The sequence below is a fragment of the Nitratireductor alexandrii genome, from assembly GCF_004000215.1.
Taxonomy (GTDB): Bacteria; Pseudomonadota; Alphaproteobacteria; order Rhizobiales; family Rhizobiaceae; genus Mangrovimarina; species Mangrovimarina alexandrii.
In genome coordinates this window covers 228741-343453 of record NZ_RBVY01000002.1, presented here as the reverse complement: position 1 = coordinate 343453, position 114713 = coordinate 228741, and the positions used below count along the sequence as shown (strand labels likewise).

Here is a 114713-nt window from a genome sequence, read left to right as displayed (position 1 = left end):
GCGTGCTTTCGCATGCGGGCCCCGACGCGCTGTCGGTGACGACCAATCTCAACATCAATTTCGTGCGCAAGGCGCCGGCCGGCCCGATCGACGGCCATTGCCGCATCATCAAGCTGGGCCGGAACCTGATGGTGTTCGAGGTCGACATGAAGGCAGGCGCGGACGGGCTGACGGTGGCGCACGCCACCGGCACCTATTCGATCCCGCCGAAACGGGACGGTTGACGAACCCCGAACACCGCCACCGAGCCCTAACGAGGCGTCCTCGCCCCCGTTCAACGCTGAGAATAATGTGGTATTTTAATACCGTATTTTTAACCTATTGATTTTACTGTTATAATTTTGAAGGCCGTTGTTGAAATCCCTTGACCGGATCGTTTGCGGCGTTTATGGGAACGCGCGGTCACATCGAGGATCTGTCGACGCGACCCGTTTTGCCGGCCGGCCTTGGCCTGCCCGGCAATCGAAGCAACAAGAAACGCCTTCGCCAGCGAAGGTCATTTTGGAAACCGGAACCATGAAAACATTTTCGCAGAAGCCTGCGGACGTGACCAAGAAGTGGGTGCTGATCGACGCCGAAGGTCTCGTCGTCGGCCGCCTCGCCTCGATCGTCGCCAACCGCCTGCGCGGCAAACACAAGCCGAGCTTCACCCCGCATGTCGACGACGGCGACAACGTCATCGTCATCAATGCCGACAAGGTGGCGCTGACCGGCCGCAAATATACCGACAAGACCTATTACTGGCACACCGGCCATCCCGGCGGCATCAAGGAGCGCACCGCGCGCCAGTTGCTCGAGGGCCGCTTTCCCGAGCGTGTCATCGAAAAGGCCGTCGAACGCATGATCCCGCGCGGCCCGCTCGGCCGTCGCCAGATGAAGAACCTGCGCGTCTATGCCGGCACCGACCATCCGCATGTCGCCCAGCAGCCGGAGACGCTCGACGTCGCCGCGCTCAACCGCAAGAACAAGAGGGCCTGATATGGCTGAGCTCAACTCGCTCGAAGAACTCGGCGCCGCCACCGGCGCTGTCGCCACGACGGAAGAGCCGCAAGCGCCGGTTCACGTCCAGAAGCTCGACGACCAGGGCCGCGCCTATGCCACCGGCAAGCGCAAGGACGCGATCGCGCGCGTCTGGGTCAAGCCGGGTTCCGGCAAGATCACGGTCAACGACAAGGACTTCGACAAATATTTCGCGCGCCCGGTGCTGCAGATGATCCTGCGCCAGCCGATCGTCGCCACCAACCGCGACGGCCAGTACGACATCGTCGCCACCGTTACCGGCGGCGGGCTTTCGGGCCAGGCCGGCGCGGTTCGCCACGGCATCTCCAAGGCGCTGACCCATTATGAGCCGACGCTGCGCGGTACGCTCAAGAAGGGCGGCTTCCTGACCCGCGACAGCCGCGTGGTCGAGCGCAAGAAATACGGCAAGCGCAAGGCCCGCCGGTCGTTCCAGTTCTCGAAGCGCTGATCTTCGCAACTGGTTTCAGATGCAAAAGCGGGCCTTCGGGTCCGCTTTTTTGTTGCGCCGACGTTACCGAGCCACGATAGCTTGCTTCGACATCAGCAAGGAGCCCGCCATGCCCGCATCCTCGATCGACCATGCTTTCACAGCCCGCTCCAACCGGGGTGCGGCCGGCGATCCGACCTATGCCGGGGCGCTGTCGTTCATGCGCCGCCGCTACACGAAAAACCTCAAGGGCGCCGACGCGGTGGTGTGGGGCATCCCCTTCGACGCCGCCGTCACCAACCGCCCCGGCGCGCGCTTCGGCCCGCAGGCGATCCGGCGCGCGGCGGCGATCTTCGACAACGACCCGCAATATCCGTTTGCGCGCGACCTGTTCGCCGAACTGGCCGTGATCGACTACGGCGACTGCCTGCTCGACAACGGCAATCATCAAAAAACCCCGGCCACGATCGAGCGCGAGGCGAAAAAGCTGCTCAAGTCCGGTGCGTTCCTGCTTTCGCTGGGCGGCGACCATTTCGTCACCTGGCCGCTCTTGAAGGCACACGCCGCGCAACACGGACCGCTCGCGCTGGTTCAGTTCGATGCGCATCAGGATACCTGGTTCGACGACGGCAAGCGCATCGATCACGGCTCCTTCGTCGGCCGCGCAGTGCGCGACGGCGTGATCGATCCCGAGCGCTCAATCCAGATCGGCATCCGCACCCACGCGCCGCAGGATTGCGGCATCCGGATTCTTTACGGCCACGAGATCGACGAAATGCGCGCCGACGAGATCGCCTATCAGATCGCCGAGCGCACCGGCGGACGCAAGGTCTACATCACCTTCGACATCGACTGCCTGGATCCGGCCTACGCGCCCGGCACCGGCACGCCGGTTGCGGGCGGCCCCTCCTCCGCCAAGATGCTGTCGGTGTTACGCCAGCTCGGCCAGCTCGACATCGTCGGCGCCGACATCGTGGAGGTCTCGCCGCCCTACGACCATGCCGACATCACCGCGATCGCCGGGGCGACGGTGGCCCAGCATTATCTGGGACTGCTGGCCGAACGAAAGGCGCGGGAACAAGCATAGGCACAGCCGGTACAACGCCCCGGCCCTGATCCGGCGCGCGAGGGCGTTGATGCGCTGAGTCAAACGCCTCGGCCGTTGAATCAAACGATCGCGGCAAGCCATTGATGGCAGATTCCTTTTTGAGCTAGAGAAGGCCATGAAACCGAAAATCTTCATCGACGGTGAACACGGCACGACGGGTCTACAGATCCGTACGCGGCTGTCCGGCCGCGCCGACCTCGACATGCTCTCGATTCCCGAGGCCGAGCGGCGCAACCGCGACTTGCGCGCGGCGATGCTGAAGGACGCCGACATCGCCATCTTGTGCCTGCCGGACGACGCGGCGCGGGAATCGGTCGCCATGCTGGACGGCGTCAACTCGACGCGCATCATCGACACCTCGACCGCGCACCGCACGCATCCCGACTGGGCTTACGGCTTCGCCGAAATGACCGCCGGCCAGGGTGAGAAAATCGCCAAGGCACGGCTGGTCGCCAATCCGGGCTGCTATCCGACCGGCGCGATCTCGCTGCTGCGTCCCCTGGCCGAGACCGGCATCCTGCCCGGGGACTATCCGGTCACGGTCAACGCAGTGTCAGGCTATTCGGGCGGCGGCAAGCAGATGATCGCGCAGATGGAGGACGAGGCCCATCCCGAGCACATCGCAGCCCCCCATTTCCTCTACGGGCTGACCCTGGCGCACAAGCATGTGCCGGAGATGCAGGCGCACGGACTTCTCACCCGCGCGCCGATCTTTTCGCCGAGCGTCGGTCGTTTCGCCCAGGGCATGATCGTGCAGGTGCCGCTGCATCTTACCGATCTTTCCGGGGCGCCGCAGCTTGGCGACATCCATGCCGCGCTGGACGCCCATTATGCCGGACAGTCGATCGTGGAGGTGGTGCCCTTGGCCGAAAGCGCCGGCCTCGCGCGTCTCGACCCGACCGCGCTCAACGGCACGGACGACATGCGGCTTTACGTCTTCGGGACCGAGGGCAAAGGTCAGGCCAATCTGGTCGCCGTGCTCGACAATCTCGGCAAGGGCGCCTCGGGCGCTGCCGTGCAGAACATGACGCTGATGCTCGGCGCGGCATGACGGAGCGTCGATCGCGCTGAGGCCGGCGGTCCAATCCGCCGTGCGCCTCAGTTCCTGAGTTCGACTTCCGTCTCGCGCGGATAACTGCCCCTGGTGCCGCGCCAGTGGGCAGCGGCGAAGCCGAGCACGACCAAAGCGGCGGCCTGGTGCCACAAGGCCCAGCCGAGCGGCACCTGCAGGAGCAGCGTTATGATGCCGATGGCGGCCTGGGCCAGAACCAGAAGGAAAAGCAGAACGGTGCGGCGCGCATGGGTCGTGCCGGCTTCGGCCCGCAGGGTGGCGATCATGTGCCAGAGCGCGGCCAGGAACACGATGTAGGCGCCCAGGCGGTGCACGAACTGAACCGTCTTGGGGTTTTCGAAAAAATTGGCGATCGCGGGCGATTGCACGAACAGGCCGCCGGGAATCAGGCTGCCGTCCATCAGCGGCCATGTGTTGTAGGCGAGGCCGGCATCAAGGCCGGCGACGAGACCGCCCAGATAGATCTGCACCATGACCAGAACCACCAACCAGCCAGCCCAGCGCCGCGTGGCGCGACCGGACGGCGCCTGGGAATGCGGCGCCAGCCCGCGCGCCACAACCATGGTGGCGGCAAAGATCAGACAGGCAAGCGTCAGGTGGGTCGCCAGCCGGTACTGGCTGACGCTGGTGCGCTCGACGAGCCCGGAAGCGACCATCCACCAGCCGATCGCCCCCTGCAGCCCCCCAAGCGCAAGCAGGCCGAGGAGTTTCGGCTTGACGCGCCGTTCGAGGCGGCCGCCAACCCAGAAATAGATCAGTGGCAGGGCGAAGACGAAACCGACGCCGCGGGCAAGCAGCCGGTGAGCCCATTCCCACCAGAAGATCACCTTGAACTCGGCAAGGCTCATGCCCTTGTTGATCTGCTGGTATTGCGGGATCTGCCGGTATTTTTCGAACTCTTCGCGCCATTCGGCGGCATTGAGCGGCGGGATGACGCCGTGGATCGGCTTCCATTCGGTGATCGACAGGCCCGAACCGGTAAGCCGGGTCGCGCCGCCGACCACGACCAGCGCAAACAGCACTACGAGTACGACATAGAGCCAGGCCCGCACCTGGGCGCGGTCGCGGTCGAGCTTGGCGAGGGCACCGTGAAGCGGCGTCTGCGCGATGGCGGTCATGGGCACCGGTTCCCTGCTGCGTCGATGACGGCGAACAGGTGGACCAATTGCCCCGCGCTGGCAAGCATGCCCCACGCGGCAAGCCGTCGCGCCGGACGTTTCCCGGGCCGCCGGGATTGCACCGGCCGGCGCGAAGGCGCAATAAGCGCGCCAGAAGAGGAAGACCGATGCCCGTGCGAGTGAAAAAACTGATCGGCACCGTGCTGCTGGTGGCGCTGGTGGTGATTTACGCGCTGCTGGCCACCGCGATCGCCACCGCGCGGCTGGCCGAATCCGGCGCGCTGGTGCATCTCGCCTATTTTCTGTTCACTGGCCTGTTGTGGATCCTGCCCGCGATGGCGATCATCAAATGGATGGTCGGGCCGCCGAAATCGCGACCCTAGGACGGTTCACAGGGTCACGACCCGGCGGCCGCGATTGGCGATCGGCGTGGTGATGCCCGACAGCATGGTGCGCACATGCGCCACGCGCTGATAGCGCCCGTTGATCGAGATGCGCGGCAGCGAGTGAAGGTGACGGGCGTGCTCGGTTTGCACCATGCCGTGGCGCGTGGTGACGGCCGAGGCGTAGCCGGCCTCCCGCGCCAGCGCGACCTCGCGTGCGCCGACCGCAGAGACATAGCCGTAGGGATAGGCCATGTGCCGGGGACGCGCCCCGAGCTCGATCTCCAGAATGCCCCCGGCATCGACGATCTCGCGGCGGGCCTTGTCTTCGTCGAGCCGCCGCAGATTGTAATGATGCACGGTATGCGAACCGATCGTGACCAGCGGATGGGCGGCCGCGGCGCGGATCTCGTCCCAGTTCATCAGCGTTTCCCGGTTCGGCCCCTCGGGATCGACCCCGGCCGCGAGCGCCAGATCGCGGATGACCGCGCGCTGGTGTTCCTCCGGCACCTCGCGCGTCAGATAATCGTGAATGGCGTTGTTGGCGTTCAGCTTGCCGGCCGGGGTGGAACAGTCGAGCGCCACCTTGCCGCTCGCCGTCGACAGATAGACCGTGTCGCGGCACGACACGATCCGTTCCAGAACGTCCCACCACAACAGCGCCCGGCCCTCGATCAGTGCGGGCGCGACATAGATCGTGATCGGCGCTTCGTGCTTTTCCAGCACCGGAAGTGCCTCCTGCACGTTGTCGCGATAGGCATCGTCTGCGGTGACGGTGACGAAAGGCTCGCCGCTTGCGCGCGAAGCCAGCCGATCGACCGCCTCGTCCATCGTCACGAACCGGTAGCCGAGACGGCCCACCTCGGCCAGAAGTGCGTCGAGGAAATGCGGCGAAACCGTCAGATGGCGGTTGGCGCCGATCACCTCGCCCGTCGCCTCCGTGACCCGATGCAGCATCAAAATGGCACCGACACCGCGATAGAAACCGCCGGCAATGGGCCCCAGGAGGCTGAAGCGCGCCACGTTCAGGGCCAGTTTGCGCAGCAATTCCCCCCTGTCGATCATTCCTTCACCATTGTCGGTTAGGTTCGGCGCATCGGCCGAAAGGCCCGTTCGGCCCTGTTACCGTTCGAGGTCTACACCCGAAGGTTAAAGGTATGGTTGACGCAAGGAGCCCCGTGACGACGCGAACGGCACCGCAGACGCACCGCCACGCCACGCAAGCGGGCCGCGCAGCTTATTCCGGCCGCGATGTCCTGCAGGCGACCTGTCTGCAGGGCGAGGCCGCGCTGACGGCCTATGCCGCCCTGTGCCGCGATTGCGTCTTCGCGCCCGCCCAGAGCGCGCAATGGGTCGCGTGCTGGGCCCGGCACTGCAACGCCGACATCGTCGTCGCGACTTTGTCGCGCCGGCACCGACCGGTCTTCGCCGTGGCGCTGGAAGTCGTGGCGCACGGCTCCGCCAAGATGGCCTGCCTCGTCGGCGGCACCCATGCCAACGGCAATTTTTCGCCCGTTGTGCCGGCCGCGGCCGCCGACATAGGCCCGGGCGACATCAAAACCCTCATCCGGTCGATCCGGGCCGCGCGGCCCGATATCGACCTGCTCGTCTTCGAACGCCTGATCAGCGTGTTTCGCGGCAGCCCGAACCCGTTAAGTCGTCTTGGCGGCGCGCAAAGCCCCAATCCGGCGCTGGCCGTCGATCTCACCGGCGGATTCGAGGCGGTGTTGGCTCGTGCCAGCGGCAAGCGCAAACGCAAGAAACACCGCTCGCAAACCCGCAAGTTCGAGGCGGCCGGCGGGTTTCGCCGCCTGCGCGCCGAAAACCGGCTCGAGAGCGAACGCCTGCTCGATGCGTTTTTCGCCATGAAGGCCGAGCGTTTCGCCACCATGGGTATCAAGAACGTCTTTGACGGGACACCGGTCCAGGACTTCTTCCGCGAGCTGTTCGGATCCGAGGCACACAAGGCCGCCCCCGCCTTTGTGCTGCACGGGCTTGAAGTCGGCGGCCTGCTGCGCGCGGTGACGGGTTCGAGCATCAGCGCCGACAGCGTCATTTGCGAGTTCGGAGCGATCGCCGGCGACGAACTCGCCTTCGCCAGTCCGGGCGAGTTCCTGTTTTTCGACAATATCCGCGAGGCATGCGAGCAGGGTCTGGCGATCTACGATTTCAGCGTCGGCGACGAAACCTACAAGCGGTTGTGGTGCGATATCGAGACCCACCACGTCGACATCGTCCTCCCGCTAACGCTCAAGGGTCGCGCAAGCGCTCTGTCGCGCCGCACCGCCGCGCTGGTAAAGCGACGGGTGAAAGCCACCCCTCTTCTTTGGGAGGCCGTCAAGCGGGCGCGCCGGGCAACACGCGGCAGCCGCGAAACCTGATTTCGCCGGTTCGATCAGGCCGCGGACCGACGGCCCGGCTCCGGCGCGTAAGGCGGAACATACCCCACCGGAGTGACGAGCATGGCGTCGGAGAAGCCGCTGGAGTGCAGATCGGTGGTGGTGGTGGAAATCGCCTCGTCGTCTTCCTCGATCACGGAGACGAAAACCTCGCTCGCCCCGTCGATCAGCCGGCCGATGCCGGCCGCGTCCGCCGGTCCGCATTCCACGATCACCATGTCGTAGGCGGTGGTCAGCGATTCCATGATGATCGGCAGGCGGTCCGCCGCCCGCATGGCAAGGGCGGGATCGGCAGTGCCGCTTGGGATCACATGGCACTCCGAATAGTGGTCGGGATGGATGACGTCGGTGAACTGCGCCTTCGAGCACAACAGGTCGGTTATCCCCGGCAGCCGCGCGCTCTCCAGCATCGGAAACGATGCCGCGCCGGTTTCCGTCAGGTCGAGCAACAGCGCACGCAATCCGGCGTCGGCCACCTCGCGCGCGACCATCACGGCCGACGCCGCCCCCTCGTCGCCTTCCGGAGAGATGAACAGGGCCCGCGACGCGCCCCCTGCGATGAGCTTTTCCGCTGCCGCCTCGATGGTGATCTGGCCACGGGTGAAAACCGGCATCGGCGCGGCGGCCGCCGCCTCGACGCCGGTGTCGTCTTCGACAAGATTTTCGTCGGCATCGGCCTGTTCGACTTCGGCGCGCGCGGCCACCTCGGTGGCGGCCTGCCGCCGGGCGGTTTCGGCTTCGGCCTCGTCGGCTTGGTCGCGCGGCATGACGACATTTGACGGCACACCGTCATAACGCTGCGCGGGACGCAGCGCGCGACCGCTGAACAGTTCCGCAAGCAGGGTCGCGACTGCCATCAGGATGAGTGCGGCGGCGAATGCCGCACCGGAGATCGGCAGCACTTTGGGGAAATAGGGTTCGCCCGGCACGGTGGCGCGCGAGAAGATGCGGGCATCGGCTGGCAGGTAGTTGCGGTCCTTGCGCGAGAGCGCCTCGCGGTAGCGCGACAGGTAGGATTCCAGCAGATCGCGCTGTGCGGCCGCCTCGCGCTCCAGGGCGCGCAATTCGACTTCCTGCTCACCCACGCGGGCGGATTCGGCCTTGAGCTTGTTGAGCTCGGCGACCAATTCGCGCTCGCGCAAACGCGCGGATTCGGCCTCGGTTTCCAGGCTGGACTGGATTTTTTGGGCCTCCGCGCGGAGCTGGCGGTCGAGGTCGGCCAATTGCGAGCGCAGCGCGCGAATGCGCGGATGATTGTCGAGCAGGCTGGCCGACAGGTCGGCGATATCGGCCTTGAGTTGAACCTGGTTCTCGCGAAGGCGCTGGATCAGCGGCGAGGCCAGCACGTCGGGAAGAGCGTCGATCGAAGCGCCCTGCGAAAGCGCCTCGCGCATCGAACGCGCCGTCGCTTCGGTCGAGGCGCGGTTGGCGCGCACGCGCGACAATTCGCTGGACAGCTCCGAAAGCTGCTGGGTGGCAAGCATGGAATTGTTGCCCCCGACAAGCAGGTCGGACTGGGCGCGGAAATTGGCGACCTTGCTTTCCGCCTCCTTCACCTTGGCGCGCAGATCGGCGATTTCCGGCTCCAGCCATTCGGTTGCGTCGGCATTGGATTGCTGCTTGGCATCACGCTGCAGCTGGATATAGGCGTCGGCGATCGCATTGGGCACGGCAGCGGCCAGTTCGCGGTCCTCGGAGGAGAACTCGACGACGATGACGCGCGAGCTTTCCACACGATAGATATTGAGCTTTTCGCGAAAAACCTTGAGCACGCGCTCCTCTGGCGGCAGCGCGACGGGATCGCCGCGCAGCCCGGTCAGGATCATCAGCCTGTCGACGAGCGATACCTGGCCGTCGGCTTCGAACTCGGGCAGCGCCGCCAGGTCGAGCTGACGGGCGACCTTCGTGAGAATGTCGGTGGAGGAAATCACCTCCACCTGGCTGGTCACGCCCTGTTCGTCGAGGATGGGATCGGCGTCGCGCTGGGTTTCGGGCCGGGTGAACACCGATTCCCGCGTCTCAATCAAAATGCGGGTTTCTGCCTTGTAGTGGCGGGTGGCCATCGAGGCCAGCATGAACGCAACCGCCGTCACGCCCAGCGCAACGACCAGAATGCGCAGCCAGTTGCCGGCAAGTCCCGCAAACAAAGCGGCAATGTCGATATCAAGGTCCTGGTCGGGATTGCGCACGCCGGCCATCGGCAAAACTCCGAGTTTTCTGCGGGCAAAAGTAAACGCCTATGGTAACCGGCAGGTTAAGAAACCAGTGCCGGCTGAAAGAACTGTCTCGACCGTCTTCGCGCCGGCCCTTTACCGGGCATTAACCCTAACAGGTGGATAACAAGCGCGATGTCGGCCTCCCCTGGCGGCCGCCTGTGTCAATCAAAGGTGCGTAGCGGATCATGAAACGCCGGCTCGTCATTTCGGTTGCCCTTCTCGCGCTCGCGACAGCGGCGGGGTGTTCCGGCTATCGTCCGGCTCCGCCGGCCTTCCACGCCGCACTGACCAAGCCCTACGTGCTGGATTCGGGCGACCGCGTGCGCATTACGGTTTTCGAGCAGGAAAGCCTAAGCAACGTCTACAGCGTCGACCAGGCCGGCTATATCGCCTTCCCGCTTGTCGGCGCCGTCGCCGCGCGCGGACAATCGGCCAGCGCGATCGAGCGGCAGATCGCCGGCAAGCTGCGCGACGGCTATCTGCGCGACCCCGACGTGTCTGTCGAGATCGACCGCTATCGCCCGGTGTTCGTGATGGGCGAGGTCGGCGCGGCCGGCCAGTATTCCTACGTGCCGGGCATGACGGCGCAAAAGGCGATAGCGGCGGCCGGCGGCTTTACCGCCAGAGCCAATCAGGGCGGCGTCGATATCACGCGCGACATCAACGGCAAGGTGATGACCGGGCGCGTTCTAACCTCCGACCCGGTGCTGCCGGGAGACACGATCTATGTCCGCGAACGCCTGTTCTAACGCGCAACGGCCTCGTATTCCGTGACACAAAGCCTGCGCATCGTTCATTGCTTCCGCTCCCCTGTCGGCGGTATTTTCCGCCATGTGCGCGACCTGAGCCAGGCGCAGACGGCGGCGGGACATGAGGTCGGGGTGGTGTGCGATTCCTCGACGGGCGGCGATTTCGAAAACCGCCTGTTGGCCGAGCTCGAGCCCGAGCTCGCGCTGGGCGTGGCGCGCACCCCCATGCAGCGCCATATCGGACCGGGCGACATCGTGTCCGCATTTCGGACTTTTGGACTGATCAAGAAATTGCGGCCGGACATCCTGCACGGGCACGGCGCCAAAGGTGGCGTCTACGCGCGCATGTTCGGCTCATTGTTGCGGGTTTCTGGGTCTCGCGTAGCCCGCCTCTATTCGCCGCATGGCGGCAGTCTCCACTACGACGAAACGGCCCTGACGGGCCGCTTCTTCTTTGGTTTGGAGCGACTGATGGACCGGTTTTCCGATCATATCCTGTTCGTGTCGCAGCAGGAGCGCGCCATGTTCCGGCGCAAGATCGGCGAGCCGAAAGCGCCCCATCACGTCGTCTATAACGGCATTCGCGCCGAAGAATTCGAGCCGGTGGCGACCGATCAACAGGCCGCCGACTTCCTCTATATCGGCATGATGCGCGACCTGAAGGGTCCCGACATCTTCATCGACGCGTTGGCGCGCGCGCAACACACGCTGCAACGCCCGGTGAGCGCGGTGATGGTCGGCGACGGCGAGGATCGCGAACGCTACATCGCCCAGGCCGGCGCGCTCGGGCTGGGCGAACGGATCCGCTTCGAGATGCCGATGCCGGCTCGTCAGGCTTTCACGCGCGCGCGCATCGTCGTGGTGCCGTCGCGTGCGGAGGCAATGCCCTATATCGTGATCGAGGCACTCGGCGCCGGCCGGCCGATGATCGCCAGCGCGGTCGGCGGCATCCCCGAGATTTTCGCCACCGCGTCCAACGCACTTGTCGAGCCGGATGCGGCCGCGATCGCCGCCAAGATGGCCGAGGCGCTCGCCGACGAGGACGCCTATGCGGCCTCGATGCCCGGGCGCGCCTTCATGACAGAAAATTTCAGCGCCGACGCGATGGCCACGCGCATCGAGGCAATCTACGAGGACACGGTCGCACGCGTCCGCTACCGCAGATAACGCCAATGCCGACGGCCCCATCAAGGGAATCTTAGCAGCTTCCTGCTAGACCCGTTGCGGCGTGGAAGGCGTTGGCATGAACAAGATCGACCCAGAACTGAGATACACGCTCGAGGCGGTCCGGCAATTCGAGGACGAGGGCACGGCCCATCAGACGGCCGGCACGCTGGGCCCGATGGCGCGCAATATCGCCAGCCAGTACCGGCGCGACACGTTGTCGCCGGTGATGGTCATGGGCATGCTCAGACTGTCCGAGTTCGCCGTTTTCGCGCTCGCCGGCGCGCTGATGTATCTTTATTACGTCGGTCCGCAGACCCATCTCTACTGGGAATACGCGGTTGCGATCCCGGCCGGGTCGCTGGGCGCGGTGGTGCTTTTAGAATTCGCGCACGCCTATCATATCGGCGCCCTGCGCGCGCCGTTGCGCTTTGCCGGACGTATCGCGCTGGTCTGGTCGGCGACCTTCGCGCTGATGGCGCTCGCCGGCTTTTTCATGAAAAATTCCGCCGAGTTCTCGCGGCTGTGGTTCGCAGGCTGGTATCTCAGCGGGCTGCTCGGCGTCCTCGCGCTGCGCTTCGTCATGTCGCGACTGATCCGCCGCTGGGCACGCAACGGCACGATGGAGCGCCGCGCCGTCATTGTCGGCGGTGGGGCCGCCGCCGAAAGCCTGATCCGCTCGCTCGAGCGCCAGCCCTACAACGATATCCGCATTTGCGGGATTTTCGACGATCGCGACGACAAGCGCTCGCCGCCGATCGTGGCCGGCTATCCCAAGCTCGGCACGGTTTCGGAACTGCTCGAATTCGCCCGCATCGCCAGAATCGACATGCTGATCGTCTCGCTGCCGATCTCGGCCGAAGCGCGGGTTCTGTCGATGCTCAAGCGGCTTTGGGTGCTGCCGGTCGACATCCGCCTGTCGGCGCATTCGAGCGCGCTGCGTTTCCAGCCGCGCTCCTATTCCTTCATCGGCTCGGTGCCGCTGCTCGACATTTTCGACAAGCCGATCAACGACTGGGACTCTGTCGCCAAGCGGATTTTCGACATCGTGTTTTCGCTGTTCGGCATCGTGCTGTTCGCCCCGGTGATGATCGCGACCGCGATCGCCATCAAGCTGGACAGCAAGGGGCCGGTGCTGTTCCGGCAAAAACGGCACGGCTTCAACAACGAGGTCATCGAGGTGCTGAAGTTCCGCTCGATGTATTCCGAGCAATGCGACCCGACGGCGAAAAAGGCGGTGACCAAGGACGACCCGCGCGTGACGCGCGTCGGCCGCATCATCCGCAAGACCTCGATCGACGAATTGCCCCAGTTCTTCAACGCGCTGGTCGGCAGCCTGTCGCTGGTGGGCCCGCGCCCGCACGCGGTGGCGGCGCAGTCGCACAATTTGCTCTACAACGAAGTGGTCGACGGCTATTTCGCCCGACACCGCGTCAAGCCGGGCGTGACCGGCTGGGCCCAGATCAATGGCTGGCGCGGCGAGGTGGATACGGACGAGAAGATCAAGATGCGCACCGAATACGATCTCCATTACATCGAGAACTGGTCGCTGTGGTTTGATCTCAAGATTCTGGTGCTGACGCCGATCCGGCTCTTGAAGACGGAGTCCGCCTATTGACGGCAGCCGCGCCCTCCCTGCCGCGCCAGGCCATCAACGCCAAGCTGGTTTCGCTGCTGGCCTCGGCCGCGATTGCGCTGGGCGTGTTCCTGTCGGGCTTCGTGATCCGCGAGCCAGCGCCCTACGAGCTATACATGGCCGCTTTGATCCCGATCTGGGCGCTTTTCGGCCTGCATCTGTCGCGCGGCACGGCGCCGCTTCTGGTGCTTCTGATCGTCTTCAATCTCGGCGGCGTCGTCTCCATGCTGCAGATGGACACCTTCAACGACGCGCCGCTCTATCTGGCGGTGTCGCTGTTTCTGGCCCTGACCTCGGTGTTCTTCGCCGCGGTGCTGGAACGGCGGCCCGAGCTCTACCAACTGGTCTTCCACGCCTGGATCGCGGCCGCGCTGTCGACGGCGTTTTTCGGCATACTCGGCTATTTCCACGCCTTTCCGGGGGCGGAGATGTTCACCAAGTTCGAACGCGCGGCCGGCGTGTTCGAGGATCCGAACGTGTTCGGCCCGTTCATCACCTTGCCGGGCATCTACCTGCTCTATCGGCTTTTGACCGGCCCGGCGACGCGCATCCCCTATTACGCGCTGCCGCTGCTGGTGATCGCCTTCGGCCTTTTCCTGTCCTTTTCGCGCGGCGCATGGGGCCTGTTCGCGATCTCGGCGATGCTGATCACCCTGGCGGTGTTCATACGCCACCGTAGCGGCGCGTTCCGCGTCAAGATCATCGTCATGGCACTGATCGCGCTGGCGCTTCTGGTCGCTGGCATGGTGATCGCCTTGCAGATCCCGGTGATCGCCGACCTGTTCGCCGATCGCGCCCGGCTGGTGCAGGACTATGACGGCGCGCGACTCGGCCGCTTCGCGCGGCACGCGATCGGGTTTTCGATCGCGCTGGAAAGCCCGTTCGGCATCGGGCCGCTGGTGTTCGGCAAGACGTTCGGCGAGGACACGCACAATATCTGGCTGAAGGCGCTGCTGGCCTATTCCTGGCTCGGCTTCGCGGCCTACGCGATGCTTATCGTGTGGACGCTGGTGGCCGGCCTGCGCATCCTGTTTCGCGACCGCCCCTGGCACCCCTATTTTTTGTGCGCCTATGTCGTCCTCGTCGGCCACGTCCTGCTCGGCACGGTGATCGACACCGATCACTGGCGGCATTTTTACGTGCTGCTCGGCCTGGTGTGGGGCGCGATCGCGCTCGAATACCGGCTCGCCTATACCGGCCGAACGCACGCGTCTTTCCGCTGACGGCGTGACCGGCGCGGCGTGCGCGGCCGCACGCCGGGCTCAGATGGCGAGATATTCGTCGCGCAACCGGGTGTCGTCGAGCACGGAGCGCGCCGAGCCCTCGTAAACGATCTGCCCCATGTCCATGATGACCGCCTTGTCCGACAGGCGCAGCGCGGCAACCGCGTTCTGTTCGACGATGATCGTGGTGATACCGATATCGCGGATCTGGCGCACGATGCTCTCGATCTCGTGGACGATGACCGGTGCCAGCCCCTCGTAAGGCTCGTCGAGAAAAAGGATCTTGATGTCGCGCGCCAGCGCCCGGGCGACGGCCAGCATCTGCTGCTCGCCGCCCGACATGGTGGTGGCTTCCTGGTTGCGGCGCTCGGCCAGGCGCGGGAAATGCTCGTATATCCTCCCGATCTCCCAGCCCCGCGGCTCGCTGACCTGGGCCAGGATGAGGTTTTCCTCCACCGTGAGCCCGCCGATGATGCGCCGGTCCTCCGGCACGAGTTGAACGCCCTCGACCGCCGCCTGATGCGCCTTCATATCGTGCAGAGGCCGCCCGTCGAGCCAGATCTCGCCATGCTTGAGCGCCGGCTGGTCGAGCCGGGCGAGTGTGCGCAGCGTCGAGGTCTTGCCCGCGCCGTTGCGGCCGAGCAACGACAGGACTTCGCCCTTGGCGACGTCGAAGGACACGCCCTGGACGATATAGGATTCGCCATAATAGGCGTGGATGTCTTTAACGCTGAAAAACGGCGCCGTGTCTGGTGAGACCGGCGAGGCGGTGGCGGTGTCGGCTGCCGAAACGCTGGCGTTCATTGCTCACTTTCCCCCAGATAGGCTTCCTTGACCTTCGGATCGGCGCGCACCTGTTCGGGCGAACCTTCGGCGATGATGCGGCCCTGCGCCAACACGCTGATGCGGTCGGCCAACGAAAACACGACATGCATGTCGTGCTCGATGATCACCTTGGTCATGCCGCGCTGCTTGAGACGCTTGAGCAGGTCGATTGTCATGTTGGTATCATGCCGGGACATGCCGGCCGTCGGTTCGTCGAGAAGCAGCAGCTTGGGACGCTGGATCAGACACATGCCCATTTCCAGCCGCCGTTTGTCGCCGCGCGACAGACTGCCGGCGAGCGCATGGCGCTGCTCGTAGAGACCGACATCATGCAGCACGGCCTCGGCCTCCTCGCGAATATCGGCCTGGCCGCTGACGGCCTGGATGGCGTTGAAGCGGAAGGAGCCGTCGCGGCGGGCGAAGGCGGGGATCATGACATTGTCGAGCAAGGACAGATCGGCGAAGATCTCCGGCGTCTGGAAGACGCGGCTGACGCCGAGCTGGTTGATCTCGTGCGGCTGGTGGCTGTCGAGGATCTCGCCGTCGAAGATCACGTGGCCGGTGTCGGGCGCGATGCGGCCGATGCACACGTTGAGCAGCGTCGATTTGCCGGCGCCGTTGGGGCCGATGATGGCGTGGACGGTGCCTTCCTCGATCTGCAGGTCGACATCGCTCAGCGCTTTCAGGCCGCCGAAGCTCTTGCTGACGTCGGCGACGTTGAGAACCATGTTCTGCGTGGACATGCGCCCTACTCCGCTGGCTGGGCCGACCCGGCCGACATGTCGGCGTGGGAGGGTTTGCGTTTGATGCCGGCAAGCTTCGCCAGCCGGGCAATGCCCTCCATGATGCCGCCCGGCAGGAAGATGACGATCAGCATAAAGATGACGCCCAGGGTGAGATGCCATCCCTCGCCGACGAACAGGCCGGCAAGCTTGACCATCACCGTCTCCAGCCCGACGGGCAGAAAGGCGAAGGCGGCGTGCAGGGTGCCCTCGTTGAAGGAGGAAAAGATGTTTTCGAAATATTTGATGACGCCCGCGCCCAGCACCGGCCCGACCAGCGTGCCGACACCGCCCAAAATGGTCATCAGCACCACCTCGCCGGAGGCCGTCCACTGCATGCGTTCGGCGCCGGCGAGCGGATCGGTGGCCGCCATCAGCGAACCCGCCAGCCCGGCATACATGCCCGAGATGACGAAGGCGGTCAGCAGATACGGCCTGGTGTTGAAACCGGTATAGCGCATGCGGTTCTGGTTCGACTTGATCGCCCGCAACATCATGCCGAAGGGCGAGCGGAAGATGCGCATCGTCAGAAAGAAGCACACGATCAACGCCGCGGCACAGAAATAGAAACCCGGATAGCCGCTCATGTCGATGCCGAACAAATTGGTCTGCGGCAGCCCGGCGCCCGGCGCGGCGAAGGCGTTGTCGATGATGCGCGGATCATTCAGCGTCAGTTGCAGACCGGTCTCGCCATTGGTGATTGGGGTCAGCACGGAATAGGCGAGATTGTAGCTCATCTGCGCGAAGGCGAGCGTGAGAATGGAGAAGTAGATGCCCGAGCGGCGCAGGCTGATATAGCCGATGACGACGGCGAACAGGCCGGCCGCGGCAATGCCGAAAATGACGCTGGGAAGGACGTTCATGGTAAAGAGCTTGAACGACCACACGGCGGCATAGGAGCCCACGCCCAGAAAGGCTGCGTGACCGAAGGAGAGGTAGCCCGTCAGCCCGAACAGGATGTTGAAGCCGAGGGCGAAGATGCCGAAAATGCAGAATTTCTGCAAAAGGGCGGGGTACCCGGCGCCGAACGGCGTGAGCGTCCACGGGCTGATCAGCACCACGATCGAGAACCCCAGGAAAAGCAGCCAGTCATTGCGCGAAAGATTGGCGAACATCGGTCAGTCCTCCATCACGCCGGCGCGTCCCATCAGCCCGCGTGGCATGGTCAGCAGGATGATCACGGCGATCAGATAGATGATGATCTGATCGATGCCGGGAAAGATGCTTTTGACCTCGTTCATCGAGGCAAAGGATTGCAGGATTCCGAGCACGAAACCGGCCAGCACGGCGCCCGACAGCGAGCCCATGCCGCCGACCACCACCACGACGAAGCTCAAAACCAGGAACTCCATCCCGATATGGTAGTCGGGCGGCAGGATCGGGGTGTACATCACGCCGGCGAGCCCGGCCACGACCGCTGCGATGCCGAAAACGACGGTGAAACGCTTTTCGATATCGATGCCCAAAAGCCCGACCGTCTCGCGGTCGCGCATGCCCGCGCGCACCACCATGCCGTAGGTGGTGAAATTCAGGAACGCGAAGACGGCGCCAATGACCACGGCGGCGAAGACGAAATAGATCAGACGCCACCAGGGATAGACGATGAAGGCATCGCTCATGCCCAGCCAGGCGGCGATATCGGCGGTGCCGTTGAACATCTCCGGCGCCGATTGCGGGATCGGGTTGGCGCCAAAAATCTTCTTGACGATTTCCTGCAGCACGATCGCCATGCCGAATGTGACGAGGATCTGATCGGCATGCGGCCGCTTGTAGAAATGGCGGATCAGCCCGCGTTCCATGATCAACCCGATGAGCAGCATCACCGGGATGGCGATCAGGATCGACAGCGGCACCGACCAATTGACGATCGCCGCGCCAAGTTCGCCGAACTGATGCTCCATGAAGGGGATCGCCTTGGGGGCGAACAGCTGACCTTCCGCCTTCGGCGGCTGGATCGGCCATGTCAAAAGCGCGTTAAAGGATACGGCACAGAACGCGCCGAGCATGAACAGCGCGCCATGCGCGAAGTTCACGACCCCCAGCGTGCCGAACACGAGCGTCAGCCCGAGCGCGATCAGCGCATAGGCCGCGCCTTTGTCGAGACCGTTGAGAATTTGGATGATGATAGCGTCCATGATCTTGCCGCCCCGTCCGGCTCCAAAGCCCGCGCGAGGCGGGCCGCGATGGCGACCGGTCGCCGCGGGGGCGACCGGTCCGGTGCTTGGCCCTTCAGCCTAGCAGCTCTTGCCTTCGTTGGGCCCGAGGTCGCCGCCGAAGATCGAGGCGTCGTAGGTCAGCGCCTCGCGGTCGACTTCCTTGACGACCTTGAGCAGATCGTATTCGGACTGCTTGTCATCGTTGCCGCGCACGACCAGAGCCTTCTTGAAGCACTGGTGATCCTCGGCGCGGTAGAGCGTGGGGCCGTTGCCCATGCCGTCGAACTCGAAGCCCTCCAGCGCCTTGATGACTTCCGGGGCGGCGAAGGTTCCGGCCCGCTCGCAGGCATCGGCATAAAGCAGCGTCTGGACGTAGCAGGTGTGGGCGGCCTGCGACGGCGGGAATCCGTATTCCTCGCCGAAGGATTTCACGAAGGCCTGCGAGGCATCGTCCTGCAGCGACCAGTTCCAATTGGTGGTACCGAGAATGCCCTCGATGTTCTTGCCCGCCCCCTGCGCCATCAGGCGCGAGAACAGCGGCACGACGACCTGGAAATCCTTACCGTTGACCTGCTTGTCGCGCAGGCCGAACTGGACCGCCTGTGTCAGCGAATTGACCATGTCCTTGCCGTAGTGGTTGAGGATCAGCACGTCGGCGCCGGAATTCAGGACCGGGGTGATGTATTGCGAGAAATCGCCGGCGCCGAGCGGCGTGCGCACCGCCGAAACCGTCTCCCAGCCGAGCTTTTCGGTGGCGTTGATGATCGATTCCTCCTGGGTCCAGCCCCAGGTATAGTCGGCGGTCAGGTGATAGGCGCGCCGGTCGGTGCCATATTCCTCGGCGAGAACCGGGCCGAGCGCCTGGCCGGACATATAGGCGTTGAAGAAGTGGCGGAAACCGTAACGCTTCTTGTCCTTGCCGGTCGTATCGTTGGAATGGGTGAGGCCCGCCATGAAGATGATGCCCATCTCGTTGCACAGGCCCTGCACCGCGACCGCGACGCCCGACGATGATCCGCCGGTGATCATGATCGCGCCTTCCTTCTCGATCATCCGCTTGGCGCTGTCGCGGGCGGCATCGGACTTGGTCTGCGTGTCGCCGGTGACGAACGCCACCTTCTTGCCGAGCACGCCGCTGCCCTTCAGCGCCTTGGAGGTGAAGGTGTTCAACAGGCCGCCGTCGCCCTCGCCGTTCAGATGCTTGACGGCGAGTTCATAGGCGCGCAGCTCGTCGGCGCCCTCGTCGGCATAGGCGCCGGTCTGCGGCACGTTGAAGCCGAACACGACCGTATCGCCGGTCGGCATGTTGCAGTATTCCTGCGCGCGCGAGGCGCTGGTGAAAATGGTCGGCATGGCCAGACCGGCGCCGAGCGCGGCGGTGCTGGTGAGAAAGCCGCGGCGGTTCATTTTGTCGAAATGCATGAAATTCCTCCCTCGGGTGTCGGTGCGGCGCCATGCGGCGATGCATGCCGGCCGCCCGCTCCCCTTTCTGCGCAAATTCAGTCAATTTCACAATAAGCCTTTGGTTTATATAGAAATTTCTGTAAATAACTTGCGCTCTACTCCGAAAATTGTGTAAACAATTCACAAAAATAGCGGATTGCCGACGATGACCAAGACGCTTTCGGGGTTGAAAATCAGGGTATTGCGCAAGCAGCGCGCCCTCACCCAGGCCGAGCTCGCCCGGCGCGCCGGGATTTCCGCTTCCTACTTGAACCTGATCGAGGCCAACCGCCGCCCCGTGACCGCGGCCGTGCTCGAACGCCTCGCCGCCGGTCTCAACACCGGACGAGAAACGCTCGACGGGCAGGCGGAGAAACGGCGCGTCGACGATCTCAACGAGATCGCCGTCGATCCGGCGATCGGCGCGGCCGCGTTACCGCCGCACGGCGCCGAGGAACTGGTCGGCCGCCTGCCGGACTGGGCAGGCCTTTTGTTGCGGCTCTACAGTGTCTATCGCGATCGCAACGAGGCGGTCCTGGCGCTGGCCGACCGTCTCAACCGCGATCCCTTCCTGGCCGACAGCGTGCACCGCATGCTGACCAGCGTGACGGCAATCCGTGCAGCGGCCGAGATTCTGACCGACGAGGAACGTCTCGACCTGCCGAGCCGGCGGCGCTTCCTCGACATCATCGCCTCCGACAGCGCCCGCCTGTCCGACACCGCCCAGGCGCTGGTGGACTTTTTCGGCAGCGCCCATCAGCGGGTGCGCTCGGCCACGCCGATGGAAAGCGTCGACGCCTTTATCGCCGAAACCGACAATTTCTTTCCCGACCTCGAGGCGCTGGCGGCCGGCCTCGGCCATGGCGACGGCCCGCCGGGCGGCGGGGCCGGCTTCCGCGACCCGTCCAGCCGCTTCGCCCTGGTCAAGGAGACGGTCCACGGGACCGCGGGCGACCCCATAGCGCGGATCGTGCAAAACCACCCCGCACTCGGCTCGGAGACGGCGCGCACCCTCGCCGCCGCCGCGCTCGAAAGCTATGTCGCCGGCGCGATCCTGATGCCCTACGATGCCTTCCTGCTGGCGGCGCGCGAGAGCCGCTACGACATTGACGCGCTGATGCGCCGGTTCGGCGTCTCCTACGAACAGGCCGCCCACAGACTTGCGACCTTGCGCAGGCCGGGCGCGGAGGGCGTACGGTTTGCCTATATGCGCTCCGACCCATCGGGCTATGTCACCAAGCGCCTGCCGCTCGCCGCCCTGCCCCTGCCGCGTTACGGGACCGCCTGTCCCTTGTGGGCGGTTTACGCCGCCTTCCAGAGTCCCGGGGTCACCGTCCGGCATTACGGCCAGCTGCCGTCGGGCGAGAGTTTTTTGTTCTTCGCCCGCGCGGTCGACAAGAGCACGGCCGCGATCGGCAGGCCGCGCAACCTGCAATCGATCATGCTTGTGTGCCAGGCCGCCGAGGCCGACGCGACGGTCTACGGGGACGGCATCGACCGGAACAGCGCAACGCTCGCCGTCGGCACGGTCTGCCGGCTGTGCCCGCGCCAGGACTGCAGCCACCGTCAGGAAGCTCCGCTGATCGGCTGAACTCCGGCACCTGCCGGGCCTTGTCGCGGCGCGGCGTCAGACAAAAGGCGAATGTTTGAACACCGCCGATGCGTGTAGGTAAAACCGCAAAAATAAAAGAGGGAACGGGGGGTGGAGCGGACACGCGTCCTGATCGTCGAAGACGAGCCCAATATCGTTGAATCGCTGCGTTTCATTCTCGAGCGCGCCGACTTTGCCGTGGAGGCGCTCGCCAGCGGCACGGACGCGCTCGACCGGCTGCGCCGCGGCCGGTTCAGCGCAGCCATCCTCGACGTCATGCTGCCGGGCATGAACGGTTTCGAGCTGCTGCGCGCCATCCGCGCCGATCCCGCCCTGAAGCGGCTGCCGGTTCTGGTTCTTACCGCCAAGGGCCAGGCCGCCGACCGGCGCATGGCCGAAACGATCGGCGCCGACGCCTTCATCACCAAACCGTTCTCCAACGCCGACGTCGTGGCGCGGGTGCGCTCCATTGTCGGCGCGTGACACTGAGCGCCGCGGCGGCGACGACAAGCGCGGCACGCGCGACCTGGCCTCGGTTCTGCCGTTCGCGGCCATATTCTTGTTCCTGCCGCCCTTTGTCCTGACCTTCACCGCCCCCCTGGCACTGGGCGGCATTCCGCTGATCGTGCTTTACATCTTCGGCGTGTGGGCGCTGGTGATTTTGTGCGCGGCCATCGTGGCGAGCCGACTCGCAGGCGCCGGCGCGCGCGACCAGGCTTTCCGGCGGCCAGACGAGCCGGCGAAAGACTGATGCTGTCGGCCGATCTCGTCATTGTCGCGTGCATGGCCTATGTGGCGCTGCTTTTTGCGGTCGCCTTTTTCGGCGACCGTCGGGCGCGGCGCGGTCCCGGCGGATGGCTGTCGTCGCCGCTGGTCTACACGCTGTCGATCTCGATCTACTGCACGTCGTGGACGTTTTTCGGCGCGGTCGGTTCGGCGGTGCGCAACGGGCTGGAATTCGCCACCATCTATATCGGCCCGACGATCGTGTTCGTTGGCTGGTGGGTGTTTCTGCGCAAGCTGGTCGCGGTCGGACGCACCTACCACACCACCTCGGTCGCCGATCTGATCTCGGCCCGGTTCGGCAAGAGCTCGGCTCTCGGCGCGCTGGTCACCATCATCGCGGTGGTTGCCGCCACGCCCTATATCGCGCTGCAACTCAAGGCGCTGACGGCAAGCTTCCAAGTGCTGACCTATCCGGCTGGTGCCGTCGCGGCCGCCAATCTCAACCTGAAACCCGATTTTGCGATCGCGTTCTGGGTCGCGGCCGGATTGTGCGCCTTCTCGATCATTTTCGGGGTACGCAACATCAACGTCAACGAGCGCCACCACGGCGTGATCGCGGCGATCGCGGTCGAGGCGGTGGTCAAGCTGGTGGCGCTGGTGGCGGTGGGGCTTTGGGTCGTTCTGGGCAATGAAGGCGGACCGACGGCAATGTTCGCGGATGCGCCGGCCAACCTGACCAACCCCGCCGACACGTTCGGCAGCCGCTGGGTGAGCCTCGTCATTCTGGCCGGCGCGGCGGTCATCTGCCTGCCACGGCAGTTCCAGGTCACGGTGGTGGAAAACACCAGCGAGCGCCAATTGCGCACGGCCTCGTGGCTGTTTCCGCTCTACCTGTTCCTGATCTGCCTGTTCGTCATTCCGATCGCGCTCGCCGGCCTGCAGCGCCTGCCGGAAGGCTCGAACCCCGACCTGTTCGTGCTCACCCTGCCCTTCAGCGCCGATCAGGGCACGATCGGCCTGCTGGCCTTTCTCGGCGGTTTTTCCTCGGCCACCTCGATGGTGATCGTCTCGTCGATCGCGCTGTCGACCATGATCTCCAACCATCTCGTCATGCCGCTGGCGCTCAGCCTGCGCCTCGCCCCCGACGCCAGCGCCCGGCTGATGCGCCGTTTCATCCTGACGGCGCGCCGCGTCAGCATCGTGTTCATCGTGTTTCTCGGCCTGCTCTATTATCGGCTGAGCGGCAGTTTCGACGCGCTTGCCGCGATCGGGTTAATCTCCTTTTGCGGCGTGGCGCAATTCCTGCCAAGCTTGGTGGGTGGGCTCTACTGGCGCCGCGCCACCCAAGCCGGAGCATTGGCGGGGCTTGCCGCCGGTTTCGCGATCTGGGCCTACACGCTGTTCCTGCCCAGTTTCGAAGGCGCCTTCCTGCTGCCGGCGAGCGCGATCGCCGACGGCCCGTTCGGACTCGGCTGGCTGCGGCCGCACGCGCTGTTCGGCCTCAGCCGGCTCGATCCGCTGGTGCATGCCCTGTTCTGGAGCATGACGGCCAATCTGGCGCTGTTTTTCGGCGTGTCGCTGCTCACCGATCCGACCCCACTCGCCCGCTACCAGTCGCGCCTGTTCATCGACATTTTCCGGCGCCAGACCGAGAGCGAGCTCAGCGTCATGCGGCGCACGGCCAAAATCCGCGATCTGCGCGGCATCGCCGACCGCGTTTTGGGGGCCGGCGAGGCAGTGTCGCTGTTCGCCTCACAAAACACCCGCGACCACGCCATGACCGCCAGCGACGAGCTAATCGCCACCGTCGAACAAAGGCTCGCCGCCAATGTCGGCGCCGCCACCGCACGCGCGCTGGTGTCGTCGGTGGTCACCAGCGAGACGATCAGCGTGGAAGAGCTGAAGCGGCTGGCCGACGAGACCGAACAGATCCGCGCCTATTCCGAAGAGCTGGAGCAGAAATCGCGCGAGATCGAGGCGACGGCCGACGAGCTCGCACGCGCCAACCGGCAATTGCGTGCCATCGACGAGCGCAAGGACGAGTTCCTGAGCCAGGTGAGCCACGAAGTGCGCACGCCGATGACGTCGATCCGTGCCTTCAGCGACATTCTTTTGCAAACCCCGGACATGCCGGCGGCGCAAAAGCAGCGCTATCTGCGTGTCATCCAGGAGGAAAGCCTACGGCTAACCCGCCTACTCGACGGCATTCTCGACCTCAACCAGCCCGGCGACAGCGGCGCGCGCGCGACGCCGGCACCGTTCGATCCGGAGCTGGCGCTCGACCAGGCGCTGGCAAGCTGCGAGGCGCTGGCCCGCGCGGCCGGGGTCGGCATCGTCCGCGCAAAACGCGCGCGCCGGGCCATCGTCGACGGCGACCGCGACCGGCTGGCCCAGGTATTCGTCAACCTGCTTTCCAACGCCATCAAATATAACGGCACCCGCGCGCCCGAGGTCGTCATCGCCAGCCGCGTGCGCAAGGGGCGCTACGAGGCGACCGTCAGTGACAACGGGCCCGGCGTACCCGAAGCCGAACGCGAGGCGATTTTCGCCAAATTCGCGCGCGGCGCCGCGGCCGGCCAGACCGGCGCCGGGCTCGGGCTCGCCATCAGCCGGCAGATCGTGACCGGTTTCGGCGGCACGCTGACGGTGGCCGAGAGCCCGCAGGGCGGCGCCGCATTCACCGTCAGCCTGCCGGTCGCACAACCGCAAAGCTCGGCCGGCACGACCGACTGAGAGTTCCCCAGCGCAACTGCGATCGACGGCCGTTTTTCGCTTGCACGCGCATGGTCGAGCCTTTAAGGCTTGCCCCGGTTCGGAGCGTAGCGCAGCCCGGTAGCGCACTTGACTGGGGGTCAAGGGGTCGTGGGTTCGAATCCCGCCGCTCCGACCATTTTTTTAAGTGTATGACCCGGAGACATAGGTAACAGTCTGTACCTAAGACATGGGTGACACTGTCGCCGGGGTGGTGCTGCCTCGTGGACAGGCGTTGCGGCCCTTTGGCCGTGCGCGCTATGCTCGCATCGCACAGGCCCGGGAGCACAGCGTGAGCGCGTACAGCATCATCGTCGAATATGAAACGGTCGAGGGCGGCGAAGCCGAATTCTGCGCGCTGATGGGCGAGCATGCCCGTCGCACGCTCGACGACGAACCGGGCTGCCTGCGTTTCGAGCTTTTGCGGCCGATCGACGAGGACGGCCGGCCGATCGCCCGCCGGTTCATCGTCAGCGCGCTCTATGCCAACCGGTCGGCACTGGCCGCGCACCGGCGCACGCCGGGCGTCCAGCGCCTGCTGACGGCGATGGAGCCGTTCGTGGTCAAACGGCGGCCGACCATTTCACAAACCGTGTTCCCGGCAGAGACGGATCACGGGCTGCGGCCGGAAGAGCTCAACGCCGCCAATGACGGCTAGGCGGACCAACCGCCGAAGGCTTTAGAATCGATCCGCTGTTCACGGAATCGCACAGCGGCCCCACCTTATTGTTTGACGCGTTTCCGAACGGCGAACCGGCTTCCACTTCGCCTGGAAACGCTCTCAGCGACGATCGCCTCAGCGCACCTGATCGAGCAGGCGCTTGCATTCCAGAAGGTCGAACAGCGCCTCCTGCAGGAGCGCCCGGTTGTCACGCGAAAGCCTGCCCTCGCCCTGGACGGGGCTCTCCTCGTCGGCCTTGCCCAGCCCGAAAAACCGGCGACTCGGCTTGGCCTTGGGCTCGCCGACCAGCATCTCGTCGTCGGCGGGTTTGGGGGCGGCCGGAGCCGGTGCCTCGGCCTGCTTGCGCTTGGTGATCGCCTCCGCGGCGGCGAGGTCGCCGGCGCCGATGGCGGCCACGAACTGGACGCCGTTTTCGCGCAGCAATTTCTGAACGCCCTTGATCGTGTATCCCTGATCGTAAAGCATGCGCTTGATGCCCTTGATCAGATCGACATCCTGCGGACGGTAATAGCGCCGCCCGCCGCCGCGCTTCATCGGCTTGATCTGGGCGAAGCGGGTTTCCCAGAACCGCAGTACATGTTGCGGCAGGTCGAGATCCTCGGCCACTTCGCTAATGGTTCTGAACGCGTCGGGGCTCTTGTCCATGGCATGCTCCAGCAAGGACGTTCCTCCGATTCGGTCCCTATTTCAGCGGTTTGCGCAAAAATATTCAAGCCGTTGCGCGGTCCCGGCATACCGGCGCCAATGCTCGGCGCGGCCATCCAGGGCGCGGCACTGCCGACGCACGGCGATCCGGCCCGAACCGATCGGCGGCGGTTTTATTTCTTTTCGCCTTTGACGCGCAGCGCCTTATGCGCGCGCAGAATGCGGCTCTTGAGCACATTGGAGGCTTTGAAAGTCATGACCTTGCGCGGCAGGATCGGTACTTCCTCGCCGGTCTTGGGATTGCGGCCAATCCGTTCGTTCTTCTCGCGCACCTGAAACGTGGCGAAGGAAGACAGCTTCACGGTCTCGCCGCGCACCACCGCGTCGCAGATCTCGTCGAGCACCATTTCGACCAGCTGTGCCGATTCGGTCCGCGACAGCCCCACTTTGCGGTAGACCGATTCAGCCAGATCGGCGCGCGTAATGGTCTTTCCCCCCATTCGGTCGTCCAGTCTCGCTCAGAATTGCTAGATTATTCAAAACCGAAGGGACGTTAGGGAATCAGCGCACCCAGGTCAAGAACCGGCAGGCACGACGGCGCCTCTACCATCGTAGCAGCACCGCGCCCCAGGTGAATCCGCCGCCCATCGCCTCGAGCAGGACCAGGTCACCCTGGCGAATCCGCCCGTCGCCCACCGCGCAACCCAAAGCGAGCGGCACGGAGGCCGCCGAGGTGTTGCCGTGCAGATGGACCGTGGTCACCACCTTGTCCTCGGCGATGCCCAGCTTCTTGGCCGAGGCGTCGATGATGCGCTTGTTGGCCTGATGGGGAACGAACCAGTCGAGATCGTCCGCGCTCACGCCGCCGGCGGCGAAGGTCGCTTCGACGACGTCGGTGATCATGGCCACGGCATGCTTGAAGACCTCGCGTCCCTGCATGCGCAGATGGCCGACCGTGCCGGTGGAGGACGGCCCGCCATCGACATAGAGCTTGTCCTTGTGTGCGCCGTCAGACCTAAGGCTTGCGGCCAGGATGCCGCGGTCGGCCACCGTGCCCTGCCCCTCCGTCGCTTCCAGGACCACCGCGCCGGCACCGTCGCCGAACAGGACGCAGGTGGTGCGGTCGCTCCAGTCGAGAATCCGCGAAAAGGTCTCGGACCCGATGACGAGAACCCGCCTCGCCTGCCCGCCGCGGATATAGAGGTCGGCCGTCGTCATGGCATAGACGAAGCCCGAGCACACGGCCTGCTGATCGAAGGCGAAGCCGTGATGCATGCCCAGGCGCTCCTGGATCTCGACGGCGGTCGCGGGAAAGGTGTGGTTGGGCGTCGACGTCGCCAGCACGATCAGATCGATGTCGTCGGGCGTCATGCCGGCAGCGGCGAGCGCGTTGCGCGCCGCCGCCTCGCCGAGAGAGGCCGTGGTCTCGTCGTCTGAGGCGATATGGCGCTGACGAATGCCGGTGCGCTGGACGATCCACTCGTCGGAGGTCTCGACCATGCCCTCGAAGTCGGCGTTGCGCATGACACGCCGAGGCAATGCGGTTCCGACGCCGCGCACGACTGATCGTATCATTCCTGTATTCCTAAATATCGCCCGTGGCGGTTTGTTTGCCCGCGCGCTCGCCGGCCGACCGCTGAGAATGAAAAAGGTCGAGATCGGCCCTGATCTTCTCGATCAGGCCGTTGCGCGCCATATCGTAACCGAGTTCCACGGCGGCGGCGAAACCCTCATCGTCAGTGCCGCCATGGCTTTTGACGACGATGCCGTTCAGCCCCAGGAACACGCCGCCATTGATCTTGCGGACATCCATTTTCTCACGCAGGCGCTGAAAGGCGGAGCGCGCGAAAACATAACCGATCCTGGCGAAAAGCGTGCGGCTCATGGCGCTGCGCAGATATTCGGCCAACTGCTTGGCCGTACCCTCGGCCGATTTCAGGGCGATGTTGCCGGCGAAGCCTTCGGTGACGACGACGTCCACGGAGCCTTTTCCGATATCATCGCCTTCGACGAACCCGTGATAATCCATCGTCCTGAGATCAGCCTCGCGCAACAGCCGGCCCGCTTCGCGCACGTCTTCCTGCCCCTTGATCTCCTCGACGCCGACATTGAGCAGGCCGATGGTCGGCCGCTCGAGATCGAACAAGGCGCGCGCCATCGCCGCGCCCAAGATCGAAAAATCGATCAGTTGATGGGCATCGGCGCCAATGGTGGCGCCGACGTCGAGCACGATGCTTTCGCCGCGAACGGTCGGCCAGATGGCGGCGATCGCAGGGCGTTCGATGTCGGCCATGGTGCGCAGGCAGAATTTCGACATGGCCATCAGCGCGCCGGTATTGCCGGCCGACACGCACACGTCGGCCTCGCCCTTCTTGACGGCTTCGATCGCCTTCCACATCGAGGACTTCCACCGTCCCTGGCGCAGCGCCTGGCTCGGCTTGTCGTCCATGCGCACGGCGACCTCGCAGTGCACGAAATCCGAAACCGCGCGCACGCGCGGATGTTTGTCCAGGACGGGAACCACGGCGTCCTCACGCCCGAACAGCATGAAACGCGCGTCGGGGCGCCGCTCGACCACCTTTTGGATGCCCGGAATGATGACGGACGGTCCGTGGTCGCCGCCCATGGCGTCAATGGATATCCTGATCACGCCTGTCTCATCTCATATCTGACGATGGTCGAACCTCCGAAAGCCCGGCGAAAATAGCGCTTTTGAAAGCCGGCACAACCGGATTCGCCGGAACAAAGCGCACAGTTGTCAGCTTTTGCGCTTCAAGGAAAGCAATTTCGCGAAGGGCGATTCCTGCTCCTGGGAACCCGACGGGCCTTCGGCAATCTGCGACATCGGCGCGTTCTCGCAGCGCGGGTAAGGATCGAGGCCGAGCGCGAAATATTGTTCGGCAAGCGCACCGACATCGATCGAATCGCCCGAAAACGTCTCCGGCGCGTCCTGGCCCTCCGGGTCGAGGAGGATTTCGCCCTCCGCCGACAGCGCCGGCCGGGCCAGGCGCGAGGTTTCGGGCACGAACAGCGCCTCAAGCGCTTCCTCCACCCGAGCCTCAAGCGGCTCAAGCGTCACCACGCAGGTCTGCACGATGTCGGCCGAAACGGTGCCGACCACCCGCACGCCGTCAGCGCGCCAGGCCGATACGTTCAGCATCGCGCGAAAATCGCGCACCGCCTGCAGGCCGTGGGTGACGGCCAGGGCCGCCTTTTGATCCCCATCGGCAACGATCGAAACCGGCATGCCCTTGCGCGGCAGCGTACGGATGTTGACCCGAAAGGAGAGCGGGCTTTCGACACTGTCCGTCATCGTCTCACGCCTCGGTCTTGCGCTCCGCGGCCGTCGGGAAGGCGATCTCGCCGCGCAGCAGGCTTTCGCTGTCCTGGCCGGCCAGTGCCAGATGCGCGGCCATCACATAATCGGCCAGCGGCGCGGCGCCCTGCCACTCGGCAATGTCGGGCCGGATATTGCGCGCCAGCGCGGCCGCAAGTGCGCTCCGGTCGCCCGACTCGATCGCCTCGCCATAGGCGCCGGCGCGGCCGTAGAACATGCGCGCCAGTTTTTTCACGCGCTTGGCAATGCCCAGGTCACCGATGCCGAGTTCCCGTAGCGAATGGTCGACGTCGCGGAAGAACTCGTCGGTCAGATCCTGCACCAGTTCCGACAGCGGCGCGCCGTCCGGCCGCGCCCGGTGCATCAGCAAAAAAACATGCAGGGACAGCATCTCGAAGCGGCCGAGCGGCGTATCGGGCACCGACCAGCTTTCATAAGGAACCGGCTGCCGCGCCGCCGCCACGATTTGCCGGTAGAGTTTTTCGACCACGGCCTGGTTCGGTTTCGGGGCGAGGCCGAGTAGTTGTTTGAGCATGCCGGATCACTCCCTGGTCCGCCTCACGAGAGTGGGCCTGTTGCATCGGCGTGTAAGCTGGTTTACCGAGTTCGCGCTGCGGCGCAAGTCGCGAAGCGTCTTTCATGGAGATGTCGTTGCTTCCAGTCAATTTCAATGGGGACAAACGCCGGCGCTACCTCCTTGCCGCCCTGGCGGCCGGAATCCTGCCGCTTGCCGGCTGCAACGCCGCCCAGACCCTGAATCCGCGCGAAACCCTCACCCAGGGCTATGTGGTCGACGAGGAGGCGCTCGAGCTGGTGCCGGCCGGCTCCAGCCGCGAGCAGGTGTTGCTGGCGCTCGGCACGCCCTCAACCACGGCGACGTTCGACAACGAGGTTTTTTATTACATCTCGCAAAAGCGGGTGCGCCCGGTCGCCTTCATGCGCCCGCGCCTGGTCGACCAGCGGGTTCTGGCCGTCTATTTCGGCGATGACGGCCGCGTGGCGAGCCTGTCCAATTACGGGCTGCAGGACGGCAAGGTGTTCGACTTCGTGTCCAGGACCACGCCGACCGGCGGCAAGGACCACACGTTCGTCGGACGTCTCCTGTCCGGCCTCGGCAGCGGCAAGCCGCCGCCCAACGGTCCGTTCGGCGGCCCGCCGGGCTAATCCCGAACCCGGGTCGACGGCAGCCAAAGCCGGACCGCCAAACCAAACGAAAACCCCGCGGGATCGCTCCCGCGGGGTTTTTGCTTGATGTCGCTTGTCTGCTGTCAGTGCGCCAGGACGGCGAGCAGCAGCAGGGCGACGATGTTGGTGATCTTGATGGCCGGGTTGACGGCCGGACCGGCCGTGTCCTTGTAGGGATCGCCCACCGTGTCGCCGGTGACGGAGGCTTTGTGCGCGTCGGAGCCCTTTTCGTGCTTGACGCCGTCCTTGTCGACGAAGCCGTCCTCGAAGCTCTTCTTGGCGTTGTCCCACGCACCGCCGCCGGACGTCATCGAAATCGCGACGAACAGGCCATTGACGATGACGCCCAACAGCGACGCACCGAGCGCGGCGAAGGCGGAAGCCTTGGAGCCGGAGATCAGGTAGACGCCGAAATAGACCACCAGCGGCGCCAGAACCGGCAACAGGGACGGGATGATCATTTCCTTGATCGCCGCCTTGGTGAGCAGATCGACGGCACGCGCATAGTTCGGCTTGGACGTGCCTTTCATGATGCCCGGATCGTCGCGGAACTGCCGACGCACCTCCTCCACGATCGAGCCCGCCGCGCGACCGACGGCCGTCATGGCGATACCGCCGAACAGGTAGGGGATCAGGCCGCCGAAGATCAGGCCGGCCACCACATAGGGGTTGGACAGCGAGAACGAGACGTCGCCCATATCGGCGAAATAGGGGAAGGTCGCGCTGTTGGCGGCGAAATATTCCAGATCGTAGGAATAGGCCGCAAACAGCACCAGGGCGCCGAGACCGGCCGAGCCGATCGCATAGCCCTTGGTGACCGCCTTGGTGGTGTTGCCAACCGCGTCGAGCGCGTCGGTGGTCTGGCGCACTTCCGGCGGCAAATCCGACATTTCGGCAATGCCGCCGGCATTGTCGGTGACCGGGCCGAAAGCGTCGAGCGCGACGATCATGCCGGCGAGGCCGAGCATGGTGGTGACCGCGATCGCGGTGCCGAACAGGCCGGCGAGCTGGAAGGTGGAGATGATGCCGGCGATGATGACGATCGCCGGCAGGGCTGTCGCCTCGAGCGAGACGGCCAGCCCCTGGATGACGTTTGTGCCGTGGCCGGTGACCGACGCCTGCGCGATCGAGTTGACCGGGCGCTTGTTGGTGCCGGTGTAATATTCGGTGATCACCACGATCAGCCCGGTCACGACCAGGCCGACGACGCCGCACACGAACAGGTTGGTGCCGTTGACGGTGGTGCCGTTGGCAAGCGCAAGGTCGCCCCAGCCGATGGTCAGCGAGGTCGCCGCGCCAATGCCGATGACGGTCAAGATGCCGGTCACGATCAGGCCCTTGTAGAGCGCGCCCATGATCGAGCCGTTGGCGCCGAGCTTGACGAAGAACGTGCCGACCACCGAGGTGATGATGCACGCGCCGCAGATCGCCAGCGGATAAAGCATGACGCTGCCCAGAACCTCGGTGCCGCCGAAGAAGATGGCGCCGAGCACCATGGTGGCGACGACCGTCACCGCGTAGGTCTCGAACAGGTCGGCGGCCATGCCGGCACAGTCACCGACATTGTCGCCGACATTGTCGGCGATGGTGGCCGGGTTGCGCGGATCGTCCTCCGGGATGCCGGCTTCGACCTTGCCGACGAGATCGCCGCCGACATCCGCACCCTTGGTGAAGATGCCGCCGCCGAGCCGGGCGAAGATCGAGATCAGCGAGGCGCCGAAGCCGAGCGAGACCAGGGCGTCGATGACGGCGCGGTCGGACGGCGCGTGGCCCATCGGGCCGATCAGCACGTAATAATAGACGGCGACGCCGAGCAGCGCGAGGCCGGCGACGAGCATGCCGGTGATGGCACCGGACTTGAACGCGATGTCGAGACCGGCCGCCAGGCTGTTGGAGGCCGCCTGTGCTGTGCGCACATTGGCACGGACCGACACGTGCATGCCGATGAAGCCTGCGGCACCCGACAAGATCGCGCCGATCAGGAAACCGACCGCGGCCGCGCCCGACAGCAGCCACCAGGCCAGCAGGAACACGACGACACCGACGATTGCGATGGTGGTGTACTGCCTGTTCAGATAAGCCTGCGCCCCCTCCCGAATAGCGCCGGCGATTTCCTGCATGCGCTCATTGCCCTGATCGGCCGCAAGGACCGATTGCGTCGCCCAGATGGCGTAAAGGACAGAGAGAAGGCCGCAGGCGATGACCACATACAGTATTGTCATTGCCAATTTCCTCGAGTTTGGCCCAGAAAACCCCTCCCTGGGCCGTTGAAGGAAGATCGGTCACCGCCGAGACATGGCGGATTCCGACCAGTCGCCGCGGCTTATGCGAAACGGCCAGGGCAACGTCAAGGTTTTGTTAGAGTTTTGCCCCGCTTTCGCCACGAATGCGCCGCGCGGACAGGCCGAGCACGACGAGCGCGGCGATACACACGAACACGACCGGGAAGATGATCCAGTTGAGCATGTCCCATCCCCAGGCGTTGTAGACCTGGCCCGACATCAGCGAGGCGAAGGCGACGGAGCCGAACAAAAGAAAATCGTGGACGCCCTGGACCTTGCCCTTCTCAGCGTCGGTATAGGTCTCCGAGACCATCGCGGTGGCGCCGATAAAGCCGAAATTCCAGCCCACGCCGAGCAGGATCAGTGCGCTCCAGAACTGCCACAGCGCGATGCCGGACAGGGCCACGACGGCGCAGCCGACGAGCAGGATCAGACCGGTCGCCACGATGGCCTCCTTGCCGAAGCGGGCGATCAGCCGGCCGGTAAAAAAGCTCGGCGCGAACATCGCCATCACGTGCCAGGAAATGCCGAGCGCGGCCTCGTCGGGCGAAAAGCCGCAGCCAACCATGGCAAGCGGCGCGCCGGTCATGACAAACGTCATCAGCGCGTAGGAGCCGACCGCGCACACCAGCGCGACGATGAAACGCGGCTGCGAAAAAATGGTGCCGAGCGGGCGAACCGGCGCAACCATTTTTGCCGACGCCACGGCCTGGCGGTCATGCAGGCGCAGGAAGGACAAAATGACGGCTCCGAGCGCGGCCAGGCCGATCACGGCGGCAAACGAGCCGGCGAACATGACCGGGGCAAACAGGTTTCGGGTAAAGATAACGACCTGCGGGCCGACGATCGCCATCACAACGCCGCCGGCAAGTACGGTGGAAATCGCCCGCGCCTTGAACTGGGCGGGCGCGTTGTCGGCGGCGGCGAAGCGGTATTGCTGGACCGACGCCCCGCCGATACCGATGATCAACAGCCCGAGCGAAAACAGCCAGAAATCGCCACGGAACAGGGCGAAGGTGGCAAGCGCGCCGCCAGACGCGGTGGCCAGCGTGCCGGACAGAAAACCGTTGCGCTGTCCGAAGCGGCGCACCAGCCAGGCGAGCGGCAAGGCGCCGAGCGCGACACCGACCGTATAGGCCGTGACCGGCGCGGTGGCGAGCGACTTGTCCGCGCCGAGCAGGTAGTGGCCGGCCAGCCCGCCGATCGAAATCGAGACCGGGGCGGCGGCGCCGACAATCGCATTGGATGCGGCAAGGATGAGCGCGGTGCGACGCGCTTCGCGTGCCTGCGCTTCGACCGTCATCAGGCGTCCCTGCCCCGCCCCTCGCCACGCAAACGCCGCGAGACGCGGTCGAGCACGGCATTGACCAGCTTCGGCTCCTCCTCGACGTAGAAGGCCTTGGCGATATCGACATATTCGGACACGATGACGGCGACCGGCACGTCGGCGCGTTTCATCAATTCGAAAACGGCGGCGCGCAGAATGGCGCGCAAGGTCGTGTCCAGGCGCGACAGCGGCCAGTCCTCGGTCAGGGCCTGGCGGATCACCGGATCGACCGTCTTCTGGTTTTCCACGACGCCGGCCAGAATGGCGCGGAACCACTGCGGATCGGCCTCGCGATAGAGCGCGCCGTCGAGTTCCTTGCCGAGACGGAAGGCTTCGTATTCGGCGGTCGTCTCCAAAAGGCCGCTGCCGGCGACGTCCATCTGATAAAGCGCCTGGACGGCGGCGAGCCGCGCCGCGCCGCGCTTGTTCGCGGGGCGCCCCAGCGATTTGTCGTTGTCGGTGGGCGCGGTCACGGTCAGGCTCCGAGCCTTTCGCGCACGGCGATCATGGTCAGCGCCGCACGCGCGGCAAAACCGCCCTTGTCGCCTTCCGTGCGCCTGGCGCGCGCCCAGGCCTGTTCCTCGTTCTCGACGGTGAGGATGCCGTTGCCGATGGCGATCGATTCCTCGACAGCGAGGCCCGTCAGGGCGCGGGAGGATTCATTGGCAACGATGTCGAAATGATAGGTCTCGCCACGGATGACGCAGCCCAGCGCGACAAAACCGTCATAGTCGGTGCCGCCCTCCTCGGCGCCGTCGAGCGCGAAGGCGATGACCGCGGGGACCTCGAGCGCACCCGGCACGGTGACGACGTCATAGCTGGCGCCGGCCTCCTCGCACGCGGCCTTGGCCCCCTCCAGCAGCGCATCCGAAATCTGATCGTAGAAGCGCGCCTCCACGATCAACAGATGTTTTTTTCTGGCAGCGCTCATGGGGTCTCTCCGCGTGAGCGGCTGACTTAGGCCGAACCGCGTTGGCACGCAAGCGCGAGTTTGCGGGCCAGCCGGCGGCGGCGATGATTGGACACAAAGTGCCGGCGGCAGCGCGTGCGGCGCAAGTTTGTTTGCGCCATACGGGCCGGGGACACCGCAAAGGCGCGGACTATCCGCCGTCGGGCGCGGTCTCGGCCAAGCGTGCGGCATAACGCGCCATCGTGTCGACCTCCAGGTTGACGCGATCGCCGCGCTGGCGCTCCCCCCACGTGGTGACGGCGAGCGAATGCTGGATCAACAACACGTCGAAGCGCGCGCCCTCCACACGGTTGACCGTCAGCGACGTGCCGTCGAGGGCGACCGATCCCTTGGGCGCGATAAACCGCGCGAGCGCCGACGGCGCCTCCAAGGTGAAACGCACCGCGTCGCCCTCGTCCTTTCGGTCCACGATCTCGGCCAGGCCGTCGACGTGACCCGACACGATATGGCCGCCGAGTTCGTCGCCGAGCCTCAAGGCGCGTTCCAGATTGAGCCGCGTGTCCTGGCGCCATTCAGCGACGGTCGTCAGCCGCAGCGCCTCCTCCCAGGCCTCGACCTCAAACCAACGCGCGTTCGAACCGGCATCGGGCAGCGCCACCACCGTCAGGCACACGCCCGCGCAGGCGATGGAGGCGCCGATATCGATCGTGGCGGGATCATAGGCCGTCTCGATGCGGACACGCCGGCCCTGCGAAAGCGGGCGAATGTCGACGACGCGGCCGATATCGCTGACGATTCCGGTAAACATTCACGCCGTCCTCACAAGTTCAACATAATCGTCGGTGCCGAAACGGGCGCGCCGCAGGACACGAAATCCCTCGGGCAGCGTATCGCGGTCGAACGGTGCGGCGATGCCACCCGGGCCGACCGGGACCGGCCCGGTGAACAGGGCGATGCGGTCGACCAGCCGTTCGGCCAAAAAACCTCTGGCGGTATTGGCGCCGCCCTCGACCATGATGCTCGACATGCCCTGGGCGGCCAGATCCTCCAGAAGCTCCGGCAGCGCGACCGCGCCGTCGAATTCCTCGGTGGCAAGCAGGCCCACACCGGCCCGCGTCAGCGCTTGGCGCCGCGCCTGCGGCGCCGAGGCGCAGGCGGCGACCAGCAGCGGGACCCGGGCGGCCTGCGCCACCAGCTTCGATGTTACGGGCAGGCGCGCGCCACTGTCGAGCACGATGCGCACCGGCGAGCGCTCCTCAAGACCGGGCAGCCGGCAGGTCAGTTCGGGATCGTCGGCCAGCGCCGTACCGATGCCGACCATGACGGCGTCGGTTTCCGCACGCATAAGGTGGACCTGAGCACGCGCGACCGGACCGGTGATCGGCAGTTGCCCCTGCCCGGTGCGTCCGATCATGCCGTCGGAGGAAACGGCCAACTTCAGAATCACTTCCGGGCGTTTTTTCAGAGAACGCGTTAGGTATCCGGCCATCACGTCGCCAGCGCGATCGGCCAGCACGGCCTCCACGACCTCGATGCCGGCGGCCCGCAGCATGGCGTACCCCTTGCCGGAGACGCGCGGGTCGGGATCACTCGCGGCGCCGACGACGCGCGCGATTCCAGCCGCGATCAGCGCCGAAGCGCATGGCGGCGTACGGCCATGATGGGCGCAGGGCTCGAGCGTGACATAGGCGGTCGCCCCGCGCGCCCGCTCGCCGGCCTCGGCCAACGCCTCGGTTTCGGCATGGGGCCGACCGCCGCGCGCCGTGACCCCGCGACCGACGATCACCGGCGCGTTGCCGTCGTCGGCGACGATCAGGGTGGCGACCGAAGGATTCGTCGCGGTGAGACCGAGATTACGGCGCGACAAGCGGATGGCGGCGGCCATGAAACGCCGATCGAGCGCGGCCTGGCCCTCGCCGGCGGGAGAGGGCGCCGTCACGGTTCGCGGGCGACTTCCTCGCCGCCCAATTCGCCGAGCAATTCGTGAAAATCCTTCGCCTCGCGGAAATTGCGGTAGACGGAGGCGAAGCGGACATAGGCGACATCGTCGAGCGACTTCAGCGCCTCCATGACGAGCCGGCCGATCTGGTCGGAGGCGATCTCGGTCTCGCCCGAGCTCTCGAGCTGGCGCACGATGCCGGAAACCGCACGCTCGATCCGTTCCGGTTCGACATTGCGTTTCCTGAGCGCGATATCGAAGGAACGGATCAGCTTGTCGCGGTCGAACGGCACCTTGCGGCCCGACCGCTTGACGACGACGAGATCGCGAAGCTGCACCCGCTCGAACGTGGTGAAGCGCCCGCCGCAATCCGGGCACACGCGGCGGCGGCGGATCACGGCACCGTCCTCGGCCGGACGGGAATCCTTCACGGCCGTGTCTTCAGACTGGCAATAGGGGCAACGCATCGCGATCCCTCGTCGTGGTTATTGGCGGCAGGCCGGCGTCAGCCGAGATAGGGATAGAGCGGGAAGCGTTCTGTCAGCGCGACCACCTTGTCCTTGACCGCGGCTTCCACGGCCGCGTTGCCCTCGTCGGAATTCGACGCCTTGAGACCGTCCAGCACCTCGGCAATCAGATTGCCGATCTCGCCGAACTCGGCCTGGCCGAACCCGCGCGTGGTTCCGGCGGGGGTGCCAAGCCGGATGCCGGAAGTGACGAACGGCTTTTCCGGATCGAAGGGGATGCCGTTCTTGTTGCAGGTGATGTTGGCGCGGCCGAGGGCCGCCTCGGCGCGCTTGCCGGTGGCGTTTTTCGGCCGCAAGTCGACCAGCATCAAATGGTTGTCGGTGCCGCCCGAGACGATGTCGAGGCCGGTCTCCTTGAGGCTGGCGGCGAGCGCCTTGGCATTGGCGGCCACGTCGCGCGCATAGGTCTTGAACTCGGGCTGAAGCGCCTCGCGGAAGGCGACCGCCTTGGCGGCGATGACATGCATCAGCGGCCCGCCCTGCAACCCCGGGAACACGGCGGAGTTCACCTTTTTCGCAATCGCCTCGTCATTGGTCAGGATCATGCCGCCGCGCGGCCCGCGCAACGATTTGTGAGTGGTGGTGGTCACGACATGGGCGTGCGGCACCGGCGAGGGATGCACGCCACCGGCAACAAGGCCGGCAATGTGGGCCATATCGACCATCAGCCAGGCGCCAACCGCGTCGGCGATCTCGCGGAAGCGCTTCCAGTCCCAGAAGCGCGAATAGGCGGTGCCGCCGGCCAAAATCAGCTTGGGCTTGTGCTCATGCGCCAGCCGTTCGACCTCGTCCATGTCGAGCAGGTGGTCGTCTTCGCGCACGCCGTAGGAGACGACGTTGAACCATTTTCCCGACATGTTGACGGGTGAGCCGTGCGTGAGGTGACCGCCGGAATTCAGGTCGAGGCCCATAAAAGTATCGCCGGGCTGTAGCAAAGCCAGAAACACGGCCTGATTCATCTGCGACCCGGAATTGGGCTGCACATTGGCGAACTGACAGCCGAAGAGCTGCTTGGCGCGCTCGATCGCCAGGTCTTCGGCGATGTCGACGAACTGACAGCCGCCATAATAGCGCTTGCCCGGATAGCCCTCGGCGTATTTGTTGGTCATGATCGAGCCCTGCGCCTCGAGCACTGCCCTGGAGACGATGTTTTCCGACGCGATCAGCTCGATTTCGTGGCGCTGGCGACCGAGTTCCTTGCCGATCGCGCCGAAGATTTCCGGATCAACGTCCGCGAGCGGGCTGTTGAAGAAGCTGTCGGCAGCGGGCGATACGGCAGTGGCAGTAGCCATAGTGAACGGTCCTCATGTCGAGATGGTTCAGGGATGTGCGGGCGCATTAACACACTTCGCAGCGGGCTTCCACGCGGCCGGCGCGAAATTTGCCGGCGCCTGCGCGCCGCAGCAGGTCGCACGCGCGGGGGCACGCCCGGCCACGGCCCACCGGGCGAAAACAGGCCGGCGCGGACATGAAAAAGGCCTCCCCGGAAACCGGGAAGGCCTCGATCGGATGAAAGGGGTCCGGCCTTTAGAGGGCGGACGAGATCATCAACTCGTCGACACCGTCGCGGCCATAAATGTCGTCGCGGAAATGCACCACCTGATCGCCGGTCGACCAGGCCGAAACATAGGTGAAATAGACCGGCACCGGCGCTGCCAGCGCCACCGGCGTGCTCTCGCCCGTCTTGATGGTCTGCTCGAAACGCTGGCGGTTCCAGCCATCGGTATCGCGTAGCAGCCAGGTAACGAGATCGCGTACGTTCTGGACGCGCACGCAGCCGGACGAATCGAAGCGCATCAGCTTATTGAACAGGCCCTGCTGCGGCGTGTCGTGCATGTAGACGGCATGCGGATTGGGAAAGTTGATCTTCACCGAGGCCATGGCGTTGATCTTGCCAGGATCCTGGCGGAAGCGCAGCTTGGCGGCCTCCTCCGTCGACCAGTCGATGGTGGCCGGATCGACCTCGGTGCCGCCCGGCCCGAGGATGCGGATATTGTTTTCGGCGAGATAGTTCGGGTTCTTGCGCACCAGCGGAATGATGTCCCGGCGCACGATCGACACCGGCGCGTTCCAGTACGGATTGACGATCACCTCGTTGATCTTGGAATTGAGGATCGGCGTCTGACGGTCGATCTTGCCGACGATGGCGGTATGGCGCAGCACGACGCGCGAATTCTCGACCGCCTCGATCTGGGCAGCGGGGATATTGACCATCACATAGCGGTCGCCAAGGAAACCCGACATCGACCGCAGCCGCACGATATTGGTTTCGAGCTGGCCCAGGCGCACGGGCGCCGATACGTTCATGGCGGCGAAAGTGTAGCGGCCGAGCACCCCGTCGGCGGGCAGCCCGTGGCGCGTCTGGAAGCGTTTGACGGCGGTGTCGACATAGGTGTCGAAGGCCGACGACATGCCCGCGCTCTGGGCCAGGTCACCGGAAATCATCAGCCGACGGCGCAGCGCCTCCACGTCGCGGTCGACCACACCGAGGCGCAATTTCTTGGTTGCCGGCACCATCGGCCAGCCGCCGCGGGCCACGATAGCGGAATATTGCGCGATCGCCTGCTCGACATGGCCGACGGTCTGCGGGCTGAGAATCGGCAGGTTCGAGGCCACTTTCTCGCCGCTGCTGGCGCGAGCGTCGAACTGATCGTCCCAGGCACCGCGCTTCGGCGACAGGATCAGATCCCTAATGACATCCTGTTGCGCGCGCGCGGGCACCGTGGACAAGGACGCGGCGGCCAGGCCCGCGCCAACAAGGAACGTGCGGCGATCCGTCTTCATCGTGCCAGTCAGCCTCATTATTCGTGTTGTGCGCACTCTCGGGGCGCGCCATCGCAATCAAGGGTCGATCCTAAAAGCGCGTGGTTAACAAAGCGCCTACCCGTCAAACGCGACCCCAAGCGCGACCTGCGACCCCGGACGTTCCTACACGAAAGAATATGGCGGCAAGAAGGCCCCGACGCGACACATATGCGTGAGAGGCCGAAAAGACGACGGGCCGGCGCCCGGCACCGACCCGTTCGACATATCCAAACCGAGGCGAAGAGCGACTACATCCGATAGGCGATGGTGTCGTTCCAGAACCGGTCCAGTCGCTGCAGGGCGCGATTCATCTGGCGGAATTCCTCGATATTGATACCGCCGACCTGCTCGATCGAGCCGATATGGCGATTGTAGAGATTGCCGACCACCTCGGCGATCTCCTGGCCCTTCGCCGTCAGGCTGACCCGCACCGAGCGGCGGTCGACCCGCGAGCGCTGATGGTTGATGAAACCGAGATCGACCAGCTTCTTCAGATTGTAGGACACGTTCGAGCCGAGATAGTAGCCGCGCGAGCGCAGCTCGCCCGCCGTCAACTCCGCATTGCCGATATTAAACAGCAGCAGCGCCTGGATCGCGTTGATGTCGGAGCGGCCGTTACGCTCGAACTCGTCCTTGATCACATCGAGCAGGCGGCGATGAAGACGCTCCACCAGCTGCAGCGATTCCAGATAGAGCGTGCGGATCGCTTCGGGTCCCTCGCCCTCGGTCGGGACGGCCTGCGGGGCCTGTCGTGACTTGTTCATCGTCTTTTGCCTCTTGTTTGACGCCCGGTGATTGTTTTTGTTTTCACCTTGGCGCCGACCCTAGCGCAGACGAATAAAATTCGACTTAAACCTCAGCCTTAACAAGCGATTACGGACCGGAGATCAAAAGATGCGTTAATTTTCTCCCAATCCGCGCGGCACAATTTTCAATCAATTCGAGCGTTGCGGCGCTGCAGCGCGATGCCGACGCGGAAGGCAATGTAAATCAACGCAACGAGCAGGTGCGACACGGCTATCAGCGGTCGATGGCCGAACATGTCGGGAAAACCCCAATACATCGTCGTCTCCATCGCCGCGCACAGGAACCAGATCACCGGCCCCCAGGAGGCCGTCATCCACAGGCCGATGCCGGCGAACGGAAAAAGCACCGACAGCGACACCGAGGCGACCTGCCATTCCACCGACATGGTGTCGAAGCGCCAGAGCGGGCCGTCATAATAGCCGATCAGCCGGACCCAGTACGCGACCCCGAACATCAGGCTGTAGGCGGCGACGATGCGCAGGAACCAGGGAAACGCCGCCTCGACCAGTCCCGGCCGCCAGGCGGCGACATCGACGCCGTCCTCGCTCACAACTCCAGGTCCCGCTCAAGTGGTGCGAAATAGGCGTCCACGACGTCCGGCGTCACCGCCTCGAGTGTCGCCGGCTGCCACACCGGCGTGGCGCCCTTGTCGATAATGGCCGCGCGAATGCCCTCGTAGAAATCGTGCCCCGTCAACATGCGGCTGACGATGCGAAACTCCATGCGCATACAGGCTGCCATGTCCATGGTCGCGCCCTGTGTGATCTGGCGATGGGCAACGCGCAGGCTGGTGGGCGAACGCTTGGAAAACGTCTCCAGCGTCGCGACGGCGAAATCCTCGCCGGCCTCGGCGTCGCGGCGCAGTGACGTCAGGGTTTGGTCGAAATCGTCCGGCGCGAAATGGCGGGCAATCGCGGCCACCGCATCGGCCGCGGTCTCGCCCGGCACCGTCTGCGCGTAGCGCGCGGTAACCGCGTCGGCATCACCGCTTTCTGCGAGCGCGGCCAGGATCGCCTCCAGATCGGCGTGTCTGACGGCATGGCTCGCAAGCCCGCTCCACAGCGCATCGCCCTGGCGGATGCGGGCGCCGGTCAGACCGAGATAGAGGCCGAAGCGGTCTTTCAGCCGCGGCAGGATGTAGCTGCCGCCGACATCCGGGAAAAAACCGATGCCGACTTCGGGCATGGCGAAGACGGCGTTCTCGCTCATCAGCCTGTGGGTGCCATGGAACGACACACCGACGCCACCGCCCATAGCGATACCGTCGACCAGGGCGACATAGGGTTTAGGGAAGCGCGCGATGGCGAGGTTGAGACGGTATTCGTCGGCGAAGAAATCGAGCGGCGGATAGCCGGCGCGTCCGGCCTCGTAGATGTGCAAGATATCGCCGCCGGCGGAAAAGGCCCTGCCCTCGGCCTTGATGACGATCAGCGCGATCTCAGGATCGTCTGCCCAGGCGGCGAGCGCTCTTGTCAGCGCAAGCACCATGGCGTGGGTGACGGCGTTGAGCGCCTTGGGGCGCGTCAGCGTCACCACCCCGGCCGCACCAAGCTTTTCGAAACGTATCTCCTCGCCACCGCCGAAATCCATGCCGGTCGTCCCTCGCGTCGTCTGCGCGGCCAGGTCGTCGCACCACTCGATCCGGCACACCTCGCCCGATGCCGAGGCTTATGCGGCGGCCGCGCCGGCGTCAATCTCGCCGGCGCCAAAGCCGTCATCGACGGCCCTAAAGCGGCTTTGTGCGCCGCCGCACCCATGCTATCCCTCGCCCGGAAATCGCCCCCCGCCATGGAGTGCGCCATGAACCGCATGTTTCGCGACACCAAGAACGGCGCACGCAGCGTCGACGAGATCACTGCAAGCCGGCGCCTGCGGCGCCTGCGCAAGACAGACTGGTCGCGCCGCATGGTGCGCGAGAACCGCTTGACGGTCGACGATTTGATCTGGCCGATCTTCGTCATCGAGGGCGAGAACCGACGCGAGGAAATCGCCGCCATGCCCGGCGTCTACCGCATGACGCTCGACCTGGCGGTCGCCCAGGTCGAGGAAGCCGCGAAACTCGGCATCCCAGCGGTCGCCACCTTCCCCAATATCGAGCGCGACCGGCGCGACCGGACCGGCTCGCACATCCTCGACGCCGACAACATCCTCAACAAGGCGAGCCGGGCGATCAAACAGGCCGTGCCGGAAATCGGGATCATCACCGACGCCGCGCTGGACCCGTTCACCGACCATGGCCACGACGGCATCCTGCGCGAGGGCATCATCGTCAATGACGAATCGGTGGCGCAGATCGCCGAGGCGGCCGTGCTGCAGGCAGCAAGCGGCGCCGATGTGATCGCGCCGTCGGACATGATGGACGGGCGCATCGGCGCAGTGCGCGACGCGCTCGACGCCAACGGCTTCCAGGACGTGGCGATCATGTCCTACGCGACCAAGTTCGCCTCGTCCTTCTACGGCCCCTATCGCGAGGCGGTTGGCACGGCCGGCCTGCTCAAGGGCGACAAGCAGACCTATTATCTCGATCACGCCAATTCCGACGAGGCGGTGCGCGAAGCCGAGCAGGACCTCGCCGAAGGCGCCGACATGATCATGGTCAAGCCCGGCCTGCCCTATCTCGACATCGTCCGCAGGCTGAAGGAGGCGTTCGCCATGCCCACCTTCGCCTACCAGGTGTCGGGTGAATACGCGATGATCAAGGCGGCGGGCGCCAATGGCTGGATCGACGAAGACCGCGCGATGATGGAATCGCTGCTGTGCCTGAAGCGCGCCGGCTGCGACGGCATCCTGACCTATTTCGCGCCGCAGGTGGCGCGGGCTCTCAAAGGCTGACCTGCACCACTTCCGTCTCCCGGTTATCCATTTTGGTATACTGCGGCTGTACTCCGCAAACGATCCGCGTGTTCATAGATATCGTCAAGGGATTCAATCTTAACGCGATCTTCCTTTTCTCCATCGAAAAGCCCAATATATTTCACGGATCTATTAAAATGGAGGCGCGTTAACGGTTTTCTATTGTTGTCATCAACAAGAATTCCGCAGTAACTTTTCTGATCTCTCATTGTTACACGCGAAGGCTTTATCAAATCCCTCACCAACGCCCTCACGATCATGAAGCCCTCGATCTCTTCTTCTGTTGTTACAATCTCTCCCTCGTGCGCATCATCCGAAACCTCAATAGATTCCGTTTCTGCAAGCGCAGACGACAAGCGCGACTGGACAGCCTCCCTGATTACATCACGGAACGCCGATTTGACCATGGGAGTAAATTTCTCCCTTACCTGACTAGTAAACCGCCCTTGATAGAGATCAGATGTCACCATCCTGACCAATTCCTCTGGCGGATTCTCCATAATATTGGACAATTCCCTCTTTATTGCGGACGTATATTTCAACCGTTGAGCGGCCTGTAGAATGCCGTCTACATCGAACTCATTTTTGGCGAACTTCTTGAGTTCTCCCATCAGCGGACCATGGATATCTGACAAGTCGAACGTCAAAAAAGGCTTTTCGTCCAGCCTGTTTGGCGCCACCAGATCGGTGTGAAAGTGGAAAGTGCGACCATTGGTCAAGATAGCGAATTTTGCGTTCGTGACCGAAAAATACCGATAGAGTTGTGCCAGATGCGCCTTTTCCAGCGAAACGCTGATCGGTTTGCATTCGATAAGGATACGAATCTCGTCTTCTATCTTAATGGCGTAATCGACCTTCTCACCCTTTTTCCCTACAGCATCGGCGCAGAATTCAGGTATGACCTCACCTGGATTGAATACGTCGTAGTCGAGTGCCGCTAAAAATGGCAAAATCACCGCTGTCTTGACTGCCTCCTCGGTGAGCATTGTATTCGAGTGAATTTTTATGCGGTCAGCCAGCACGCGAAGCCTGTCTTCAACGCTCATTTCTTCCTCCAAAATATTCAGCAACTGAGGATTGGTCAAAAATGTTCCTTACGCAAGCCACCGTCACAAGAAGGCCAACGTCGGATGACTTTGAAGAACTCACAATCGCTGCTGTGCCTGAAGCGCGCCGGCTGCGACGGCATCCTGACCTATTTCGCGCCGCAGGTGGCGCGGGTGCTTTCGGAAAGATGATGGCGGCGACAGGGTTTTCGTCAGACGCTGCGATGCGACGAGGCGCGCCCCGATGAGCGCGGCGCGTCTGCTCATCCTGGCCGCGGGACTGATCGGCGCCGCGGGCGTGGCGCTGTCGGCGGTGGCCGCGCATGCCGGCGGCGGCAATGTGGCGACCGCGGCGCAATTCCTGCTTTTTCACGCCCCTGCCCTGCTGACGCTCGGGCTCCTGTCATGCGAACGCCTGGCTCACGCGGCCGGACTGGTTCTGCTTGCCGGCGTCCTGCTGTTCGCCGGCGACCTGCTGATGCGGCACTTTGCCGACACCAGGCTTTTCGCAATGGCCGCGCCGGCGGGCGGAACGCTGATGATCCTCGGCTGGCTGGGCGTCGCCGGCTCGGCCCTACGCAGGCCGCGCGGCGCGGCGTGACGGCGGCAGCCCTTCGCAATTCTTGATTTCGGCCGGACGATCCCCATCTTCGACGGGTGGCGCGCGAACCGCAGCCCAGGAAAGGACAGGATGAGCGACAATATTCTCGACGGCGATATTTTGGCTTCGCGGCTTGACGACTGGCGCGTCTATGAGGGCGTGCGCACACGCCGGGTCTTTGCCTTCCTGCTCGACTATCTGTTCATCGGCTTGCTTGTGATCCCCTTCGCGGTCCTGGTGCTCCTGCTCGGCGTCTTGACGCTCGGCCTGGGCTGGGCGCTGTTCGGCGTTCTTGGCCCGATCGTGGCGCTGATCTATATCTGGAGCACGCTCGGCGGCGCGAAACAGGCCACGCCCGGCATGCAGTTGATGGGCCTGCGCCTGGACCGGCTCGACGAACGCCCCGTCGACGGTCTCCTGGCAGTGGTTCACACCGTGCTTTTTTGGGCCGGCAACGCGATCCTGACGCCCCTGATACTGCTGGTCTCGTTGTTTGCCGACCGCAAGCGTACGCTGCACGACCTGCTGCTGGGCACTGTGGTGACACGCGCCGAGCGTTAGCGGCCTGTCGGCCGGTTGTGCCGCATGCAGGCTCGGTTCAATTTTTCTGATGACATTTGGCCTTGGCAAAGTCCAAGAAAAGGTTGACGTTTTGCGCGCGCCGTCCAAGCTATGGATTGTCCGCAGATATCGGAAACCATGACGCAGCATCCGACCCAGTCGCCGCAGTTCTTCCTGACAGCGCCTTCGCCCTGCCCCTATATTGACGGGCAGTTCGAGCGCAAAGTGTTCACGCATCTGGTCGGCGAGAAAGCGCCCGAACTCAACGACCTGCTTACGCAAGGCGGGTTTCGCCGCTCTCAGAACATCGCCTACCGGCCTGCCTGCGAAACCTGCCGGGCCTGCGTGTCGGTACGCATCCTGGCCGAGGAGTTCCGCCCGTCGAAGAACATGAAACGGGTCATGCACAAAAACGCCGACCTGATCGGCGCGGTGCACGACGCGGAACCGACCACCGAACAATATTCACTGTTTCGCGCCTATCTTGATGCCCGCCACCGCAAGGGCGGCATGTCGGACATGACCGTGCTCGACTACGCCATGATGGTCGAGGACACCCATGTCGAGACCAAGATCATCGAATATCGCCGCCGCGGCCCTGACAGCTTCATCACCGGCACCGGCCAGGGGGAACTGATCGCCGTGGCGCTGTCCGACACGATGGCCGACGGATTGTCGATGGTCTATTCCTTCTACGATCCGAGCCAGGAAGAGCGCTCGCTCGGCACCTACATGATCCTCGACCACATCGCGCGGGCGCGCACGGCCGGCCTGCCGCATGTCTATCTCGGCTACTGGGTGCACGGCTCGTCGAAGATGGATTACAAAATACGCTACCAGCCGCAGGAGCATCTCGGTCCAAAAGGGTGGGAACGCTACGACGGCGCCTCCACCTGACGGGCAGGACACGACGTTGCGGCTTGCTGCAACGGAACCGGCATTGTGCAAGGCAAAACACTGAAACACTTGTCGCGCCCGGCCGGGTAGTGCGCTGGCCAAACCGGGCTAAGCTCTCCGCAAATCGAACTGTTTTCAATCGGATCAGCCGCCCCTGCCATGACCGCTTCCACCAGCCACCACACCAAGGGCCTTTTGATCACGGCGATCGGCGGCATGACGCTGACCATCGACATACCGCTGATCCGTCTCGCCGACGGCGACCCTTGGTCGATCCTGATGCTGCGCAGCGGCACTACCGTCGTCGCCGCGCTCACCATCTGGCTGGCCTGGCGGTTGCTGCGCGGCAACGCCCCGGCGCTGATTCCCGGTCGCGCCGGGCTGATGGTGGCCGCACTCTACGCGGCCTCCTCGGTGACCTTCATCATGGCCGTCTACAACACCACGACCGCCGATCTGGTCTTCCTGCTCGCCTTCAACACTATGTTCGCCGCGCTGCTGTCGTGGCTGTTTTTGAAGGAGCGCCCGCGCCCGGCGACACTGATCGCCATGGCGCTGATGCTGGTTGGCATGCTGATCATCGTCTATGACGGCATCGGCACCGGCAACCTGGTCGGCGACCTGTTTGCGCTCGCCTCGGCCTTCATGCTGGCCACCGCGATTACGATCTCGCGGGCGACCGGCAAGGATATGGGCTTTACCGCGCTGGTGGCGGTGTCGCTGCCGTTCGTGATTTCGCTCCTCATGGTCGCCAAGACCGGCTACCGGGTCGAGGCGCCGTGGTGGATCCTGTTCAACGGCGCCGTCATCATGCCGATCTCGTTTTTCTGCCTGGCGACCGGCCCGAAATATATTTCCGGTCCGGAAGTGGCGATGTTCTATCTGCTGGAGACGGTGCTGGCGCCGGTCTGGGTGTGGATGATCTTCGCCGAGGTGCCGACGGCGGCCTCGATAACCGGCGGCGCGATCCTGGTCGTCACGCTGATCGCGCATTCGCTGTGGCAATTGCACGACGGCCGGCGCCGGCGCGCCGCTCTGGCGGTGCGTCACCCGGCCTGAGCGGCCGGGCTAGCGTTTCAGTATTTCTGCGGCACGTAGAGTTCGGGCGGCAGCACTTTGCGCTCATAATTGGGATTGAAGACACGCTCCGGCAAGGCGATCTCCTCGTGCGGGATCGGCTCGTAGGGCACCTGGTTGAGCAGGTGGTCGATGCAATTCAGCCGCGCACGCTTCTTGTCGTTGCCCTCCACGATGTACCACGGCGCCTCGGAGATGTTGGTACGGGCGAACATCTCCTCCTTGGCTTTGGTGTAGCCTTCCCAGCGCACCCGGCTTTGCAGGTCCATCGGCGAGAGTTTCCACTGTTTCATCGGATCGTGGATGCGCATCAGAAAGCGCATCTGCTGCTCCTCGTCGGTGATCGAGAACCAATATTTCACTAGCAAGATACCCGAACGCACCAACATGCGTTCGAACTCCGGCACGTCGCGGAAAAATTCCTCGACCTGGTCGGGCGTGGCGAAGCCCATCACCCGTTCGACGCCGGCGCGATTGTACCAGGAGCGGTCGAACAGGACGATCTCGCCGCCCGCCGGAAGATGCGGGACGTAGCGCTGGAAATACCATTGCGAGGTCTCGCGCTCGGTCGGCGCAGGCAGAGCGACCACCCTGGCGATGCGCGGATTGAGCCGCTGGGTGATGCGTTTGATGACCCCGCCCTTGCCGGCCGAGTCGCGCCCCTCGAAGATCACCACGATCTTCTTCTTGTGATGGGCGACCCAGTCCTGCAGCTTGATCAGCTCCGACTGAAGGCGGATCAGCTCGCGGAAATAGGTCTGCCTGTCGATCGTGTCCGGGTGGGCCTTCTTGTAGACCTTGCGGATCTCCAACGACAGGGCCGGTTCCGACAGCTCGAGCTCGTAATCCTCGTCGAGCGTGTCGGCAAGCTCAGCCTCGAGCCAGTCCTTGCCGCCATCCTTGCTGTGCATCTTTACCCTCACATCTGCCATGCCGCGGACCGGTGCCGGCCGCGATTTCGCACACGATTTTAGAGGTCTAGCCGGCATCGATGACGGAATTATTGCAGCGGTGTGGCGAACTCAGACACCCGCCAGAGCCTGCCGGTCGAGCTTGCCGGTTCCCGTTTTCGGCAGTTCGGCGACGAATTCGACGATACGCGGATATTTGTGGGGAGCAAGGGCGGCCTTGACGTGCTCCTGCAGGAGACGGGCCTCGTCGTCGCCCGCGATCCCGGCACGCAGGCATATCACGGCGCGCAGGGTCATCCGGCGGTCGGCGAGTTGGTGCGCCACGACGGCGCATTCATGGACGTGGGGGTGCTCGTTCAGGCACCGCTCGACCTCGAGCGGCCACACCCACTGCCCCGAGACCTTGATCAGATCGTCGGCACGGCCTTGAAAATAGAAGAACCCGTCGCGTTCGACAAAGCGGTCGCCGGTATAGATCCAGTCCCCGCGCATGGTTTCGCCGGTCTTGTCGGGCCGGTTCCAGTAGCAAGGCGCCGAGGACGTGCCGCGCACCCACATCACACCCTCCTCGCCGGGCCCGGTCCGGCGGCCCGCGGCGTCGCGCAGCTCGATCTCGTAACCCGGGACCCGGCGGCCGGCCGAGCCGGGCCGCTGCCCGGCTTCATCGTTCGACAGGTAAATGTGCAGGATTTCCGTCGAACCGAGCCCTTCGACGGCCGACAGGCCGGTGAGCGCCTTCCAGGCCGCGTGGATATCGTGCGACAGCGTCTCCGCGGCCGAGATCGCCAGGCGCAGGCAGGACAGGTCGCGGGTTTCCACCCCGGTCGCGCGGCAAAGCGCGGTGTAGAGCGTCGGCAGGCCAAAGAACACGCTTGGCCGGTATGTCTCGATCACGTCGAGCACGCGGTCGGGATCGGGGCGACCGGGCATCAGGAGCGTGGTCGCGCCGACGGCGAAGGGAAAGGTGAACGCGTTGCCGAACCCGTAGGCGAAGAAGATTTTCGGCACAGAAAAGCAGATATCGGCGGGTTCCAGTCGCAGGATGGCGCTGGCATAGGATTTTTGGGTATAGGCCATGTCGTGGTGGAGGTGGACGATCCCCTTCGGCCGGCCGGTCGAACCGGAGGAATACATCCAAAACGCCATGTCGTCGGGTCCGGTGTCGGCGCAATCGAGCGTTTGCGGTTGGCCGTCGAGAAATGCCGTGGCCTCGATCAACGACCCGGCGCCGTCCGGCGGCGCGCCATTGACGACGACGCGCTCGATCGCGCTCGCCGCCAGCGTTCCGGCGGTAAACCGGTCGGCAAATGCCGCCTCGCAGACAGCCAGGCGCGCGCCGGAATCGGCCAGATAGAAGGCCAGCAGATCCGCATTGCTGGCCGTATTCAGCAGCACCGGCACGAAGCCTGCCCTGACGGCGCCGAAAAAGACGGCCGGATAGGCCGGCGTGTCGTCCAGAAACAGCGCGATGCGCGCGCCGCGCTCGAGACCGAAGCCGAGAAAGGCGTTGCCCCAGCGTGCGGCCTCGGCGCAGAGCGCGCGATAACTCAGCGTCCCGGCGGGGCCGATCACCGCCGGCCTGTCGGGCGCGCGGTCGAGATTGTCGAACAGGATGGCGCTGCAATTGGCGTGGCGCGACTTGTCGAAGCCGATTTCGCGCGCGCCCGGTGTGTCGCCGACCGGATCGACGAGCGCGGCTCCCGCCGGTGAACCGTCGCCATTCATTGCGGCCCTTCCCTGGCGGCCTCGTAGCGGCGCATGAAATCGGGCGACAGGCGGCGCAGCCGGCCCATGTCGACCCGGCCCGAACGGGTGATGTAGTCGAAAGCGAAATCGAGCGGGGCACGGACCATTCTTTCGGCGAAACCGTCATACCAGGCAGCCGAACTGTTGGCCGCGTCGACGATCTTTTTCGCAACCGGCTGGCGCGCGGCCTGGAAGGCGGCAAGGCTGGCCGCAAGCGCGTCATGCGCACAGAGCGCCTTGACCAGGGCGATCGCGTCCTCCATCGCCAGCCGGGTGCCCGAGCCGATCGAGAAATGCGCCGTATGGGCTGCATCGCCCAAAAGCACGCGGTTGCCCGAAACCCAGTTTTCGCACCACAGGCGCGGGAACCGGCGCCAGAGCGACCGGTTGGTCAGAAGCGGGGCACCGCCGAGCGCGCCGGCGAAAATGTCGGCGCACAGGCGCGCCGAAGCCGCCTCGTCCAGCGCCGCGAAACCATAGGCATCGAACGTCGCCGGGTCGCATTCAACAATGAAGGTGCTGCGGCCAGGCGCATAGCGATAATGGTGGGCGTTGAGCGTACCTTTGTCGGTGCGCAGGAATGTCTGGGTCAACGTGTCGAAGGCGCGCTCGGTGCCAAACCATGCGAAATGATTTTCGAACTGGCCCCATACCGGAGAGAACGCGGCTTCCTCGCCGGCCCGCACGACCGAGTTCAGCCCGTCCGCGCCGATGACAAGATCGCCCTTCAGCCCCTGTCCATCCTCAACGGGACAATCGTAGGTGATCTCCGCTCCGGCCGCGCGCGCCCTACGTTGCAGAATGTCGAGCAGTTCGAGCCGGCCGATAGCGGCGAAACCGATGCCGTCGATCGTCACCGTCTCGCCGCGGTGAACGAGCGTCATATTGCGCCAGCGCTCCATGCGCGGCGTCACCAGATCGTGCGTTTCGGGATCGTCGGCCCGCAGGAAGTCGAGCGCCTGGTCGGAAAATACCACGCCGAAACCGAAGGTGGCGTGTGGCGGGTTCCGCTCCCAAACCCGCACCCGGCAACCGGGCATCGCCTCGCGCATCAGGATCGCGGCGTAGAGCCCGGCCGGTCCGGCCCCGACAATATCGACCGACGACAAGGCTACCAAACGCGCCTCCCTTCATGCTTAGTGCAGATGACAGCCTACAAAACTTTGCATAATATGCAAAGCATTTCATAATATGGAAAAACCATGCTCGATCCTGCCTTCACCGCCCGCTTCCAGATCAGCTTCGGCGACTGCGATCCGGCCGGTATCGTGTTCTACCCCAACTTCTACCGCTGGTTCGACGCGACCTGTCATGGCTGGTTCCGCGCCGCCGCCGGCAGCCATGCACGGCTGTGCGCGGCTCTGGGCAGCGTCGGGGTGGGGCTGGTCGATTCGGGGGCCAGCTTCCGTTCGCCGGCGACAGAGGGCGACGTGCTCGACGTGGCGCTGCGCGTCGAGGCATGGAACCGCAAAACGGTGCGGCTCGGATATCGCGGCACGGTCGGGGACAGGCTGGTGGTCGAGGGTTTCGAGCTTCGCGCCGTCTTTGTGCACGAAGACGGGCGCATGCGCGCCGGCGAGACGGCGCCGCTGCGCGCGCTTCTGGAACGGACCGACGGCAATGGCCGATAGGCCGGACGGCACCGGCGGTATCCAGTCGCTCGACCAGGCGCTCAGGGTGCTCGTGGCCCTGGCACGGCGCAAGCGCGCGGCGAGCCTTTCCGAACTTGCCCGCGACTGCGGCATGCCGACAAGCAAGGTGCACCGCTATCTCGCGTCCTTTCTCAACGCCGGCTTCGTGCGTCAGGCCGAGCGCTCAGGCAAATACGACCTCGGTCCGGCATCGATCGAAACCGGGCTGTCGGCACTCAACCGGCACGATTTCGTCAATCGCGCTGCCGACGCCCTGCCCGGGCTGGCGGCGGACACCGGCCTGACGGCGTTGTTGTGCGTGTGGGGCAATTTCGGCCCGACCGTCGTGCGCTGGGAACGGGCAGCCTCACTGGTGGCGGCCTCGCTCGGGCTCGGCACAGCACTGCCGCTTCTGACCTCGGCCACGGGCCGGGTTTTTCTGGCCTATCTGCCCGAAGCCGTGACCGCCGCCCTCAGGCGCAAGGAACTTGCCGAGGCGGCGACGAGCGGACGGGAATTTGACGATATCGGACCGGACGAGGCCGGCGTGCACGCCTTGGCGGAAACGGTGCGCGCCGCGGGCCACGCAGCAGTCGACGGCCGCTACATTCCGGGACTTGTGGCGATGGCGGCGCCGGTCCTCGACTGGCAGGGCCAGGCCCAGGCCGTCGTCACGCTGATCGGCACCGACCCGCGCGCGATCGCCAAGGACGCGCCGGCGCTAGGGCAGATGAAGGTGTTTTGCGCAGCCTTGTCGATCACCGGCCCCGGCGGGGCGCCCGCCTGACGGGACGAGAGGTCCGCACCACAAAACGACACGAACAGGCATATGGAAAACCGCCGGCGCAAGGCCGGCGGTTGGTAAAGCGGCGCGTATCGCGCTCAAAGAATGAATCAAGGCAAAGCTCGAATACCTTGATCGAACTGGATTTTCGCCAGGCTTGCTCATGTCGGCCTTCGCAAAGCCGGCCGAGCCTGAGCGGCTAGAAATCGAGCGCGACGTCCTTGTCGCCCTCGCGCAGCCGCGTCGGCAGGCCGATCCGGTTCAACAGGCCGAGGAAGGGCTGCGGCGGCAGTTCCTCGACATTGACCATTTTCTGCACGTCCCAGGTGCCGTTGGCGATCAGCATGGCGGCGGCGACCGGCGGCACGCCCGCAGTATAGGAAATCGCCTGACTGCTGACCTCCTCGTAGCAGGCCTTGTGATCGCAGATATTGTAGATCAAGACCTCGCGCGGCTTGCCGTCCTTCTCGCCCTTGACGAGATCGCCGATGCAGGTGTTGCCGGTGTAGTGCGGCGCCAGCGAGGCCGGATCCGGCAGCACCGCCTTGACCACCTTGAGCGGCACCACCTCGAGCCCCTCGGCGGTCGTCACCGGCTGTTCCGACAACAAGCCGAGATTCTTCAGCACGGTGAAGACGGTGATGTAACGTTCGCCGAAGCCCATCCAGAAACGGACGTCCGGCACGTTCAGGTTCTGCGACAGGGAATGGATCTCGTCATGGCCGGTCATAAAGGTCTGGCTTTCGCCGACGACCGGCAGATCCCAGACCTTGCGAACCTCGAACATCTGGTTGGAGGTCCATTTGCTGTCCTGCCACGACCAGACCTGGCCGGTGAACTCGCGGAAATTGATCTCGGGATCGAAATTGGTCGAGAACCAGCGATTGTGGCTGCCGGCATTGACGTCGATGATGTCGATCGAGTCGATCCGATCGAAATACTCGTTGTTGGCCAGCGCTGCATAGGCGTTGACGACGCCCGGATCGAAACCGACGCCGAGAATGGCGGTCACGCCCTTGTCCTCGCACTCCTTGCGCCGCTTCCATTCGTAGTTGGCGTACCAGGGCGGCGTCTCGCAGACCTTGGCCGGATCCTCGTGGATGGCCGTGTCGAGATAGGCCACGCCGGTTTCCAGACAGGCCGACATCACCGACATGTTGACGAAGGCGGAGCCGACATTGATGACGATCTGGACGCCTGTGCGCTCGATCAGCGCCCTGGTGGCCGCGACGTCGAGCGCGTCGAGTGCGTGCGCCTCGAGCACGCCGTCCTGCTTGAGGCTGCCCTTTTCGCGCACGCTGTCGATAATGGCCTGACATTTTTCCACGGTGCGCGAGGCGATATGGATATCGCCGAGCACATCGTTGTTCTGGGCACATTTATGAGCCACCACCTGGGCGACGCCGCCGGCGCCGACGATCAAGACATTCTTTTTCATCCTGACGCGTTCAACTCCATCGTTGGAAACAAACATGATCCGGCGCCGAGGCGCCGGCGTGTCGGTTAGGACAGGCTGGCCACATAGTCATCGAACGAAAACGTCCTGATGACATCGACGCTGCCGTCGAGCTGGCGCACGGCGATCGCGGGCATGTTCACGCCGTTGAACCAGTTTTTCTTGACCATGGTGTAGCCGGCGGCGTCCTGGATCGAAATCCGGTCGCCGATTGACAGTTCCTTCTCGAAGCGGAATTCGCCGAAAATATCGCCGGCCAGGCAGGACTTTCCGCAGATCATGTAACTGTGCGGGCCGGAATCGGGGCGGATCGTGGCCCGCTCGCGGTAGATCAAGAGGTCGAGCATGTGGGCCTCGATCGAGGAATCCACGATCGCCAGGTGCTTGCCGTTGAACAGCGTGTCGAGCACGGACACTTCGAGCGTGGTCGAGTTCGTCACCGCAGCTTCGCCCGGCTCCAGATAGACCTGGACCCCGAAACGGTCGGCAAACGCCGACAGGCGGTCGCAGAAAGCATCGAGCGGATAGGCCTCGCCGGTGAAATGGATGCCGCCGCCGAGACTGACCCAGTCGACATGGCCGAGCAGTTCGCCGAAGCGGGTTTCGATCTCGCCCAGCATGCGATCGAACAGCGCGAAATCTGCGTTTTCGCAGTTGTTGTGGATCATGAAGCCGGAAACGCGGTCGAGCACGGCGGCGATGCGCTCGGCGTCCCATTCGCCGAGCCGGCTGAATTGCCGCGCCGGATCGGCGAGGTCGAAACCGGAACTGCTGACGCCCGGATTGAGACGCAGGCCGCGCACAATGCCGGCGGCGGCCGCCTCGAACCGGTCGAGCTGGCCGATCGAATTGAAAATGATCTTGTCGGCATGGCCGACCACGGCATCGATCTCGTGATCGGCATAGGCAACCGAATAGGCGTGGGTCTCGCCACCGAATTTCTCGCGGCCGAGCCTGACCTCGTAGAGCGACGACGAGGTCGTGCCGTCCATGTAGTCGCGCATCAGATCGAAGACCGACCAGGTGGCGAAGCATTTCAGCGCCAGCAGCGCCTTCGCACCCGAGCGTTCGCGCACATGGGCGATCTTTTCGAGGTTGCGCAAGAGCTTCGACTTGTCGATCAGATAATACGGCGTCTGGATCATCGGCCCCGGTGGTCGCCTCGCAAGATTGCCCGTCATTGGTTCGGAAATTCGCGCCGGGCCTGACGGCAACGCGCGTCCGGGCCTTCGGTCTGCCGGCCTTACTAGCCGAGACCGGCTACCGCCCGCAACGCCCCGCGGCGAAAAAGACGCCGGGCGCGGGGCGGCGTTTTGCTGCACCGTGGCCGCCGCGCGCGGCGGCGTTCTGTCCTGGACCCGCGGAAACGTACCGGCGACAGCGCGCCGCGTTCAGCCGAATTTTCCGGTGCGCGGAAAGCCTTTCGGCGCCATGCGGCCGGCCCCGGCGCGCGCGCCCATCCACTCCGTCAACTCCTCGCGGACACGGGTGAAGGTGCGGTCGGCCGAATCCTTCCAGGACAAGCCCTCCTCCATGGCGAAGGTCTTGATGTCGGCAATGCCGCCATCCTTGTATTTTTGCAGGCGCACGCCCTTGCCACGGGTGAGTTCGGGCACCTCGTCGAGCGCGAACACCAGCAGCTTGCGGTTTTCCCCGACGACGGCGACATGGTCGCCGGAGACGGGAACGCACAGCTTTGCCTCGTCCGGCGCCTTGACGTTCATGACCTGCCTGCCCTTGCGGGTGTTGGCCACGACTTCGGCCTCCGGCACCACGAAACCGTTGCCGGCCCAGGATGCCAAAAGCAGTTTGCGCGCGGGATCGTGGGCGAAGGCGGTGACGATCGCCTGGTCGTTGTCCATGTCGACGATGATGCGCACAGGCTCGCCGTGGCCGCGCCCACCCGGCAGCCGGTCGGCACCGATCGTGTAGAACTTGCCGCCGGTGGTGAAGATCAGCACCTTGTCGGTGGTCTGGGCGTGGAAGGCGAGCTTGAGCTTGTCGCCTTCCTTGAAGGACAGGCTGGACAGGTCCGACAAATGACCCTTCATCGCTCGGAGCCACCCCTTTTCCGACACCACGACGGTGACGGGCTCCTTTTCGATCATCGCCTGGTGAATGTCGGACAGGTCGTGATCGGGAGCCTCGGAGAAGGTGGTACGCCGCTTGCCGAGATCGGGGTTCTTTTCGGGTCCGAATGTCTCGCGGATCTCCCCGATTTCCCAGGCCACCGTACGCCATTGCTTGGCCTCGGATGCGAGCAAGGCCTCGATCTTGGCCTTTTCGTCGGTGAGCTGGTCGAACTCCTTGCGGATCTCGAACTCCTCGAGCTTGCGCAGAGCGCGCAGGCGCATGTTCAAGATCGCTTCGGTCTGGGTATCGGTGAGATCCCAGCGCGCCATCATCACTTTTTTCGGCTCATCCTCCTCGCGGATGATGCGGATCACCTCGTCGATGTTGAGGTAGGCGATCAGATAGCCGGCCAGAATCTCCAGCCGCCGCTCGATCTCGCCCAGCCGGTGACGCGAGCGGCGAACCAGAACCTCCTTGCGGTGGTCCAGCCATTCCCTGAGCACCCCGGCGAGCGACAGGACGTTGGGCACCCGCCCGCGCGTCAGGACGTTCATGTTGAGGGAAAAGCGGCTTTCGAACTCCGACAGCTTGAACAGCGATTCCATCAGCAGCGCGGGATCGACCGTGCGGCTCTTGGGCACCAGGACGATGCGCACATCCTCCGCGCTTTCGTCGCGAATATCCTCAAGCAGCGGCAGTTTTCGAGCCAAGAGCAGTTCGGCGGTCTTTTCGATCAGCCGCGACTTCTGAACCCCGAACGGGATTTCGGTGACGACCGCGATCCAGGTGCCGCGCCCCTGGTCCTCCTGGTGCCAGCGCGAGCGCACACGGAAGGCGCCACGGCCGGTCTCGTAGGCGTCGAGGATCGAGGCCCGGTCGTCGACGATGACGCCGCCGGTGGGAAAATCCGGTCCCTCGACGAATTTGAGCAGCTCGGCAACACTCGCCTGAGGATTGTCGATCAGATGCAGCGCGGCGTCGCAAATCTCGGCAACGTTGTGCGACGGGATCGAGGTCGCCATGCCCACGGCAATGCCCGAGGAACCGTTGGCGAGCAGGTTCGGGAAAGCCCCCGGCAGAACGACCGGTTCCTCCTCCTCTTCGTTGTAGGTGGGCCTGAAGTCGACCGCGTCCTCGGCGATCCCCTCCAAAAGCAGCGGCGACACCTGGGTCATGCGCGCCTCGGTATAGCGCATCGCCGCCGCGCTATCGCCGTCGATATTGCCGAAATTGCCCTGGCCGTCGACCAAGGGGTAGCGCATGGAAAAGGACTGGGCCAGACGCACCAGCGCGTCGTAGATCGCCTGGTCGCTATGCGGGTGGAACTTGCCCATCACCTCGCCGACGATGCGGGCGCATTTGGCGAAGCCCTGCTCGGGGTTGAGCCGCAGCAGGCGCATCGTATGCATGATGCGGCGATGGACGGGCTTCAGCCCGTCGCGCACATCCGGCAAGGCACGATGCATGATGGTCGACAGCGCATAGGCGAGGTAGCGTTCCTCGAGCGCGTTCTTGAGGTCGACGGGCTCGATCGCGTCACCGCCATCGCCACCGGGCGGAATCAGGCTTTTTCCCATGTTTTCCGGTTAATGGAGTAGGTATCGCCGGGCAAGTGGGCGCGCGCCGGAACGGCTTTGTGCCCCCAGCTTTCCCGGTATATAAGCGCTCTCCGATCCATCTGCGAAATCCGCGCAAACCTATGGCCGTGCGGTCGAATATCGTCCAAAGTGAGCAAATTCACTGAAATCGCGGCGTTTTCCGCATTTTGACATTATCCGGTCCATTTGTTCGCCGTAGATTGGCACAAAGGGACATCGAGCCAACTCAGGGAACAAATTCATGTCTTACCCACGTCTACGCCCCCACATTTTGGCCTGCGCCGGACTGATGGCGGCCTACATGCCGCACACAGCCCTGGCCGCCGATGCCGACGAGGTGGCGGCGCGCCTCAAGGCGATGATGGAAAAACAGGGCGTGGAGGCATCCTGGAGCAACATTGCCGGCGACGGCACGCGGATGACGTTGCAGGGCGTCACGGTCAAACCTGCCGGTACCGACGAGGCCTTGCCGCTCGGCAACATCGAGCTTGCCGACATCAGCGAGGACGGGGACATGATCGTCGTCGGCACCCTGGCGATGCCGTCCTACGCCTTCTCCAGTGAAGACGTGGACGTGGCCATCGACGGCATCAGCGTCACCGGTCTCGAATTGCCGGCCGTTGGCGACGACAGTGTCGCCGCCATGGTCGGCGCTTATGAAAGCGCCGACATGAACCTTCTGAGAGTGACGCGGGAAGGCCGGCCGCTGTTCACGCTCGAGCAGCTTCATGTGGAAATGTCGCCGCTCAGCGACGATGCGCCACTGGAATTCAGCGGCGCCGCGGAAAAATTCACCGCCGACCTGACCACGATCGAGGATCCCCAGGCCAAGGCCGTCGTACAAGCGCTCGGCTACGAAACCATCAACGGCTATCTGGAACTGTCCGGCTCGTGGTCCCCGACCGACGGGCGCATGGTACTCGACCAGTACGACATCGCCGTCGATCAGGCCGGCACGATCGGAATGACCTTCGACATTGGCGGCTACACGGCCGAATTCATAAAGGCGCTGCGCGACATTCAGGCCAAAATGGCTGAAAACGAAGGCCAGGACCAGTCGGCGCAGGGCATGGCCATGCTCGGCCTGATGCAGCAATTGACGCTCAACGGCGCCACCTTGCGCTTCGACGACGACACGCTGACGCAAAAGACGCTCGAATTCGTCGCCGCGCAGCAGGGCGCCAAGCCGGCCGACATCGTCAACCAGGCCAAGGCGGTCCTGCCCTTCGCCATGGCGCAGCTCAACAATCCCGAATTGACGGCGGCGGTCTCCGCGGCGGTAGGCAAGTTCCTCGACGATCCGCAGAACCTCGAAGTGCGCGTGGCACCGCAGAACCCGCTGCCGTTCGCCATGGTCGCGGCCGGAGCGATGACCGCGCCGCAGGCGCTGCCGCAGCAGCTCGGCCTGAAAATCACCGCAAACGAATAAAGGCGGTTCTCGAAACCGAACCGACACGGCCCGGCATTCTGTGCCGGGCCGTCTTTTTGTCCGGTCTTACCGGCGCATGTAGAGCCACAAGGTGGTCGGCGCCAGCACGACGGTCAGGAGCGCCGGCGCAAACAGCGCCAGGCCGATTTCGTGCACCGTCACGCCGCCGTTCATCAGACCGCGCATCGCCGTCGTCATCAAGGAAACCGGGTTGATATCGACGAAGGTATGCAGCCAGCCGGGCATGGTGGCGGGATCGACCATGATGTTGGAGGCGAACACGACCGGGAACAGGAAGGTGAAGCCGACGGTCATCACCGTCGTCGGCGTGCGGATCAAAAGGCCGAGGACGAGGAAGATCCAGCCCGTACCGAAGCCGATCGCGACCAACAGCGCGAAGGAAGCCGCCACACCGACGATACCGGTCTCGGGCTGATAGCCGAGGATCAGCCCGATCGTCAAAATGATCGCCGCGGCGATCAGATGGCGCAGCATGTCGCCGACCATCAATCCGGCGAACGGCGCCAGCGGCCAGACCGGCAACGAGCGGAAGCGGTCGAAGAGACCCTTGCCGAGATCGGTCGACAGGCCCATGCCGGAATAGACCGCGTTGAAGACCACGGTCTGCACCAGGATGCCGGGCAGAAAGAACTGCAGATAATCGCCGGTCGAGCCGGCGAGCGCGCCGCCGAACACGAAGGTGAACAGCAGCGTGAACATGATCGGCGTCATCACCAGATCGAAAAGCTGCTCGGGCACGTGCTTGAATTTCAACACCGCCCGCCAGGCAAAGACCAGCGCATTGGAAAATGCCGAGGGACGGCGCGGACGCTCAACGCCATGCAAGGCGGCCGCCAGGGCACGGGTTCGGCTCATCGCTCGTCCTCCACTACCGGATCGCTCTCCACACCCTGTCCGGTGAGCGCGAAAAACACCTCGTCGAGACTGGGCTGGCCCATGGAAAAATCGGACGGCTCGATCCCCGCTTCAATCAGTGCCGCGATCGCCTGGCTGGCGATCTCGGCGCTGCCGGCCATAACCGACAATTGCGCGCCCTCCACGCTGGTCTGGACCGGGCTGGCCAAGCGGGCCTCCAACAGCCGCGCGGCCTCGTCGAGCCGTTCGCGGTCGGCGAGCGCGACATGCAAGAACCCGGAGCCGGTCTGCGCCTTCAGTTCGCGGCTGGTGCCTTCGGCGATCTTGCGGCCATGATCGATGACGGCGATGCGGGCGGCGAGCTGGTCGGCCTCATCCAGATACTGGGTCGTCAGCAGAATGGTGACGCCGGCATCCGCCAGACCCCGGATCATGCGCCAGACCGCCTTGCGCGCCTTGGGGTCGAGGCCGGTGGTCGGCTCGTCGAGAAACAGCACGCCCGGCGTGACGACCAGCGACGCGGCGATGTCGAGCCGGCGTCGCATGCCGCCCGAATAATCCTTGACCTGCTTGTGACCGGCATCGGCGAGCTCGAAGGCGTCCAGAAGCTCGTCGGCGCGCGACTTGGCGGCGCGGCCGCGAAAGCCCCACAGACGCGCCAGCATCAACAAGTTCTCGCGGCCGGTCAGATCCTCGTCGAGCGAGGCGAACTGACCGGTCATGGCGATGACGGCGCGCACCTCGGCCGGTTCGTTCACCAGGTCGCGGCCGAGAACGCTCGCCGTCCCGGTGTCGGGCCGCGAAAGCGTGGCGAGCATGCGCATCAGCGTCGTCTTGCCGGCACCGTTGGGGCCGAGCACGGCGAAGATCATGCCGCGCGGCACGTCGAGGTCGATGCCGTCGACCGCACGCACGGCACCGAAATGCTTGACCAGGCCGCGCGCGGATATGGCGGGTTGCGCGGCGGTATCGTCAAGAGGCTGTTTGCCCGCGGGCGAGACATCGTTCATGGGGCCGGTCCGGATCCTGAGACAAGACGGCCGGGTGGCCGCATCGCGGGCAGACGCCTATAGCAGACGCAGGCGATTTCCGCACGCGCAGAGGCAAAAATGCTGACATCTGCCGCCGCTTGGGCTGCGCACGTCCCGCAGCCTGCAAACCTGTCGCTATTGGCCGCGCCGGCCAGACGCCCAATGCTGCAGGCAGGTCTGTACGATCACGCATGCGCCATCGCGCAGAGCAACAGGCGTCAGGCGGAATTGCGACCCCTCGCCCGCCATTGGCACGTGGACGAAACCGCTCATCGCCGGATCGAGCCCGTCGCAGACCCCGGCGCGCGACAGGGCAAAGACCGTGTTGCACAAATAACCGCCGGCATCGTCAGACCATTCGACCGGAAGATCGTGCCCGCCGAGCGCAATGGCGATCGCCGCGAGCGGCAGGCTGGAGGACAGCGTCGGCGGACCGGCGCAAATCCGTTCGGCGTCCGGCAGGCCGCCTGCCCGATCGGGGCGCGCGCCGGCATGGCTGTTGCGGGCCAGGCGCTCGAGGCGAAAGCCGCGACACTCCGCGGCCAGCCCGAAATGAATGGCGATATCGGGCAAAAAATCGCGGCTGATGGCCGAGAGCTGGGTGGCGATCGTGGCATAATCGACGTCGAGCAGCGCCGATCCGATGCCGAGGCCACGCGCCTGCGGGGCAACGGCGATGCCGTCCATCAACAATTGGCCATCGGCCAGGTCGCGCTCCAGCGCCGACAGCAAGACCCCGCGCCACACCGCGCCGACCCAGCCGTAGACGGCCGCCATCTCGGCAAGGCCGCCGCCGACCATGGCGCCGTCTTTTGTCTTGAAGCCGGCAATGCCGAGCAGCGTGGCGCCGTCGCCGCTGACGGCCGACAGGCAAAACGCCGGATCGATCACCGAGGCGACGAAACGCTCGCCGCGGCCGTCGCGGCCAAGCACGCCGCCGATCTTGCCGGAAAAGGCCTCGAAATAGAGCGCCGCGGCTTGGCCGCGGAGCACTTCGGGAAACCCGGCGACGATACGCCAGTCCGTGTCCAAGCGATCGCTACTCCTTCGGTGGCGCAACCACCCGCAGATTGAGGTCGCGCAGTTGCTGCGGCATGGCGGGCGACGGCGCGCCCATCAACAGGTCCTGCGCCTGCTGGTTCATCGGGAACATCGTCACCTCGCGCAGGTTCTTCGCCCCGACCAGAAGCATGATGATGCGGTCGATGCCGGCAGCCATGCCGCCATGGGGCGGCGCGCCATACTGGAACGCCCGGTAGAGACCACCGAAACGCTCCTCCACGGTGGCGCGGTCGAAGCCGACGATCTCGAACGCCTTGACCATCACATCGACAAGATGGTTACGAATGCCGCCCGATGCAATCTCGAACCCGTTGCAGACGAGATCGTACTGGTAGGCCTTGATCGACAGCGGCTCAGCGTTTTCCAGCGCCTCCAGCCCGCCCTGCGGCATGGTGAAGGGGTTGTGGCCGAAATCGACCTTCTTTTCCTCTTCGTTCCATTCGTAGAACGGGAAGTCGACGATCCAGGCGAGTTCGAAACGGTCGCGGTCGATCAGGTTCAGCTCCTCGCCGGCGCGGGTACGCGCGCTGCCCGCGAAGGCGGCGAATTTCTTCGGGCTGCCGGCGACGAAGAAGCAGGCGTCGCCGTCTTCCAGGCCGAGCTGGGTGCGGATCGCCTCAGTGCGCTCAGGCCCGATGTTTTTAGCGATAGGACCGGCACCTTCCAGCCCCTCGCCTTCCTTGCGCCAAAAGATGTAGCCGAGGCCCGGCTGGCCCTCGCCCTGGGCCCAGGAGTTCATCCGGTCGCAGAAGGCGCGGCTGCCGCCGGTCCTGGCCGGAATCGCCCAGACCTCGGCCTTGTCGTCATTGGCCAGGATGTTGGCGAAGACCTTGAAGCCGGAGCCGCGGAAATGCTCCGACACGTCCTGCATCTCGATCGGGTTTCTGAGGTCCGGCTTGTCGGACCCGTATTTGCGCATCGCCTCGTCATAGGGAATGCGCGGGAAGACTTCCGTCACCGGCTTGCCGTCGGCGAATTTCTCGAAAATGCCGCGCATGACCGGTTCCATGGTCGAAAACACGTCTTCCTGCTCGACAAAGCTCATTTCGAGATCGAGCTGGTAAAACTCGCCCGGCAGGCGGTCAGCGCGCGGATCCTCGTCGCGGAAGCAGGGCGCGATCTGGAAATAACGGTCGAAGCCCGACACCATGATCAACTGCTTGTAGATTTGCGGCGCCTGCGGCAGCGCGTAGAACTGGCCCTCGTGCAGGCGCGAGGGAACCAGGAAGTCGCGCGCGCCCTCAGGCGAAGACGCGGTCAGGATCGGGGTCGAATATTCGGTGAAGCCGACCTCGCCCATCGCACGGCGCATCTCGGCGATGATTTTCGTGCGCGCGACGATGTTCTTGTGCAGGGTCTCGCGACGCAGGTCGAGGAAACGGTATTTCAGCCTTATGTCCTCGGGATAGTCAGGCTCGCCGAAGACCGGCAGCGGCAGTTCCCTGGCCTGCGACAGCACCTCGATGTCGCGCGCGAAAATCTCCACCTCGCCGGTCGGCAGGTTCGCATTGACGGTGTCTTCGGTACGCGCCTTGACCTCGCCGTCGACGCGGATCACCCATTCGCCGCGCACCGTCTCGGCCGTCTTGAACGACGGCGAATCGGGATCGGCGACGATCTGCGTCAGGCCGAAATGGTCGCGCAGGTCGATGAACAACAGGCCGCCATGGTCGCGGACGCGGTGAACCCATCCGGCAAGACGAACGGTCGCGCCGACATCGGCTTTTCTCAGTTGGGCGCAGGTGTGGCTGCGATAGCGGTGCATGAGGGAAATTCCGGTCTGTGGATTCATGGGGGACCGGCGTTGCGCCGCCTGGTCCGGAAAGTGGCGCGAAAAGCGCATGGGCGGGGCGTTTTGTCAAGGTGACGACGGGGCAGCCCGGCGGGTCGGTGGGCGTTCCCGACAGCCGACGGGGCCCGGTCACTTGTCTCAGATCAAGGCATCGCCCGGGTGCGCATGATGAGTGCCCACAATAGGGTTTGGCCTGTTAAGAGCTAGAATAGCGTATCAATACAGGGTCGCCTGCCGGAGAAGCCATCGTGAGAGCCGTCCGTATCCTTGGTCTTTTGGCGGTTGCCGCCGCGGTCGCGTTCGGCGCCTACTGGCACTGGTCGCGGCCGCTTGCGGTCGCTACCGTGTCACCGACGCGCGGCGACGCCGCCGAGATCGTCTACGCCGCCGGCATCGTTGAGCCGCGGAACTGGGCCAAGGTGACGGCGCTGGTGCGCGAGCGCATCGTGTGGGTGTGCAATTGCGAGGGTGAACGCGTCGCCGAGGGCGACGAGCTGGTGCGCCTCGACGACACCGAGGCCGCCGCCGTGCTTGCGGAACTGAAGGTGCGCCATGCGCTGGCGGCCGCCGAGCGCGACCGTATCGCGCTGCTGGTCGAACGCAATGTCGTCAACCAGACCGAACTCGACCGGGCGCATTCGGCGGTCGCGCAGCTCGAAGCGCTGATCGCCGGCCAGGAGGCGCGGATCGCCAACTACGTGCTGACCGCTCCCAGCGACGGCGTGGTTCTGCGCCAGGATGCCGAGGTCGGCGAAATCGGCGAACCCGGAATGGTGCTGTTCTGGGTCGGGCGCCCCTCGCCGCTGATCATCGTGGCCGAGGTCAACGAGGAGGACATTCCACGCGTGGAGACCGGTCAGCAGGCGCTGCTGCGCGCCGACGCCTTCGCCGGCCGCACGCTTGAAGCCACGGTCGACAGCATCACGCCGAAGGGCGACCCGGTGACCAAGACCTACCGCGTGCGCCTTGCCCTGCCCGCCGTCACGCCGCTGCGCATCGGCATGTCGGTCGACGTCAACATCGTGGTGCGAGTGTCGCGCCAGGCCCTGCTTTTGCCGACCCTGGCCGTCAGCGACGACACGGCTTTCGTGGTCGAGGGCGACACGGCGCGCCAAAAAGCGCTCGAAACCGGCATTCGCGGCACGACCCACATCGAAATACTCGGCGGGGTCGACGAGGCGGCGCGCGTGATCTCGCCCTTTCCGGAGGCGATCGAGGACGGCCAGCGCGTGCGGGCCGGCGCGGGCGGCTGATGCGCCTGATCCTCGACATCGCGCTGACGCACATTGTCGGGCGCGGACGCCAGACCTTCGTCGCCGTGATCGGGGTGGCCGTCGGGGTCGGCTTTTCCATCGCCATGGCCGCCCTGATGCAGGGCGGTCAGGACGATTTCGTCGAGCAACTGATCGACACCATGCCGCATGTGCAGATCACCGACGAGCGCCGGACCTCGAAACGCCAGCCGGCCGAGGACCGCTTCGCCGCCGCGCAGATATCCGGGCTGAGACCGCCCGACGACCGGCGCGGCATCATCAATCCCACCGCCGCCATGGCCTGGCTCGACGCCTGGCTTCCCGGGCATTATTCGGCAAGCCTGAGAACGCAGGGTGTGGTGCGTTACGTCGGACGCGAGGCCGGCGCCTCAATCGTTGGGGTCGACCCGGCAACCGAACGGGCGGTCTCGCCGATCGTCGGCGATTTCGTCGCCGGCAGTTTCATCGCGCTCGGCTCGGGCGGCAACAACATCGTCATGGGCGACCGCATGGCCGACAAGCTCGGCGCCCGGCTCGGCGACACGGTCTCGGCGGTGTCGTCGACCGGCCTGTCGCGCGCGTTCCGCATCGTCGGCCTGTTCCACACCGGCACGACCGCGCGCGACGAGGGCGAAGCCTATATTCTTCTGAAGAACGCGCAGATCCTGTCGGAACGCGCCAACGCCATCAACGATATCCGCGTCAAGCTCGACGACCCGTTCTCATCGCCGCCGATCGCCCGACGCATCGAGGCCGAACTGGGCTACAAGGCGGTGGCCTGGCAGGAGGCCAGCGAGGGCATCATGGAGGCCTTCGTCGTGCGCAACGTCATCATGTACACGGTCGTTGCGGCGATCATGCTGGTGGCCGGCTTCGGCATTTTCAACATCGTGTCCACCATCACCCACGAGAAGGCGCGCGACATCGCCATCATGAAATCGCTGGGATTTTCGCAAAATGACATGCAGCGCATGTTCGTCATCGAGGGCCTGGCGATCGGCGGGGCTGGCTCCGCGCTCGGCTGGGCGCTCGGCTTCGCGCTGACCACCGCGCTCGCCTCGGTGCGTTTCGAACTCGACGCCGGCGGCCAGGAAATCACCAATCTGCCGATCGCCTGGAGCGCGCTGCACTACGCCATCGCCAGCGTCTTCGCCCTTGGCTCGGCGGCGGTTGCCGGCTACCTGCCGGCCCGGCGCGCGGCGCGGCTCAATCCGGTCGACATCATCCGGGGGGCGTCATGAGCGCGTTGATCGAGGCCGACGGGCTGACCCGCATCCTGCCCGAGACCGTACCGGTCACGCTGGTCAAGGATGTCAGCCTTTCGATCGATCCGGGCGAGTTCGTCGCCATCACCGGCCCGTCCGGATCGGGCAAATCATCCCTGCTCTACCTGCTCGGCCTGCTCGATTTGCCGACATCCGGACGGCTGAGGGTCGACGGACGTAATTGCGGCGAGATGGACGAGGCCGCCCGCGCGCGGCTGCGGCTGGACAAGATGGGGTTCGTGTTCCAGTTCCATTTCCTGCTGCCGGAATTCTCCGCCCGCGACAATATAGCGATCCCGATGCGCAAGTTGGGCCGGTTGACGCGCGGGGAGATAAACGACCGCGCCGAGGCCCTGCTCGCCTCGCTCGGGCTCGAAGACCATGTGCACAAAAAACCGTTCCAGCTCTCCGGCGGCCAACGCCAGCGGGTCGCGGTGGCACGCTCGCTCGCCAACGATCCCGCACTGCTTCTGGCCGACGAACCGACCGGCAGCCTGGATTCGAAAAGCTCCGAGCAGGTGTTTTCGATCCTGCAGGCGCTGGTGCGCGAACAGGGCAAGACGGTGCTCGTGGTCACCCACGACATGGAAATGGCCGGGCGCATGGACCGGCGCATCCATCTGGTCGACGGCATGCTGGCCGATGCCGAGGCCACCGACTAACACCCGCCCCGGCCAAAGCGTATGACGTGACGTTTTCGCAACCGAATAGGTCCGATTGGCACTAACGGGCAGCGCAAAATCGCGGCATGATCGCGGGCGTCCGATTCCTCCCGCACCTGCGGTCCATGTCCTCCATCCGCCCCCTCATTCCATTGCTGATCGCCGCCGGCATCCTGCTCGGCGGCAACGGGCTGCAAGGCACGCTGATCGCGCTGCGCGGCGCGCAGGAGGGCTTCACGCCGTCGACCATCGGGCTGATGGGCACGGCCTATTTCGGCGGCTTCCTGCTCGGCTGCCTGGCGATCTCGCGCATCATGAAGGCGGTGGGCCATGTGCGCGCCTTTTCCGCGCTGGCCGCGATCGCGTCGGCCGGAACCCTGCTTCTTGTGCTGATGATCGATCCGGCCACCTGGTCGGCGATCCGGTTTGCCAGCGGGTTCTGCTTCGCTGGGCTGTTTACCGTCATCGAAAGCTGGCTCAATTCCGGCGTCGCCAACCGCGACCGGGCGCGCGTGTTGGCGTTCTACCGCATCATCGACATCGGCGCCGTCACCGGCGCGCAATTCCTGATCCCGGTCTTCGGCGCCGACGGGTTTTCTGTGTTCGCGGTGATGTCGATCATGATCACGCTGTCGCTGGTGCCGGTCTCGCTCGGCGACCGCTCGAACCCCGTCCCGCCCGCCGATGTCCGGCTCGATCTCGGCCGGGTCTGGCGCATCTCGCCTGTCGGGGTGATCGGCTGCGTGGCGGTCGGCATCACCAACAGCGCCTTTCGCACCTTGAGCCCGGTCTATGCCGAACAGATCGGCATGTCGGTCACCAATGTGGTGACCTTCGTCAGCGCCGGCATCGTCGGCGGCGCGCTGATCCAGTACCCGCTCGGCTACCTGTCGGACCGGTGGGAACGGCGCGCGGTGCTGCTGATGACCGCCGCCGGCGCGCTGGGCGCCGCGCTGGCGCTGGTGTTCTTCGCCGGCGCCGGGCCGTTCGCCAATTTCGTGCTGGTTTTCATCTTCGGCGCCTTCGCCATGCCGCTGTTTTCGCTGTCGGCCGCGCACGCCAACGATCGCGCCGGCAAGGACGAGTTCGTGCTCGTCAACGCGGCACTGATGCTGTTTTACTCTTTCGGCGCGATCGGCGGCCCCTATGCCGCCTCGACCGCTATGGAATGGTTCGGCCCGCGCTATCTGTTCGCGTTTTCCGCCGTCATCTATGCCGCGCTGATCGCGATCATCGTGCACCGCATGCTGACGCGCGGAAGCGTTCCGGCCGAGCAGCGAAGCCGCTTCACCGCGCTGTTGCGAACCTCGACGGCGTTCGCCCGGCTGGCCAGGCGTCGCGACGAGGCGCGCCACGGCGACGACGGCCCATAAAGGGTCCCGCATCATCACGTTGCCCGCCCGCATCGCCTTCACGCCGGGGACTTCAGGCTGCCCGAAGGTCAAAACCATTCCATCAAACGGCTTCCATCTGACGATAAACGGCACTAAAGACCGGTTATGCATGTGATTACGACCACGGCCGAGCTCGCCGACACCGTTGCAAGCCTTTCGAAGTCCGACTTCGTCACCGTCGACACAGAATTCATCCGCGAGACCACTTTCTGGCCGGAACTGTGCCTGATCCAGATGGCCGCGCCAGGCATGACGGCACTCGTCGACCCGCTCGCTCCCGGTATCGATCTGGGACCTTTCTTCGATCTGATGGGCAATGAGCGCGTCACCAAGGTGTTTCACGCCGCCCGCCAGGACATCGAGATCGTTGTGCATCGCGGCGATCTGGTGCCGCAGCCGCTTTTCGACACCCAGGTCGCGGCCATGGTATGCGGCTTCGGTGACAGCGTGTCCTACGAACAGCTCGTCCAGAAGATCACCGGCGAGCGCATCGACAAGTCGTCGCGCTTCACCGACTGGCGCCGCCGCCCGCTGACCGAGCGCCAGCTCGCCTACGCGCTGGCCGACGTGACCCATCTGATCGACGTTTACCGCCATCTGCGCGACGAACTCGACCGCGAGGGCCGCGCCCATTGGCTGAACGAAGAAATGCAGGTCCTGACCACCCGCGAGACCTACGCGCCGGACCCGGAACACGCCTGGAAACGCCTTCGCGTGCGTCTGCGCAAGCCGGTCGAGCTGGCCGTGCTGAAATCGGTCGCGACGTGGCGGGAACTGGAGGCACGCGAGAAAAACGTGCCGCGCGGACGCATTCTCAAGGACGACGCGCTCAGCGAAATCGCCGTCCAGCAGCCGCAGGACCAGGCCGCGCTGGCGCGGCTGCGCACGATCCCGAAGGGCTGGGAACGCTCGAGCGCGGCAGCCGGCGTGCTGGAGGCGGTGAATGCCGCCCTGGCGCTGCCGCGCGAGGAGATGCCGCGCCTGCCCAAACAGCAGCAACTGCCGGAGGGCACGGGTGCCGCGGTCGAGCTGTTGAAGGTGCTTTTGAAGCACGTCGCCGAGAAACAGGGCGTGGCGGCGAAAATGCTCGCCTCGGGTGACGATATCGAGCGCATAGCGGCCAACGGCACGCAGGCCGACGTGCCGGCCCTGCATGGCTGGCGGCGCGAAGTGTTCGGCGAAACGGCCCTCAAGCTGGTGCGCGGCGAACTCGCTCTACGCTTCGAGGGCAGGAAAGTCGCCATCTTCGAGCCGTAACCCGCGCTCCCGTGGCGCGCCTCTCAACGGTCGGGCCGATTTGAGGCGCATCTCGGCTCAGGCTTCGGGACTGCCCCGCCCCAAAGGGCCCGGCTTGGGTAGCCGTTTTGGTCGAGACAGGACAAGCGCCTTAGCGCGGTTCATCCTCGCTCTCCAGGCGCAGTTCCAGCGGACGGCCGCTGAGCTTGGCGAGCTGCTGAAGCCGCCCCTCCGGCCGTTCGCCCATCAAGGCGCCGTGCGACCTGGGGATTTCGAGCGCCAGGCCGTCCTTGCCGTTGGCCACCCAGCGCAGTTGGGGAATGACGCCGGGCATCGAGGCCGAGAGCAGGTAGACGACGCGCAGCAACCCGCCCAGCATCCGCGCGCGCTCCAATAGGCGCGGCGTGGCCAGAGCGCGCATTTCGGGCGCGGCAGCGTCGTTGAACAAACCTTCGTGCCGGTAGAGATTGGCCAGCGCGATATAGGCACGCCCCGGGTGGCTGACCCCGATGAAGGAGCCGTGGGCAATGATGTTGAGCGACTGGGTGCCGCGATAGTCGGGATGGGCCCGCCAGCCGATATCGGCCAGTAGGCAGGCCGCGCGCCGGTAGCGCGCCTCCTCCTCGGTTTCCTCCAGCCCGAAAGCCGCAAACGCCGTGCCGGTCCAGTCGGCGAGCTCTCGGGCATGGGTGACGGAACGGGCGCGCAGCACGGCCAGTTCCTCGGCCGCCGAAAGAAGCGGGTCGGAGCGGCGCGCGTTTTCGCCGAGCAGCGAATAAAGATAGCCTTCGCGCACGCCGAGGCCGGAAATGACGATCTTGCCGGGTTTCATCACCCGGATGATTTCCTGAAGCACGGCCGCGCCGTAAGGCAGAAGCGCGCGACGGTTTTTCGAGATGTGCTGGATGCCCTTCATCTTGTCGATGTCACCGCGCGCGACGCGCTTGAGAAAGGCGGCGGAGCCGTCGACATCCATCTCGTAATTGTGCATCACGTGCAGCGGATAGTCCGTCACGTGCATGTGCAGCCGGGCGAGATTTCGCCAGGTGCCGCCGACACAGTAGAAATTCCGCCCCTCCCCGCCCTTCAGCAATGTCGCCCGCGCGATCTCGCGCCGCGCGATGCGTGCCGCAGCGGCGACGGAGCCCTTGGACATGTCCTGCAGGCGCAACCCACCGAGCGGCAGTGTGATGCCGTCGCCGATCGTGTCGCGTCTGACGTCGACAAGTTCGAGGCTGCCACCGCCCAGGTCGCCGGCAATGCCGTCGGCCTGATAGAAGCTCGAAATGATGCCGAGCGCGGAAAAATGCGCTTCCTCGCGGCCGCTCAGGACCTGGATGGGCACGCCGAGAATGGCTTCGGCGCGTTCGATGAAATCGGCGCCGTTTTCGGCCTCGCGCGCCGCCGCGGTGGCGATGACGTGAAGTGCTTCCGCACCGGCCTGCTCAGACAGCGCACGAAAACGGCGCAGTTCGTCGACCGCGCGCCGGACCGCGTCGCTGTCGAGACGGCCGGTCGACACGATCGCCTTGCCGAGCCCAGCCAGCATCTTTTCGTTGAACAAAACGGTCGGGGCCCGGGCGATGCCCTCGTAGACGACCAAGCGGATCGAGTTGGAGCCAATATCGATGACCGAAAGCGGATGGCGGTCCTGAAGCCGCCCCTGGGATGTCACGATCATCAGGAAGGGGCTTGCCTGGCCTTCTTGCGCCGACCGTGCTGGACGATGCGTTTCGGGGCATTCGATTTCAGCGCGTCTCCGCGCCCGGACAGGCTTGGATTGGTCATGAAATATTCCTGAGCATTGAAGGGCTCTTCCCCGTCTTCCGGCGCCATGCGGCGCGACGTTCCGTCCGGCAATATTTCGAAACTCTGCTGGTTGTCCATGATATTTCCCAGCATGATCTGGTCGAGCACCTGTTCATGCACAGTTGGGTTGGTGATCGGCACCAGCGCCTCGACGCGCCGATCGAGATTGCGCGGCATCAGATCGGCGGACGAGAAATACAGCACCGCCTCGTCGGAAGGCAGGCCGTGGCCGTTGCCGAAGCAGAAGATGCGGCTGTGCTCGAGAAAACGCCCGACGATCGACTTGACACGGATATTGTCCGACAAGCCGGCAACCTGCGGCCGCAGGCAGCAGATGCCGCGAATGACCAAGTCGATCTCGACGCCGACCTGGCTGGCACCGTAAAGCGCGTCGATGATCGCGGGGTCGACCAGCGCGTTCATCTTCATCCATATCTGGCCGGGCCGGCCGGCGCGCGCATGCGCGACCTCGTCGGCAATGTGGTGCAGGATGCGCTCGCGCAGCGTGAAGGGCGAGATCGCCAACCGCATCTCGCGATCCGGCTCGGCATAGCCGGTGATGAAATTGAACACCTGCGCCACGTCGCGCGCGATCTCGGGATCGCAGGTGAAATAGGACAGGTCTGTGTAGATGCGTGCGGTGATGGGGTGATAATTGCCCGTGCCCAGATGCACGTAATTGCGCAGTTTCTGGTCCTCGCGCCGCACGACCAGCGACATCTTGGCGTGGGTCTTCAACTCCAGAAAACCGAAGACGACCTGCACGCCGGCGCGCTCGAGGTCGCGCGCCCAGCGTATATTGGCCTCCTCGTCGAAGCGCGCCTTGAGCTCGACCAGCGCGGTGACGGACTTGCCGGCCTCCGCCGCGTCGATCAGGGCGCGCACGATCGGGCTGTCGTTGGAGGTGCGGTAAAGCGTCTGCTTGATGGCCACGACCTCGGGATCCTGCGCGGCCTGGCGCAGAAACTGGACGACCACGTCGAAGGATTCGTAGGGGTGGTGGACGATGATGTCCTTTTCGCGAATGGCGGCCAGGCAATCGCCGCCATGATCGCGAATACGCTCGGGAAAGCGCGGATTGTAGGGCGGAAATTTCAGATCGTCGCGCGGCACCGAGACGATCTCCGAAATCTGGCTCAGCGCCAGCGGCCCCTCCAACACGCTGATGCGGCCAGGCAGGACGCCGAGTTCGCCGGCGACGAAATCGCGTAGCGCAGCCGGCATCTCGCGTTCGAATTCGATGCGGATCACGGAGCCGCGCCGGCGCCGCTTGAGCGCCGTCTCAAACAGCCGCACCAGATCCTCGGCCTCCTCCTCGACCTCGATATCGCTGTCGCGAATGATGCGGAACGTGCCCGACCCCGTGACCTTGTAGCCCGGAAACAGCCGGTCGATGAACAGGCCCACGACCTGTTCGAGCGTGATGAAACGCACGTCGGGACGCTCCGCCGGCAGGCGAATGAAACGCTTCAGCGCCACCGGCAGGCGCAACAGCGCCGTCATCTCCGCGCCGTCCTTGCGCCGCGACAACTGCAAGGCGATCGAAAAACCCAGATTGGGAATGAAGGGGAACGGGTGGGCCGGATCGATCGACAGCGGGGTGAGCACCGGAAAGATCGATTCGAGGAAATGTTCCTCCAGCACGGCCTTTTCCGCCGGCGACAGCGCGGCACCGCGCACGACCTCGATATTCTCCGTCTCCAGGAGCTCCATCAGCGTTGCGAGCGATTGGCGCTGGTCGTTCTGGAGACGCTCGACCTCGCGCAACACCTGCTCGAGCTGCTGCTCGGGCGTGCGCCCGTCAGGACTGCGCAACGCAATGCCCTCACGGACCTGGCCGGCGAGCCCAGCGACCCGGACCATGAAGAACTCGTCGAGATTGGCGGCCGAGATCGACAAAAACCGCACCCGCTCGAGCAGCGCGTGCCGCGGGTTCTGGGCCTCGTCGAGCACCCGGCGGTTGAACTGCAACCAGGAAAACTCGCGATTGACGAACCGCTCGGGCGTGTCCTCGCCCAGCTCGGCGACGGTCGAGACGTCCTGCTGGAATTCGCTGTGGACGGGCTTTAGTTCGTTCATCACCGCACTCAATTCGATTTCATGTTGCACGGGCGGCGATTCATTGCCAGTTTTCCGGCGCGCCGCCGGCGTGTGCGCGCCGGACGCCAGCCTTGCAAATACGCCGAATATGATACAAAGGCGAGGCGCGTGTCACGCGCAGCGGAAAGATCCTTGAGGAGCAGACAGATGGCCGGCCATTCCATCCCGCACTTCCAGAACGACGCCGGGCATGCGGCAGTCGAGATCGGCGTGAAGGAATTCATGTGCGTCGGCGCGTCGGATCCCTTCGATCATCCGCATGTCTTTCTCGACATGGGCGACGAGGACGAACTGGTCTGCCCGTACTGCTCGACGCTCTATCGCTTCAACGCCGCGCTGAACGCGGAAGACACCAGCCCGGCAGGCTGTTTCTACCGCCCGCAGGCGGCGTGAGCACGAGGCGGTCTTCCCCGTGAAGACCTCCCCGCCATCGCTTCAGGTGCTCGTGGCCGGCGGCGGCATTGCCGGCCTGACGGCAGCGATCGCCTTTGCAAAGCGCGGCTATTCGGTGCGGCTTTTCGAGCGGGCACCAGGTTTCGCCGAGATCGGCGCCGGACTGCAGCTTTCGCCCAACGCGACACGGCTTCTGCGCCGCCTCGGCGTGCTCGACCGGCTTCTGCCGGCCGCCGTCAGGCCACAGGCCGTCGTGTTGCGCGATGCGCGCGGGCTCGTCGAGCTTGGCCGCGTCCCGCTCGGACAGGCCGCCGAGCGGCGCTGGGGCGCGCCCTATCTGACCGTCCATCGCGCCGACCTGCAAAGCGCGCTTCTGGCGCGCGCCGAGCAGGATCCCAACATCACCATCACGACTGGGGCGGCCGTACGCGACGCCGCCTTTCATGCACACGGCATCACGCTGTCGGTCGATCGCAACGGCGCGATCGACGAAGCCAGCGGCGGATTGCTGCTTGCGAGCGACGGCGTGTGGTCGACGCTGCGCGGGATCGCGCTCGACGGCATGGACGATTCCTTCACCGGGCTCATCGCCTGGCGCACGACCCTGCGGCGCGGCTCGGGCACGGGCTTTGCCGATCGGCTGATCGGCGCGGACGTGGTAACGGCCTTCCTGCATCCGCAGTTTCACATCGTGGCCTATCCGATCCGCGCCGGAGCAGCGGTCAATCTCGTGGCGGTGACGAAAGGCGACGCGCAAAGCCTCAGCTGGGCGGCCGGCACCGATTCCACCGTCTTGAGAAATGCCGTGAGCGGGGCAGCGAAACCGCTTTTTGAACTCGTGGAAAATGCGGGAAGCTGGACGAGTTGGCCGCTGCACGTCGTCGACGCCAAGGGACCGTGGACCCGCCCGGAAGGCGTCGCGCTGATCGGCGATGCCGCGCACGCCATGACCCCGTTCGCCGCACAGGGCGCGGCAATGGCGATCGAGGACGCCGAGGTGCTGGCCGGCATCGTCGCGCGCCATGAAGACGACATCCCGCTGGCCCTGCAAATTTACGAAACCGAGCGCCGGCCGCGGGTGCTGCGCGTCGAGCAACGCGGTGCGCTCAACCGGTTTGCCTGGAACGCATCCGGGCCGGTGGCGCTGGTGCGCAATTTCGTGCTCAAACGACGCTCCGGCACGCGCCTGGCCGCCGACCTCGACTGGCTCTACGGCCAGGACGTCACGCAGTCCTCGGGCTGAGCCGGACCGGTGGGGAGCGGCCGGCGTCCCCGCGCACCATCAGATCCGGCCAATCAATGCAGGATCTGGCTCAGGAACAGTTTCGTGCGCTCGTGCTGGGGGTTGTCGAAAAACTTGTCGGGCGTGTTCTGCTCGACGATCTGGCCCTGATCCATGAAAATGACCCGGTTGGCGACCTCGCGCGCGAACCCCATCTCGTGCGTGACGCAGATCATGGTCATGCCCTCCTCGGCGAGGCCGACCATCGTGTCGAGCACTTCCTTGATCATTTCCGGATCGAGCGCCGAAGTCGGTTCGTCGAACAACATGATGCGCGGGTTCATGCACAGCGAGCGCGCGATCGCCACGCGCTGCTGCTGGCCGCCGGAAAGCTGTCCGGGATATTTGTCGGCCTGCTCGGGGATCTTGACTCGCTCCAGGAAATGCATGGCCGTCGCCTCGGCCTCCTTTTTCGGGGTTTTGCGCACCCAAATCGGCGCCAGCGTGCAGTTCTCCAGAATGGTGAGGTGCGGGAACAGGTTAAAATGCTGAAACACCATGCCGACCTCGCGGCGGACCTCGTCGATCTTCTTCAGATCGTTGGTAAGCTCGATGCCGTCGACGACGATCTTGCCCTTCTGGTGCTCCTCGAGGCGGTTGATGCAGCGGATCATCGTCGACTTGCCCGAACCGGACGGGCCGCAGACCACGATGCGCTCGCCGCGCATGACCTTGAGATTGATGTCCTTGAGCACATGGAACTCGCCGTACCATTTGTGCATGCCGACGATCTCGATCGCCACGTCCGTGTCGGATACCTGCATCTTGGACCTGTCGACGGCGATCTCATCGGCGCCGACAGCATTTTCGCTAGCCATCGAGTTTCCCCTTTTTTCATTCGTGGCCGTGGATCTCGGTTATCGTTTGTGACCCGTGTCGAGAAGCCTTTCCATGAAGATCGAGTAGCGCGACATGCCGAAACAGAAGCACCAAAAGACGAAACCCGCGAAAACAAGTCCCGTCATCGGTGTCTGCGGCGAAGCCCAGGTGGCATCCGAAAAGTTCTGTCGCACGGCGCCCAGAAGATCGAACATGCCGATAATGTAGACCAGGCTTGTATCCTTGAAGAGCCCGATAAAGGTGTTGACGATGCCGGGAATGACCAGCTTGAGCGCCTGCGGCAAAACGATCAGGCCCATTTTCTGCCAATAGCCGAGGCCGAGCGAATCCGCCCCCTCGTACTGGCCCTTGGGGATCGCCTGCAGGCCGCCGCGCACCACTTCGGCCATATAGGCCGACGCAAACAGGGCCACACCGATCAACGCACGCAGAAATTTGTCGAAGGTGACGCCGGCCGGCAGGAAGAGCGGCAGCATGACGCTGGCCATGAACAGCACCGTGACCAGCGGCACGCCGCGCACGGTCTCGATGAAGATGACGCAGATCATCTTGACCACTGGCATGTGCGACCGCCGGCCGAGCGCGAGCACGATGCCGAGCGGCAGCGAGACGGCGATACCGACAAAGGACAGCACCAGCGTGACCATCAGACCGCCCCACAGCGGCGTTTCGACATAGTCCAGGCCGAACCAGCCGCCGACCAGCAGGAAAAAGGCGACGACCGGAAACACGACGAAAAGCAGGGCCGCGTTGAGCGCCTTGTGCGGCACGCGGGGAATGAGCAGCGGCACGATCAAAAGCACGAACATGAGGCCGGTCAGGGCAACGCGCCAGCGCTCGTCGAGCGGATAGCGCCCGTATAGGAATTGCTGGAACTTGGCCCCGACAAACGCCCAGCAGGCGCCCGACCACCCATCGGGCTGGATGCCGCCCTGGGCCACGGTGGCGCAGAAGGAGCGGTCGCTGCCCGTCCATTGCGCGTCGACGAAGGCCCAGTTCAAAAGCGGCGGCAACGAATAGGCGATAAACAGCAGCGCCAGAACCGTCAGCACGCCGTCGAACGGGGTTGCGAACAGGTTCTTGCGCAGCCAGTGGCCGAACCCCTTCTCGCCTCTCGGCGCCGGCTGGTTGGCGACGAGTTCGGCGCGCACGAAGGAAAGGTCGTGTTCCTGCATGTTACCGCTCCACCAGCGCCATACGGGCGTTGAACCAGTTCATGAATACCGAGGTGGCAAGACTGAGCCCGAGATAGACGACCATCCAGATGGCGACGACCTCGATCGCCTGGCCGGTCTGGTTGAGGATCGTGCCGCCGATGGCGACCAGATCGGGATAGCCGATCGCGATCGCCAGCGACGAATTCTTGGTCAGGTTCAGATATTGGCTGGTCAGCGGCGGAATGATGATGCGCAAAGCCTGCGGGATGATGACGAGGCGCAATGTCGTTCCCGACCGCAGCCCCAAGGCATAGGACGCTTCGGTCTGGCCCTTGCTGATGCCGAGAATGCCCGCGCGCACGATCTCGGCGATGAAGGAGGCGGTGTAGAAGGACAGGGCGAGATAGAGCGCCAGGAATTCGGGCTTCACCGAAATGCCACCGACCAGATTGAAGGTCGACAATTGCGGAAACTCGAAGCTGAGCGGGAAGCCGGTCAGCGCGAATGCCAAAAGAGGCAGGCCGACAAGCAATGCGAGCGAGGTCCATAAAACCGGAAATTGCTGGCCGGTCGCCATCTGGCGCGCGACTGCGCGCCGCCTGACGAAAAAGATCATGGCGAGCGCCACCACCAAGGACAGGGCGATCAGCCAGGCGCCTTCGCCCCAGACCGGCCGGGGGAAGAAAAAGCCGCGACTGTTGAGATAGGAGCCGAAGGGCAGGCCGATCGAATCGCGTGGCAGCGGCAGCACGGACAGGACGCCGAAATACCAGAAGAAGATCACCAGCAGCGGCGGGATATTGCGGAACACCTCGACATAGACCGTACAGATCTTGCGCACCAGCCAGTTGCGCGACAGGCGTCCGACACCGATCAGGAAGCCGATCAGCGAGGCGGTGAAGATGCCGAGAACGGCAACGACGAGGGTGTTCAACAGGCCGACGACGAGCGCGCGGCCATAGGTGGAATCCGAATCGTAGGCAATCAGGCTGGTGGCGACGTCAAAGCCGCTGCGCCCGCTCAGAAAACCGAACCCGGAGGAAATGTTGGAACGCTGGAGATTCTCGATCGTGTTGCCCACGATCCAGTAGACGAACGCGAACAACCCTACGAAGACGAGGACCTGAAAGACGATCCCGCGAACCTTCGGGTCATAAAGCAACGAGGCCTTCGCTACGCCGTCGTCGCGGACAGTGTCCTGACTGGCCATCTGATCCCTCCCGACCCTGATAGCCGGGAGGCACGTGGGAGCGCCTCCCGGTGGTCCAGGAAAAGATCAGCGGATCGGGGGAGCGTAGAGGATGCCGCCCTTGGTCCAGAGCTGGTTCAGGCCACGGGCGATCTTGAGAGGGCTGTCCTGGCCGATATTGCGCTCGAAGCTCTCGCCGTAATTGCCGACCGCCTTGATGACGTTGACGACCCATTCCTTGTCGAGACCGAGATCGGCCGCGAGCGTGGAATCCGGCTCCATGCCCAACACGCGCTTGATCTCGGGATTGTCGGATCCCTTCATCTCGTCAACGTTGGTCTGGGTGATGCCGAGTTCCTCGGCGATGATCATCGCGTTCAGCGTCCACTTGACGATGTCGAACCATTGGTCGTCGCCCTGGCGCACGACCGGGCCGAGCGGCTCCTTGGAGATGATCTCGGGAAGCACCACGTGATCGTCGGGCGCCGACAAGGTCAGCCGGATCGAATACAGGCCCGACTGATCGGTGGTGTAGACGTCGCAGCGGCCCGAATCGTAGGCGGCGTTGACCTCCTCGAGCTTTTCGAACACGACGGGATTGTATTCCATCTTGTTGGCACGGAAATAGTCGGAGAGATTGAGCTCCGTCGTGGTGCCGGTCTGCACGCAGACCGAAGCGCCGGAAAGCTGCAGCGCGGAATTGACGCCGGGCAGTTTCTTGGCGTTGATCATGAAGCCCTGGCCGTCATAATAGTTGACGCCGGCAAAGTTGAAGCCGAGCGAGGTGTCGCGGCTGAGCGTCCAGGTGGTATTGCGCGACAGCATGTCGATCTCGCCGGACTGCAGCGCGGTGAAGCGTTCCTTCGCCGTGGTGGGCGTGTACTTCACCTTGGTCGCATCGCCGAAAACGGCCGCGGCGACCGCCTTGCAGATATCGACGTCAAAGCCCGACCATTCGCCCTGGTCGTTGGGGGCGGCGAAACCGGCAAGACCGGTATTGACGCCGCACTGGACGAAGCCCTTGGACTTCACGTCGTCGAGCGTGGCGGCGGATGCTGCGGATGCGGCGAGCCCGAGAACCGCCGCGCCAAATACGCCGGTCAGAAGTTTGGCTGTCATAATGGAACCCTTTTCTGTTTTCCCGGGGTCTCGATCCCCGTTGTTTTTCCCTCTCGGAAGCTGAGCATTTCGCCCGGAACCCACCCGGACCAACGCCGTGTCGACGGACGTTGTTCTGCACCTCCCGCTCACCGGCGCATCGAAGGCCATTCTGACCTTTTGGTCAAGGGTGAATGGCAGGATTAGAAACCGTTGGAGGGTCTGCGAAGCGGTTTTTGGCCAACCGGGGTCCTACAACTCATCCGCGAAACGGCGAGCCGGCACGAACCGGGCGCGACCACAGGCTCCTGAACGCCTTGCGGAAACGCGGACGGGGCCAAAAACGCCCCGGCGGCAGGCGAAACACGATGCCGCGCAAGGCCAGCCAGCGCGCCAGGAACAGCGTGTAAAGCGTTCCCACCAGGAAGCCGGCGACGACGTCGGTCGGGTAGTGGGCGGCCACGCCGATGCGCATCGAAGCCAGGATCAGCCCGAGCGGCAAAATCGCGACGGCGGCGCGCGGAAACCACAGCAGCAAAACCATGGTCAAGACGCCGGCCACCTGGGCGTGGCCGGACGGAAAGGAGGCGAAATCGTAACCGGGCGAAAACGGATCGAAATGGGCCGGACCGAGCGTGTCGAGGAATTTCGGCCGGGCACGGCCGACGATCAGTTTGACCAGATTCGTAAAGAGGCCGGAGACCGCGACGGCCAGGAACACGAAACCGGCCTGGCCCGACAGTTTCGCCCAGACCGGCTTCCATTTCCGTTCGGCCCGGCGCCAATCCACCACCCCGGCCAGCAAAAATACCGCCAGCGCGACGACGAGATAGACCGTCGACTTGGCGACGTCGGTGAACCTGGCGCTGAGATCGACGAAGACCGGGCTGGTGCTGCGGACATAGTCGATTAGGGTCGAATCCAAAAAATGCAGCAGGAAGATGGCGTAGACGCCGACGACCGCGACAAGCGTCATGCGGTTGGACCAGGCCGAGGCCCCGTCCTGCCTGAGCGGCGGCGCCCAGAACCGGTCATGCGCCTCGCGCAGATAGGCCCAATACGCACCTGCACCTCGTGTCATCCGGATTCTTTTTCCTTTTTGCCGATTTCGTGCAACGCGGTTCCTGTCCGCGCGGCCAGCCATGCACCAAACGGCGCCGGCCTGACAAGCCTTGGCGGCGTCGGGAAGGCCAGCGCGGGGCAATCCTTGGTTCAGCCGGCCTGCGATATTGCCTCGCGCCCGCGCCGCGACTAAGGCTTGCACGGTCGCAACCCATGCGAGGACCGATGAACACCAAGACGCCGACGCCGGGGATCAACACCCTCCTGACACATTGCGGGAACGATCCGCGCGACTTTTTCGGATTCGTCAACCCGCCCGTCGTGCATGCCTCGACGGTGCTTTTCCCCGACGCCGCGACCATGGCCGCGCGCGATCAGAAATACACCTACGGCACGCGCGGCACGCCGACCAGCGATGCGCTGGCCGAGGCGATCGACGCGCTCGAGGGCTCCGCCGGCACGATCGTCGTACCCTCCGGCCTGGCGGCGGTGACGGTGCCTCTCCTCGCCTTCCTGTCGGCCGGGGACCATGTGCTGATCGTTGATTCCGTCTACCATCCGACCCGCAATTTCGCCGATACGATGCTCACCCGGCTCGGCGTCGAGGTGCAATATTACGCGCCGGAGATCGGCGCGGGCATCGCCTCGCTGATGAAGTCCAACACGCGCGTGGTGTTCACCGAGGCGCCGGGGTCCAACACGTTCGAGATGCAGGACATTCCCGCGATCGCCAAGGCGGCCAAGCAATGGGGCGCGGTGGTGATGATGGACAACACCTGGGCGACGCCGGTCTATTTTCGCCCGCTCGAGCACGGCGTCGACATTTCGATCCATGCCGCGACCAAATATCCCGCCGGCCATTCCGACGTGCTCTTGGGCACCGTGTCGGCCAATGCCGAACACTGGCCCAAGCTGCTTGCGACCCATCACACGCTCGGCGCCTGCGCCGGCCCCGACGACGTCTACCAGGTGCTGCGCGGCCTGCGCACGATGGGCGTGCGGCTCGAACGCCACCAGCAGAGCGCGCTCGAACTCGCGCACTGGCTGGAAGGCCGCGACGGCGTTGCCCGGGTGCTGCATCCCGGTCTCGAAAGCCATCCCGGCCACGCGATTTGGAAACGCGACTTTTCCGGTGCGAGCGGGATTTTCTCGATCGTGCTCGATGGCGGCGGCACGGAAAAGGCGCATGCCTTTCTCGACGCGCTGACCCTGTTCGGGCTCGGCTATTCCTGGGGCGGCTACGAAAGCCTCGCCGTGCATGTGTGGCTCGGCGACCGCACGGTGGCGAAGAAAGATTATGGCGGCCCGCTGATCCGGCTGCAGATCGGGCTCGAGGACGTCGCCGACATCAAGGCCGACCTCCAGCGCGGGCTGGCGGCGGCCGGATCGGGCTGAACGGCGGACGCTTGCAGATGATCGACAACCCGTTCGGCACGGGGTTGTCACCCATGTCTTAGGGACAATCTGTTACCTATCTCTCCGGGTCGTACATGAAATAGCTGGCGATCCCGGCAGGACTCGAACCTGCGACCATCGGCTTAGAAGGCCGGTGCTCTATCCAGCTGAGCTACGGGACCGTCGCGGCGCCCGGCGGCACCGCGCGCAGCCCGGGCACTCTAATGCGTCCAGGGCGTCTTGCGGTCATAGCGGAAATTTTCCGCATAGGAAATCTGGCGCCGGCGCAGTTCCTTCGGCTCCTCGACGCGGAAGGCCACGCCCTGTTTCTTAGCGTAGGCGACGGCTTCTTCGCGGGTCTCGAAGGAGAGCTTGATCTGGCTCTTCATGTCGGCCGAGCTGGTATAGCCCATCAGCGGATCGATCTTGCGCGGCTTTTCGGGCTCGAATTCGAGAATCCAGCGTCCGGTCTTGGCCTTGCCGGACTGCATGGCGGTCTTGGCCGGGCTGTAGATGCGGGCAGACATCGGTGTTTCCTGCTTTTTGACGCGAATGCGACTGTCGGCACTGCCCTAGCCAGAATCAGGCCGTTTGCCAAGCCCGCGCGGCGCGCGATCTGCCGGCCGTGGCAAGATCGGCATCCGGTCTCCGGCCGGAGCGGCCGTCAATCATGCGGGCCGAACCCGGGTCGTACATTGAAAAAATGGTCGGAGCGGCAGGATTTGAACCTGCGACCCTCTGGTCCCAAACCAGATGCGCTACCAGGCTGCGCTACGCTCCGACTGCGGACGGAGGCCGTGGGATACACAGGTCGCGCGCCGACCGCAACCGCTTTTGCAGCGGCGCGGCCCGCCGCACTCACAGGTCGAGCCCGCCCTGCCCGGCGTCCATGGCGCCGATCACCTGGGCCGCCAGCGCCCGCGAAATCCGGCATTTCTGCTCCATCGCGGCGCGGTCGAGCCGCTCGACCACCCGGTTCGCGGTCGACAGCGACCGCTCGATGCGGGCAATCAGATACTGCACGACATGGCGCTCGATCTCGATTTGCCGGTCGGCGAAGAGTTTTGTGATGACGCCGGCGAGCAGCCTATCGTCCGGTTCGCCGATCTCGACCAGCGTCGCCGCCTTCAGGCGGGAGTTGAGATCGGCAAGCCCGATGCCCCAGGCCGCCGGGAAATGACGCGAGGTCAAAAGCAGGCTCGATCCGGCCGCGCGTACGGCGTTGATCAGGTGAAACAGCGCCGTCTCGTCGAAGGCGCCGGGCGCGATGCCGTCGACCAGGATGGGGCGCTCGGCGAGCACGGCCGGATCGACCGCCGCGATATCGCCGACCGCCGGCGCGATCGCGGCCGCCCGCGCCCTCCAGATATCGGCCAAATGCGTCTTGCCCGAGCCGGTCGGCCCCGCCAAGACGACCACCGGCGCGGGCCAGTCCGGCCAGCGGTCGATCATGGCGACCGCGGCCGCGTTGGCGTCCGAAACGATCAGGTGATCGCGCGAATAGTCGGCCCGATGGCCGAGATCGAGCGGCAATTGCCGGGGTGGAGGCGTAGCGGACATTCTCAAACCCGGCCGGTCACTCGCCGGACGTTCCATGGCCCCGATACATGGGCGAGGCGAGGTAGCGGGCGAGCGCGAAGCGGACCAGCACCGCCACCGCGGCGGCGGCCGGAACGGCGATCAAAAGGCCGACGAAGCCGAACAGCGTGCCGAAGGCGAACAGCGCGAACATCAGCCAGACCGGATGCAGGCCGACGCTCTTGCCGACCAGCTTGGGCTGCAAAATGTTGCCCTCGATGAACTGGCCGCCGAAGAAGATCGCGGCCACGGCGGCGACCATCATCCAGTCCGGCCAGAACTGAACGAAGGCGACCCCGACCGACAGCGTCAGACCGACCAGGGAGCCGATGTAGGGAATGAAACTGATCAACCCGGCGACCAGACCGATCAGCAGGCCGAAATTGAGCCCGACCACCGTCAGGCCGACCGCGTACATGACGCCGAGGATGAGGCACAAAGTGCCCTGCCCGCGCAGGAAGCCGGCGGTGGCGGTGTTGATGTCTGTGGCGAGCTGGCGCACCGTGCCGACATGCTCGCGCGGCACCCAGCCGTCGACGGTCTCGATCATCCGATCCCAGTCGAGCAGCATGTAGAAGGCGACCACCGGGGTGACGACCAGAAGGCCGGCAATGTTGATGATCGCCATGCCCGACGACCACAACGACTGGAACAGCCCGGTCAAAAAGCCGGCGCCGGAACTGATCAGCGAGCTCAACGCCTCGCGCAGGCTTTGCGAATTGACGCCGATCGTGCGTTCCAGCCAGGCCGGGTCGATGTTCATGACCAGGGACTGAAGGCGCGAAAAATAGTCCGGCAGCTTGGCGCCGAAATCGGCGAGCTGAGTCGCCAGGATCGGCACGATCACCATCAGCGCCAGCACGAAGGCAAGCAGAAACCCGATCAGGATGACGATGGTGGCGGCAAGCCTGGACAGGCCGTAGCTTTCCAGCTTGTCGGCGACCGGATCGAGAAAATAGGCCAGCACCATGCCGGCGACGAAGGGCAGCAGGATGGAGCTGAAAATGAGCAGGAACAGGATCAGCAGCGCGGCCGCGATCATCCAGAACAGAACCTGACGACGCAGCGAGGCGGCCGCGACGCGGTACGCCTCGTTGTGGTTCTCACTCGCCTGGGTTCGCGCTTTCGCCATAATCGTTCATGTGCCGGAGCCAAGCCACGAGATAGGCCGCAGCCGAAGCCAGGGTCAAGAGGCCGGAGACAATGACCAGTGCGCCGCGCAGCGCGCCGGCCTGACCGTCGAAGGCCAGTTCCGCCAGAACCAGCGCCGCCAGAACGATCTGGACGGCGGTGTTGGCCTTGGAGACGAAAAGCGGCTTTACCTCGACCGGATTGCCCATGATGGTCGACAACAGCACCGCCGCCACGATCAGCGCGTCGCGCGAGACCGCCGCGATCACCAGCCATAGAGGCAGTTCGCCCATGTAGCCGAGCACGACGAAAACCGACACCAAGAGCAGCTTGTCGGCCATCGGGTCGAGATAGGCGCCAAGCTCGGAACGCTGGTCGAACTGACGGGCGATGAAACCATCGACCCCATCGGACACGCCGGCGATCACGAAGCCGGCCAACGCCCAACCCATCTTGTCGGTCAGCAGCGCGAACACCACGGCCGGCACCAGAAAAAAGCGCAGAATGGTGATCACATTTGGTATGGTCACGATGGCTCTCCGGACCGGTCGCGAAATCTCGTGCCGATAGATGGACGGTTTCGGACCGGCCTTCAAGCCGGGAGCGCCGCACGGGATAAATCCGTTGATGGCGGCGGGCGGGCCGGGGCCGGCCTTGCAGCCCGGGCGCCTTCATGCGAAGAGCCGCCTGACAGGGTCCGCCGGCGGCGACGTGCCGGCGGCCGAAGCGACGGGAAACGCCATGAGCCAGGGCAAGAACGGTCTCACCTACGCCGAGGCCGGCGTGGACATCGACGCCGGCAACGCCCTGGTCGACAAGATCAAGCCGCTGGTCCGCTCCACGCGGCGCCCCGGCGCCGACGGCGAGATCGGCGGTTTCGGCGGCCTGTTCGACCTCAAAGCCGCCGGCTTCAGCGATCCGGTGCTGGTGGCGGCCAATGACGGGGTCGGCACCAAGCTGAAAATCGCGATCGAGGCCGGCATTCACGACACGGTCGGCATCGACCTGGTGGCGATGTGCGTCAACGACCTCGTCGTGCAGGGCGCCGAACCGCTTTTTTTCCTCGACTACTTCGCCACTGGCCGGCTCGACCCGGACCAGGGTGCCGCGATCGTTTCGGGCATCGCAGCCGGCTGCCGCCAGGCCGGCTGCGCGCTGATCGGCGGCGAAAGCGCGGAAATGCCCGGCCTTTACCGGGACGGTGACTACGATCTGGCGGGCTTTGCGGTGGGAGCGGCCGAACGCGGCCAGTTGCTGCCGACCGACGACATTGCCGAGGGCGACGTGATCCTGGGCCTGTCGTCGTCGGGCGTGCATTCGAACGGGTTCTCGCTGGTGCGCCGGATTGTCGACAAGGCCGGCCTGGCCTGGGACGCGCCCGCCCCGTTCGCGCCGGAGCGGACGCTGGCCGAGGCGCTGCTCGAACCGACCCGGATCTACGTCAAGCCGCTGCTGAACGCGGTGCGCGGCACCCACGGCATCAAGGCGCTCGCCCACATTACCGGCGGCGGTTTTCCCGACAATATTCCGCGTGTGCTGACCGGGGACTGGTCGGCCGAGATCGACCTGGACGCGATCGATGCACCGCCGGTGTTCGGCTGGCTGCGGCGCGAGGGCGGCGTGGCCGATGAAGAAATGCTGCGCACCTTCAATTGCGGGATCGGCATGATCGCGGTGGTGGCGGCCGGCCAGGCCGCTCAGGTCGCCGCCGTGCTCAACCAGGCCGGCGAAACCGTGACCTCGATCGGACGGATCGTGCCGCGGCGCGATGCCGGCGTGATCTATCGCGGGACGATCGCGTTATGAGGGCGCGCCGGCGTGTGGCCATCCTGATCTCCGGGCGCGGCTCCAACATGGAAGCGCTGATCGCGGCGGCGGCCGCTGCCGACTTCCCGGCCGAGATCGTCGCGGTGATCAGCAACGAGCCGGACGCGGCCGGCCTGCAGATCGCCCGCGGACACGGTATCGAAACGGTCGCGATCCCGCATCGCGACTATGCCGACCGGGCCGCGCACGAGGCCGAAATCGGCCGCGCGCTCGGCGAATACAAGCCCGACATCGTCTGCCTGGCCGGCTATATGCGGCTTTTGACGCCCCGCTTCGTGGCGGCATGGGAAGGCCGGATGATCAACATCCACCCGTCCCTGCTGCCGGCCTTTCCGGGCTTGAACACCCATCGCCGAGCGCTCGCGCAAGGCGTGCGCCTCCACGGTTGCACCGTCCATTTCGTCACAGAAACCATGGATGACGGCCCGATCATCGCTCAGGCGGCGGTGCCGGTGTTGTCGAGCGACAGCGAAAATTCGCTGGCCGTGCGCGTGCTTCTGGCCGAGCACAAGCTCTATGCGATGGCCCTCGGGATGGTCGCGCGCGGCCAGGTGGCGATGCGCGACGGCAGGGCGGTGTTTTCCGGCACTGACGATGGCGATCCCGAGGCGCGGCTCTTTTCGCCCGCGCCGCCGCAGTCCGATCCCGCCGCGATCGCAGATGTGGAACACCTGGCTCGCTTCACGCCCTAACCGCGACCGGGCTTCGGGCACGGAAGGACCGTACCCGATCCAACGCAGCACGGGGGACGAGGGTCGATGGCCGACACGACGACAACGCCGCCGATCGCCGACGATGCCGTGCGCGCGGTCTTCGCGGCATGGCCGCCCGCCTTGCGAGGCCGGCTTCTGGCGCTCCGGCGTCTTATCCTGGAGACCGCCGCGACCACCAAGGGCGTCGGCGCGCTCGAGGAGACGCTGAAATGGGGTCAGCCGGCCTATCTCACCACGCGCTCGCGCAGCGGCAGCACGATACGCCTGGGTGCGCTGCGCGGCCAGGACGGATACGCGCTTTATTTCATCTGCCATACCGGCCTGGTGGAACGCTTTTCGGAGCTCTATCCGTCGACGCTGCGCTGCGTCGGCAACCGCGCCCTCCATTTTGGGCCCGACGACGCACTGCCGGAGGCGGAACTGCGCCACTGCCTGCAACTGGCGCTGACCTATCATCTGCGCAAGCGCAGTGCCCGCTCACGGGGAAGCGCGACATCGACCGGGTGACTCAGTCAGGATATTAGCCGGCCGGCCGGATCCACACGCGATTGTCGTGGAACGCCGCCCCGCCATAGGGCGCGGGCGCATCGGCACCGGTCAAGACGTTGATGCCCTCGCCGCGCTCATGCGCGGCGTTGGGCCAAATCCCTTCCGCGACAGCGACCCCACGCTTCACGCCGCCGAAAAGCCTGGCGTGCAGCACGATCTCGCCGCGCGGATTGCCGATCTCGACGCGGTCTCCATCTTTTATGCCGATTTCGGCGGCGTCGTCGGGATGAAGCATGATTTCCGGCCGCCCTTCGCGCTTTTTCGCGCTCGGGGTCTCGGAAAAACTGGAATTCAGGAACGAACGCGCCGGCGATGTCGCCAGCCGGAAGGGATGGGTGTCGTCCGCCTCCTCGATCACACCGACATGGTCGGGAAAGACGGGCAGCCTGTCGTGCGGCCCGAAAGCGCCCAGAGATTTCGGCGGCTTGGCGGGAGCGACCGTGCCGGTCCAGTCGGGCCGGAAACGGAATTTTCCGTCCGTGTGGCCGAAACCGGTCAGAAAATGGGCGGTGTCGAAGTCCGGCTGCAGGTCCACCCAGCGCTCGCCGGCGAGAGCGTCGAAATCGCCCAGGCCGCGCTTGGCGAGCATGACGTCGATATGAGCCCGCGCGCTGATGCCGAAGCCCGGACGGTCGGCGACGCCGAGCCGTTCGGCCAGGCCCTCAATGACATCGAGATTGGGACGCGGCCCGGCGGGCGGATCGATCAGTTTCGGGCCGAGGATGATGTGCTGATGGCCGCCGCCGCGATAGATGTCGTCATGTTCGAGGAACATGGTGGCCGGCAGGACGACATCGGCAAGCGCTGCCGTTTCGGTCATGAACTGTTCGTGCACGCAGGCAAACAGGTCCTCGCGCAGGAAACCTTGTTTCACCAACCGCTGCTCGGGGCAGACATTGGCCGGATTGGTGTTCTGGATCAGCATCGCGGTGACCGGCGGACCGTGGCGCAGCGCCTCGGCATCCCCAGTCAGGATGCGCCCGATCTGCGACTGGTCGAGCATGCGGATGCGCGGATCCGCAAGCTTCACCCCCTCCAACAATGTCTTGTCGAGCCGGAAAATGCCCGAATTGGAGTGAAAGGCACCGCCGCCCTCGTACTGCCAGGCGCCGGTGACCGCTGCGATCGACAGGGCGGCATGCATGTTGACGGCGCCGTTGCGCTGGCGCGCGAAACCGTAACCGAGGCGGAAAAAGCTGCGTTTGGTGGTGCCGACCAGCCGGGCGAAAGTCTCGATCTCGTCAACCGTGAGACCGGTAATCGCGGCAGCCCATTGCGGCGTGCGCGAGGCCAGATGCGCCTCTAGCCCGGCCGGATCGTCGGTGTATTTTTCCAGATAGGGCCGGTCGGCAAGGCCGTCGCGAAACAGGACATGCATGACCGCGCAGGCGAGTGCGCCATCCGTGCCCGGCCTGAGCACCAGGCCGAGATCGGCCTGCTTCATGGTGGCGTTGTCGTAGACGTCGATCACCACGATCTTGGCTCCGCGTTCCTTGCGCGCGCGAATGGCGTGGGTCATGACGTTGACCTGGGTGGCGACAGCGTTGGTGCCCCAGATGACGACGCAGTCCGATTTCGCCATTTCGCGCGGATCGGCGCCGCACAGCGCGCCCGCGCCCATGACGAAACCCGTCCAGGCGAGATTGGTGCAGATCGATTCGAAGAAGCCGGAATATTTTTTGGCGTGACGCAGACGATGGATAGAATCGCGCTGCACCAGCCCCATCGTGCCGGCATATTGATAGGGCCAGACCGTCTCGCTGCCGAAACGCGCCTCGGCAGCGAGGAACTTTTCCGCCACCAGATCGAGCGCGGCCTCCCAACTCGCCTCCTTCCAAGCGCCCTCGCCCTTGGCGCCGGCGCGCACCAGCGGCTTCAAAAGCCGGTCGGGATGGTGGACGCGTTCGGCGTAACGCGCGACCTTGGCGCAGATCACGCCTGCGGTATAGGTGTTGTCACGCGCGCCGTGCACGCGGCCGATGCGGCCGCTGTCGAGAAGCTCCACGTCGAGCGCGCAGGTCGAGGGGCAGTCGTGCGGGCAGGCCGTGTGGCCGATCGCGATCTTGGCGTGCTGGTTCATGCCGCAAAACTACCGGGTTTGGCGGTTGGACAACAGCCATCCCGGCGAAAAAGAATCGGTCCACCCCGTCGACAACGCCGACGGTGGTGCGTTTATGAAGACGGGTTGAGCGTATGAACTACCGCCACGGCTATCACGCGGGCAATTTCGCCGATGTGGTCAAACACGCGGTGCTGACGCGCATCCTCGACTATCTCAAGCGCAAGGACAAACCGTTTCGGGTGATCGACACCCATGCCGGCGCGGGCCTTTACGATCTGTCCTCGGAAGAAGCGCAGAAGACCGGCGAATGGCGCAACGGCATCGCCAAACTGGCGCAGGCCGACCTGGCCGAGCCGGCGAAAACCCTGCTCGCGCCCTATCTCGAGGCCGTGGCGGCGCTCAACCCGGCCGAGCCGCTGCGGTTTTATCCGGGCTCGCCGGAAATCACGCGCCACCTGCTGCGCGGCCGCGACCGGCTGACGGCGATCGAACTGCATCCGCAGGAGGCGTTTGCGCTGAAAACGCGCTTCGACGGCGACTACCAGGTGCGGGTCATCGAACTCGACGGCTGGCTGGCGCTCGGCGCGCATGTGCCGCCGAAGGAAAAGCGCGGGTTGGTTCTGGTCGATCCGCCGTTCGAGCGCGAAGGCGAGTTCGACCGCATCGTCGACGGCCTTGCCAAGGCCTATCGGCGCTGGCCGGGCGGCATCTATGCGCTGTGGTATCCGATCAAGGACCACGCCGCGGTGGCGCGCTTTCGCGACCGCCTGCGCCACGCCGGGATTGCGCGCATTCTCGACGTCTCCTTGTCGGTGCGCGGCCCCTCCCCCGAACCCAGGCTCGACGGGTCCGGCCTGGTGGTCGTCAACCCGCCTTTTCTGCTGGAGGAGGAGATGCAGACCATTCTACCGACCCTGGCCGTGCTGCTCGCCGAGGACAACACCGCGTCGTGGCGGATCGAGCATCTGGCCGGTGAGGACGCGGCGCGGGAGGACTGAGACGTCAGCCGAACAGCTTGCGCCGCAGCCGTGCAACGCCGAGAAAGATACCGCCCAGACCGTTCGGCCCGTAGGGCTCGTAAGCGCGCAATCGCGAAATCAACCCGTCGCGTGTCTCGAAGACGAAGACCTGCGGAAAGTTCAGCGCCTGACCGTTTTTCAGCACGTGGCTGGTGTCGACCTCCACGGCGCCGCTCACCGCGTCGCGCCCCTCAAACAAATGGATGGTGGTGAAGCCGAACTGGCGCATGACCGACAGGCCCCAGTCGAGACCGGCTTCGATTTCGGCGCGGCCGTTCATCTGCGGGCTGGGGTAATGCGGGTCGAACAGCCGGGCGTCCTCGGCAAAGCAGGCCAGCGCGGCCTGTTTGTCCCGCGCCTCGAGCGCCCGAAACAGGCGTTCCAGCACGGCCGATGCCGGTTCCGTCATCGCGTCCCCCCAAAAAACCGTCCCGAAAGACAACCCGGTGCGGAGCCTATCACAATGGCCGGAGCCGACAACACGGCCCGGCGCAGCTTGACCAGGCCACGCCTATTCATCACAGTGCGCCTCCCGTCCAGCCCGACTCGGAGTAACGAGAATGGTACGACCCGTCCGCATCGGTTTTGCGTTGTCGCTGCTTGCGGGCGTGTTGATGTGGGCCGTTCCGGCAAGCGCCCACGATCTGACGCCACGTGCGTGCGGCGACGGCGCCATCTTGTCGCGCATCACGACGAAATTCCGCCACCAGGTCCGCCACGTGCCAAATCTGCCCGACGTGGAGATCGTCAACTTCCGGCGCGTGCACGAGCGGCGTTACCTGCCCTGGCGCGAGAACAGGCCGATCGCGCGCCGCTATTGCGGGGCGACGGCGGTGCTGTCGGACGGGCGCCGGCGGACTATCTGGTACCTGATCGAGGACGGAATGGGTTTCGCGGGCATCGGCGACGGCGTGGAATTCTGCGTGTCGGGCTTCGACCGCTGGAAGGTCTATGACGGCCGCTGCCGGGTCGTGCGCTGAGCGCCCGCACGCGCAGCGGACCGTTTCAACGAAGAATCACGAGGCCGACACCGTCATGATCCGCATTCTTTACGCTCCGCCCTCGCCCTATTCGGCCAAGGTTCGCATGGCAGCCACACTGGCGCAGGTGCCGTTCGAGGCGGTACCGGTCGACACCGGCGCCGAACCCGATCTTCTGATCGACGCCAATCCGCTCGGCAAGATCCCGGTGCTTTTGACCGAAGACGGGTTCGCGCTCTACGACAGCCGCGCGATCACCCAATATTTGAACCGGATTTCCAAGAACGCGGTCTTTCCGCGCAATGCTGTTAAACGCACCGAGGCCGAATGCATGGAGGCGCTGGCCGACGGCATGACCGACTGCCTGCTGGCCCACGTCTACGAACGGCGCTTCCATCCGCCGGACAAGGTGCACCAACCCTGGCTCGACCGGCAATGGGCGAAGGTGGAGCGGGCACTCGACCGGTTGAATGCCGAGCCGCCGAAACTCGGGCGACGCATCCATTGCGGCCATATCGCGATCAGGGCGGTGCTCGGCTATCTGGAACTGCGCTTCGGCACCGACTGGATGCGCGGGCGGACCAGGCTGAAGAACTGGATGAAACGGTTCGACGACAAATATCCAGACCTGGCCGCGCTGCTGCCTGCCGCGTCGTAACGCGGGCGTCACGGCCGGGCAGTTCTGCACGGCCACCTTGCCAAGGCGCGTTGTTCCAAAATCGGCGAAGCCTGCAAATCGCGCCAGCCATTGGCGCAATGCCTGCCCGGCGCAAAAAGGCCGGGCGCGAAACGCCCGGCCGGTTTGTTTTGGTTTCGTGCTGCCGTTCGGATCAGAATTTCATGCCGAGACCGAACAGAACCTTGTTCTCGCTGGCGTCGATCGAGGTCGGGCCGCCAGACAGCGAAAAGTCCTTGTCGCCATAGTCGACATAGCGGTATTCGCCGCGCGCGAAAATCCGGTCGGTCAGCTTGATGTCGGTGCCGACGCCGGCCGTCCAACCCAGCATGGTGTTGGTGTCGGACGTGGTCGCGTCGGACACTTCGAGCCGGCCTGCGGCGCCACCGGCGGTGCCGTAGACCAGCACGCGGTCGCTCAACGCGACGCCGAGGCGCGCGCGCAGCGTGCCGTCGACGCCCGATTGCGACGTCAGGCCGGCATTGGTGCCCTCGTTGCCGTTATAGCCGATATCGGCTTCCGCACCGTAGACGAACATGCCTTCCTGAACGTTCCAGCCCCCGAAGGCGCCACCCTGGAAACCGTCGGTATTGATGGAATTGCCCGGCGCACGGGTACGGCCGCTGAAGCCATAGCCGCCATAGGCACCGACATAGCCGCCGGACCAGGTGTAGACCGGCACCTCTTCGACCGGCAGCGGCGCCACCGGCGTCTGGTCAATGACGTCGGCGGCCTGGGCCGACGCAACGCCGAAAAGGGCGACGGCTCCGACCGCAGCGGCGATCGAGCGGGCGTGATTGGTTTTGGTACGCATCATCTTCTCTCCTTGGTCACTCGGCGGAGGACGAGACCGTCTTCCCCCGCATGAACGCGCACCGGACCGTGTGGGAGGAACGGGCGGGTCCGGCTGCGGCGAATGTCGGGTTTGAATCTGGCTGAAAGGTACCGAAAATCTGGTCATTGGCTGGCCGCTATGCGGCCGAAATTTGACGTGACGTTTCAGCAACAGGCGCCCGGCTAGGCGCAAACGGTGATTCAAGATACCGCACCATCATGTTGAAATTGCTACAGAAAAACTTCGGGCGAACAGGTCGAACCGTTGTGGCCGGCCACGATATGGACAGGTGGACGCGACGACAGTGCGCCTTTCAATCGTAATTTTGCCGCATATATTTCGGCGGTGTTAACGGGAGTGAACGGACCCATGGCCGAAAACGGGCCAACAGCCCTTGTCACCGGCGGCGCCAGGCGCATCGGCGCGGCGATCGTTGAGGACCTCGCCGCCAACGGGTTTGGTGTGGCCATCCACTGCAACCGCGCCCGCGAGGAGGCCGACCGGCTTGCCGACGCGATCGGCCGGGCCGGCGGAAAAGCCGTCGTGCTGCCGGCGGATCTGTGCGACCCTGACGCCGGTGCCGGGTTGATCGCCGCGGCCGCCGATGCGCTTGGGCCGGTGCGCCTGCTGGTCAACAACGCCTCCGCCTTCGACGACGACAGTCCGGCTGATCCCGACTGGGAACGATGGGACCGGCACTTTGCCCTGCACCTGAAAGCGCCGGTGGCGCTGACCTCGACCATGGCCAAGGCATTGCCCGCCGACGGCGACGGGCTCGTCGTCAACGTCATCGACCAGCGGATCTGGAAGCTGACACCGCAATTCTTTTCCTACACGCTGTCGAAATCGGCCTTGTGGACGGCGACGCGAACCATGGCCCAAGGCCTGGCACCGCGTATCCGGGTCAATGCGATCGGCCCCGGCCCGACACTGAAGAACGCGCGCCAAGCCGTCTCCGACTTTCGCGCCCAGACCGACGCCCTGCCGCTCAAGCGCGGTCCTCTGCTGACGGAGTTCGGCGCCACGATACGCTATTTGTGGCAAACACCGTCGATAACCGGCCAGATGATCGCGCTCGACGGCGGCCAGCATCTTGCCTGGCAGACACCCGATGTGACAGGCATGCGCGAATGACATCCAGACACGATCCCGATCCCGCCAACCCGTCCGGCGAAAGCCGCGATGAGGAACCGGCCGCAGCGGCCGCGATCGCCAGCGGGCCGATCGACTGGACCTCCGGCGCGGAAAACACCGGCGACAAGAGCGGCCTCGAACTGATCGGTGAATTCGTCAAGCGGCTGCCCAACGCCCCCGGCGTATATCGGATGATGAACGCCGCCGGCGACGTGCTTTACGTCGGCAAGGCGCGCAATCTCAAGAAGCGGGTCAACAATTATGCCCAGGGCCGCGGCCATACCAACCGCATCGCCCGCATGGCGCGCGAGACGGCGGCGATGGAATTCGTCGTCACGCGCACCGAGATCGAAGCGCTGCTGCTGGAGGCCAATCTCATCAAGCGCCTGCGGCCGCGCTTCAACGTGCTGTTGCGCGACGACAAATCCTTTCCTTACATCCTGATCACCGGCGATCATCGCGCACCCGGCATCTTCAAGCATCGCGGCGCACGCTCGCGCAAGGGCGAGTATTTCGGCCCGTTCGCCTCGGCGGGTGCAGTCGGACGCACGATCAACGCGCTGGAACGGGCCTTCCTGCTCAGAAGCTGTACCGATTCGGTGTTCGAAAGCCGCACCCGCCCCTGCCTGCTCCACCAGATCAAGCGCTGCTCGGCACCGTGTACCGGCGAAATCAGCGACGAAGGCTACGCCGCGCTGGTGGACGAGGCGAAAGCCTTTTTGTCCGGGCGCAGCCAGAAGGTGAAGGCTGAAATTTCCGCGGCCATGCAGGAGGCGGCGGAACGGCTCGATTTCGAGCGCGCGGCCGTGCTGCGCGACCGACTGTCGGCGCTCAGCCACGTCCAGAGCCACCAGGGCATCAATCCGCATTCGCTCGAGGAGGCCGACGTGTTCGCCATCCACCAGGAAGGCGGGCAAAGCTGTATCGAGGTGTTTTTCTTCCGCACCGGCCAGAACTGGGGCAACCGCGCCTATTTTCCCAAGGCCGACCCCGCGCTCGGCCCGCAGGAGGTGCTCGGCGCCTTTCTGACGCAGTTTTACGACGACAAGCCCTGCCCGCGCGCGATCCTGCTCACCCACGCGGTCGAAGAGCAGGACCTGCTGGCCGCTGCCTTGTCGGCCAAGGCCGGCCGCAAGGTGACGATCGGCGTTCCGCGCCGCGGCGAAAAGAAGGACCTAGTCGACCACGCGCTGCAGAACGCACGCGAGGCGCTCGGGCGCCGGCTGGCCGAAACTTCCTCGCAGGCGCGCCTGCTGACGGGGCTGGCAGAGACCTTCAACCTGGAAACCCCGCCGCGGCGCATCGAGGTCTATGACAATTCCCACATCATGGGCACCAACGCCGTCGGCGCGATGATCGTCGCTGGCCCGGAGGGATTTGCCAAGGCGCATTACCGCAAGTTCAACATCCGTTCGACCGATATCGCACCCGGCGACGATTTCGGCATGATGCGGGAGGTGCTCACGCGGCGCTTCACGCGTCTTTTGAAGGAGCGGCCGGACGAGGCCGGGGCCGAGACCGAAACGCAGGACCTGGCCGACGGCCTGCCCGCCTGGCCCGATCTGGTGCTGATAGACGGCGGCCAGGGCCAGATGAACGCCGTGCGCGCCGTCTTCGCCGAACTGGGCATCGCCGAGCGCGTGACCGCGATCGGCGTCGCCAAGGGTGTCGACCGCGAGGCTGGGCGCGAGCGGTTTTTCGTCGACGGGCGGCCGCCCTTCATGCTGCCGCCACGCGATCCGGTGCTCTATTTCACCCAGCGGCTGCGCGACGAGGCGCATCGCTTTGCGATCGGTTCCCACAGGGCCCGGCGCAAGAAGGAGATGGTGAAGAACCCCCTCGACGAGATCGGTGGCATCGGACCGGCCCGAAAACGCGCTTTGCTGCACCATTTCGGCACCGCCAAGGCGGTGAGCCGGGCCGGCGTGGAGGACCTGATGACGGTGGACGGCATTTCCGAGGCCATGGCCAGGCAGATTTACGATCACTTCCACGACAGGAGATGACCCGCGTCGCCTTGGCCCATTGTGCGCGCGCGCCCTTTCCGCGATGTTGACCGCGAGCGCCCGCTTCTGGTTTGAGTGGGCGGGTTTAACGGTGTTGCCATTTCATGTCCAACCGCGCTTTCAACCTGCCGAACATCCTGACCTACGGGCGCATCCTCGCCGTGCCGCTGATCGTGCTGTGCTTTTTCCTGGAAGGCCGGCTGCGTTCCAGCGACTTCGCCCGCTGGAGCGCGCTCGGCCTGTTCATGGCCGCCAGCGTGACCGACTATCTGGACGGCTACCTGGCGCGCATCTGGCAACAAACCTCCAATATCGGCAGGATGCTCGACCCGATCGCAGACAAGCTTCTGGTCTCGACCTGCCTGCTGTTGCTGGCCGCCGATCCCGCGCGCACCATCCATGGCTGGTCGCTGTGGGCGGCGATCATCATCCTGTGCCGCGAAATCCTGGTCTCGGGCCTGCGCGAATATCTGGCCGAACTGAAGGTGAGCGTGCCGGTGACGCGGCTGGCAAAATGGAAGACCACCATCCAGATGATCGCGATCGGCTTCCTGCTGGCCGGACCGGCGGGCGCGAAACTGCTGCCCTATACGATCGAGATCGGTATCACGCTGCTGTGGATTTCGGCCCTGGTGACGCTTTATACTGGCTACGATTATTTCCGCGCCGGTTTGAAACACATCATCGATTGAGGCCGCGCCATGAAACTGGTCTATTTCGCCTGGGTGCGCGAGCGGATCGGACACGCCGAGGAGGAGGTCGACCTGCCTGACGACGTCGTCACGGTGGCCGGCCTGCTAAGCTGGCTTGCAGGCCGCGGCGAGGAATACGAAACCGCCCTCAAGCACGCCTCGGCGATCCGTGTCGCCATCAATCAGGAACATGTCGCTCACGACGCGCGCATCGAGGGCGCGCGCGAGATCGCGCTGTTTCCGCCGATGACGGGCGGGTAAGGCGGTGAGCGCCCCGATCGAGCCGGCCGTGCGCATCCAGCGCGAGGATTTCGATCTCGCCCACGAGAGCGCCGCACTGTGCGCGGGCCGCACCGATATCGGCGCGCTCGTCACATTCACCGGCCTGTGCCGCGACGAGGCGGGCACGCTGGCCGCGCTCGAACTGGAACATTATCCGGGCATGGCCGACGCCGAAATCCGCCGTATCGCCCGCCAGGCGGTCGAGCGCTGGCCGCTTTCGGGACTGAGGGTCATCCACCGCTACGGAAAGGTCCGCCCCGGCGACAATATCGTCGCCGTGCTTGCCGCCTCCCGGCACCGCCAGGCTGCCTTCGACGCGGCCGCCTTCATGATGGATTTCCTGAAAACCCGCGCTCCGTTCTGGAAAAAGGAACACCGCAGCGACGGCTCCGAGGGAGGTTGGGTGGAGGCGCGCGACATCGACGACGAGGCCACGCAGCGGTGGCGCGAGCCTTCTGCCGCGGATCGCTAAGCAGCGCTTAATCATAAGCGCGAAGTTTTCTGCCGATTAGACCTTTTGCAACCCCGACTTTTTACGGTGCGATCAAACAATAATGACGCGCACGGGACGGGGATCTGCGAATTTGCTGGAGAATTTCAGCGCCATAGAAGGCTTCATGCTTCCCGCCGCGACCGCGGGCGCGGCCGCATGCCTGGCCGGCCTGACCGCGGCCGTCATTCACTATCGCGGACGGTGCCGCCAGTGGCGCGACGAACACCGCAACCTGTCCAGCCTGGTGGAAAACCTGTCCGAAGGCATCTACCGCTCCAGCCTTGACGGACGGCAATTGAGCGCCAACCGAGCGCTCGTCAAGCTCAACGGCTATGAAACGGAGGCGGAACTGCTCGCCGCCGTCAAGAACATCGCCTCGGAATGGTATGTCGATCCGAAGCGGCGCGACGAGTTCCGCGAGATCCTGCAACGGGACGGTTATGTCGAGGATTTCGTATCGGAAATATACCGGCACAAGACGCGCGAACGGATATGGATCACGGAATCGGCACGGATCGTCCATCACCGGCGCACCGGGAGGCCGCTTTATTACGAAGGCTCGGTGCGCGAGATCACCGAAACGGTGACGCGCCTGCGGCTGGAAGAACAGTTCCAGAAGCTGACCAGCAACCTGCCGGGCGGCTTGTTTCAGATCGTCAGGGGCCGCAGTTTCGATATCACGGTCAACTATCTGAGCGACGGTTTCGAAAACCTGCTCGAGGTCCCGATCGAGGAAATTACCGCCGGGCGCCAGCTTTTTGCCCGTTTCGTGAACCCGGACGACCGCAAAGCCTATTTCGGCGCCTTCCGCACCTCCTACGACACGATGGAGCCGCTCGATCACGAATTTCGCATCACCACCGCGACCGGCAAGGAAAAATGGCTGCGCATGAGCGCCAAGCCGGAACGGCTGAACGACGGCCAGGTGAGTTGGCATGGCTACGTGTCGGACATTTCGCTGCGCAAGCGCCAGGCGCTCGAAATCGAAGAATTGGCTTTCTACGATCCGCTGACCAAACTGCCGAACCGGCGCCTTCTGGCCGAGCGCATCGCGCGCTCGGCCAAGACCTGCCGGCGTACGCGCAAGCCCGGCGCGCTGTTCTTCATCGATCTCGATAATTTCAAGTCGCTCAACGACACCCAGGGCCACGATATCGGTGACGACTATCTCGTCGAGATATCCAGTCGCCTGCGCCAATGCGTGCGCGAGACCGATACCGTCGCCCGCATGGGCGGCGACGAGTTCGTGGTCATTCTCGACGGGCTGGGCGACAGCGAGGCCGCCGCGGCGTCGCAGGCCATCATAGCCGGCAACAAGATGCTATCGGCACTGAGACGCCCCTTCGAGCGCGGCGAGTTACGCCACAGCTCGTCCGCCAGCATGGGCGTGGTCGTGTTCGGCGAACACGACAAGGCCGGCGACGACCTGCTCAAGCGCGCCGACATCGCCATGTATCAGGCCAAGGGGGCGGGACGCGACGGCCTGGCGCTGTTCGACGAACGCTGGATGAACGGCGAACAGGAGCGTTTCACGCTGCTGGAAGATTTTCGCCGAGCCCTGGAGGAGAAGACGCTGGAGCTGCAGTTTCAGCCGCAGATCGACCGCGAGGGGCGCGTCGCCGGCGCCGAAGGGCTGTTGCGTTGGCGCCATCCGCGGCTCGGCATGGTGCCGCCGGACCGCTTCATCGCCTTGGCCGAACAAGCCGGATTAACGCATCAGCTTTGCCGTTTCGTGCTGGCAAGCGGGGTGAAAACACTCGCCGGCTGGCAGCAAAACCCCGAAACGGCCGGGCTGGGCCTGTCGCTCAATGTCAGCGTGCAGTCGTTCTCCGGCCCGCAATTCGTATCTTTCCTCGAAAACCTGCTCGAAGAACACGCGATCGAGGCTTCGCGCTTGACGATCGAATTCACCGAACACGTGATGGCGACCGACCAGACGCTCGTCGCCAACCGGATGAACGCGCTGAAGAGCAGCGGCCTGCGCTTTTCGCTCGACGATTTCGGCATCGGCTATTCGTCGCTGGCCCGGCTGAAATCGCTGCCCTTCGACGAGGTCAAGATCGACGGCAGTTTCGTGCGGGATATCGAAAACTCGGATGGCGACCGCGCGCTGGTGCGCACTATCCTGGCCATGGCCAACACTCTCGGTCTGGATGCGGTGGCCGAACATGTCGAGACCCGCAGCCAGGAAGCGTTTCTGTATGCGTTCGGCTGCGACCTGTTCCAGGGTTATCTCTACGCGGCCGCCATGCCCGAAACGGCTTTCCTGGAATTCGCGCGCGCGCCGGAAACCGCCGCCTCGGTAGACGACGCCTTGCGGGCACAGGCGTGACCGTATCGGCCGATGAACGCCGGAGCGAACATAAAAAAAGACCGGCGCGCGGCCGGTCTTTTCGGTCTACGGACTGACGGGCACTCGGCCTCAGCCGACGATCTCGATGTCGGAGAACCAGTATTTGATCTCCTGCGCGGCGGTTTCCGGCGCATCCGAGCCGTGCACCGAATTCTCGCCGATCGAACGGGCATGAACCTTGCGGATCGTGCCCTCGGCGGCATCGGCCGGATTGGTCGCGCCCATCACTTCGCGGTTCTTGGCGATCGCATTTTCGCCTTCCAGAACCTGGACCACGGTCGGACCCGACGACATGAACTCGCACAGCTCGTCGAAAAACGGGCGCTCCTTGTGCACCGCGTAGAAACCCTCGGCTTCGCGACGGCTCATCCACACGCGCTTGGAGGCGACGACGCGCAGGCCGGCTTCCTCGAGCATGGCGGTGATGGCGCCGGTCAGGTTGCGACGCGTCGCGTCGGGCTTGATCATGGAAAAAGTGCGTTCGATCGCCATCGAATGTTCCTTTGAAAGATGCGGGGAAGGTCGCGGCTCTATACAAGCCGCCCCGCGCCTTGCCAAGAGCCGTTCAAGCAGCCGCCGGCACGCGTCCGGCCAGGCCGTCGTGAAGCGCCAGGCAGCGTTCGAGCCACGCAGCGACGGGGTCTGCGGCATCAAGCAGTTGGAACGACGAAACGACACGCGCCCATTGGAACGCGCCGAAGACGATATAGTCGCAAAAGAGCGGTCCCTGCCCGCCCAGGAAAGGCTGGACGGCAAGCGTGGCGCGCAAGGGTTCCAACTGCCTACGAAATTCCTGCAGGCCTTCGTGCCTGTCGGCGCCGGCCTCCTCCAGGGTCTTGCCGAACCGGGCCTCGCGCGAGCGCCGAAAATAGGCCTGGTCCGGCGCGGCCAGACAGGCATTGATGTCGGCAAGCAGCGCACCGCCGATGAAGCCGTGCACGACCGTCTGGGTCCAGCGTTCGAAAAACCGCGCCATCGCCTGACCGCCGGCACCGCCGAACAGCGTCGGGCGATCCGGATAGGTTTTTTCCAGATAAAGCGCGATCTCGAAGGAATCGCCGACGAGCCTGTCGCCGTCGCGGATCAACGGCACCGTTCTGCCGGAGCCGTTTTCGATCGTGGCGACCTTGGTGAACGGCGTCGCGACGCTTTCGAACGGCAGGGATTTGTGGGCGAGCGCCATCGCCGCCTTCCAGCAATGCGGGCTGAAGGGGCGCGCCGGATCGGCGCCGACGAGTTCATAGAGCAGAATTGCCATGGAGTGGCTCCCGGACCGGTGCTAGGAGGGACTTTCGATCATTCGTCACCGGAAAGAAACCGATGAAGCGGCATTTTCGCATGATGGCGGCCTATAATCGTTGGGCAAACGCCACGCTCTACGACGCGGCCGCCGATTTGACCGACGCCGAATTCGGTCACGACACCGGCGTGTTCTTCAAATCGATGCTGGGCACGTTGAACCACATCCTGGTCGCCGACCGTATCTGGATGAAGCGCTTCACCGCCCAGGGCGAGGCGCCGAAATCGCTCGACGCCATCATCCATCCGAACCTGACGCCGCTGCGCCTGGCGCGCGAGGCCGAAGACGCACGCATCAGCGCCTGGGTGGAAAGCCTCTCCGACACCGCGCTCGCCGGCCGCTTCACCTATGTCACCGTCACCGACATGAAGACGGTCAGCCAGAGGCTGGCGCCGGCAATGGCCCATTTCTTCAACCACCAGACCCACCATCGCGGCCACGCCCACGCCATCCTGTCGCTCTTGGGACGAACGCCGCCCTCGCTCGACATGATCTATTTCCAGCGCACAGAGGACGGGCGGGAATTCGCCTGACGGCATCGCCGCGCCAAATGCATGCGATGTCTTCCCCCTTGCATCCGCGCGCGCGCTCGGCCACAACCCCGCGGCCATGATTACCATCAACGATCTTTCGCTGCGCATTGCCGGGCGCCTTCTCATCGACCACGCCTCGCTCTCGCTGCCCGGCGGTGCGAAGGCCGGCCTGGTGGGACGCAACGGCACCGGCAAGACAAGCCTGTTTCGCGCCATCACCGGCGAGGCGCAGATCGAGAGCGGCTCGATCTCGCTGCCGAAAAACGCCCGCATCGGCCAGGTCGCGCAGGAGGCGCCAGGGACCGAAGAGCCGCTGATCGACATCGTTCTGGCGGCCGACAGGGAGCGCACCGCGCTCTTGGCCGAGGAGCGCACCACGACGGACCCGCACAGGATCGGCGAAATCCACATGCGGCTGGCCGATATCGACGCCCATTCGGCCGAAGCGCGCGCGGCGACCATTCTGGCCGGGCTCGGCTTCGACGAGGCGGCGCAGAAAAGGTCGGCCTCGTCGTTTTCGGGCGGCTGGCGCATGCGCGTCGCGCTCGCCGCGGTGTTGTTTGCCGAGCCGGACCTGCTGCTACTCGACGAGCCGACCAACTATCTCGACCTGGAAGGCACGCTGTGGCTGGAAAACTATCTGACGCGCTACCCGCATACGGTGCTGCTGATCAGCCATGATCGCGATCTGCTCAACCGGGCGGTGAACTCGATCGTGCATCTCGACCAGCACAAGCTGACCTTCTGGCGCGGCGGCTACGATCAGTTCGAACGCCAACTGGCCGAAAAGCAGGCGCTGCAGGAAAAGGCGCGCGCCAAGCAGGACGCCCAGCGCAAGCACATGGAGGCCTTTGTCGAGCGCTTTCGCTACAAGGCCTCCAAGGCGCGCCAGGCCCAGTCGCGTCTCAAGGCGCTCGAGCGCATGGGCACGATCGCGGCCGTGGTCAACCAGACCGTGCGGCCATTCTCCTTTCCCGCGCCGGAGCGCAAGGTCGCCTCACCGATCGTGGCGATCGAAAACGGCTCGGTCGGCTACCAGCCGGGCAAACCGATCCTGAAAAACCTGTCGATGCGTATCGACGAGGACGACCGCATCGCGCTTCTGGGCGCCAATGGCAACGGCAAGTCGACCTTCGCCAAGCTGCTCGCCGGTCGGCTGACGCTCGACGGCGGGAAGATGACACTCGCACCGCAGCTCAACGTGTCGATGTTCGCCCAGCATCAGCTCGACGATCTGCGCCCGGACGAAAACGCGATCGAGCACGTGCGCCGTCTGTTGCCCGCCCTGCCCGAGGCCAAGGTGCGCTCCCGGGTCGCGCAGATGGGCCTGGCGACGGAAAAGATGAACACGCCGGCCAAAGATCTGTCCGGCGGCGAGAAGGCGCGTCTTTTGATGGGGCTGGCCACCATCGAAGGGCCGAACCTGTTCATCCTCGACGAGCCGACCAACCATCTCGACATCGATTCACGCCATTCGCTGATCGAGGCCCTGAACGATTTCGAGGGCGCGGTGATCCTGATCTCGCACGACCGCCATCTGATCGAGGCCACCGCCGAGCGGCTGTGGCTGGTCAATGACGGCACCGTCGCGCCCTATGAGGGCGACATCGGCGACTATCGAAGCCTGGTGACCGGCGGGACGAGCGACCGGCGCGACCGGCGCGAGGCCGACAAGGCCTCCAAGGCGGAGAAGCGACGCGAGGCGGCCGAACGCCGACGCGCCCTGGAACCGGTCGCCAAGCAGATCAAGGCCACGGAAGGACTGATCGACCGCACGCGCAAGCGTCTCGAGGCGATCGAGAACGAACTTGCCAACCCTGCGCTTTACGAGCGAGATTCCGCCAAGGTGGCGACACTCGGCAAGGAGCGCTCCGAACTTGCCGACCAGCTCGCCCGCCACGAAGAACTGTGGCTGACGCTGTCGGCACAGTATGAGGAGGGGATGGCGCAATGAACATCAGGACCGAACGCGACGGCGCGATCACCGTGGTGACGATCGACCGTGCCGAGGCACGCAATGCCGTCAATCCGGCGATGGCCGAGGCTCTGTTTTCCGCCTTTATCGCCTTCGAACGCGACGACAGTCAGAAGGTCGCCGTTCTGACGGGCGCCGGTGGAAACTTCTGCGCCGGATTCGACCTCAAGCATGCTGCCGGCGGCATGGACGAGGAATGGTTCGCCACCCACGATCTCGATGCGTCCTTCGACGGACGCGACGACCAGCCGCGCAAGGCGCCGATGGGACCGACCCGGCTTTCGCTGTCGAAACCGGTGATCGCGGCGATTTCCGGTGCGGCGGTGGCCGGCGGCATGGAACTCGCGCTGTGGTGCGACCTGCGGGTGATGGAGGAAACCGCCTATATGGGGGTCTATTGCCGGCGCTGGGGCGTGCCTTTGATCGACGGCGGCACGATACGCCTGCCGCGCATCGTCGGCCATGGCCGGGCCATGGACCTGATCCTGACCGGCCGCAAAGTGGACGCGGCCGAATGCGCGGCGATCGGGCTTGCCAACCGGCTGTGCAAGCAGGGCGAGGCACGTGCAACCGCTCTCGCGTTGGCGGCCGAGATCGCGCGCTTTCCGCAGGCCTGCATGCGCGCCGACCGCAAATCCGCGCTGGAGCAATGGTCGCTCGACCAAGCGCCGGCACTCGCCAATGAATGGAAAAGCGCCGCCGCCTTCCGATCGGAAGGTGCAGACGGGGCGGCGCGGTTTTCGGCCGGCAAGGGCCGCTCGGGCAATTTCGACGCGATCTGAGCCGACCGCATCGCCGACGCGCGGCCGTCAGTCGTCCTTGCCCCGCCCCCAACGGCGTGTCTTGCCGTTGTCCGCGGCGGTTTTTTTGCGGCCGCGCAACCGAAACGCCGCCACCAGACCGACGAAGCCGACCGCCATCAGGATGTAACCGGCGGGAACTGCGCGCGGATCCAGATCGAAGGCGCCGGCGCGCAGAACCAGTTCGACGCGCGCCATCACGATGCCGTCGGCGTCGCCCGGTCCGACTGTGAAGATATAACGCGCGTCGCCGTTCACCGGATCGATGATGCCGACCTCGTCGCGATAGACGTAGCCGGCGACTTGCGGACTGTCGGGGCGCGGCGGCACGCCAAGGAAGGTCACGGTCTCGGCGAAAACGGTCGCCCCGCCGGTCGATGCGGTGACGGTAAGCACGGTGAGCCTGTCGCTCGGCCGGAACTCGCCGGCGGCGGTCAGGTCGACGAGGACCCGAACCGGGGCTTCAGACGGCGCGAGCGCCACCTCGGCAGGCTCAAAGCCCGACGCGCGATCATAAACCTTGTAACGGCCGATCTCGTAGCCGGAGACGTTGTCGACCGCCCAGGGATAGCCGATCCCGAGCGCGATACCGGCCACAAGAATGATCAGGAAGAAAAAACGCATCGCAATATCCCCCGCCGCGGCGGTTTGGCATGCGGGAAAATCAATGTCCACAACGGCGCCGGCGCGCCTCCCCCTGCCGCATGTCAGGGTTTGCGCCAGGTGGCGAACAGATGCGGGATCGTACGTCCGGGCCGGCTGATCTCGAAACGGTTCTCGTGCTCGCGGTGCAGGCCGAACTCGGCAAAACGCCCGGCCTCGTCGAGCGTCAGCGGCCAGGGCGGTCCGTCCGGCACGCTGTCGCGCGGGCGCAGCCGCGTATAGACCAAAAGCCTGCCGCCCGGCGCGACCAGAGCCGCGATGGCACCGATGAGGTCGCGCTGCATGGCCGGCGCGACGGACTGGACAGTGTAGCACTCATGCACGAGATCGAAGCCGGCCAGCCAGTCGCCCGGCGGATCGAAGAGGTCGGCGACGCGATAGGCGACCGGCGAGCCGGGGAAACGTTTTTGAGCCCATTCGATCGCCGTGCGCGAGGCGTCGAAGGCGAGCGTTTGGTATCCGGCCGCCGCGATCGCCTCGGCATTGTCGCCCAGCCCGCAGGCGACGTCGATCGCCCGCCGCCCATTGCCTGGATTGTCCGTCAGCCAGTCGACGAGTTCGGGCTTGGGCGCGAGATCGGCCCAGGGAACACCGGCGGCATCGCCGCCCGCCTCGTCATAGACCGCTTCGAAAAAATCCTGCCGATCGGATCCGGCCGCCGACTTGGCGTCGTCGCGCCGGTTCACCCGGGTTCTGGCCGCCTCTCGGCGGCGCTCGAAATCGTCCGTCACGCCTTGCGCTCCCAGCCCCGTTCCGGCGTCTGCTGCCAATACGTGGCCTGGTGACCGGCCGCCTTGACGGCCTTCCAGTGACGCCGCGCGGCCTCGACATGCGCCTGATCGTGGCCGTCAAACATGATCACCGCGCGCTCGTAACCGTCGAGTGCCGGCGGTTCGGCGCCGTCGACCAGAAACCGGATCGCGGCTGCGTTGGGATTGTCCGGGCCGGTGGTCAAGAGCACCGGCTGGTCGCTCGTATTCGGCTCGCGATCGGTTCCGTGGCCGATGAAGGAATCGTCGCGCCACGTCCACAGATGCTGGTCGAGCGCGTCGCGGCGCTCCTCGCTTCCGGTCTGGACCACCACCGACCAGCCGCGGGCCAGAGACCGCTCGAGGAGGCCGGGCAAGGCGTCCTCGAGAGTCGAATCGGTCAAGTGGTAGAACAGAACCTCCGTCACGCCTCGTAATTGTCCCTGACCAGACGGTCGAGCAGCCGGACCCCGAAACCCGATCCCCAGGATTGATTGATGTCGTTTGACGGCGAGCCCATGGCGGTGCCGGCAATGTCGAGATGCGCCCAGGGCGTTTCCTTGACGAAACGCTGCAGGAACTGCGCGGCGGTGATCGCTCCCCCGAAACGGCCGCCAATATTCTTCATGTCGGCGTTCTTGGAATCGATCAGCTTGTCGTATTCGGGCCCGAGCGGCATGCGCCACAATTTTTCGCCGGTCGCCGTGCCCGCCGTCGACAGATGCTCGGCGAGCGCATCGTCGTTGGAAAACAGGCCGGCATGCTCCTGGCCGAGCGCGATCATGATGGCGCCGGTAAGCGTGGCGAGATTGACCATGAATTGCGGCGCGAAGCGCTCGTTGCAGTACCACAGCGCGTCGGCCAGCACGAGGCGGCCCTCGGCATCGGTGTTGAGCACCTCGATGGTCTGGCCCGACATGGAGGTGACGATGTCGCCCGGCCGCTGGGCGTTGCCGTCGAGCATGTTTTCGACCAGCCCGATAATGCCGACGACATTGGCCTTGGCCTTGCGGGCGGCCAGCGTGTGCATGAGGCCGGCAACCGCGGCCGCGCCGCCCATATCGCCCTTCATGTCCTCCATGCCTGCGGCCGGCTTGATCGAGATGCCGCCCGAATCGAACACCACCCCCTTGCCGACAAAGGCGACCGGTTTGTCCTTCGCCTTGCCGCCATTCCACTGCATCACGGCAAGACGCGGCGGGCGGGCCGAGCCCTGGGCAACCCCCAGAAGCGCACCCATGCCGAGCTTCTTCAACTCCTTCTCGGTCAAAATCTCGACTTTGACCCCGAGCGCCTCCAGCGCCTTGGCACGATCGGCGAACTCGACCGGTCCGAGCACGTTGGCGGGTTCGTTGACCAGGTCGCGCGCCAGGTTGACGCCGCCGGCGACGGCCTCGACGGAAGCGAACGCCTTGCGCGCCTTGGACGGGTTCGCACATTGGATTGTCACCCGCACCGGCTTGTCCTTGGCGCTCTCGTCCTTGTCCTTGCGGGTCTTGTATTTGTCGAAGCCATAGGCGCGCAGCATCAGCCCGAGCGCTAAGGCTGCCGCCGCGTCGGCATCCGGTTCTTCGTCCTTCATGTCGAGGATGACGGCGGCATCGGCCGATTTCTTCACCAGCGACCACGCACCACCGCCGATACGCATCCAGGCCTTTTCGTCGCGCTTGTCGAGCGGCCCCGCGCCAACGACGGCAAAGCGGTCGAACGGCGTGCCTTCGGGTGTCAGCACATCCAGAACAGAGGCCAATTTGCCCTTGAACTCGGCAATATTGGCGGCTTTCGGCACGATACCGGCCGCGTCCAGGGCGCGCGCCTGGTCGCCGAGAGCATTGTCGTCATTTACGACGACCACCACCGCCCCCTTCTTGGGCGCGGAAAACTTGGCAAAGCTGATCTTGGGTGCGTGAGGCATGGATGTTCCCGAATGGCCGGAGGGGCGCGGCGTGCGCGACGATGAAAGCGGACCGACCCTAAAAAGTCCGGCTTTGCCTGGCAAGCGCAGCGCGGAAAACAAGCCGTTTTACCGATCGTTAACCGCGCTCCTTCGCTATTTTTTAGCCCTGATTGCGCACCATCGTGTATGGGACCGGGACGAACAGCCCGCAGCATGCGCTTGTGTGAAGGCCGACGGGCGCCTAATTTGCTCGGCGGGGTTGAAGCGTGACGCGCGCGAATCATAGGGACGCACCGCTTTCGCGATGAAACTCGTCGAGAGATACATCTTCTACCGCGCCTTGAAGATTTCGGGCGCGGCGCTGCTGGTCGCGCTCGCCATGGCGTGGACCACGCAGATTCTCGCACGGGTCAACATCGTCACCGACAGCGGCCAGACCGCCGGCACGTTTCTCGAGCTGGCCACGCTGCTCTTGCCGACCGTGATACCGGTAGTGATGCCGTTCGCCATCATCATCGGAATTTCGCAGACCCTATCGGCGATGAATCAGGATTCCGAGCTCGCCGTAATTGCCGCGGCCGGCAGCTCGCGCGGCACGATCCTCAAGCCGATGTTGGTTCTGGCCGCACTGGCAAGCGCGCTTTCGTTCGCGGTCGACAACTGGGTCGAGCCGACGGCCAGACAACGCACCCGCACTCTGGTGGCCAGCGCCCATGCCGACCTGCTGTCCTCCGTCATCCAGGAAGGCAACTTCCGCAAGGTTCAGGAGGGCCTCTTCGTCCAGGTCGCCGAACGCCTGCCGAACGGACGGATGGGCGGGATATTCGTCGCCGATTCGCGCAAGAAGGACCTCGATCTTTATTATTACGCTAAACAGGGCGAGGTTCAGCAACGCGGCGACCAGCAGTTCCTGTTCATGATCGACGGCGAAGTGCACCGCAAGACACCAGGCGGCGACGTTTCGGTGGTCCGTTTTGCATCCTATGCGTTCGACCTCTCGGAATTCGCGCCTACCGGTAAGACGGTCCAGATTTGGCCGAAGGACCGCACGCTCGGCTATTTGTTCAACCCGGATCCGAACGACGCCTACCTGCAATGGAGTCCGCCCTTCTTCTACGCAGAGCTTCACCGCCGCCTTTCGGAATGGAGCTATTCGCTGGTGTTTGCGTTGCTGGCGCTGGCGGCTGCCGGCGACGCGCGCTCGCACCGCCAGGCGCGAATCCATCCGATGGTCACCGCGATCTCGATTGCGCTTCTGGTGCGTTGGGAGGGATATTTCGTCGCCAACAAGGCCGAAACCGTCACCGCCTTCGTGCCCCTGATCTACGCGGTGCCGATCTTGAACGCCGCTTTTGCCTGTTATCTGATCGCCGCAAGCAAAACCCTCGAATTGCCGGCCTCCTGGTCGGATCAGTTGGCGCATTTCTTTGCGGCACTGCGCATGCGCGCGCGTGCCCTGCGCTGGCCCGGGACCCGTCACTCCCTGGAAAGGGGCAGCGGATGATCGGCTGGACGCTGGGGCAGTATTTTTTCCGACGCTATCTCGCCATCACCGGCTGGTTCCTGGCCGGTATTTTCGCGCTGGTCTTCATCATCGACTTCACCGAGCAATCGAGCCGGTTCAGCGGCCTGCCCGGCTATTCACTGCAATTGGGCATGACCATGAGCGCGCTTCGGGTGCCGATGGTGCTGCAGCAGACGATACCCTTCGTGGCATTGTTTTCGGCGATGACGACACTGATCTCGCTCAACAGGAAATACGAGTTGGTCGTCACGCGCGCGGCCGGCGTTTCGGCCTGGCAGTTCCTGTTTCCGATCTGCGTGGGGGCGTTCCTGTTCGGTCTCTCGACGATCATCGCGCTCAACCCGATCGCCGCCAACGGGCTCGCGAAGGTCGAGGAGATCGAAACGACGCTGCGCTCGGGCGAATCGAATGTCGTGTCGGCGGCCTCGGCACCCTGGCTGCGCCAGCGCACCGAGGAAGGCCAGACGATCGTCGGCGCCCGCGCGGTCCTCAACAGCGGGCTTACGCTGTCCGACGCCGTCTTCATCCGCATCGGCGAAGACGGCAACATCATTGAGCGGCAGGACGCCGCACGCGCCTATCTGCGCGACGGCTATTGGGAACTGGAACAGGTTCGCCGCTTCAAATCCGGCGCCAAACCCGAAAGCGTCAAAAACGCGCGGGTCCTCACCAATCTCCGGCCGGAATTCGTCGAGCAGCGGCTCGCACGGCCGGAGGCCACGCCGTTTTACGAACTCGGCAGAAAGATCGAAACCGCCAAGGCGTACGGCTATTCCGTTAACGCTTTTTCGATGCATTATCATTCACTTGTGGCACTTCCGCCACTACTGGTCGCAATGACGCTGATCGCGGCAACGGTTTCGATGCGATTTGTCCGGCTCGGCCAATCCGGCACCCTGATTCTGGGTGGCATCCTCGCCGGCTTTCTGCTTTATGTCGTCTCGACCTTGGTCAAGGCGTTCGGCAGCGCGGGTATCGTGCCGCCGATCGTTGCGGCGTGGTTGCCTGTGGTTATTGCAGCATTGTTCGGGGTAACGTTCCTGCTGCACAAGGAGGACGGTTAGTGGGGTTCAGGAGGGGTAGCGGTGACGGGCACCCACGCATCCGCCTTGGTACAAGCGCCACGGCGCTCGCCCTGCTGTGTCTTGCCGGCATCGTCGATATTCCGCGCGCCCAAGCACAGTCCCTGGACGGCTTGAATGTCAGCGTCGGCCCCGCCGACCAGCTCCTTTTGGAAGCCGACACGCTGATCTACGACAATATCAACCAGACGGTGACCGCAGAGGGGTCGGTGCGGATCGACTACGGCGGCAACCGCATGGTTGCCCGCCGCGTGATCTACAATCAGGCCACGGGCCGTCTGGTGGCCGACGGCGACGTGGAAATCGTCGACCGTGACGGCAACCGGATCTTTTCCGATCATATCGACGTCACCGACGATTTTCGGGACGGGTTTATTAATGCCCTGAGTGTGGAAACGGCCGAGAAGACCTATTTCGGCGCCGAAAGCGCCGAGCGCAAAGCCGGCACCGTGACCACGTTCGTCAACGGCATCTACACGGCCTGCGAACCATGCGAGGACAAGCCGGACAAGGCGCCGATCTGGCGAATCAAGTCGCGCAAGATCATCTGGAACAAGGACGCCAAGACGATCCGCTTCCAGCGACCGCGCTTCGAGTTTTTCGGCCTGCCGATCGCGCAGTTGCCGGCGTTCGAGATGGCCGATTCGAGCGTGAAGCGCAAAAGCGGCTTCCTGTTTCCCGGCATCGGCTTCAAGAGCGAGTTGGGCGCCAGCGTCACGCTACCCTATTTCTTCGCCTTTTCGCCGACCTACGACCTGACGGTGAAAAGCACCTATTATTCGCGCCAGGGCTTTATGGCCGAAGCCGACTGGCGCCAGAAATTCAATTCTGGCGAGTATTCGCTGAAAATCGCCGGCATCAGCCAGAAGCAGCCGACCGCGTTCAAACCGGGCTATGTCGACAGAACGGTCAAGACCCGCCTCATGGCGGGCACCAAGGGCAAGTTCACCATCAATCCCCGCTGGACGTTCGGTTGGGATGTTCTGGTGCAGTCCGATCCGAACTTCGCCAACACCTATCTGCTGGATGGCTATTCGGAGGCGATACGCCGGAACGAAATCTATCTGACCGGCCTCAACGACCGCAATTATTTCGACCTCCGATTCTACAAATTCCAGGCTCAGGAAGTGCTCCCGGCCGCGCACCCGTCGGCGCGGGATCCGCGGCAACCCTGGGTACTGCCGTCCTTCGACTATGCCTATACGGTGGACGAGCCGGTGGCCGGCGGCGAGTTGAGCTTCGACGTCAACACCCAGGTCGTGGGCCGTATGCGGCGGGATTTCCTGCCCGGCAGGCCGGCGCTGCCCGGCATACGCGGCTGGTCCGGCCGCGTGACGGCCGAGGCCGAGTGGAAGAAGACCATCGTGACGTCGGGCGGCCTGCTGGTGACGCCGCTTCTGCATGCACGCGCCGACGGTATCGGCGTGGACGCGAGCGCCGGCTCGAACGCTGCGATCGCGGCCATGACCGGGGGGCTGACCGGTGCCGCTTATACGCATGACGGCACCGCCTACGGTGCCGTGGCGGCCGATATACGCTCGTCCTATTTCCGTGCGATGGCGACGGCGGGCCTGGAGGCGCGTTGGCCGATCCTGTTCTCCACGTCGAGTGCCAGCCATGTGCTGGAACCGATGGCGCAGCTTTTCGTCCGGCCGGATGTCGGCTACGGCTCGACGCTCGGCATTCCCAACGAAGACGCGCAAAGCCTGGTCTTCGACGCCTCGACCCTGTTCGAGCGCGACAAATTCTCCGGCTACGACCTGATCGAAAGCGGCACCCGCGCCAATCTCGGCCTGCGCTATTCGGGCAGCTTCGCCAACGGCTGGACGGCCAACGCGATCGTCGGCCAGTCCTATCACCTGGCCGGACGCAATCCGTTCGCCGCGCCGGACCTGGTCAATGTGGGTGCCTATTCGGGCCTGGAAACGGACGTGTCCGACTTCGTCGCCATGGCCGGGTTCGCCTCGCCGGGCGGCGTGGTCTTCAGTGCCGGCGGCCGCTTCGACGAACAGAGCCTTGAAGTACGCCGTGCCGAAACCAGCGTGTCCATCCCGATCGACCGCCATAGTATCAACGCAAGCTACACCTTCATCCAGGCGCAACCGCTCTACGGTTTCCCGCAGGATCGCCAGGAGGTGACGCTCGGCGGCCGGGCGCGCCTGCACGACTATTGGAGCGTTTACGCTTCGGGCACCTATGACCTCGCCTCCTCGACGCTTGCCAACAGCTCGTTCGGGTTCCTCTATGACGACGAGTGCTTCACCTACGGCATGACGTTCTCGCGCACGCAAAACACCATCTCCAAGGACGTGTCCTACGGGTTCGGCTTCAATATCTCGTTCCGCACGCTCGGAGATTTCGGAACGTCCACGTCGACGAATGCGTTCGGCACAAACTGATGCGGGCCCGTTCGTCATGCTTTCGCCGTATAGGCCAAGCACGACATTTGCGGGGTAGAACACCGAAGGCCCCCCAAGAGGGACCGCGAAAGAATGAGACACGGAGCTCAGCCATGCGACCTGCATTGAATCGGATCGCCGGAACCGGCTTTATCCTGCTTTTCGGGTTCATGACCTGTCTGGCCAGCGTGGCCACGACACCGGCGCAAGCGAGCGAAATCCGTTACATCGTCAACAATGTGCCGGTGACGAGCTACGACATCGCCCGGCGCAAGGCGTTTTTGCGGCTGCAACGCCGCTCGGCCAATGCCTCGGACGAGATGATCGAGCAGACGCTGAAGAATATCGAGATCAACCGACTCAACATCCGGGTTCCCGATGCCGATGTCGACGCGGCCTATGGACGGTTTGCCTCCGGCAACAAGCTGTCGAAAAGCCAGCTCGATCAGATCATGGCCCAATCGGGCGTGACGAAGAGCCATTTCAAGGACTTCATCCGCTCCCAGATCGGCTGGAACCGGGCGCTGGGCGCCCGCTTCCGCGCGACGGAACGCCTCACCGAGCAGGACGCGGCCCATCGCATGCTGCAGGATGGCGGCAACAAGCCGACGGCGACCGAGTATATGCTGCAGCAGGTGATTTTCGTCATCCCTTCGGCCGAACGCA

110 protein-coding genes, 3 tRNA genes and 1 pseudogene (2 of these 114 cut by a window edge) are annotated in these 114713 nt (G+C 64.8%); 55 read left to right on the top strand and 59 right to left on the bottom strand.

Translation table 11 applies throughout. The features are described from left to right. From EP380_RS05355 to argC, 5 genes are all read left to right on the top strand, one after another. Positions 1-224, top strand: the 3' portion of a protein-coding gene (locus EP380_RS05355) for a PaaI family thioesterase (protein WP_106569883.1). The gene continues 220 nt to the left of window position 1, outside the view; the window shows 224 of its 444 coding nt (coding positions 221-444); its start codon lies beyond the left edge, outside the window; it ends in the stop codon at positions 222-224. A 292-nt stretch (positions 225-516) separates the two neighbouring features. Beyond that, positions 517-978 (top strand): 50S ribosomal protein L13, encoded by a 462-nt coding sequence (gene rplM / locus EP380_RS05350; RefSeq protein ID WP_106569884.1) that lies wholly within the window; start codon positions 517-519, stop codon positions 976-978. Position 979: 1 nt separating this feature from the next. After that, complete coding sequence (gene rpsI / locus EP380_RS05345; RefSeq protein WP_106569885.1) at positions 980-1468, top strand: 30S ribosomal protein S9; 489 nt, start codon at positions 980-982, stop codon at positions 1466-1468. Between the two features lie 109 nt (positions 1469-1577). Continuing rightward, positions 1578-2534: an agmatinase gene (gene speB / locus EP380_RS05340; protein WP_127597197.1), complete on the top strand. Its 957-nt coding sequence runs from the start codon at positions 1578-1580 to the stop codon at positions 2532-2534. 136 nt (positions 2535-2670) lie between these two features. Then, positions 2671-3606, top strand: coding sequence for an N-acetyl-gamma-glutamyl-phosphate reductase (gene argC, locus EP380_RS05335; RefSeq protein WP_127597195.1), 936 nt, complete (start codon positions 2671-2673; stop codon positions 3604-3606). A 47-nt stretch (positions 3607-3653) separates the two neighbouring features. Here the strand turns inward: argC and EP380_RS05330 are convergent, their stop codons facing one another. Continuing rightward, a complete protein-coding gene (locus EP380_RS05330; RefSeq protein WP_106569887.1) occupies positions 3654-4745 on the bottom strand; it encodes a COX15/CtaA family protein in 1092 nt (363 codons plus the stop codon). A 167-nt stretch (positions 4746-4912) separates the two neighbouring features. Between EP380_RS05330 and EP380_RS05325 the strand changes: the two genes are divergently transcribed. After that, on the top strand, positions 4913-5128 hold the full coding sequence (locus EP380_RS05325; RefSeq protein ID WP_127597193.1) for a DUF2842 domain-containing protein: 216 nt from the start codon (positions 4913-4915) through the stop codon (positions 5126-5128). A gap of 6 nt (positions 5129-5134) precedes the next feature. On the opposite strand, the gene EP380_RS05320 is transcribed toward EP380_RS05325, so the two are convergent. Continuing rightward, positions 5135-6193, bottom strand: coding sequence for a polysaccharide deacetylase family protein (locus EP380_RS05320; RefSeq protein ID WP_127597190.1), 1059 nt, complete (start codon positions 6191-6193; stop codon positions 5135-5137). Between the two features lie 113 nt (positions 6194-6306). On the opposite strand from EP380_RS05320, the gene EP380_RS05315 reads away from it, so the two are divergent. Next, complete coding sequence (locus EP380_RS05315) at positions 6307-7509, top strand: GNAT family N-acetyltransferase (RefSeq protein WP_238719740.1); 1203 nt, start codon at positions 6307-6309, stop codon at positions 7507-7509. A 14-nt stretch (positions 7510-7523) separates the two neighbouring features. Here EP380_RS05315 and EP380_RS05310 read toward each other — a convergent pair whose 3' ends face one another. Next, positions 7524-9725 (bottom strand): GumC family protein, encoded by a 2202-nt coding sequence (locus EP380_RS05310; protein WP_106569891.1) that lies wholly within the window; start codon positions 9723-9725, stop codon positions 7524-7526. A 203-nt stretch (positions 9726-9928) separates the two neighbouring features. Between EP380_RS05310 and EP380_RS05305 the strand changes: the two genes are divergently transcribed. The 4 genes from EP380_RS05305 (at position 9929) to EP380_RS05290 (ending at position 14515) form a co-directional block, all read left to right on the top strand. Then, on the top strand, positions 9929-10492 hold the full coding sequence (locus EP380_RS05305) for a polysaccharide biosynthesis/export family protein (RefSeq protein WP_106569892.1): 564 nt from the start codon (positions 9929-9931) through the stop codon (positions 10490-10492). A 21-nt stretch (positions 10493-10513) separates the two neighbouring features. After that, positions 10514-11659, top strand: coding sequence for a glycosyltransferase (locus EP380_RS05300; protein WP_127597186.1), 1146 nt, complete (start codon positions 10514-10516; stop codon positions 11657-11659). 76 nt (positions 11660-11735) lie between these two features. Then, complete coding sequence (locus tag EP380_RS05295) at positions 11736-13274, top strand: undecaprenyl-phosphate glucose phosphotransferase (RefSeq protein ID WP_127597184.1); 1539 nt, start codon at positions 11736-11738, stop codon at positions 13272-13274. Beyond that, complete coding sequence (locus tag EP380_RS05290) at positions 13271-14515, top strand: O-antigen ligase family protein (protein ID WP_127597182.1); 1245 nt, start codon at positions 13271-13273, stop codon at positions 14513-14515. The genes EP380_RS05295 and EP380_RS05290 overlap by 4 nt, the downstream gene beginning before the upstream one ends. A gap of 39 nt (positions 14516-14554) precedes the next feature. Here EP380_RS05290 and EP380_RS05285 read toward each other — a convergent pair whose 3' ends face one another. The 5 genes from EP380_RS05285 to EP380_RS05265 all read right to left on the bottom strand — a co-directional run bounded on the left by EP380_RS05285 (position 14555) and on the right by EP380_RS05265 (position 19700). Next, positions 14555-15319 carry an ABC transporter ATP-binding protein gene (locus EP380_RS05285; protein WP_127597180.1) on the bottom strand — a complete coding sequence of 255 codons (765 nt, stop codon included), beginning with the start codon at positions 15317-15319 and terminating at the stop codon, positions 14555-14557. Beyond that, complete coding sequence (locus tag EP380_RS05280; protein ID WP_106569897.1) at positions 15316-16083, bottom strand: ABC transporter ATP-binding protein; 768 nt, start codon at positions 16081-16083, stop codon at positions 15316-15318. Before EP380_RS05280 ends, EP380_RS05285 begins: the two co-directional genes overlap by 4 nt. A gap of 5 nt (positions 16084-16088) precedes the next feature. Beyond that, positions 16089-17237, bottom strand: coding sequence for a branched-chain amino acid ABC transporter permease (locus tag EP380_RS05275; protein WP_127597178.1), 1149 nt, complete (start codon positions 17235-17237; stop codon positions 16089-16091). A 3-nt stretch (positions 17238-17240) separates the two neighbouring features. Next, the gene (locus EP380_RS05270) at positions 17241-18257 is read right to left on the bottom strand and encodes a branched-chain amino acid ABC transporter permease (RefSeq protein ID WP_106569899.1); all 1017 of its coding nucleotides are present in this window, start codon (positions 18255-18257) and stop codon (positions 17241-17243) included. 99 nt (positions 18258-18356) lie between these two features. Beyond that, positions 18357-19700, bottom strand: a complete 1344-nt coding sequence (locus EP380_RS05265; RefSeq protein ID WP_106569900.1) for a substrate-binding protein — start codon at positions 19698-19700, stop codon at positions 18357-18359. 187 nt (positions 19701-19887) lie between these two features. Here EP380_RS05265 and EP380_RS05260 point away from each other — a divergent pair, with 187 nt between their 5' ends. The 6 genes from EP380_RS05260 to EP380_RS05235 all read left to right on the top strand — a co-directional run bounded on the left by EP380_RS05260 (position 19888) and on the right by EP380_RS05235 (position 25447). After that, positions 19888-21312: a helix-turn-helix transcriptional regulator gene (locus tag EP380_RS05260; RefSeq protein ID WP_106570006.1), complete on the top strand. Its 1425-nt coding sequence runs from the start codon at positions 19888-19890 to the stop codon at positions 21310-21312. Positions 21313-21423: 111 nt separating this feature from the next. Further along, entirely contained in the window at positions 21424-21795 is a 372-nt protein-coding gene (locus tag EP380_RS05255; RefSeq protein WP_106569901.1) for a response regulator transcription factor, read from the top strand. After that, positions 21782-22063 carry a hypothetical protein gene (locus tag EP380_RS05250; protein ID WP_127597176.1) on the top strand — a complete coding sequence of 94 codons (282 nt, stop codon included), beginning with the start codon at positions 21782-21784 and terminating at the stop codon, positions 22061-22063. The genes EP380_RS05255 and EP380_RS05250 overlap by 14 nt, the downstream gene beginning before the upstream one ends. Next, on the top strand, positions 22063-24771 hold the full coding sequence (locus tag EP380_RS05245) for an ATP-binding protein (RefSeq protein ID WP_127597174.1): 2709 nt from the start codon (positions 22063-22065) through the stop codon (positions 24769-24771). Before EP380_RS05250 ends, EP380_RS05245 begins: the two co-directional genes overlap by 1 nt. Positions 24772-24851: 80 nt before the next feature. Then, positions 24852-24928: transfer RNA gene (locus EP380_RS05240), tRNA-Pro, on the top strand. Between the two features lie 153 nt (positions 24929-25081). Next, positions 25082-25447, top strand: coding sequence for a putative quinol monooxygenase (locus EP380_RS05235; RefSeq protein ID WP_238719739.1), 366 nt, complete (start codon positions 25082-25084; stop codon positions 25445-25447). Positions 25448-25585: 138 nt separating this feature from the next. Here the strand turns inward: EP380_RS05235 and EP380_RS05230 are convergent, their stop codons facing one another. The 6 genes from EP380_RS05230 to EP380_RS05205 form a co-directional block, all read right to left on the bottom strand. Further along, positions 25586-26116, bottom strand: coding sequence for a MerR family transcriptional regulator (locus tag EP380_RS05230; protein ID WP_106572468.1), 531 nt, complete (start codon positions 26114-26116; stop codon positions 25586-25588). 173 nt (positions 26117-26289) lie between these two features. Further along, positions 26290-26616, bottom strand: coding sequence for an integration host factor subunit alpha (locus tag EP380_RS05225; protein WP_106572289.1), 327 nt, complete (start codon positions 26614-26616; stop codon positions 26290-26292). 103 nt (positions 26617-26719) lie between these two features. Next, on the bottom strand, positions 26720-27691 hold the full coding sequence (locus EP380_RS05220; protein WP_106572290.1) for a beta-ketoacyl-ACP synthase III: 972 nt from the start codon (positions 27689-27691) through the stop codon (positions 26720-26722). A 10-nt stretch (positions 27692-27701) separates the two neighbouring features. After that, positions 27702-28766, bottom strand: a complete 1065-nt coding sequence (plsX, locus tag EP380_RS05215; protein WP_106572291.1) for a phosphate acyltransferase PlsX — start codon at positions 28764-28766, stop codon at positions 27702-27704. A gap of 108 nt (positions 28767-28874) precedes the next feature. Further along, positions 28875-29429 carry a YceD family protein gene (locus EP380_RS05210; protein WP_127597170.1) on the bottom strand — a complete coding sequence of 185 codons (555 nt, stop codon included), beginning with the start codon at positions 29427-29429 and terminating at the stop codon, positions 28875-28877. Between the two features lie 4 nt (positions 29430-29433). Beyond that, positions 29434-29988, bottom strand: a complete 555-nt coding sequence (locus tag EP380_RS05205) for a ubiquinol-cytochrome C chaperone family protein (RefSeq protein ID WP_106572293.1) — start codon at positions 29986-29988, stop codon at positions 29434-29436. A 104-nt stretch (positions 29989-30092) separates the two neighbouring features. Between EP380_RS05205 and EP380_RS05195 the strand changes: the two genes are divergently transcribed. Continuing rightward, positions 30093-30617: an outer membrane protein assembly factor BamE gene (locus EP380_RS05195; protein ID WP_106572295.1), complete on the top strand. Its 525-nt coding sequence runs from the start codon at positions 30093-30095 to the stop codon at positions 30615-30617. Positions 30618-30721: 104 nt separating this feature from the next. On the opposite strand, the gene EP380_RS05190 is transcribed toward EP380_RS05195, so the two are convergent. The 12 genes from EP380_RS05190 to EP380_RS05135 form a co-directional block, all read right to left on the bottom strand. Beyond that, positions 30722-32860 (bottom strand): sodium-translocating pyrophosphatase, encoded by a 2139-nt coding sequence (locus EP380_RS05190; RefSeq protein WP_106572296.1) that lies wholly within the window; start codon positions 32858-32860, stop codon positions 30722-30724. Positions 32861-32996: 136 nt separating this feature from the next. Beyond that, positions 32997-34223, bottom strand: a complete 1227-nt coding sequence (locus EP380_RS05185) for an MFS transporter (protein WP_127597168.1) — start codon at positions 34221-34223, stop codon at positions 32997-32999. Continuing rightward, positions 34223-34720, bottom strand: a complete 498-nt coding sequence (gene nusB, locus EP380_RS05180) for a transcription antitermination factor NusB (RefSeq protein WP_127597166.1) — start codon at positions 34718-34720, stop codon at positions 34223-34225. The genes EP380_RS05185 and nusB overlap by 1 nt, the downstream gene beginning before the upstream one ends. 2 nt (positions 34721-34722) lie before the next feature. Further along, the gene (locus tag EP380_RS05175) at positions 34723-35178 is read right to left on the bottom strand and encodes a 6,7-dimethyl-8-ribityllumazine synthase (RefSeq protein ID WP_127597164.1); all 456 of its coding nucleotides are present in this window, start codon (positions 35176-35178) and stop codon (positions 34723-34725) included. Positions 35179-35347: 169 nt separating this feature from the next. Continuing rightward, positions 35348-35965 carry a riboflavin synthase gene (locus EP380_RS05170; protein ID WP_106572300.1) on the bottom strand — a complete coding sequence of 206 codons (618 nt, stop codon included), beginning with the start codon at positions 35963-35965 and terminating at the stop codon, positions 35348-35350. Next, positions 35966-37042 (bottom strand): bifunctional diaminohydroxyphosphoribosylaminopyrimidine deaminase/5-amino-6-(5-phosphoribosylamino)uracil reductase RibD, encoded by a 1077-nt coding sequence (ribD, locus tag EP380_RS05165; RefSeq protein ID WP_127597543.1) that lies wholly within the window; start codon positions 37040-37042, stop codon positions 35966-35968. Positions 37043-37092: 50 nt separating this feature from the next. After that, positions 37093-37563 carry a transcriptional regulator NrdR gene (nrdR, locus tag EP380_RS05160; RefSeq protein WP_106572301.1) on the bottom strand — a complete coding sequence of 157 codons (471 nt, stop codon included), beginning with the start codon at positions 37561-37563 and terminating at the stop codon, positions 37093-37095. A 38-nt stretch (positions 37564-37601) separates the two neighbouring features. Next, entirely contained in the window at positions 37602-38915 is a 1314-nt protein-coding gene (gene glyA / locus EP380_RS05155; protein WP_127597162.1) for a serine hydroxymethyltransferase, read from the bottom strand. A 235-nt stretch (positions 38916-39150) separates the two neighbouring features. Further along, positions 39151-40407, bottom strand: a complete 1257-nt coding sequence (locus EP380_RS05150; protein WP_106572470.1) for a L,D-transpeptidase family protein — start codon at positions 40405-40407, stop codon at positions 39151-39153. A 269-nt stretch (positions 40408-40676) separates the two neighbouring features. Next, entirely contained in the window at positions 40677-41192 is a 516-nt protein-coding gene (gene ldtR, locus EP380_RS05145; RefSeq protein WP_106572303.1) for a transcriptional regulator LdtR, read from the bottom strand. A 167-nt stretch (positions 41193-41359) separates the two neighbouring features. Continuing rightward, positions 41360-41785 carry a DUF6163 family protein gene (locus EP380_RS05140; protein ID WP_127597160.1) on the bottom strand — a complete coding sequence of 142 codons (426 nt, stop codon included), beginning with the start codon at positions 41783-41785 and terminating at the stop codon, positions 41360-41362. Beyond that, positions 41782-42825: an enoyl-CoA hydratase/isomerase family protein gene (locus EP380_RS05135; protein ID WP_127597158.1), complete on the bottom strand. Its 1044-nt coding sequence runs from the start codon at positions 42823-42825 to the stop codon at positions 41782-41784. Before EP380_RS05135 ends, EP380_RS05140 begins: the two co-directional genes overlap by 4 nt. Before the next feature lie 210 nt (positions 42826-43035). Here EP380_RS05135 and hemB point away from each other — a divergent pair, with 210 nt between their 5' ends. Beyond that, positions 43036-44067: a porphobilinogen synthase gene (gene hemB / locus EP380_RS05130; protein ID WP_127597156.1), complete on the top strand. Its 1032-nt coding sequence runs from the start codon at positions 43036-43038 to the stop codon at positions 44065-44067. Positions 44068-44090: 23 nt separating this feature from the next. On the opposite strand, the gene EP380_RS05125 is transcribed toward hemB, so the two are convergent. After that, positions 44091-45173 (bottom strand): type I restriction enzyme HsdR N-terminal domain-containing protein, encoded by a 1083-nt coding sequence (locus tag EP380_RS05125; RefSeq protein WP_420845839.1) that lies wholly within the window; start codon positions 45171-45173, stop codon positions 44091-44093. Between the two features lie 30 nt (positions 45174-45203). Here EP380_RS05125 and EP380_RS24085 point away from each other — a divergent pair. The 5 genes and pseudogenes from EP380_RS24085 to EP380_RS05105 form a co-directional block, all read left to right on the top strand. Beyond that, positions 45204-45326: pseudogene (locus EP380_RS24085) on the top strand (porphobilinogen synthase); the annotation flags it as partial. Between the two features lie 52 nt (positions 45327-45378). Next, positions 45379-45735, top strand: a complete 357-nt coding sequence (locus tag EP380_RS05120) for a DUF423 domain-containing protein (protein ID WP_106572307.1) — start codon at positions 45379-45381, stop codon at positions 45733-45735. Positions 45736-45825: 90 nt separating this feature from the next. Beyond that, positions 45826-46296 (top strand): RDD family protein, encoded by a 471-nt coding sequence (locus EP380_RS05115; protein WP_106572308.1) that lies wholly within the window; start codon positions 45826-45828, stop codon positions 46294-46296. 138 nt (positions 46297-46434) lie between these two features. Then, positions 46435-47193: an arginyltransferase gene (locus tag EP380_RS05110; RefSeq protein ID WP_127597154.1), complete on the top strand. Its 759-nt coding sequence runs from the start codon at positions 46435-46437 to the stop codon at positions 47191-47193. A 159-nt stretch (positions 47194-47352) separates the two neighbouring features. Next, positions 47353-48252 carry a DMT family transporter gene (locus EP380_RS05105; protein ID WP_127597152.1) on the top strand — a complete coding sequence of 300 codons (900 nt, stop codon included), beginning with the start codon at positions 47353-47355 and terminating at the stop codon, positions 48250-48252. 17 nt (positions 48253-48269) lie between these two features. On the opposite strand, the gene ppk2 is transcribed toward EP380_RS05105, so the two are convergent. The 3 genes from ppk2 to EP380_RS05090 form a co-directional block, all read right to left on the bottom strand. After that, complete coding sequence (ppk2, locus tag EP380_RS05100) at positions 48270-49181, bottom strand: polyphosphate kinase 2 (RefSeq protein WP_127597150.1); 912 nt, start codon at positions 49179-49181, stop codon at positions 48270-48272. 111 nt (positions 49182-49292) lie between these two features. Next, on the bottom strand, positions 49293-50906 hold the full coding sequence (locus tag EP380_RS05095) for a benzoate-CoA ligase family protein (protein WP_127597148.1): 1614 nt from the start codon (positions 50904-50906) through the stop codon (positions 49293-49295). Beyond that, positions 50903-52045 carry an FAD-dependent monooxygenase gene (locus tag EP380_RS05090; protein ID WP_238719738.1) on the bottom strand — a complete coding sequence of 381 codons (1143 nt, stop codon included), beginning with the start codon at positions 52043-52045 and terminating at the stop codon, positions 50903-50905. Before EP380_RS05090 ends, EP380_RS05095 begins: the two co-directional genes overlap by 4 nt. 84 nt (positions 52046-52129) lie before the next feature. Here EP380_RS05090 and EP380_RS05085 point away from each other — a divergent pair, with 84 nt between their 5' ends. Beyond that, entirely contained in the window at positions 52130-52558 is a 429-nt protein-coding gene (locus tag EP380_RS05085; protein ID WP_127597146.1) for an acyl-CoA thioesterase, read from the top strand. After that, entirely contained in the window at positions 52548-53345 is a 798-nt protein-coding gene (locus tag EP380_RS05080; protein ID WP_127597144.1) for an IclR family transcriptional regulator, read from the top strand. Before EP380_RS05085 ends, EP380_RS05080 begins: the two co-directional genes overlap by 11 nt. A 196-nt stretch (positions 53346-53541) precedes the next feature. On the opposite strand, the gene EP380_RS05075 is transcribed toward EP380_RS05080, so the two are convergent. The 3 genes from EP380_RS05075 to parC form a co-directional block, all read right to left on the bottom strand. Continuing rightward, entirely contained in the window at positions 53542-54780 is a 1239-nt protein-coding gene (locus tag EP380_RS05075) for a saccharopine dehydrogenase family protein (protein ID WP_127597142.1), read from the bottom strand. A 65-nt stretch (positions 54781-54845) separates the two neighbouring features. Next, positions 54846-55943 carry a carboxynorspermidine decarboxylase gene (locus tag EP380_RS05070; RefSeq protein WP_106572314.1) on the bottom strand — a complete coding sequence of 366 codons (1098 nt, stop codon included), beginning with the start codon at positions 55941-55943 and terminating at the stop codon, positions 54846-54848. A 246-nt stretch (positions 55944-56189) separates the two neighbouring features. After that, complete coding sequence (parC, locus tag EP380_RS05065; protein ID WP_106572315.1) at positions 56190-58448, bottom strand: DNA topoisomerase IV subunit A; 2259 nt, start codon at positions 58446-58448, stop codon at positions 56190-56192. Between the two features lie 262 nt (positions 58449-58710). Here parC and EP380_RS05060 point away from each other — a divergent pair, with 262 nt between their 5' ends. Continuing rightward, a complete protein-coding gene (locus EP380_RS05060; protein WP_127597140.1) occupies positions 58711-59898 on the top strand; it encodes a hypothetical protein in 1188 nt (395 codons plus the stop codon). 66 nt (positions 59899-59964) lie between these two features. On the opposite strand, the gene EP380_RS05055 is transcribed toward EP380_RS05060, so the two are convergent. The 4 genes from EP380_RS05055 to aspS form a co-directional block, all read right to left on the bottom strand. Then, on the bottom strand, positions 59965-60774 hold the full coding sequence (locus EP380_RS05055; protein ID WP_106572317.1) for an ABC transporter permease: 810 nt from the start codon (positions 60772-60774) through the stop codon (positions 59965-59967). Then, entirely contained in the window at positions 60771-61784 is a 1014-nt protein-coding gene (locus EP380_RS05050; protein ID WP_127597138.1) for an ATP-binding cassette domain-containing protein, read from the bottom strand. The genes EP380_RS05055 and EP380_RS05050 overlap by 4 nt, the downstream gene beginning before the upstream one ends. 156 nt (positions 61785-61940) lie before the next feature. Next, the gene (locus EP380_RS05045; protein ID WP_127597136.1) at positions 61941-62837 is read right to left on the bottom strand and encodes a pyroglutamyl-peptidase I family protein; all 897 of its coding nucleotides are present in this window, start codon (positions 62835-62837) and stop codon (positions 61941-61943) included. Between the two features lie 7 nt (positions 62838-62844). After that, complete coding sequence (gene aspS / locus EP380_RS05040) at positions 62845-64632, bottom strand: aspartate--tRNA ligase (protein WP_127597134.1); 1788 nt, start codon at positions 64630-64632, stop codon at positions 62845-62847. 275 nt (positions 64633-64907) lie between these two features. Between aspS and EP380_RS05035 the strand changes: the two genes are divergently transcribed. The 5 genes from EP380_RS05035 (at position 64908) to rnd (ending at position 70490) form a co-directional block, all read left to right on the top strand. Next, on the top strand, positions 64908-65912 hold the full coding sequence (locus EP380_RS05035) for an efflux RND transporter periplasmic adaptor subunit (protein ID WP_127597132.1): 1005 nt from the start codon (positions 64908-64910) through the stop codon (positions 65910-65912). Continuing rightward, a complete protein-coding gene (locus EP380_RS05030) occupies positions 65912-67153 on the top strand; it encodes an ABC transporter permease (protein WP_127597130.1) in 1242 nt (413 codons plus the stop codon). Before EP380_RS05035 ends, EP380_RS05030 begins: the two co-directional genes overlap by 1 nt. Next, positions 67150-67839, top strand: coding sequence for an ABC transporter ATP-binding protein (locus EP380_RS05025; protein WP_127597128.1), 690 nt, complete (start codon positions 67150-67152; stop codon positions 67837-67839). The genes EP380_RS05030 and EP380_RS05025 overlap by 4 nt, the downstream gene beginning before the upstream one ends. A gap of 125 nt (positions 67840-67964) precedes the next feature. Continuing rightward, positions 67965-69212 (top strand): MFS transporter, encoded by a 1248-nt coding sequence (locus tag EP380_RS05020; RefSeq protein ID WP_106572472.1) that lies wholly within the window; start codon positions 67965-67967, stop codon positions 69210-69212. Between the two features lie 126 nt (positions 69213-69338). Then, positions 69339-70490 (top strand): ribonuclease D, encoded by a 1152-nt coding sequence (gene rnd, locus EP380_RS05015; RefSeq protein WP_127597126.1) that lies wholly within the window; start codon positions 69339-69341, stop codon positions 70488-70490. Positions 70491-70620: 130 nt separating this feature from the next. Here rnd and ppx read toward each other — a convergent pair whose 3' ends face one another. Together ppx and EP380_RS05005 are read right to left on the bottom strand one after the other, a co-directional pair. Beyond that, a complete protein-coding gene (gene ppx / locus EP380_RS05010; protein WP_127597124.1) occupies positions 70621-72150 on the bottom strand; it encodes an exopolyphosphatase in 1530 nt (509 codons plus the stop codon). Next, positions 72150-74357: an RNA degradosome polyphosphate kinase gene (locus EP380_RS05005; RefSeq protein WP_127597122.1), complete on the bottom strand. Its 2208-nt coding sequence runs from the start codon at positions 74355-74357 to the stop codon at positions 72150-72152. Before EP380_RS05005 ends, ppx begins: the two co-directional genes overlap by 1 nt. 168 nt (positions 74358-74525) lie before the next feature. Here EP380_RS05005 and EP380_RS05000 point away from each other — a divergent pair, with 168 nt between their 5' ends. Beyond that, positions 74526-74771, top strand: coding sequence for a zinc-finger domain-containing protein (locus tag EP380_RS05000; protein WP_106572327.1), 246 nt, complete (start codon positions 74526-74528; stop codon positions 74769-74771). A 19-nt stretch (positions 74772-74790) separates the two neighbouring features. Continuing rightward, positions 74791-76014 carry an FAD-dependent monooxygenase gene (locus EP380_RS04995; RefSeq protein WP_127597120.1) on the top strand — a complete coding sequence of 408 codons (1224 nt, stop codon included), beginning with the start codon at positions 74791-74793 and terminating at the stop codon, positions 76012-76014. A gap of 53 nt (positions 76015-76067) precedes the next feature. Here the strand turns inward: EP380_RS04995 and EP380_RS04990 are convergent, their stop codons facing one another. The 5 genes from EP380_RS04990 to EP380_RS04970 form a co-directional block, all read right to left on the bottom strand. After that, positions 76068-76871, bottom strand: coding sequence for an amino acid ABC transporter ATP-binding protein (locus tag EP380_RS04990; protein ID WP_127597118.1), 804 nt, complete (start codon positions 76869-76871; stop codon positions 76068-76070). A gap of 39 nt (positions 76872-76910) precedes the next feature. Beyond that, positions 76911-78068, bottom strand: coding sequence for an amino acid ABC transporter permease (locus tag EP380_RS04985; protein ID WP_106572330.1), 1158 nt, complete (start codon positions 78066-78068; stop codon positions 76911-76913). Position 78069: 1 nt separating this feature from the next. Beyond that, positions 78070-79260 (bottom strand): amino acid ABC transporter permease, encoded by a 1191-nt coding sequence (locus tag EP380_RS04980; RefSeq protein WP_127597116.1) that lies wholly within the window; start codon positions 79258-79260, stop codon positions 78070-78072. 66 nt (positions 79261-79326) lie between these two features. Next, the gene (locus EP380_RS04975) at positions 79327-80358 is read right to left on the bottom strand and encodes an amino acid ABC transporter substrate-binding protein (RefSeq protein WP_106572332.1); all 1032 of its coding nucleotides are present in this window, start codon (positions 80356-80358) and stop codon (positions 79327-79329) included. Between the two features lie 238 nt (positions 80359-80596). Further along, positions 80597-81418 carry a phosphatase PAP2 family protein gene (locus EP380_RS04970; RefSeq protein WP_164749763.1) on the bottom strand — a complete coding sequence of 274 codons (822 nt, stop codon included), beginning with the start codon at positions 81416-81418 and terminating at the stop codon, positions 80597-80599. Positions 81419-81624: 206 nt separating this feature from the next. Between EP380_RS04970 and EP380_RS04965 the strand changes: the two genes are divergently transcribed. Then, complete coding sequence (locus EP380_RS04965) at positions 81625-82794, top strand: cystathionine beta-lyase (protein ID WP_164749762.1); 1170 nt, start codon at positions 81625-81627, stop codon at positions 82792-82794. Between the two features lie 105 nt (positions 82795-82899). Here EP380_RS04965 and EP380_RS04960 read toward each other — a convergent pair. From EP380_RS04960 to EP380_RS04935, 6 genes are all read right to left on the bottom strand, one after another. Further along, positions 82900-82976, bottom strand: a tRNA-Arg gene (locus EP380_RS04960). 39 nt (positions 82977-83015) lie between these two features. Beyond that, entirely contained in the window at positions 83016-83321 is a 306-nt protein-coding gene (locus EP380_RS04955; RefSeq protein ID WP_127597110.1) for an ETC complex I subunit, read from the bottom strand. 177 nt (positions 83322-83498) lie between these two features. After that, positions 83499-83575: transfer RNA gene (locus EP380_RS04950), tRNA-Pro, on the bottom strand. Between the two features lie 77 nt (positions 83576-83652). Then, positions 83653-84354, bottom strand: a complete 702-nt coding sequence (gene hdaA, locus EP380_RS04945) for a DnaA regulatory inactivator HdaA (protein ID WP_127597108.1) — start codon at positions 84352-84354, stop codon at positions 83653-83655. A 16-nt stretch (positions 84355-84370) separates the two neighbouring features. Continuing rightward, the gene (locus EP380_RS04940) at positions 84371-85504 is read right to left on the bottom strand and encodes an AI-2E family transporter (RefSeq protein WP_106572339.1); all 1134 of its coding nucleotides are present in this window, start codon (positions 85502-85504) and stop codon (positions 84371-84373) included. Further along, positions 85476-86033 carry a CDP-alcohol phosphatidyltransferase family protein gene (locus EP380_RS04935; protein ID WP_106572340.1) on the bottom strand — a complete coding sequence of 186 codons (558 nt, stop codon included), beginning with the start codon at positions 86031-86033 and terminating at the stop codon, positions 85476-85478. Before EP380_RS04935 ends, EP380_RS04940 begins: the two co-directional genes overlap by 29 nt. 211 nt (positions 86034-86244) lie before the next feature. Between EP380_RS04935 and purM the strand changes: the two genes are divergently transcribed. The 3 genes from purM (at position 86245) to EP380_RS04920 (ending at position 88550) form a co-directional block, all read left to right on the top strand. Beyond that, positions 86245-87309, top strand: a complete 1065-nt coding sequence (gene purM / locus EP380_RS04930) for a phosphoribosylformylglycinamidine cyclo-ligase (protein ID WP_127597106.1) — start codon at positions 86245-86247, stop codon at positions 87307-87309. Further along, complete coding sequence (purN, locus tag EP380_RS04925) at positions 87306-88022, top strand: phosphoribosylglycinamide formyltransferase (RefSeq protein ID WP_127597104.1); 717 nt, start codon at positions 87306-87308, stop codon at positions 88020-88022. Before purM ends, purN begins: the two co-directional genes overlap by 4 nt. Positions 88023-88088: 66 nt before the next feature. Then, complete coding sequence (locus EP380_RS04920) at positions 88089-88550, top strand: DUF1801 domain-containing protein (protein ID WP_127597102.1); 462 nt, start codon at positions 88089-88091, stop codon at positions 88548-88550. Between the two features lie 13 nt (positions 88551-88563). Here the strand turns inward: EP380_RS04920 and EP380_RS04915 are convergent, their stop codons facing one another. Then, positions 88564-90672 carry a molybdopterin-containing oxidoreductase family protein gene (locus EP380_RS04915; RefSeq protein ID WP_127597100.1) on the bottom strand — a complete coding sequence of 703 codons (2109 nt, stop codon included), beginning with the start codon at positions 90670-90672 and terminating at the stop codon, positions 88564-88566. Between the two features lie 113 nt (positions 90673-90785). Between EP380_RS04915 and EP380_RS04910 the strand changes: the two genes are divergently transcribed. Beyond that, complete coding sequence (locus EP380_RS04910; RefSeq protein ID WP_106572344.1) at positions 90786-91652, top strand: 23S rRNA (adenine(2030)-N(6))-methyltransferase RlmJ; 867 nt, start codon at positions 90786-90788, stop codon at positions 91650-91652. 4 nt (positions 91653-91656) lie between these two features. On the opposite strand, the gene EP380_RS04905 is transcribed toward EP380_RS04910, so the two are convergent. Next, complete coding sequence (locus EP380_RS04905; protein ID WP_106572345.1) at positions 91657-92082, bottom strand: nuclear transport factor 2 family protein; 426 nt, start codon at positions 92080-92082, stop codon at positions 91657-91659. A 151-nt stretch (positions 92083-92233) separates the two neighbouring features. Here EP380_RS04905 and EP380_RS04900 point away from each other — a divergent pair, with 151 nt between their 5' ends. Next, on the top strand, positions 92234-92653 hold the full coding sequence (locus EP380_RS04900; RefSeq protein ID WP_127597098.1) for a hypothetical protein: 420 nt from the start codon (positions 92234-92236) through the stop codon (positions 92651-92653). 55 nt (positions 92654-92708) lie between these two features. Continuing rightward, complete coding sequence (locus EP380_RS04895; RefSeq protein WP_106572474.1) at positions 92709-93311, top strand: glutathione S-transferase family protein; 603 nt, start codon at positions 92709-92711, stop codon at positions 93309-93311. 172 nt (positions 93312-93483) lie between these two features. Here EP380_RS04895 and EP380_RS04890 read toward each other — a convergent pair whose 3' ends face one another. Then, positions 93484-94146, bottom strand: a complete 663-nt coding sequence (locus EP380_RS04890) for an outer membrane protein (protein WP_420845838.1) — start codon at positions 94144-94146, stop codon at positions 93484-93486. Positions 94147-94533: 387 nt separating this feature from the next. Here EP380_RS04890 and EP380_RS04885 point away from each other — a divergent pair, with 387 nt between their 5' ends. The 6 genes from EP380_RS04885 (at position 94534) to EP380_RS04860 (ending at position 101103) form a co-directional block, all read left to right on the top strand. Next, complete coding sequence (locus tag EP380_RS04885; RefSeq protein ID WP_106572347.1) at positions 94534-95298, top strand: SDR family oxidoreductase; 765 nt, start codon at positions 94534-94536, stop codon at positions 95296-95298. Next, complete coding sequence (uvrC, locus tag EP380_RS04880) at positions 95295-97304, top strand: excinuclease ABC subunit UvrC (protein ID WP_127597096.1); 2010 nt, start codon at positions 95295-95297, stop codon at positions 97302-97304. The genes EP380_RS04885 and uvrC overlap by 4 nt, the downstream gene beginning before the upstream one ends. A 104-nt stretch (positions 97305-97408) precedes the next feature. Further along, complete coding sequence (pgsA, locus tag EP380_RS04875; protein ID WP_106572349.1) at positions 97409-97996, top strand: CDP-diacylglycerol--glycerol-3-phosphate 3-phosphatidyltransferase; 588 nt, start codon at positions 97409-97411, stop codon at positions 97994-97996. Positions 97997-98005: 9 nt separating this feature from the next. After that, on the top strand, positions 98006-98257 hold the full coding sequence (moaD, locus tag EP380_RS04870; RefSeq protein ID WP_106572350.1) for a molybdopterin converting factor subunit 1: 252 nt from the start codon (positions 98006-98008) through the stop codon (positions 98255-98257). A gap of 4 nt (positions 98258-98261) precedes the next feature. Next, on the top strand, positions 98262-98750 hold the full coding sequence (locus EP380_RS04865; protein ID WP_106572351.1) for a molybdenum cofactor biosynthesis protein MoaE: 489 nt from the start codon (positions 98262-98264) through the stop codon (positions 98748-98750). 112 nt (positions 98751-98862) lie between these two features. Beyond that, complete coding sequence (locus tag EP380_RS04860; protein WP_164749761.1) at positions 98863-101103, top strand: sensor domain-containing protein; 2241 nt, start codon at positions 98863-98865, stop codon at positions 101101-101103. Positions 101104-101193: 90 nt separating this feature from the next. On the opposite strand, the gene ndk is transcribed toward EP380_RS04860, so the two are convergent. Then, positions 101194-101616: a nucleoside-diphosphate kinase gene (gene ndk / locus EP380_RS04855; RefSeq protein WP_106572353.1), complete on the bottom strand. Its 423-nt coding sequence runs from the start codon at positions 101614-101616 to the stop codon at positions 101194-101196. Positions 101617-101689: 73 nt separating this feature from the next. Continuing rightward, positions 101690-102382 (bottom strand): glutathione S-transferase family protein, encoded by a 693-nt coding sequence (locus EP380_RS04850; RefSeq protein WP_106572354.1) that lies wholly within the window; start codon positions 102380-102382, stop codon positions 101690-101692. 62 nt (positions 102383-102444) lie between these two features. On the opposite strand from EP380_RS04850, the gene EP380_RS04845 reads away from it, so the two are divergent. The 3 genes from EP380_RS04845 (at position 102445) to EP380_RS04835 (ending at position 105714) form a co-directional block, all read left to right on the top strand. Then, entirely contained in the window at positions 102445-102957 is a 513-nt protein-coding gene (locus tag EP380_RS04845; protein WP_106572355.1) for a DinB family protein, read from the top strand. Between the two features lie 76 nt (positions 102958-103033). Further along, positions 103034-104911, top strand: a complete 1878-nt coding sequence (locus EP380_RS04840; protein WP_106572356.1) for an ABC-F family ATP-binding cassette domain-containing protein — start codon at positions 103034-103036, stop codon at positions 104909-104911. Beyond that, positions 104908-105714, top strand: coding sequence for a crotonase/enoyl-CoA hydratase family protein (locus EP380_RS04835; RefSeq protein WP_127597092.1), 807 nt, complete (start codon positions 104908-104910; stop codon positions 105712-105714). Before EP380_RS04840 ends, EP380_RS04835 begins: the two co-directional genes overlap by 4 nt. A 27-nt stretch (positions 105715-105741) precedes the next feature. Here the strand turns inward: EP380_RS04835 and EP380_RS04830 are convergent, their stop codons facing one another. The 4 genes from EP380_RS04830 to EP380_RS04815 all read right to left on the bottom strand — a co-directional run bounded on the left by EP380_RS04830 (position 105742) and on the right by EP380_RS04815 (position 109059). Then, the gene (locus EP380_RS04830) at positions 105742-106356 is read right to left on the bottom strand and encodes a hypothetical protein (protein ID WP_127597089.1); all 615 of its coding nucleotides are present in this window, start codon (positions 106354-106356) and stop codon (positions 105742-105744) included. 83 nt (positions 106357-106439) lie between these two features. Beyond that, the gene (locus EP380_RS04825) at positions 106440-107126 is read right to left on the bottom strand and encodes a class I SAM-dependent methyltransferase (protein WP_238719737.1); all 687 of its coding nucleotides are present in this window, start codon (positions 107124-107126) and stop codon (positions 106440-106442) included. After that, positions 107123-107572 (bottom strand): DNA polymerase III subunit chi, encoded by a 450-nt coding sequence (locus EP380_RS04820; protein ID WP_127597087.1) that lies wholly within the window; start codon positions 107570-107572, stop codon positions 107123-107125. Before EP380_RS04820 ends, EP380_RS04825 begins: the two co-directional genes overlap by 4 nt. Further along, entirely contained in the window at positions 107569-109059 is a 1491-nt protein-coding gene (locus tag EP380_RS04815; RefSeq protein ID WP_127597085.1) for a leucyl aminopeptidase, read from the bottom strand. The genes EP380_RS04820 and EP380_RS04815 overlap by 4 nt, the downstream gene beginning before the upstream one ends. On the opposite strand from EP380_RS04815, the gene EP380_RS04810 reads away from it, so the two are divergent. From EP380_RS04810 to EP380_RS04790, 5 genes are all read left to right on the top strand, one after another. Continuing rightward, positions 109058-109327: a hypothetical protein gene (locus EP380_RS04810; protein ID WP_127597083.1), complete on the top strand. Its 270-nt coding sequence runs from the start codon at positions 109058-109060 to the stop codon at positions 109325-109327. The genes EP380_RS04815 and EP380_RS04810 overlap by 2 nt on opposite strands. Positions 109328-109345: 18 nt before the next feature. After that, entirely contained in the window at positions 109346-110545 is a 1200-nt protein-coding gene (lptF, locus tag EP380_RS04805) for an LPS export ABC transporter permease LptF (protein WP_127597081.1), read from the top strand. After that, positions 110542-111630 (top strand): LPS export ABC transporter permease LptG, encoded by a 1089-nt coding sequence (gene lptG, locus EP380_RS04800; RefSeq protein WP_127597079.1) that lies wholly within the window; start codon positions 110542-110544, stop codon positions 111628-111630. Before lptF ends, lptG begins: the two co-directional genes overlap by 4 nt. Then, positions 111630-114047: an LPS-assembly protein LptD gene (locus EP380_RS04795; protein ID WP_238719736.1), complete on the top strand. Its 2418-nt coding sequence runs from the start codon at positions 111630-111632 to the stop codon at positions 114045-114047. Before lptG ends, EP380_RS04795 begins: the two co-directional genes overlap by 1 nt. Before the next feature lie 113 nt (positions 114048-114160). Next, positions 114161-114713, top strand: the 5' portion of a protein-coding gene (locus EP380_RS04790; protein ID WP_420845837.1) for a peptidylprolyl isomerase. The gene runs 374 nt beyond the window's last position; only the first 553 of its 927 coding nucleotides appear in the window; it begins with the start codon at positions 114161-114163; the stop codon falls past the right edge of the window.

Bases quoted from the DNA above. Each gene is read 5' to 3' on its own strand.
- rplM (WP_106569884.1), top strand. From the start codon at position 517: ATGAAAACATTTTCGCAGAAGCCTGCGGACGTGACCAAGAAGTGGGTG.
- rpsI (WP_106569885.1), top strand. From the start codon at position 980: ATGGCTGAGCTCAACTCGCTCGAAGAACTCGGCGCCGCCACCGGCGCT.
- speB (WP_127597197.1), top strand. From the start codon at position 1,578: ATGCCCGCATCCTCGATCGACCATGCTTTCACAGCCCGCTCCAACCGG.
- argC (WP_127597195.1), top strand. From the start codon at position 2,671: ATGAAACCGAAAATCTTCATCGACGGTGAACACGGCACGACGGGTCTA.
- EP380_RS05330 (WP_106569887.1), bottom strand. From the start codon at position 4,745: ATGACCGCCATCGCGCAGACGCCGCTTCACGGTGCCCTCGCCAAGCTC.
- EP380_RS05325 (WP_127597193.1), top strand. From the start codon at position 4,913: ATGCCCGTGCGAGTGAAAAAACTGATCGGCACCGTGCTGCTGGTGGCG.
- EP380_RS05320 (WP_127597190.1), bottom strand. From the start codon at position 6,193: ATGATCGACAGGGGGGAATTGCTGCGCAAACTGGCCCTGAACGTGGCG.
- EP380_RS05310 (WP_106569891.1), bottom strand. From the start codon at position 9,725: ATGGCCGGCGTGCGCAATCCCGACCAGGACCTTGATATCGACATTGCC.
- EP380_RS05305 (WP_106569892.1), top strand. From the start codon at position 9,929: ATGAAACGCCGGCTCGTCATTTCGGTTGCCCTTCTCGCGCTCGCGACA.
- EP380_RS05295 (WP_127597184.1), top strand. From the start codon at position 11,736: ATGAACAAGATCGACCCAGAACTGAGATACACGCTCGAGGCGGTCCGG.
- EP380_RS05285 (WP_127597180.1), bottom strand. From the start codon at position 15,319: ATGAACGCCAGCGTTTCGGCAGCCGACACCGCCACCGCCTCGCCGGTC.
- EP380_RS05280 (WP_106569897.1), bottom strand. From the start codon at position 16,083: ATGTCCACGCAGAACATGGTTCTCAACGTCGCCGACGTCAGCAAGAGC.
- EP380_RS05275 (WP_127597178.1), bottom strand. From the start codon at position 17,237: ATGTTCGCCAATCTTTCGCGCAATGACTGGCTGCTTTTCCTGGGGTTC.
- EP380_RS05270 (WP_106569899.1), bottom strand. From the start codon at position 18,257: ATGGACGCTATCATCATCCAAATTCTCAACGGTCTCGACAAAGGCGCG.
- EP380_RS05265 (WP_106569900.1), bottom strand. From the start codon at position 19,700: ATGCATTTCGACAAAATGAACCGCCGCGGCTTTCTCACCAGCACCGCC.
- EP380_RS05260 (WP_106570006.1), top strand. From the start codon at position 19,888: ATGACCAAGACGCTTTCGGGGTTGAAAATCAGGGTATTGCGCAAGCAG.
- EP380_RS05245 (WP_127597174.1), top strand. From the start codon at position 22,063: ATGCTGTCGGCCGATCTCGTCATTGTCGCGTGCATGGCCTATGTGGCG.
- EP380_RS05230 (WP_106572468.1), bottom strand. From the start codon at position 26,116: ATGGACAAGAGCCCCGACGCGTTCAGAACCATTAGCGAAGTGGCCGAG.
- EP380_RS05225 (WP_106572289.1), bottom strand. From the start codon at position 26,616: ATGGGGGGAAAGACCATTACGCGCGCCGATCTGGCTGAATCGGTCTAC.
- EP380_RS05220 (WP_106572290.1), bottom strand. From the start codon at position 27,691: ATGATACGATCAGTCGTGCGCGGCGTCGGAACCGCATTGCCTCGGCGT.
- EP380_RS05210 (WP_127597170.1), bottom strand. From the start codon at position 29,429: ATGACGGACAGTGTCGAAAGCCCGCTCTCCTTTCGGGTCAACATCCGT.
- EP380_RS05205 (WP_106572293.1), bottom strand. From the start codon at position 29,988: ATGCTCAAACAACTACTCGGCCTCGCCCCGAAACCGAACCAGGCCGTG.
- EP380_RS05195 (WP_106572295.1), top strand. From the start codon at position 30,093: ATGGAGATGTCGTTGCTTCCAGTCAATTTCAATGGGGACAAACGCCGG.
- EP380_RS05190 (WP_106572296.1), bottom strand. From the start codon at position 32,860: ATGACAATACTGTATGTGGTCATCGCCTGCGGCCTTCTCTCTGTCCTT.
- EP380_RS05185 (WP_127597168.1), bottom strand. From the start codon at position 34,223: ATGACGGTCGAAGCGCAGGCACGCGAAGCGCGTCGCACCGCGCTCATC.
- EP380_RS05175 (WP_127597164.1), bottom strand. From the start codon at position 35,178: ATGAGCGCTGCCAGAAAAAAACATCTGTTGATCGTGGAGGCGCGCTTC.
- EP380_RS05170 (WP_106572300.1), bottom strand. From the start codon at position 35,965: ATGTTTACCGGAATCGTCAGCGATATCGGCCGCGTCGTCGACATTCGC.
- ribD (WP_127597543.1), bottom strand. From the start codon at position 37,042: ATGGCCGCCGCCATCCGCTTGTCGCGCCGTAATCTCGGTCTCACCGCG.
- nrdR (WP_106572301.1), bottom strand. From the start codon at position 37,563: ATGCGTTGCCCCTATTGCCAGTCTGAAGACACGGCCGTGAAGGATTCC.
- glyA (WP_127597162.1), bottom strand. From the start codon at position 38,915: ATGGCTACTGCCACTGCCGTATCGCCCGCTGCCGACAGCTTCTTCAAC.
- EP380_RS05150 (WP_106572470.1), bottom strand. From the start codon at position 40,407: ATGAAGACGGATCGCCGCACGTTCCTTGTTGGCGCGGGCCTGGCCGCC.
- ldtR (WP_106572303.1), bottom strand. From the start codon at position 41,192: ATGAACAAGTCACGACAGGCCCCGCAGGCCGTCCCGACCGAGGGCGAG.
- EP380_RS05135 (WP_127597158.1), bottom strand. From the start codon at position 42,825: ATGGATTTCGGCGGTGGCGAGGAGATACGTTTCGAAAAGCTTGGTGCG.
- hemB (WP_127597156.1), top strand. From the start codon at position 43,036: ATGAACCGCATGTTTCGCGACACCAAGAACGGCGCACGCAGCGTCGAC.
- EP380_RS05120 (WP_106572307.1), top strand. From the start codon at position 45,379: ATGAGCGCGGCGCGTCTGCTCATCCTGGCCGCGGGACTGATCGGCGCC.
- EP380_RS05115 (WP_106572308.1), top strand. From the start codon at position 45,826: ATGAGCGACAATATTCTCGACGGCGATATTTTGGCTTCGCGGCTTGAC.
- EP380_RS05110 (WP_127597154.1), top strand. From the start codon at position 46,435: ATGACGCAGCATCCGACCCAGTCGCCGCAGTTCTTCCTGACAGCGCCT.
- EP380_RS05105 (WP_127597152.1), top strand. From the start codon at position 47,353: ATGACCGCTTCCACCAGCCACCACACCAAGGGCCTTTTGATCACGGCG.
- ppk2 (WP_127597150.1), bottom strand. From the start codon at position 49,181: ATGCACAGCAAGGATGGCGGCAAGGACTGGCTCGAGGCTGAGCTTGCC.
- EP380_RS05095 (WP_127597148.1), bottom strand. From the start codon at position 50,906: ATGAATGGCGACGGTTCACCGGCGGGAGCCGCGCTCGTCGATCCGGTC.
- EP380_RS05085 (WP_127597146.1), top strand. From the start codon at position 52,130: ATGCTCGATCCTGCCTTCACCGCCCGCTTCCAGATCAGCTTCGGCGAC.
- EP380_RS05080 (WP_127597144.1), top strand. From the start codon at position 52,548: ATGGCCGATAGGCCGGACGGCACCGGCGGTATCCAGTCGCTCGACCAG.
- EP380_RS05075 (WP_127597142.1), bottom strand. From the start codon at position 54,780: ATGAAAAAGAATGTCTTGATCGTCGGCGCCGGCGGCGTCGCCCAGGTG.
- EP380_RS05070 (WP_106572314.1), bottom strand. From the start codon at position 55,943: ATGATCCAGACGCCGTATTATCTGATCGACAAGTCGAAGCTCTTGCGC.
- parC (WP_106572315.1), bottom strand. From the start codon at position 58,448: ATGGGAAAAAGCCTGATTCCGCCCGGTGGCGATGGCGGTGACGCGATC.
- EP380_RS05060 (WP_127597140.1), top strand. From the start codon at position 58,711: ATGTCTTACCCACGTCTACGCCCCCACATTTTGGCCTGCGCCGGACTG.
- EP380_RS05055 (WP_106572317.1), bottom strand. From the start codon at position 60,774: ATGAGCCGAACCCGTGCCCTGGCGGCCGCCTTGCATGGCGTTGAGCGT.
- EP380_RS05050 (WP_127597138.1), bottom strand. From the start codon at position 61,784: ATGAACGATGTCTCGCCCGCGGGCAAACAGCCTCTTGACGATACCGCC.
- aspS (WP_127597134.1), bottom strand. From the start codon at position 64,632: ATGCACCGCTATCGCAGCCACACCTGCGCCCAACTGAGAAAAGCCGAT.
- EP380_RS05030 (WP_127597130.1), top strand. From the start codon at position 65,912: ATGCGCCTGATCCTCGACATCGCGCTGACGCACATTGTCGGGCGCGGA.
- EP380_RS05025 (WP_127597128.1), top strand. From the start codon at position 67,150: ATGAGCGCGTTGATCGAGGCCGACGGGCTGACCCGCATCCTGCCCGAG.
- EP380_RS05020 (WP_106572472.1), top strand. From the start codon at position 67,965: ATGTCCTCCATCCGCCCCCTCATTCCATTGCTGATCGCCGCCGGCATC.
- rnd (WP_127597126.1), top strand. From the start codon at position 69,339: ATGCATGTGATTACGACCACGGCCGAGCTCGCCGACACCGTTGCAAGC.
- ppx (WP_127597124.1), bottom strand. From the start codon at position 72,150: ATGATCGTGACATCCCAGGGGCGGCTTCAGGACCGCCATCCGCTTTCG.
- EP380_RS05005 (WP_127597122.1), bottom strand. From the start codon at position 74,357: ATGAACGAACTAAAGCCCGTCCACAGCGAATTCCAGCAGGACGTCTCG.
- EP380_RS05000 (WP_106572327.1), top strand. From the start codon at position 74,526: ATGGCCGGCCATTCCATCCCGCACTTCCAGAACGACGCCGGGCATGCG.
- EP380_RS04990 (WP_127597118.1), bottom strand. From the start codon at position 76,871: ATGGCTAGCGAAAATGCTGTCGGCGCCGATGAGATCGCCGTCGACAGG.
- EP380_RS04985 (WP_106572330.1), bottom strand. From the start codon at position 78,068: ATGCAGGAACACGACCTTTCCTTCGTGCGCGCCGAACTCGTCGCCAAC.
- EP380_RS04980 (WP_127597116.1), bottom strand. From the start codon at position 79,260: ATGGCCAGTCAGGACACTGTCCGCGACGACGGCGTAGCGAAGGCCTCG.
- EP380_RS04975 (WP_106572332.1), bottom strand. From the start codon at position 80,358: ATGACAGCCAAACTTCTGACCGGCGTATTTGGCGCGGCGGTTCTCGGG.
- EP380_RS04970 (WP_164749763.1), bottom strand. From the start codon at position 81,418: ATGACACGAGGTGCAGGTGCGTATTGGGCCTATCTGCGCGAGGCGCAT.
- EP380_RS04965 (WP_164749762.1), top strand. From the start codon at position 81,625: ATGAACACCAAGACGCCGACGCCGGGGATCAACACCCTCCTGACACAT.
- EP380_RS04955 (WP_127597110.1), bottom strand. From the start codon at position 83,321: ATGTCTGCCCGCATCTACAGCCCGGCCAAGACCGCCATGCAGTCCGGC.
- hdaA (WP_127597108.1), bottom strand. From the start codon at position 84,354: ATGTCCGCTACGCCTCCACCCCGGCAATTGCCGCTCGATCTCGGCCAT.
- EP380_RS04940 (WP_106572339.1), bottom strand. From the start codon at position 85,504: ATGGCGAAAGCGCGAACCCAGGCGAGTGAGAACCACAACGAGGCGTAC.
- purM (WP_127597106.1), top strand. From the start codon at position 86,245: ATGAGCCAGGGCAAGAACGGTCTCACCTACGCCGAGGCCGGCGTGGAC.
- purN (WP_127597104.1), top strand. From the start codon at position 87,306: ATGAGGGCGCGCCGGCGTGTGGCCATCCTGATCTCCGGGCGCGGCTCC.
- EP380_RS04920 (WP_127597102.1), top strand. From the start codon at position 88,089: ATGGCCGACACGACGACAACGCCGCCGATCGCCGACGATGCCGTGCGC.
- EP380_RS04915 (WP_127597100.1), bottom strand. From the start codon at position 90,672: ATGAACCAGCACGCCAAGATCGCGATCGGCCACACGGCCTGCCCGCAC.
- EP380_RS04910 (WP_106572344.1), top strand. From the start codon at position 90,786: ATGAACTACCGCCACGGCTATCACGCGGGCAATTTCGCCGATGTGGTC.
- EP380_RS04905 (WP_106572345.1), bottom strand. From the start codon at position 92,082: ATGACGGAACCGGCATCGGCCGTGCTGGAACGCCTGTTTCGGGCGCTC.
- EP380_RS04900 (WP_127597098.1), top strand. From the start codon at position 92,234: ATGGTACGACCCGTCCGCATCGGTTTTGCGTTGTCGCTGCTTGCGGGC.
- EP380_RS04895 (WP_106572474.1), top strand. From the start codon at position 92,709: ATGATCCGCATTCTTTACGCTCCGCCCTCGCCCTATTCGGCCAAGGTT.
- EP380_RS04890 (WP_420845838.1), bottom strand. From the start codon at position 94,146: ATGATGCGTACCAAAACCAATCACGCCCGCTCGATCGCCGCTGCGGTC.
- EP380_RS04885 (WP_106572347.1), top strand. From the start codon at position 94,534: ATGGCCGAAAACGGGCCAACAGCCCTTGTCACCGGCGGCGCCAGGCGC.
- uvrC (WP_127597096.1), top strand. From the start codon at position 95,295: ATGACATCCAGACACGATCCCGATCCCGCCAACCCGTCCGGCGAAAGC.
- pgsA (WP_106572349.1), top strand. From the start codon at position 97,409: ATGTCCAACCGCGCTTTCAACCTGCCGAACATCCTGACCTACGGGCGC.
- moaD (WP_106572350.1), top strand. From the start codon at position 98,006: ATGAAACTGGTCTATTTCGCCTGGGTGCGCGAGCGGATCGGACACGCC.
- ndk (WP_106572353.1), bottom strand. From the start codon at position 101,616: ATGGCGATCGAACGCACTTTTTCCATGATCAAGCCCGACGCGACGCGT.
- EP380_RS04850 (WP_106572354.1), bottom strand. From the start codon at position 102,382: ATGGCAATTCTGCTCTATGAACTCGTCGGCGCCGATCCGGCGCGCCCC.
- EP380_RS04845 (WP_106572355.1), top strand. From the start codon at position 102,445: ATGAAGCGGCATTTTCGCATGATGGCGGCCTATAATCGTTGGGCAAAC.
- EP380_RS04840 (WP_106572356.1), top strand. From the start codon at position 103,034: ATGATTACCATCAACGATCTTTCGCTGCGCATTGCCGGGCGCCTTCTC.
- EP380_RS04835 (WP_127597092.1), top strand. From the start codon at position 104,908: ATGAACATCAGGACCGAACGCGACGGCGCGATCACCGTGGTGACGATC.
- EP380_RS04830 (WP_127597089.1), bottom strand. From the start codon at position 106,356: ATGCGTTTTTTCTTCCTGATCATTCTTGTGGCCGGTATCGCGCTCGGG.
- EP380_RS04810 (WP_127597083.1), top strand. From the start codon at position 109,058: ATGGATGTTCCCGAATGGCCGGAGGGGCGCGGCGTGCGCGACGATGAA.
- EP380_RS04815 (WP_127597085.1), bottom strand. From the start codon at position 109,059: ATGCCTCACGCACCCAAGATCAGCTTTGCCAAGTTTTCCGCGCCCAAG.
- lptF (WP_127597081.1), top strand. From the start codon at position 109,346: ATGAAACTCGTCGAGAGATACATCTTCTACCGCGCCTTGAAGATTTCG.
- lptG (WP_127597079.1), top strand. From the start codon at position 110,542: ATGATCGGCTGGACGCTGGGGCAGTATTTTTTCCGACGCTATCTCGCC.